Origin of the sequence: Amaricoccus sp. B4, assembly GCF_043226085.1 — a bacterium.
GTDB lineage: Bacteria > Pseudomonadota > Alphaproteobacteria > Rhodobacterales > Rhodobacteraceae > Amaricoccus.
Genome location: NZ_CP171225.1, coordinates 111,052 through 222,055, shown reverse-complemented (window position 1 = coordinate 222,055; position 111,004 = coordinate 111,052). Strand labels below are relative to the sequence as shown.

The 111,004-nt window shown below is 63.1% G+C and carries 114 protein-coding genes and 1 tRNA gene (2 of these 115 running past the window's edge); 55 read left to right on the top strand and 60 right to left on the bottom strand.

Annotation, left to right across the window (positions count from 1 at the left end):
- Positions 1–414, bottom strand: the 5' portion of a protein-coding gene (locus ACF66B_RS01100) for a radical SAM protein (RefSeq protein WP_111428653.1). Its footprint begins 942 nt before the window's first position; only the first 414 of its 1,356 coding nucleotides appear in the window; its start codon is at positions 412–414; its stop codon lies off the left edge, out of view.
- Positions 415–513: 99 nt separating this feature from the next.
- Between ACF66B_RS01100 and fnrL the strand changes: the two genes are divergently transcribed.
- The 11 genes from fnrL to ACF66B_RS01045 all read left to right on the top strand — a co-directional run bounded on the left by fnrL (position 514) and on the right by ACF66B_RS01045 (position 11,198).
- Positions 514–1,257: a transcriptional regulator FnrL gene (gene fnrL, locus ACF66B_RS01095; protein WP_392664790.1), complete on the top strand. Its 744-nt coding sequence runs from the start codon at positions 514–516 to the stop codon at positions 1,255–1,257.
- A 238-nt stretch (positions 1,258–1,495) separates the two neighbouring features.
- Positions 1,496–3,100 (top strand): cytochrome-c oxidase, cbb3-type subunit I, encoded by a 1,605-nt coding sequence (ccoN, locus tag ACF66B_RS01090; RefSeq protein WP_111428654.1) that lies wholly within the window; start codon positions 1,496–1,498, stop codon positions 3,098–3,100.
- A 17-nt stretch (positions 3,101–3,117) separates the two neighbouring features.
- Positions 3,118–3,849, top strand: coding sequence for a cytochrome-c oxidase, cbb3-type subunit II (ccoO, locus tag ACF66B_RS01085; RefSeq protein WP_111428655.1), 732 nt, complete (start codon positions 3,118–3,120; stop codon positions 3,847–3,849).
- A gap of 11 nt (positions 3,850–3,860) precedes the next feature.
- A complete protein-coding gene (locus tag ACF66B_RS01080) occupies positions 3,861–4,031 on the top strand; it encodes a cbb3-type cytochrome c oxidase subunit 3 (protein WP_111428656.1) in 171 nt (56 codons plus the stop codon).
- A gap of 2 nt (positions 4,032–4,033) precedes the next feature.
- Positions 4,034–4,900: a cytochrome-c oxidase, cbb3-type subunit III gene (ccoP, locus tag ACF66B_RS01075; RefSeq protein WP_111428657.1), complete on the top strand. Its 867-nt coding sequence runs from the start codon at positions 4,034–4,036 to the stop codon at positions 4,898–4,900.
- Positions 4,901–5,351: 451 nt separating this feature from the next.
- Positions 5,352–6,281 (top strand): LysR family transcriptional regulator, encoded by a 930-nt coding sequence (locus ACF66B_RS01070; protein WP_111428659.1) that lies wholly within the window; start codon positions 5,352–5,354, stop codon positions 6,279–6,281.
- Positions 6,282–6,364: 83 nt separating this feature from the next.
- Positions 6,365–7,918 carry a cytochrome c oxidase accessory protein CcoG gene (gene ccoG, locus ACF66B_RS01065; protein ID WP_111428660.1) on the top strand — a complete coding sequence of 518 codons (1,554 nt, stop codon included), beginning with the start codon at positions 6,365–6,367 and terminating at the stop codon, positions 7,916–7,918.
- The gene (locus tag ACF66B_RS01060; protein ID WP_392663725.1) at positions 7,915–8,403 is read left to right on the top strand and encodes a FixH family protein; all 489 of its coding nucleotides are present in this window, start codon (positions 7,915–7,917) and stop codon (positions 8,401–8,403) included. The genes ccoG and ACF66B_RS01060 overlap by 4 nt, the downstream gene beginning before the upstream one ends.
- A complete protein-coding gene (locus tag ACF66B_RS01055; protein WP_111428661.1) occupies positions 8,400–10,616 on the top strand; it encodes a heavy metal translocating P-type ATPase in 2,217 nt (738 codons plus the stop codon). Before ACF66B_RS01060 ends, ACF66B_RS01055 begins: the two co-directional genes overlap by 4 nt.
- Positions 10,613–10,786 carry a cbb3-type cytochrome oxidase assembly protein CcoS gene (ccoS, locus tag ACF66B_RS01050; protein WP_111428662.1) on the top strand — a complete coding sequence of 58 codons (174 nt, stop codon included), beginning with the start codon at positions 10,613–10,615 and terminating at the stop codon, positions 10,784–10,786. Before ACF66B_RS01055 ends, ccoS begins: the two co-directional genes overlap by 4 nt.
- Position 10,787: 1 nt before the next feature.
- Complete coding sequence (locus tag ACF66B_RS01045) at positions 10,788–11,198, top strand: hypothetical protein (protein WP_111428663.1); 411 nt, start codon at positions 10,788–10,790, stop codon at positions 11,196–11,198.
- Here ACF66B_RS01045 and kynU read toward each other — a convergent pair.
- A complete protein-coding gene (gene kynU / locus ACF66B_RS01040; protein ID WP_111428664.1) occupies positions 11,191–12,447 on the bottom strand; it encodes a kynureninase in 1,257 nt (418 codons plus the stop codon). The two genes, ACF66B_RS01045 and kynU, sit on opposite strands and share 8 nt — an antisense overlap.
- A 149-nt stretch (positions 12,448–12,596) precedes the next feature.
- Here kynU and ACF66B_RS01035 point away from each other — a divergent pair.
- The 4 genes from ACF66B_RS01035 (at position 12,597) to ACF66B_RS01020 (ending at position 15,955) form a co-directional block, all read left to right on the top strand.
- Positions 12,597–12,673, top strand: a tRNA-Asp gene (locus tag ACF66B_RS01035).
- A 155-nt stretch (positions 12,674–12,828) separates the two neighbouring features.
- Entirely contained in the window at positions 12,829–13,632 is an 804-nt protein-coding gene (locus ACF66B_RS01030) for a tellurite resistance TerB family protein (RefSeq protein ID WP_111428665.1), read from the top strand.
- Between the two features lie 57 nt (positions 13,633–13,689).
- Positions 13,690–15,156, top strand: coding sequence for a protein adenylyltransferase SelO (locus ACF66B_RS01025; RefSeq protein WP_111428948.1), 1,467 nt, complete (start codon positions 13,690–13,692; stop codon positions 15,154–15,156).
- Positions 15,157–15,322: 166 nt separating this feature from the next.
- Positions 15,323–15,955, top strand: a complete 633-nt coding sequence (locus tag ACF66B_RS01020; RefSeq protein ID WP_162683162.1) for a hypothetical protein — start codon at positions 15,323–15,325, stop codon at positions 15,953–15,955.
- A gap of 13 nt (positions 15,956–15,968) precedes the next feature.
- Here the strand turns inward: ACF66B_RS01020 and ACF66B_RS01015 are convergent, their stop codons facing one another.
- The 3 genes from ACF66B_RS01015 to ACF66B_RS01005 all read right to left on the bottom strand — a co-directional run bounded on the left by ACF66B_RS01015 (position 15,969) and on the right by ACF66B_RS01005 (position 18,990).
- On the bottom strand, positions 15,969–17,528 hold the full coding sequence (locus tag ACF66B_RS01015; RefSeq protein ID WP_111428667.1) for a phospholipase D family protein: 1,560 nt from the start codon (positions 17,526–17,528) through the stop codon (positions 15,969–15,971).
- Positions 17,529–17,609: 81 nt separating this feature from the next.
- Entirely contained in the window at positions 17,610–18,281 is a 672-nt protein-coding gene (locus tag ACF66B_RS01010; RefSeq protein WP_111428668.1) for a DUF1638 domain-containing protein, read from the bottom strand.
- Positions 18,282–18,291: 10 nt separating this feature from the next.
- Complete coding sequence (locus tag ACF66B_RS01005) at positions 18,292–18,990, bottom strand: B12-binding domain-containing protein (protein ID WP_111428669.1); 699 nt, start codon at positions 18,988–18,990, stop codon at positions 18,292–18,294.
- A 173-nt stretch (positions 18,991–19,163) separates the two neighbouring features.
- Between ACF66B_RS01005 and ACF66B_RS01000 the strand changes: the two genes are divergently transcribed.
- Positions 19,164–20,255, top strand: a complete 1,092-nt coding sequence (locus tag ACF66B_RS01000) for a PA0069 family radical SAM protein (protein WP_111428949.1) — start codon at positions 19,164–19,166, stop codon at positions 20,253–20,255.
- Positions 20,256–20,420: 165 nt separating this feature from the next.
- On the top strand, positions 20,421–20,639 hold the full coding sequence (locus ACF66B_RS00995) for a DUF1127 domain-containing protein (protein WP_111428670.1): 219 nt from the start codon (positions 20,421–20,423) through the stop codon (positions 20,637–20,639).
- 127 nt (positions 20,640–20,766) lie between these two features.
- Here the strand turns inward: ACF66B_RS00995 and gfa are convergent, their stop codons facing one another.
- On the bottom strand, positions 20,767–21,408 hold the full coding sequence (gfa, locus tag ACF66B_RS00990; RefSeq protein ID WP_111428671.1) for an S-(hydroxymethyl)glutathione synthase: 642 nt from the start codon (positions 21,406–21,408) through the stop codon (positions 20,767–20,769).
- A gap of 109 nt (positions 21,409–21,517) precedes the next feature.
- Between gfa and ACF66B_RS00985 the strand changes: the two genes are divergently transcribed.
- The 3 genes from ACF66B_RS00985 to ureG are packed head-to-tail and all read left to right on the top strand — an operon-like array spanning position 21,518 to position 23,570.
- The gene (locus ACF66B_RS00985; protein WP_111428672.1) at positions 21,518–22,054 is read left to right on the top strand and encodes an urease accessory protein UreE; all 537 of its coding nucleotides are present in this window, start codon (positions 21,518–21,520) and stop codon (positions 22,052–22,054) included.
- 14 nt (positions 22,055–22,068) lie between these two features.
- Positions 22,069–22,941, top strand: a complete 873-nt coding sequence (locus ACF66B_RS00980; RefSeq protein ID WP_392663718.1) for an urease accessory protein UreF — start codon at positions 22,069–22,071, stop codon at positions 22,939–22,941.
- Positions 22,938–23,570 carry an urease accessory protein UreG gene (ureG, locus tag ACF66B_RS00975; RefSeq protein WP_111428674.1) on the top strand — a complete coding sequence of 211 codons (633 nt, stop codon included), beginning with the start codon at positions 22,938–22,940 and terminating at the stop codon, positions 23,568–23,570. Before ACF66B_RS00980 ends, ureG begins: the two co-directional genes overlap by 4 nt.
- 19 nt (positions 23,571–23,589) lie before the next feature.
- Here ureG and ACF66B_RS00970 read toward each other — a convergent pair whose 3' ends face one another.
- From ACF66B_RS00970 to ACF66B_RS00955, 4 genes are all read right to left on the bottom strand, one after another.
- On the bottom strand, positions 23,590–24,246 hold the full coding sequence (locus ACF66B_RS00970; protein WP_111428675.1) for a hypothetical protein: 657 nt from the start codon (positions 24,244–24,246) through the stop codon (positions 23,590–23,592).
- Positions 24,247–24,346: 100 nt separating this feature from the next.
- Positions 24,347–25,162, bottom strand: coding sequence for an alpha/beta fold hydrolase (locus tag ACF66B_RS00965; RefSeq protein WP_111428676.1), 816 nt, complete (start codon positions 25,160–25,162; stop codon positions 24,347–24,349).
- A complete protein-coding gene (locus tag ACF66B_RS00960; protein WP_111428677.1) occupies positions 25,162–25,398 on the bottom strand; it encodes an Lrp/AsnC ligand binding domain-containing protein in 237 nt (78 codons plus the stop codon). The genes ACF66B_RS00965 and ACF66B_RS00960 overlap by 1 nt, the downstream gene beginning before the upstream one ends.
- A 291-nt stretch (positions 25,399–25,689) precedes the next feature.
- Entirely contained in the window at positions 25,690–26,604 is a 915-nt protein-coding gene (locus tag ACF66B_RS00955; RefSeq protein ID WP_162683163.1) for an EamA family transporter, read from the bottom strand.
- Between the two features lie 80 nt (positions 26,605–26,684).
- Between ACF66B_RS00955 and ACF66B_RS00950 the strand changes: the two genes are divergently transcribed.
- The gene (locus ACF66B_RS00950; RefSeq protein ID WP_111428679.1) at positions 26,685–27,035 is read left to right on the top strand and encodes a carboxymuconolactone decarboxylase family protein; all 351 of its coding nucleotides are present in this window, start codon (positions 26,685–26,687) and stop codon (positions 27,033–27,035) included.
- Positions 27,036–27,067: 32 nt separating this feature from the next.
- On the opposite strand, the gene ACF66B_RS00945 is transcribed toward ACF66B_RS00950, so the two are convergent.
- Entirely contained in the window at positions 27,068–28,378 is a 1,311-nt protein-coding gene (locus ACF66B_RS00945) for an FAD-binding oxidoreductase (protein ID WP_111428680.1), read from the bottom strand.
- 347 nt (positions 28,379–28,725) lie between these two features.
- On the opposite strand from ACF66B_RS00945, the gene ACF66B_RS00940 reads away from it, so the two are divergent.
- On the top strand, positions 28,726–29,100 hold the full coding sequence (locus ACF66B_RS00940; RefSeq protein ID WP_111428681.1) for a GGDEF domain-containing protein: 375 nt from the start codon (positions 28,726–28,728) through the stop codon (positions 29,098–29,100).
- 397 nt (positions 29,101–29,497) lie between these two features.
- Here ACF66B_RS00940 and ACF66B_RS00935 read toward each other — a convergent pair whose 3' ends face one another.
- From ACF66B_RS00935 to ACF66B_RS00900, 8 genes are all read right to left on the bottom strand, one after another.
- Positions 29,498–30,874 carry a glutamine synthetase family protein gene (locus tag ACF66B_RS00935; protein WP_111428682.1) on the bottom strand — a complete coding sequence of 459 codons (1,377 nt, stop codon included), beginning with the start codon at positions 30,872–30,874 and terminating at the stop codon, positions 29,498–29,500.
- An 85-nt stretch (positions 30,875–30,959) separates the two neighbouring features.
- Positions 30,960–31,940: an agmatinase gene (gene speB, locus ACF66B_RS00930; RefSeq protein WP_111428683.1), complete on the bottom strand. Its 981-nt coding sequence runs from the start codon at positions 31,938–31,940 to the stop codon at positions 30,960–30,962.
- Complete coding sequence (locus ACF66B_RS00925) at positions 31,937–32,737, bottom strand: ABC transporter permease subunit (protein WP_392663712.1); 801 nt, start codon at positions 32,735–32,737, stop codon at positions 31,937–31,939. The genes speB and ACF66B_RS00925 overlap by 4 nt, the downstream gene beginning before the upstream one ends.
- Entirely contained in the window at positions 32,734–33,675 is a 942-nt protein-coding gene (locus ACF66B_RS00920; RefSeq protein WP_111428684.1) for an ABC transporter permease subunit, read from the bottom strand. The genes ACF66B_RS00925 and ACF66B_RS00920 overlap by 4 nt, the downstream gene beginning before the upstream one ends.
- Positions 33,672–34,808, bottom strand: coding sequence for an ABC transporter ATP-binding protein (locus ACF66B_RS00915; protein ID WP_111428685.1), 1,137 nt, complete (start codon positions 34,806–34,808; stop codon positions 33,672–33,674). Before ACF66B_RS00915 ends, ACF66B_RS00920 begins: the two co-directional genes overlap by 4 nt.
- A 65-nt stretch (positions 34,809–34,873) precedes the next feature.
- Positions 34,874–35,959 carry a polyamine ABC transporter substrate-binding protein gene (locus tag ACF66B_RS00910; protein WP_111428686.1) on the bottom strand — a complete coding sequence of 362 codons (1,086 nt, stop codon included), beginning with the start codon at positions 35,957–35,959 and terminating at the stop codon, positions 34,874–34,876.
- Between the two features lie 25 nt (positions 35,960–35,984).
- The gene (locus ACF66B_RS00905) at positions 35,985–37,292 is read right to left on the bottom strand and encodes an FAD-binding oxidoreductase (protein ID WP_111428687.1); all 1,308 of its coding nucleotides are present in this window, start codon (positions 37,290–37,292) and stop codon (positions 35,985–35,987) included.
- Positions 37,292–38,641: a glutamine synthetase family protein gene (locus tag ACF66B_RS00900; protein ID WP_392663708.1), complete on the bottom strand. Its 1,350-nt coding sequence runs from the start codon at positions 38,639–38,641 to the stop codon at positions 37,292–37,294. The genes ACF66B_RS00905 and ACF66B_RS00900 overlap by 1 nt, the downstream gene beginning before the upstream one ends.
- Positions 38,642–39,011: 370 nt before the next feature.
- Between ACF66B_RS00900 and ACF66B_RS00895 the strand changes: the two genes are divergently transcribed.
- Positions 39,012–39,494 carry an NUDIX hydrolase gene (locus ACF66B_RS00895; RefSeq protein ID WP_162683164.1) on the top strand — a complete coding sequence of 161 codons (483 nt, stop codon included), beginning with the start codon at positions 39,012–39,014 and terminating at the stop codon, positions 39,492–39,494.
- A gap of 24 nt (positions 39,495–39,518) precedes the next feature.
- On the opposite strand, the gene ACF66B_RS00890 is transcribed toward ACF66B_RS00895, so the two are convergent.
- Entirely contained in the window at positions 39,519–39,854 is a 336-nt protein-coding gene (locus ACF66B_RS00890) for a hypothetical protein (protein WP_111428689.1), read from the bottom strand.
- 7 nt (positions 39,855–39,861) lie between these two features.
- The gene (gene dapD, locus ACF66B_RS00885; RefSeq protein WP_111428690.1) at positions 39,862–40,698 is read right to left on the bottom strand and encodes a 2,3,4,5-tetrahydropyridine-2,6-dicarboxylate N-succinyltransferase; all 837 of its coding nucleotides are present in this window, start codon (positions 40,696–40,698) and stop codon (positions 39,862–39,864) included.
- A gap of 106 nt (positions 40,699–40,804) precedes the next feature.
- Between dapD and ACF66B_RS00880 the strand changes: the two genes are divergently transcribed.
- Entirely contained in the window at positions 40,805–41,608 is an 804-nt protein-coding gene (locus tag ACF66B_RS00880; protein WP_111428691.1) for an LOG family protein, read from the top strand.
- A 1-nt stretch (position 41,609) separates the two neighbouring features.
- Here the strand turns inward: ACF66B_RS00880 and ACF66B_RS00875 are convergent, their stop codons facing one another.
- Both ACF66B_RS00875 and ACF66B_RS00870 read right to left on the bottom strand, forming a co-directional pair.
- Positions 41,610–43,298 carry a calcium-binding protein gene (locus tag ACF66B_RS00875; RefSeq protein WP_111428692.1) on the bottom strand — a complete coding sequence of 563 codons (1,689 nt, stop codon included), beginning with the start codon at positions 43,296–43,298 and terminating at the stop codon, positions 41,610–41,612.
- A gap of 229 nt (positions 43,299–43,527) precedes the next feature.
- The gene (locus tag ACF66B_RS00870; protein ID WP_392663703.1) at positions 43,528–43,833 is read right to left on the bottom strand and encodes an antibiotic biosynthesis monooxygenase; all 306 of its coding nucleotides are present in this window, start codon (positions 43,831–43,833) and stop codon (positions 43,528–43,530) included.
- Positions 43,834–44,025: 192 nt separating this feature from the next.
- Between ACF66B_RS00870 and ACF66B_RS00865 the strand changes: the two genes are divergently transcribed.
- The 4 genes from ACF66B_RS00865 to ACF66B_RS00850 all read left to right on the top strand — a co-directional run bounded on the left by ACF66B_RS00865 (position 44,026) and on the right by ACF66B_RS00850 (position 47,436).
- Positions 44,026–44,421 carry a DUF2946 family protein gene (locus ACF66B_RS00865; protein ID WP_392663701.1) on the top strand — a complete coding sequence of 132 codons (396 nt, stop codon included), beginning with the start codon at positions 44,026–44,028 and terminating at the stop codon, positions 44,419–44,421.
- Between the two features lie 103 nt (positions 44,422–44,524).
- On the top strand, positions 44,525–45,469 hold the full coding sequence (locus ACF66B_RS00860) for a copper chaperone PCu(A)C (RefSeq protein ID WP_111428953.1): 945 nt from the start codon (positions 44,525–44,527) through the stop codon (positions 45,467–45,469).
- A 1-nt stretch (position 45,470) separates the two neighbouring features.
- Positions 45,471–46,070, top strand: a complete 600-nt coding sequence (locus ACF66B_RS00855) for an SCO family protein (protein WP_392663698.1) — start codon at positions 45,471–45,473, stop codon at positions 46,068–46,070.
- 76 nt (positions 46,071–46,146) lie between these two features.
- A complete protein-coding gene (locus ACF66B_RS00850; protein WP_111428694.1) occupies positions 46,147–47,436 on the top strand; it encodes an O-acetylhomoserine aminocarboxypropyltransferase/cysteine synthase family protein in 1,290 nt (429 codons plus the stop codon).
- A 24-nt stretch (positions 47,437–47,460) separates the two neighbouring features.
- Here ACF66B_RS00850 and ACF66B_RS00845 read toward each other — a convergent pair whose 3' ends face one another.
- Positions 47,461–48,192 (bottom strand): SIMPL domain-containing protein, encoded by a 732-nt coding sequence (locus ACF66B_RS00845; protein ID WP_162683165.1) that lies wholly within the window; start codon positions 48,190–48,192, stop codon positions 47,461–47,463.
- 145 nt (positions 48,193–48,337) lie between these two features.
- Between ACF66B_RS00845 and ACF66B_RS00840 the strand changes: the two genes are divergently transcribed.
- The 8 genes from ACF66B_RS00840 (at position 48,338) to ACF66B_RS00805 (ending at position 59,382) form a co-directional block, all read left to right on the top strand.
- Complete coding sequence (locus ACF66B_RS00840) at positions 48,338–49,999, top strand: hypothetical protein (protein WP_162683166.1); 1,662 nt, start codon at positions 48,338–48,340, stop codon at positions 49,997–49,999.
- 434 nt (positions 50,000–50,433) lie between these two features.
- A complete protein-coding gene (locus ACF66B_RS00835) occupies positions 50,434–53,697 on the top strand; it encodes a calcium-binding protein (protein ID WP_111428696.1) in 3,264 nt (1,087 codons plus the stop codon).
- A 495-nt stretch (positions 53,698–54,192) separates the two neighbouring features.
- Positions 54,193–55,722: a GMC family oxidoreductase gene (locus ACF66B_RS00830; RefSeq protein WP_111428697.1), complete on the top strand. Its 1,530-nt coding sequence runs from the start codon at positions 54,193–54,195 to the stop codon at positions 55,720–55,722.
- 130 nt (positions 55,723–55,852) lie between these two features.
- Complete coding sequence (locus tag ACF66B_RS00825) at positions 55,853–56,470, top strand: riboflavin synthase (protein ID WP_111428698.1); 618 nt, start codon at positions 55,853–55,855, stop codon at positions 56,468–56,470.
- Between the two features lie 16 nt (positions 56,471–56,486).
- Positions 56,487–57,611: a 3,4-dihydroxy-2-butanone-4-phosphate synthase gene (gene ribB, locus ACF66B_RS00820; protein ID WP_111428699.1), complete on the top strand. Its 1,125-nt coding sequence runs from the start codon at positions 56,487–56,489 to the stop codon at positions 57,609–57,611.
- Position 57,612: 1 nt separating this feature from the next.
- Entirely contained in the window at positions 57,613–58,149 is a 537-nt protein-coding gene (locus ACF66B_RS00815) for a 6,7-dimethyl-8-ribityllumazine synthase (RefSeq protein ID WP_111428700.1), read from the top strand.
- 1 nt (position 58,150) lies between these two features.
- Entirely contained in the window at positions 58,151–58,636 is a 486-nt protein-coding gene (gene nusB, locus ACF66B_RS00810; RefSeq protein ID WP_111428701.1) for a transcription antitermination factor NusB, read from the top strand.
- On the top strand, positions 58,633–59,382 hold the full coding sequence (locus ACF66B_RS00805) for a hypothetical protein (RefSeq protein ID WP_111428702.1): 750 nt from the start codon (positions 58,633–58,635) through the stop codon (positions 59,380–59,382). The genes nusB and ACF66B_RS00805 overlap by 4 nt, the downstream gene beginning before the upstream one ends.
- A gap of 234 nt (positions 59,383–59,616) precedes the next feature.
- On the opposite strand, the gene rbsK is transcribed toward ACF66B_RS00805, so the two are convergent.
- From rbsK to ACF66B_RS00785, 4 genes are read right to left on the bottom strand one after another with little or no spacing between them, the layout of a single operon-like run.
- Positions 59,617–60,534, bottom strand: a complete 918-nt coding sequence (gene rbsK / locus ACF66B_RS00800; protein ID WP_392663690.1) for a ribokinase — start codon at positions 60,532–60,534, stop codon at positions 59,617–59,619.
- A gap of 9 nt (positions 60,535–60,543) precedes the next feature.
- On the bottom strand, positions 60,544–62,769 hold the full coding sequence (locus ACF66B_RS00795; RefSeq protein ID WP_111428704.1) for a PAS-domain containing protein: 2,226 nt from the start codon (positions 62,767–62,769) through the stop codon (positions 60,544–60,546).
- On the bottom strand, positions 62,766–63,941 hold the full coding sequence (locus ACF66B_RS00790; protein WP_162683167.1) for an FIST N-terminal domain-containing protein: 1,176 nt from the start codon (positions 63,939–63,941) through the stop codon (positions 62,766–62,768). The genes ACF66B_RS00795 and ACF66B_RS00790 overlap by 4 nt, the downstream gene beginning before the upstream one ends.
- Positions 63,942–63,996: 55 nt before the next feature.
- Entirely contained in the window at positions 63,997–64,719 is a 723-nt protein-coding gene (locus ACF66B_RS00785; protein ID WP_111428706.1) for a response regulator transcription factor, read from the bottom strand.
- 203 nt (positions 64,720–64,922) lie between these two features.
- Between ACF66B_RS00785 and mce the strand changes: the two genes are divergently transcribed.
- Both mce and ACF66B_RS00775 read left to right on the top strand, forming a co-directional pair.
- Entirely contained in the window at positions 64,923–65,327 is a 405-nt protein-coding gene (gene mce, locus ACF66B_RS00780; protein WP_111428707.1) for a methylmalonyl-CoA epimerase, read from the top strand.
- On the top strand, positions 65,324–65,587 hold the full coding sequence (locus ACF66B_RS00775; protein WP_111428708.1) for a DUF1467 family protein: 264 nt from the start codon (positions 65,324–65,326) through the stop codon (positions 65,585–65,587). Before mce ends, ACF66B_RS00775 begins: the two co-directional genes overlap by 4 nt.
- Before the next feature lie 248 nt (positions 65,588–65,835).
- On the opposite strand, the gene ACF66B_RS00770 is transcribed toward ACF66B_RS00775, so the two are convergent.
- The 7 genes from ACF66B_RS00770 to ACF66B_RS00740 all read right to left on the bottom strand — a co-directional run bounded on the left by ACF66B_RS00770 (position 65,836) and on the right by ACF66B_RS00740 (position 72,077).
- On the bottom strand, positions 65,836–66,249 hold the full coding sequence (locus tag ACF66B_RS00770; RefSeq protein ID WP_111428709.1) for a hypothetical protein: 414 nt from the start codon (positions 66,247–66,249) through the stop codon (positions 65,836–65,838).
- 20 nt (positions 66,250–66,269) lie between these two features.
- Positions 66,270–67,328 carry an SH3 domain-containing protein gene (locus ACF66B_RS00765; protein WP_162683168.1) on the bottom strand — a complete coding sequence of 353 codons (1,059 nt, stop codon included), beginning with the start codon at positions 67,326–67,328 and terminating at the stop codon, positions 66,270–66,272.
- 73 nt (positions 67,329–67,401) lie between these two features.
- Positions 67,402–68,106, bottom strand: a complete 705-nt coding sequence (locus ACF66B_RS00760; protein ID WP_111428711.1) for an EI24 domain-containing protein — start codon at positions 68,104–68,106, stop codon at positions 67,402–67,404.
- On the bottom strand, positions 68,103–68,660 hold the full coding sequence (locus tag ACF66B_RS00755; RefSeq protein ID WP_392663682.1) for a nitroreductase: 558 nt from the start codon (positions 68,658–68,660) through the stop codon (positions 68,103–68,105). The genes ACF66B_RS00760 and ACF66B_RS00755 overlap by 4 nt, the downstream gene beginning before the upstream one ends.
- A gap of 93 nt (positions 68,661–68,753) precedes the next feature.
- Positions 68,754–69,473, bottom strand: a complete 720-nt coding sequence (locus tag ACF66B_RS00750; RefSeq protein WP_111428712.1) for a tyrosine-protein phosphatase — start codon at positions 69,471–69,473, stop codon at positions 68,754–68,756.
- 120 nt (positions 69,474–69,593) lie between these two features.
- Positions 69,594–71,252 carry a hypothetical protein gene (locus ACF66B_RS00745; protein WP_162683169.1) on the bottom strand — a complete coding sequence of 553 codons (1,659 nt, stop codon included), beginning with the start codon at positions 71,250–71,252 and terminating at the stop codon, positions 69,594–69,596.
- 108 nt (positions 71,253–71,360) lie between these two features.
- On the bottom strand, positions 71,361–72,077 hold the full coding sequence (locus tag ACF66B_RS00740) for a phosphatidylcholine synthase (protein ID WP_111428714.1): 717 nt from the start codon (positions 72,075–72,077) through the stop codon (positions 71,361–71,363).
- Positions 72,078–72,561: 484 nt separating this feature from the next.
- On the opposite strand from ACF66B_RS00740, the gene ACF66B_RS00735 reads away from it, so the two are divergent.
- Positions 72,562–72,795: a hypothetical protein gene (locus ACF66B_RS00735; RefSeq protein WP_111428715.1), complete on the top strand. Its 234-nt coding sequence runs from the start codon at positions 72,562–72,564 to the stop codon at positions 72,793–72,795.
- A 545-nt stretch (positions 72,796–73,340) separates the two neighbouring features.
- The gene (locus ACF66B_RS00730) at positions 73,341–74,435 is read left to right on the top strand and encodes a BCCT family transporter (protein ID WP_392663679.1); all 1,095 of its coding nucleotides are present in this window, start codon (positions 73,341–73,343) and stop codon (positions 74,433–74,435) included.
- Between the two features lie 73 nt (positions 74,436–74,508).
- On the opposite strand, the gene ACF66B_RS00725 is transcribed toward ACF66B_RS00730, so the two are convergent.
- The 3 genes from ACF66B_RS00725 to ACF66B_RS00715 are packed head-to-tail and all read right to left on the bottom strand — an operon-like array spanning position 74,509 to position 77,010.
- Positions 74,509–75,516: an aldose epimerase family protein gene (locus tag ACF66B_RS00725; protein ID WP_111428717.1), complete on the bottom strand. Its 1,008-nt coding sequence runs from the start codon at positions 75,514–75,516 to the stop codon at positions 74,509–74,511.
- On the bottom strand, positions 75,513–76,520 hold the full coding sequence (locus ACF66B_RS00720) for an Ldh family oxidoreductase (protein ID WP_111428718.1): 1,008 nt from the start codon (positions 76,518–76,520) through the stop codon (positions 75,513–75,515). The genes ACF66B_RS00725 and ACF66B_RS00720 overlap by 4 nt, the downstream gene beginning before the upstream one ends.
- Positions 76,521–76,554: 34 nt before the next feature.
- Positions 76,555–77,010 carry a GatB/YqeY domain-containing protein gene (locus tag ACF66B_RS00715; protein ID WP_111428719.1) on the bottom strand — a complete coding sequence of 152 codons (456 nt, stop codon included), beginning with the start codon at positions 77,008–77,010 and terminating at the stop codon, positions 76,555–76,557.
- Between the two features lie 187 nt (positions 77,011–77,197).
- Between ACF66B_RS00715 and carA the strand changes: the two genes are divergently transcribed.
- From carA to ACF66B_RS00700, 3 genes are all read left to right on the top strand, one after another.
- On the top strand, positions 77,198–78,406 hold the full coding sequence (carA, locus tag ACF66B_RS00710; RefSeq protein ID WP_111428720.1) for a glutamine-hydrolyzing carbamoyl-phosphate synthase small subunit: 1,209 nt from the start codon (positions 77,198–77,200) through the stop codon (positions 78,404–78,406).
- A 481-nt stretch (positions 78,407–78,887) separates the two neighbouring features.
- Complete coding sequence (locus ACF66B_RS00705) at positions 78,888–79,433, top strand: NADPH-dependent FMN reductase (RefSeq protein ID WP_111428721.1); 546 nt, start codon at positions 78,888–78,890, stop codon at positions 79,431–79,433.
- A 231-nt stretch (positions 79,434–79,664) separates the two neighbouring features.
- Entirely contained in the window at positions 79,665–80,510 is an 846-nt protein-coding gene (locus ACF66B_RS00700; protein ID WP_111428722.1) for an amino acid ABC transporter substrate-binding protein, read from the top strand.
- Positions 80,511–80,519: 9 nt separating this feature from the next.
- Here the strand turns inward: ACF66B_RS00700 and ACF66B_RS00695 are convergent, their stop codons facing one another.
- From ACF66B_RS00695 to fabA, 10 genes are all read right to left on the bottom strand, one after another.
- Positions 80,520–81,491, bottom strand: coding sequence for a threonine/serine dehydratase (locus tag ACF66B_RS00695; protein ID WP_111428955.1), 972 nt, complete (start codon positions 81,489–81,491; stop codon positions 80,520–80,522).
- Positions 81,488–82,384 (bottom strand): alpha/beta fold hydrolase, encoded by an 897-nt coding sequence (locus ACF66B_RS00690; RefSeq protein WP_392663673.1) that lies wholly within the window; start codon positions 82,382–82,384, stop codon positions 81,488–81,490. Before ACF66B_RS00690 ends, ACF66B_RS00695 begins: the two co-directional genes overlap by 4 nt.
- Positions 82,321–83,004 carry a haloacid dehalogenase type II gene (locus tag ACF66B_RS00685; RefSeq protein ID WP_111428724.1) on the bottom strand — a complete coding sequence of 228 codons (684 nt, stop codon included), beginning with the start codon at positions 83,002–83,004 and terminating at the stop codon, positions 82,321–82,323. The genes ACF66B_RS00690 and ACF66B_RS00685 overlap by 64 nt, the downstream gene beginning before the upstream one ends.
- Before the next feature lie 143 nt (positions 83,005–83,147).
- A complete protein-coding gene (locus ACF66B_RS00680; RefSeq protein WP_111428725.1) occupies positions 83,148–83,783 on the bottom strand; it encodes a calcium-binding protein in 636 nt (211 codons plus the stop codon).
- Positions 83,784–83,890: 107 nt separating this feature from the next.
- Positions 83,891–85,249, bottom strand: a complete 1,359-nt coding sequence (locus tag ACF66B_RS00675; RefSeq protein ID WP_392663670.1) for a sensor histidine kinase — start codon at positions 85,247–85,249, stop codon at positions 83,891–83,893.
- Positions 85,249–85,914 (bottom strand): response regulator transcription factor, encoded by a 666-nt coding sequence (locus ACF66B_RS00670; protein ID WP_111428727.1) that lies wholly within the window; start codon positions 85,912–85,914, stop codon positions 85,249–85,251. Before ACF66B_RS00670 ends, ACF66B_RS00675 begins: the two co-directional genes overlap by 1 nt.
- Complete coding sequence (locus ACF66B_RS00665; RefSeq protein ID WP_392663668.1) at positions 85,914–86,231, bottom strand: PepSY domain-containing protein; 318 nt, start codon at positions 86,229–86,231, stop codon at positions 85,914–85,916. Before ACF66B_RS00665 ends, ACF66B_RS00670 begins: the two co-directional genes overlap by 1 nt.
- 73 nt (positions 86,232–86,304) lie before the next feature.
- Entirely contained in the window at positions 86,305–87,093 is a 789-nt protein-coding gene (locus tag ACF66B_RS00660; RefSeq protein ID WP_111428728.1) for an SDR family oxidoreductase, read from the bottom strand.
- A gap of 3 nt (positions 87,094–87,096) precedes the next feature.
- The gene (gene fabB / locus ACF66B_RS00655; RefSeq protein ID WP_111428729.1) at positions 87,097–88,326 is read right to left on the bottom strand and encodes a beta-ketoacyl-ACP synthase I; all 1,230 of its coding nucleotides are present in this window, start codon (positions 88,324–88,326) and stop codon (positions 87,097–87,099) included.
- Between the two features lie 17 nt (positions 88,327–88,343).
- A complete protein-coding gene (fabA, locus tag ACF66B_RS00650; protein WP_111428957.1) occupies positions 88,344–88,850 on the bottom strand; it encodes a bifunctional 3-hydroxydecanoyl-ACP dehydratase/trans-2-decenoyl-ACP isomerase in 507 nt (168 codons plus the stop codon).
- 193 nt (positions 88,851–89,043) lie between these two features.
- On the opposite strand from fabA, the gene irrA reads away from it, so the two are divergent.
- Positions 89,044–89,466: an iron response transcriptional regulator IrrA gene (gene irrA / locus ACF66B_RS00645; RefSeq protein WP_111428958.1), complete on the top strand. Its 423-nt coding sequence runs from the start codon at positions 89,044–89,046 to the stop codon at positions 89,464–89,466.
- Positions 89,467–89,522: 56 nt separating this feature from the next.
- Here the strand turns inward: irrA and ACF66B_RS00640 are convergent, their stop codons facing one another.
- The gene (locus tag ACF66B_RS00640; RefSeq protein WP_111428730.1) at positions 89,523–90,053 is read right to left on the bottom strand and encodes an SH3 domain-containing protein; all 531 of its coding nucleotides are present in this window, start codon (positions 90,051–90,053) and stop codon (positions 89,523–89,525) included.
- A 113-nt stretch (positions 90,054–90,166) separates the two neighbouring features.
- On the opposite strand from ACF66B_RS00640, the gene ACF66B_RS00635 reads away from it, so the two are divergent.
- The 4 genes from ACF66B_RS00635 to ACF66B_RS00620 all read left to right on the top strand — a co-directional run bounded on the left by ACF66B_RS00635 (position 90,167) and on the right by ACF66B_RS00620 (position 93,259).
- The gene (locus ACF66B_RS00635; RefSeq protein ID WP_111428731.1) at positions 90,167–91,153 is read left to right on the top strand and encodes a D-glycerate dehydrogenase; all 987 of its coding nucleotides are present in this window, start codon (positions 90,167–90,169) and stop codon (positions 91,151–91,153) included.
- 149 nt (positions 91,154–91,302) lie between these two features.
- A complete protein-coding gene (gene ccmI, locus ACF66B_RS00630) occupies positions 91,303–92,538 on the top strand; it encodes a c-type cytochrome biogenesis protein CcmI (protein ID WP_111428732.1) in 1,236 nt (411 codons plus the stop codon).
- Positions 92,535–93,020 (top strand): Holliday junction resolvase RuvX, encoded by a 486-nt coding sequence (ruvX, locus tag ACF66B_RS00625; protein ID WP_111428733.1) that lies wholly within the window; start codon positions 92,535–92,537, stop codon positions 93,018–93,020. Before ccmI ends, ruvX begins: the two co-directional genes overlap by 4 nt.
- On the top strand, positions 93,017–93,259 hold the full coding sequence (locus tag ACF66B_RS00620) for a DUF1289 domain-containing protein (RefSeq protein WP_111428734.1): 243 nt from the start codon (positions 93,017–93,019) through the stop codon (positions 93,257–93,259). Before ruvX ends, ACF66B_RS00620 begins: the two co-directional genes overlap by 4 nt.
- A 20-nt stretch (positions 93,260–93,279) precedes the next feature.
- On the opposite strand, the gene ACF66B_RS00615 is transcribed toward ACF66B_RS00620, so the two are convergent.
- The 3 genes from ACF66B_RS00615 to ACF66B_RS00605 all read right to left on the bottom strand — a co-directional run bounded on the left by ACF66B_RS00615 (position 93,280) and on the right by ACF66B_RS00605 (position 95,268).
- Positions 93,280–94,059 (bottom strand): SDR family oxidoreductase, encoded by a 780-nt coding sequence (locus ACF66B_RS00615; RefSeq protein WP_111428735.1) that lies wholly within the window; start codon positions 94,057–94,059, stop codon positions 93,280–93,282.
- A 3-nt stretch (positions 94,060–94,062) separates the two neighbouring features.
- Complete coding sequence (locus ACF66B_RS00610) at positions 94,063–94,551, bottom strand: hypothetical protein (protein ID WP_111428736.1); 489 nt, start codon at positions 94,549–94,551, stop codon at positions 94,063–94,065.
- An 87-nt stretch (positions 94,552–94,638) separates the two neighbouring features.
- Complete coding sequence (locus tag ACF66B_RS00605) at positions 94,639–95,268, bottom strand: ParA family protein (protein ID WP_111428737.1); 630 nt, start codon at positions 95,266–95,268, stop codon at positions 94,639–94,641.
- Positions 95,269–95,411: 143 nt separating this feature from the next.
- On the opposite strand from ACF66B_RS00605, the gene ACF66B_RS00600 reads away from it, so the two are divergent.
- Positions 95,412–96,239, top strand: a complete 828-nt coding sequence (locus ACF66B_RS00600; RefSeq protein ID WP_392663660.1) for a shikimate 5-dehydrogenase — start codon at positions 95,412–95,414, stop codon at positions 96,237–96,239.
- Between the two features lie 359 nt (positions 96,240–96,598).
- Here ACF66B_RS00600 and ACF66B_RS00595 read toward each other — a convergent pair whose 3' ends face one another.
- Together ACF66B_RS00595 and ACF66B_RS00590 are read right to left on the bottom strand one after the other, a co-directional pair.
- Positions 96,599–98,071 carry a peptidoglycan -binding protein gene (locus tag ACF66B_RS00595; protein ID WP_111428738.1) on the bottom strand — a complete coding sequence of 491 codons (1,473 nt, stop codon included), beginning with the start codon at positions 98,069–98,071 and terminating at the stop codon, positions 96,599–96,601.
- A 3-nt stretch (positions 98,072–98,074) separates the two neighbouring features.
- Positions 98,075–99,418, bottom strand: coding sequence for a biopolymer transporter ExbB (locus tag ACF66B_RS00590; protein WP_111428739.1), 1,344 nt, complete (start codon positions 99,416–99,418; stop codon positions 98,075–98,077).
- Positions 99,419–99,575: 157 nt separating this feature from the next.
- On the opposite strand from ACF66B_RS00590, the gene ACF66B_RS00585 reads away from it, so the two are divergent.
- The 3 genes from ACF66B_RS00585 to ACF66B_RS00575 all read left to right on the top strand — a co-directional run bounded on the left by ACF66B_RS00585 (position 99,576) and on the right by ACF66B_RS00575 (position 101,418).
- Positions 99,576–100,505, top strand: coding sequence for an SPFH domain-containing protein (locus ACF66B_RS00585; protein ID WP_111428740.1), 930 nt, complete (start codon positions 99,576–99,578; stop codon positions 100,503–100,505).
- Entirely contained in the window at positions 100,502–101,017 is a 516-nt protein-coding gene (locus tag ACF66B_RS00580) for an NfeD family protein (RefSeq protein WP_111428741.1), read from the top strand. Before ACF66B_RS00585 ends, ACF66B_RS00580 begins: the two co-directional genes overlap by 4 nt.
- A 104-nt stretch (positions 101,018–101,121) precedes the next feature.
- Positions 101,122–101,418 (top strand): hypothetical protein, encoded by a 297-nt coding sequence (locus ACF66B_RS00575; protein WP_162683170.1) that lies wholly within the window; start codon positions 101,122–101,124, stop codon positions 101,416–101,418.
- A 31-nt stretch (positions 101,419–101,449) separates the two neighbouring features.
- Here ACF66B_RS00575 and ACF66B_RS00570 read toward each other — a convergent pair whose 3' ends face one another.
- On the bottom strand, positions 101,450–102,001 hold the full coding sequence (locus ACF66B_RS00570; RefSeq protein ID WP_392664785.1) for a gamma-glutamylcyclotransferase: 552 nt from the start codon (positions 101,999–102,001) through the stop codon (positions 101,450–101,452).
- A 67-nt stretch (positions 102,002–102,068) separates the two neighbouring features.
- Here ACF66B_RS00570 and ACF66B_RS00565 point away from each other — a divergent pair, with 67 nt between their 5' ends.
- Entirely contained in the window at positions 102,069–103,073 is a 1,005-nt protein-coding gene (locus ACF66B_RS00565; RefSeq protein WP_111428744.1) for a DUF2125 domain-containing protein, read from the top strand.
- Positions 103,074–103,100: 27 nt separating this feature from the next.
- Here the strand turns inward: ACF66B_RS00565 and ACF66B_RS00560 are convergent, their stop codons facing one another.
- The 3 genes from ACF66B_RS00560 to hisC are packed head-to-tail and all read right to left on the bottom strand — an operon-like array spanning position 103,101 to position 105,812.
- Complete coding sequence (locus tag ACF66B_RS00560) at positions 103,101–103,787, bottom strand: extensin family protein (RefSeq protein WP_162683171.1); 687 nt, start codon at positions 103,785–103,787, stop codon at positions 103,101–103,103.
- 4 nt (positions 103,788–103,791) lie between these two features.
- A complete protein-coding gene (locus ACF66B_RS00555; protein WP_111428746.1) occupies positions 103,792–104,715 on the bottom strand; it encodes a prephenate/arogenate dehydrogenase family protein in 924 nt (307 codons plus the stop codon).
- The gene (hisC, locus tag ACF66B_RS00550; protein ID WP_111428747.1) at positions 104,715–105,812 is read right to left on the bottom strand and encodes a histidinol-phosphate transaminase; all 1,098 of its coding nucleotides are present in this window, start codon (positions 105,810–105,812) and stop codon (positions 104,715–104,717) included. The genes ACF66B_RS00555 and hisC overlap by 1 nt, the downstream gene beginning before the upstream one ends.
- Positions 105,813–106,052: 240 nt before the next feature.
- Here hisC and ACF66B_RS00545 point away from each other — a divergent pair, with 240 nt between their 5' ends.
- Complete coding sequence (locus ACF66B_RS00545) at positions 106,053–106,718, top strand: hypothetical protein (RefSeq protein WP_111428748.1); 666 nt, start codon at positions 106,053–106,055, stop codon at positions 106,716–106,718.
- 30 nt (positions 106,719–106,748) lie between these two features.
- Here ACF66B_RS00545 and ACF66B_RS00540 read toward each other — a convergent pair whose 3' ends face one another.
- The gene (locus ACF66B_RS00540; RefSeq protein ID WP_162683172.1) at positions 106,749–108,440 is read right to left on the bottom strand and encodes an ATP-binding protein; all 1,692 of its coding nucleotides are present in this window, start codon (positions 108,438–108,440) and stop codon (positions 106,749–106,751) included.
- A gap of 206 nt (positions 108,441–108,646) precedes the next feature.
- Complete coding sequence (locus ACF66B_RS00535; protein WP_111428750.1) at positions 108,647–110,869, bottom strand: primosomal protein N'; 2,223 nt, start codon at positions 110,867–110,869, stop codon at positions 108,647–108,649.
- Positions 110,870–110,937: 68 nt separating this feature from the next.
- On the opposite strand from ACF66B_RS00535, the gene fsa reads away from it, so the two are divergent.
- Positions 110,938–111,004 carry the 5' portion of a fructose-6-phosphate aldolase gene (gene fsa, locus ACF66B_RS00530; protein ID WP_111428751.1) on the top strand. It continues 584 nt past the right edge of the window, so only the first 67 of its 651 coding nucleotides appear in the window; its start codon is at positions 110,938–110,940; the stop codon falls past the right edge of the window.

The window sequence follows — 111,004 nt, the reverse complement described above, 5'->3', positions numbered from 1 at the left end:
ATCCGCGGCGACCGCCAGCGAGCTCCGGGTGGTACGGCCGAGGCGAGCCATGTCCTCCGGCGAGAGAATCAGCGGCGAACCACCGCCCCAATGAATGCGCCCGATCTCGACACCCGCCGGGAGAAGCTCCGCAATTCGGCGAATCTCCCGAAGGAGCGATCCGACATAGTCCGCGACGATCTTCGGCGAACGCACCGCCTGGGTCCGGCAGGAACAGAACCAGCAGAGCTTCTCGCAAAATGGCACGTGGATATAGACGCCGATGCGGCCTCCAGACGGGATCGCCCGGAGCCATGCTTCATGTTGCGCCCCGCCGACCTCGGGCACGAAGTGCTCGACAGAGGGGTAGCACAGATAGCGGGAAACCTTCTGATCGAAGATTCCACTGTTCCTGACTGGTTGTTTTGCGCTCATGGCGCTAAACTGTGCCCGCCGCGCTGCGGCCTTCCTTGATCGAGGTCAAGCAGGCGTGTAATCATGACAATGAATATTTTGAGACAGAGAAACGTGGTTCTGAACACGGCCAAGAAACACAACCACCTGCGGTGCGGCGAGTGTCCGATCCGGCACAGGGCGGTCTGTGCTCATTGTGACAAGGCCGAACTCGAGCAGCTTGACCAGATCAAGACCTATCGCAGCTTCGGCCCCGGCGAGACGATCGTATGGTCGGGAGAGAAGCTGACTTTCGTCGGATCCGTTGTCGTTGGCGTCGCAACGCTTTCGAGCACGCTTTCGGACGGCCGCCGGCAGATGGTGGGCCTCCTGCTCCCCTCAGATTTCCTCGGCCGGCCTGGTCGCGCCACCGCGACCTATGATGTGGTGGCAGCAACGGACGTGACCTTCTGCATGTTCCAGAAGGATGAGTTCGAGCGCATGATCGCGCGCAGCCCAAACCTCGGGAACAGGCTTCTCGAGATGACCCTCGACGAGCTCGACTCGGCACGGGAGTGGATGCTGCTTCTCGGACGCAAGACGGCGAGAGAGAAGATTGCGAGCCTCTTCGTCATCATGGCGCGCCGGGATGCCGCGCTGCATCAGTCCGCTCCGCGCGACGGGTTGCATTTCTCGCTTCACATCACCCGTGAGGCGATGGCCGATTATCTTGGCCTGACGATCGAGACCGTAAGTCGCCAGATTTCCGCCCTGAGGCGCGAGGGCATCATCGAACTCGTCGATGCCCGCACCGTCCACGTGCCCAACTTCGAGAAACTGCTAGATCAGTCAGCCGACGACGCAGACGGCGGCATTCTCGCCTAGAAAGCCGGCGGAATCCGCGCTTTCCGCCGAGCCATACACTCCACAAACCTTTGTTGAAGTTCGGTTTTCAGCCTTTCACGCCAGCGCGATCTGCCTTATCACGCCCGCCACGCATGTTCTCGGAACTTGATCTGAATCATTGTTCCGTGATCTCTGGGCTAAGAAAAGCCCGGAAGGGATTGTTTACCTAGAGCCGGACGCCCGTCCGGACGGATCTCGAGGGAGCTAAGGAGACAGGATGCTGGATGGAATCAAGATTGCGGCATTGGGCGTGATGACGTTCCTGTTCGCAATGGCGGCGAATTACGGGCAGGAATTCGTCTACCAAGTCCACGCCGTCCTGCTCATGCTCGCCTCCGCAGCCGCTTTCATCTGGGCTGTCCGGTCCACCGGATCCCCCAAGGTCGCTGCTGCGGCTCCGGTTGAAAAAGGATACATGGATGAGGTCGTTCGCTACGGCGTCATAGCGACGGCGTTCTGGGGTGTGGTCGGGTTCTCTGCCGGCACCTACATCGCCTGGGAACTGGCCTTCCCCCATCTGAACTGGGATCTTCCCTGGACCTCCTTCGGACGGCTTCGCCCTCTGCATACATCCGCCGTGATCTTTGCCTTCGGCGGCAATGCCCTCATCGCCACGTCGTTTTATGTGGTGCAGCGTACCTGCGCTACAAGGCTGTGGGGCGGAAATCTCGCGTGGTTCGTCTTCTGGGGCTACAACCTCTTCATCGTGCTCGCCGCGACTGGCTATGTGCTGGGTTCCACCCAGTCCAAGGAATACGCCGAGCCCGAGTGGTATGTTGATCTCTGGCTCACCATAGTCTGGGTTGCCTATCTGGCGATCTATCTCGGCACGCTCGTCAAGCGGAAGGAACCCCACATCTACGTGGCGAACTGGTTCTTCCTCTCGTTCATCGTGACCGTGGCGATGCTCCATGTCGTCAACAACATCGCCATCCCGACCTCAATCTGGTCCTCCCAGTCGGTGATCCTGTTCCCCGGCGTTCAGGGCGCCATGGTGCAGTGGTGGTATGGCCACAACGCAGTGGGCTTCTTCCTCACCGCAGGCTTCCTGGGCATGATGTACTACTTCGTGCCGAAGCAGGCAGAACGCCCCGTCTATTCCTACAAGCTCTCGATCATCCACTTCTGGGCGCTGATCTTCCTCTATATCTGGGCCGGCCCGCACCACCTGCACTACACCGCCCTGCCCGACTGGGCGCAGGTGCTCGGCATGGTTTTCTCGGTCATCCTCTGGATGCCGTCCTGGGGCGGCATGATCAACGGCCTCATGACGCTGCAGGGCGCCTGGGACAAGCTGCGCACCGACCCGATCCTGCGCATGCTCGTGGTCTCCGTCGGCTTCTACGGCATGTCAACGTTCGAAGGCCCGATGATGGCGGTCCGCGCGGTGAACTCGCTGTCGCATTATACCGACTGGACGATCGGTCATGTGCATTCCGGCGCCCTTGGCTGGAACGGCATGATCACCTTCGGCGCGCTCTATTACCTCGTGCCGCGCCTCTGGCACCGCGAGCGCCTCTACTCGATCACGCTGGTTTCCTGGCACTTCTGGCTCGCTACGATCGGCATCGTGCTCTACGCCTCGTCCATGTGGGTCTCGGGCATCATGCAGGGCCTGATGTGGCGTGAAGTCGACGCGCAGGGCTTCCTCGTGAACTCCTTCGCTGACACGGTCGCCGCGATGCATCCGATGTATGTGGTTCGTGCCACCGGCGGGATCCTCTACCTCACGGGCGGAATCATCATGGCCTACAATCTCTTCAAGACCGCCGTGGGCGCTGGCGAAAGCACTGCGCCGGCAACCACCGTTGCCGCGGAATAAGGGAGCGCTCGAGACACATGTCCCTCCTCAAGAAACACGCCTATATTGAGCGCAACGCCTTCCTGCTGCTCATCCTGAGTTTCCTCGTGGTGACGGTCGGCGGCATCGTCCAGATCGTCCCGCTGTTCTATCTCGACAACGTCATCGAGGATGTGGACGGAATGCGGCCCTACTCCCCACTGGAGCTCGCGGGCCGTAACATCTACGTCCGCGAAGGCTGCTATGTCTGTCATAGCCAGATGATCCGGCCGATGCGCGACGAGAACGAGCGCTACGGGCACTACTCGCTGGCCGCGGAATCGAAATACGATCATCCGTTCCAGTGGGGCTCGAAGCGGACCGGCCCGGACCTTGCGCGTGTGGGCGGTCGCTACTCGGACGCATGGCATGTTGCGCACATGCACAATCCCCGTGACGTGGTGCCGGAGTCGGTGATGCCCGGCTATCCGTTCCTCGCCGAACGGCCGATCAGCTCGACCTACATTGCCCAGATGATGAAGACGCATCGGGCGGCGGGCGTGCCCTATACCGACGAGATGATCGAGCAGGCCCGCGCCGATTTCCAAGCGCAGGCCGATCCAGACAACGGCGATGTGGATGCTCTGCTCGCCCGCTATCCGAAAGCCCAGGCGCGGTATTTCGACGGCAACACAGCTCAGGTCACCGAGCTCGACGCAGTTATCGCTTATCTTCAGATGCTGGGCACGCTGGTCGATTTCTCGACCTTCGAACCTGAAGCAAGCCGGTAAGGAGGGGCGAGATGGACACCTACACCGCCCTCCGGCACTTCGCGGACAGCTGGGCTGTGCTGGGGCTGCTGATCTTTTTCGGTGGCGTGGTGCTCTGGGTTTTCCGGCCCGGATCACGCGAAATCTACAAAGACAGCGCAAACATGATCTTCCGCAATGAATCCAAGCCCAAGGACGATTGACAATGGCCGGTAACCGCGAACTAGACACCGCGACGAACACCGAAACGACCGGCCATGAATGGGACGGTATCAAGGAGCTCGACACCCCCATGCCGCGCTGGTGGTTGCTCACCTTCTATGCAACCATCATCTGGGGTGTGATCTACGTCATCCTGTTCCCTGCGTGGCCGCTCATCCACGCCGCTACACCGGGCCTGCTCGGGTATTCGAGTCGGGTCGAGGCGGCCAAGGAGATCGCTGATGCGGAAGCCGCCAATGCGCCGCTCGACCAGGCGCTGATGGCGACCGACATCTCCGGGGACGAAGCCAACCCCGAACTGCTGGCCTATGCGACCGCAGGCGGCGGCGCCGTCTTCCGCAACAACTGCTCCCAGTGCCACGGCGCCGGGGCGGCAGGGGCGCGCGGCTTCCCCAACCTCCTCGACGACGACTGGCTCTGGGGTGGCACGGCGGCCGACATCGAGCAGACCGTGACACACGGTATCCGCTACGAGCAGGACGACGATACCCGCTTCAGTCAGATGCCCGCCTTTGGTGACATCCTCTCAAGCGAGGAGATCAACCAGCTTGTAAACTATGTCCGCTCGCTTTCCGGTCTCGACCATGACAGCGCACTTACCCAGGAAGGCTCCGTGCTTTTCGCCGACAACTGCGCATCCTGTCATGGTGAGGATGGCAAGGGATCCTATGATTTCGGAGCTCCGAATCTCACCGATAGCATCTGGCTCTACGGCAGCGATCCCGACACCCTGCGCGAGACCATCACCAACGCCCGTTTCGGCATCATGCCTGCGTTCCAGGGCCGTCTGAGCGCCGATGACATTCGCAAGGTCGCGATCTACGTCCATACTCTCGGCGGCGGCCAGTAAGCTCCTGAAAGCCTCGTGCACCGGGCAGTGTCGCTCCGGTGCACGAAACCCCGACATCGGCGATAAGATGATCGCTGAGACTGTCGAGTTCCCGGCGAAGCCGCCGCCTCAGGAAACGATTACAGGCCCGCTTCAGCGCGAACTTGCCGCGCAGCGCGGCGCCCCTCGTCCTATCGATCCCCATCGCGCACCGCTTCTCCGGCTTCCGGCACGATGTGCGTTTTCCGTGTTGAGTCCGGGAGCGTTTGGATTTCCGAGCAACGTAGAACACGCGGCGAGCGTTCAGGCCACGAAAGGCTCCAGCGTTCCATGCGCGTGGCGGTGAGAAAACTTTCTGAAAGCGCGAATAACATTTCCTGACTTCTCCTTGATGACTTTCCCGGAAAAGGGTGCGAGATTTCAGGATCGAATGCGAGCCGCGAAGATTTTGGACCTGTAAGGTAAACTTACAATGGACTGGCGCAGCCTTCCTTCCCTCAGTGCGTTGCGCGCCTTTTCGGCCCTTGCCCAGACCGGCAACTTCACGCGCGCGGGAGAAAGCCTGAACGTGAGTCACGCCGCGGTCAGCCAGCATGTCCGCGCGCTCGAAAACGAGCTCGGCATTGCGCTGGTGATCCGCAACGGCAAGTCCTGTGCGCTGACACCCGACGGCAACCGACTTGCCATTTCTCTTGAGGCCGCCTTCAGCGGCGTCGGCGATACGATCGCCACATTGCGTGGCGCGAGTGATGACCGCCCGCTGCAGGTGACGCTGACGCCGGCCTTTGCAATGCGGTGGCTCATGCCGCGGATCTCCGAATTTCGCCAGCGACATCCGGAACACGAGCTGATGCTCAATCCGACGGCGGAAGTGGTGGATCTTCTGCCGGGCGGTGTTGATGTTGCGATTCGGTTTGGGCACGGGAGGTGGCCTGGCCTTGATGCGGAACTGCTTTTTCCCACGACGCATGCGATCGTCGCAGCCCGCAGCCTTGTCGGCAGCCGACGCATCGAGTGCCCGGAAGATATTCTCGACTTGCCGTTGCTGCAGGAATACGGCACCAACGAGATGACCCTCTGGCTGCGGAATCGCGGCGTCATTGCGCCGAAGTTCAAGAACATCACGCATCTGCCGGGCTACATGGCTCTCGAGGGCCTGATGAATGGAGATGGTGTCTCTGCCGTGGCCCGCGCCCTTGTCGAACCGGAGATTTCCAGCGGACGGCTGGTGGTGCTCTTTGAAGACGGGGACGAGGAAAGCGGGTATCACATAGTCACCCGGCCCGGAGTGCTGCGCGTTGCCGCCAAGGCGTTCGTGCGCTGGATCCGGAACGCAGCCGCCGGGCAGAACAAGAAAATGGCCTCCGACAGGGCTCCACCGCAATCCGGTTCGAGAGATTGATCCGGATCAAGGCGCAAATATCCTGATTCATGGATGTGACTTTCGCGCCCGCAACGTCTCGCTAGCAGCAGGAACTTTTCGTCGTGACCGATACAGCCGATACCCCACCGCCTCTCTACGCCGCACGCGAGCCTGTCTTTCCCCGCCGGGTTTCTGGCTGGTTTCGGACATTCAAGTGGTGGATCATGGGGATCACGCTGGGGATCTACTATCTGCTGCCATGGATCCGATGGGACCGCGGACCGGAATTGCCCGACCAGGCGGTCCTCGTCGATCTCGCAAACCGGCGCTTCTACTTCTTCTTCATCGAAATCTGGCCGCAGGAATTCTATTTTGTCGCTGGCCTTCTCATCATGGCGGGGCTCGGCCTCTTCCTCTTCACGGCCGCGCTGGGTCGCGTCTGGTGCGGGTACACCTGCCCTCAGACTGTCTGGACAGATTTGTTCATTCTCGTCGAGCGCTGGGTCGAAGGTGACAGGAATGCCCGTATTCGCCTCTTCCGGCAGCCTTGGAATGCCGAGAAGATCCGCAAGCGCGTGCTCAAGTTCACGCTCTGGATCCTGATTGCCGTCGCAACCGGTGGTGCCTGGGTGTTCTACTTTGCCGATGCCCCGACCCTGCTCAAGGAGCTGCTGACCGGGCAGGCCCCGGCAGTCGCCTACATGTCCATTGCCGTGCTGACCGCAACCACCTTCACCTTCGGCGGCATGATGCGCGAGCAGGTCTGTATCTATATGTGCCCCTGGCCACGCATTCAGGGCGCGATGATGGACGAACAGACCCTTACCGTTGGCTATCGCGACTGGCGCGGCGAGCCTCGCGGCAAGCATCGGCGCCGCCGCGAGATGGCGGAAAAGACAGATGCAGCCTTTGCTACGACACGTGCGGCCGGACCGGTCGAGGGAACCCGTTCCCCCAAGATGCCGATGCCGGGTCTGCCGTCAGGCGTCGGTGGGCCGATCCCCGAGAAGGAAACCCTCGGCGATTGCATCGACTGCAACGCCTGCGTGAACGTATGCCCGATGGGCATCGATATCCGCGACGGCCAGCAGCTCGCCTGCATCACTTGTGCGCTCTGTATCGACGCCTGCGACGATGTGATGGCCAAGATCGGCAAGCCGCGTGGCCTGATCGACTATCTGACGCTTGGCGACGGTGAGGCCGAGCGCATGGGGGCGCCGAAGGTCTCGGTCTGGAAGCGAATTCTCCGTCCGCGCATCATCCTCTACACAGTCCTGTGGTCTGCGATCGGCGTCGGGCTCGTGGCAGCGCTTGTCATGCGTACCGATCTGGCCTTTTCGATCGAGCCGGTCCGCAATCCGATCAACGTGGTGCTCTCCGACGGGTCTGTACGGAATGCCTATGAACTCCGGCTGCGCAACATGACGGGCTATGACCGCACCTTTGACATCTCGGTTATTGCGGACGATCCGCTTGCCATCGAACTGCAGGGTCGTGCCGGCGCCGAGGTCGTGGTTCCCGCCAACGAAACGCTGCGCCAGCGCATCTATCTCACCAGCGCCCCCGGCAGCACGGCGAGCAAGACGTCGTCCCTGGATGTCGATCTGCAGGTGGAGGATGAGAATTCCGGTGCACGTGCCGTGGAGAGCACCATATTCCACGGGAAGCAGCAATGATGGCATCTCAAGCGAAGGGATCGTCGGCCGGCAAACTGACCGGCCGCAAGGTACTGATGATCTTCTGCGGAGCATTCGGCATCATCATCGGCGTCAATATTCTGCTGATGGTGAAGGCGATCGACACATTCTCCGGCCTGGTGGTGCCAAACAGCTATGTGGCGAGCCAGGAATTCAATACGAAACGCGCGGCACAACTGGCGCTCGGCTGGAATGCGAGTATCGACTACCACGATGGCGCCTTCTATCTGACGCTGCTTGATGATGCAGGAAAGGTCGTGCGGCCTCTCGAGCTCAGCATCATTGTCGGCCGTGCCACAACGATGCAGACCGATCACCGGCTCGAACTGGTTGAGACACCGAAAGGGTACGCCGCACCGATTGATCTCGCGCCCGGGAACTGGCGCGTCGATATCGAGGCAACAGCGGAAAACGGCGCGGGCTTTCTGCAGTACCGTTCCCTTGTTGTGCCGCCTCAGTCATGAGCGACACGGCCGCCTTCCCCGGAACCGGCGGCTGTCCCGCCTGCGTCGCGGTGCAAGACCTGCCGCCGCGGCAGGGGGTGGAGGGGCAGACCGGCGCGCCACTCCGGCGCTTCGAGATCTCGCTTCCGACCATCCACTGCGCGGCCTGCATCAGCGGAGTCGAGCAAATCCTCGACAGTGTGCCAGGCGTTGCCGCAGCCCGCGTGAACCTGACCCTGAAACGGGTTTCGGTTACCGCCGAAGACGTGCCAGGCATGGACGATCAGCTTCTCGGGAGCCTCAATGGGCGGGGGTTCGAGGCGCGGCCCCTTGACAGCGCCGCGCTGGAAGCGACCCGCACCGATGCCGAGGGGCGCAAGCTGCTTGCTCGCATCGGTGTCTCAGGCTTCGCAGCGATGAATGTGATGCTGCTCTCGATCGCCGTCTGGTCGGGAGCCTCCGATACGACGCGCGACCTTATGCATTGGATTTCGGCAGCGATTGCCCTGCCAGCGGTCGCCTTTTCCGCCCAGCCGTTCTTTGCCAACGCACTCAGAGCGCTGCGTGGGCGGCGGCTGGACATGGATGTGCCGATCTCGACGGCGATATTTCTGGCACTGGGCGTAAGCCTATGGGAGACGATGCATTCGGGCCGTCATGCCTTCTTCGATGCCGCCCTGATGCTCACATTCTTCCTGCTGGTCGGCCGCTATCTCGCACATCTCACTCGTGCTTCCGCCCGTTCGGCAGCGGCTGAGGTCGCCGCCCTCGAAGTGCGCATGGCGGAACGGGTGGCACCGGATGGCCGACGCGAAACCGTACCACTCGATGCCCTGCGCGAAGGCGATATTCTTGCCGTACCCGTCGGCGCCCGCATTCCCACCGATGGTGTCGTGACGGAGGGACGCTCGGAAATTGATCCGTCGATGCTGACGGGAGAGACCATGCCGGAGGCGGTCGGCCCCGGTTCGCTGCTTCATGCCGGCATGATGAATCTTTCGGGCCCGCTGCAGCTCCGCATCGAAGCACTCGGCGAAGAGACGTTGCTCAAGCAGATTGCCCGCCTCGTCGAAGCCGCCGAGCAGAGCCGCGGGCGCTACGCCAATCTCGCCAGCCGTGCGTCCCAGTATTACAGCCATACCGTCAATTTGCTCGCCCTCAGTGCGCTTCTTTTCTGGGGCCTCGTCGGCGGCGACTGGCGGCTTGCCATCAATATCGCGGCAGCCGTCCTCATCATCACCTGCCCATGCGCTCTTGGCCTTGCGGTACCGGCTGTGCTGACCGCGGCATCGGGGCGACTCTTCCGCCAAGGCGTGCTGCTCAAGGACGGCGATGCCTTCGAGCGGCTAGCGCAGGTCGACACGGTCGTCTTCGACAAGACCGGCACACTCACGACCGGCACACCGACCCTGATTGATCCTGCACGTCTTTCGCGCGACGACTTCGCACTTGCCGCGGCTCTCGCCCGCGAGAGCGCGCATCCGCTCTCGCGGGCAATCATGCGGGCGGCTGAAGCCGCCGGTATCTCTCCTGCAAGTCTAGAGAGTATCACCGAGCATCCCGGGCTCGGCACCGAAGGATGGCTCGGGAGCAGGCGTGTGCGCCTCGGCCGCGCGGAATGGACCGGTGCCGCGGGGGAGGTTGAGCGCACGACAGCCTGGCTTACAATCGACAATCGAAAGGCTGTCGCGCTCGCCTTCGAGGATACGCTTCGCCCGGAGGCCCGCGAAACGGTTACACGGCTAAAGGACGCGGGGCTCTCCGTCGCCCTGCTGTCGGGTGACGCAGAGGTGCCGGTCCGAGAGATGGCCGAGCGCGCCGGCATCGCCGACTGGACCGCACACGCGACACCCGCAGGAAAGGTCGCGGCCCTTCAGGATCTCGCAGCACGCGGACACAAGGTGCTCATGGTTGGCGATGGCCTCAACGACGCCGCGGCACTGGCCGCGGCACATGTGTCCATGTCGCCCGCCAGCGCAGTCGATGCGAGCCGGTCCGCCGCCGATCTCATCCTGCTCGGGAACCGCATCGATACCTGCGTCGATTCACTCCGTCTCGCGCGCGTGGCGCGACGTCGGATCATCGAGAATTTTGTGCTTGCGTTCGCCTACAATTTCGTGACGGTACCCATCGCCTTTGCAGGCTATGTTACGCCGCTGATCGCGGCGATCGCGATGTCCGCCAGTTCGATCATCGTTTCGCTCAACGCCATGCGTCTCGGGAGGCAGAAATGAACATTCTCGTTGTGCTGATTCCGATCTCGCTGTTTCTTGGCGGGCTCGGGCTCGTGGCCTTCATGTGGACGCTGCGGTCCAGCCAATACGACGATCCAGAAGGCGATGCGGCGCGAATTCTGTCCGGCCGCTACGACGACGAACCTGCGGCCGAGAAGGTGAAGCGCTGACGTGACCGCCTTCCATCGCTGCCTGGTTGCCGCGGCCCTTGTCGCGGCTCTGGGCCTTGCGAGTTGCTCCTCTCGGATTGCTCCGCTCGGCCCACCCGAACAGGGATATCACCAGAGCTATTCAAGCAGACTGGCGGGCAATCGCACCATCGAATTTGCCTTGCCCGGAAAAGCGGGCCAGACGCTGACCGTCACCATGATGACGGATGCAAGCATGTTCTTCGATGTGATTGCGCCGGGTATGGCCCAACCATTGTTCGTAGGCGGAGCCGAAGGCCGCGAATTCTCGGCGGTGCTCTATATCGACGGCGCCTATACACTTCGCGTCTACATGCTTGGCGTCGATGCCGAGAGCGGCAAGACCGGCAATTTTGTCCTCGAAGCGATTCTGACAGATCCACCGCTCATGTGACCGCGGAACGGTTGGCATATACCGGGTCACGCCAGACATCACCGGTGACAACTGCGCAGAACTGGCGCGCGGCCTCGGCCACGTCTGCATGTCGGAGATAGAGCGGTGCGAAACCGAAGCGCAGGATGTCCGGGTTTCGAAAGTCACCGATCACGCCACGGGCGATCAGCGCCTGTACGATGGCGTAGCCCTCCGGATGTGCAAAGGCGACCTGCGACCCGCGATCCTCAGCTGAACGCGGCGATACGAGCTGGACGCGGCCCTCGCATCCGGCTTCGACAAGATCAATGAAGAGCTGGGTAAGCAGCTTGCCTTTCTCGCGGACACGGGCAATTCCCGCGCGGCCTGCAATCTCAAGCCCCGCCTCCATTGCGCGGAACGACAGAATCGGCTGGGTGCCACAGAGGAAGCGGCGAATCCCCGGATCGGGCCTATAGCTTCGCGTAAAATCAAAGGGGGTCGCATGCCCCCACCAGCCCGAGAGCGGTTGGCGGATGGTTGCGTGATGACGCTCCGCCGCAAACACGAAAGCGGGTGCGCCGGGACCTCCGTTGAGATATTTGTAGCTGCATCCGACAGCCATATCGGCTGCGGCGGCGTTGAGGCCAACCTCCATCACACCTGCACTGTGACAGAGATCCCATATCACGACTGCGCCGGCATCATGAGCCGTGCGCGTGAGCGCCGGAAGGTCCCGCACACGTCCGGTGCGATAGTCGACCTGATTAACGAGAACCGCAGCGACATCGTCGTCGATGAGCGAGGAGAGCTCTGCACCGTCAGGCTCAGCCAGTCGCAGGGAGAGCCCGGGACGTAAACCGAGAAAGCCCTCCGTGACATAGAGGTCGGTCGGGAAGCTTCCGGCCTCCGCAATGATCACGCGCCGATCCGGTCGCATCTGAAGCGCCGCGCCGAGGCACTTGAAGATGTTCAGAGAAACTGTGTCACATGACACAACCTCCCCAGCATCGGCGCCGATAAGCGGCGCGATCCGGTCGCCACAGCGGCTGGGAAGATCGAACCAGCCGGCATGATTCCAGCTGGTGACAAGGTCGGTCGCCCACTCCTCGCGTGCGGCAGTTTCGAGCGCCGAGAGTGCCGCTTTCGGTGCCGGACCGAGAGAGTTGCCATCGAGATAGATGATACCGGCAGGAAGAGCGAACTCCTCCCGGAAGCCGCCCAGAGGGTCCGCGACATCGAGCGCCCTAGCCTGAGCCGTCACATCCGCCCAATCGAGCTTCGAAACCATCAGTGTGCCCCTCTGAAACCACCCGGAGCTTGCACAGGAAAAAATGCGAAAACAAGCGGCGCAAACCTGTCGCAATTCGCTTGACGCCCCCGCCGGAGCCCCATAAAAGCGCCCGTGTCGAGACGATAGACGATGTCTCAACGAGATGCGCGGTTGTAGCTCAGTCGGTTAGAGTGCCGGCCTGTCACGCCGGAGGTCGCGGGTTCGAGCCCCGTCAACCGCGCCACATCTCCCAGCCACAAGTATCCGCTTGCCTGAAGAATGGCAGCGTGGATGTGGTTGGTTTGCTGATCTCATATCTGATACATATCCAGCCGGTGAAAGCGCCGGGTTGCTTGCGTCCTGCACGAGGCTCCACGGCCAAATGGGAGGATCGCAATCATGAGTCTCGGCAACCTGCTCGGACAGCTCGTCCAGAACGGCCTCGGCGGTGCTGCGCCATCGCGGAATAGAGTTGAATCCGCTCGCCGCAACCTTGGTGGTGGCGGGCTTGAAGGGATTTTCGGCCAGATCCAGCAGACCCTGGCCCAGAGCGGAATCGATTCCGGATCCGCGGGGCGGACGGCCTTCGATCTCAAGGGCCGGGCGGGAACATGGCTCCGTGAGGATCAGGTCGGCACCCTTTCCGGGGCTCAGGTCGGCGGGATCGGTGCGCTCGCGGGCGCAGTGCTCGGGGGAGGTATTTCCGGAGCGGCAAAGGGTGGCGCGCTTGCCCTGCTCGGAACGCTGGCGATTGGCGCACTGCGCAATGCCCAAGCTCGTCAGGGCGGCAGCCCAGACGCCATGCCGCCCAGCCTTCCACCCGTCGAGCCGGCAGAGGCTGAGACCCTCGTCGGCCCGGAGACCGAGCGCCTGGTCCTGATGGCCATGCTCGGTGCGGCAAAGGCCGACGGACAGATCGACAAGGATGAGCTGGCGAAAGTGATCGGCAAGCTTGGCGACGACATGACGGACGAAGAGCGGCAGTTTCTGCTGAGCGAGCTGTCAGCACCTGTCGATATCAATGCGATCGCCGATCAGGTTCGAAGCCCTGCACAGGCGGCAGAGATCTATGCCGCATCTCTCCTGGCGATCCATGTGGATTCCGAAGAGGAGCGCCGCTATCTCGCAGACCTCGCCGCAGCGCTCGGCCTTGATGGTGCAACGATTAGCGAGCTTCATCGCATGACCGGTGTCGCAGACTGAGCCTCGATATGGCAGAGGCGCTTGCCTGCGCCCTGCCAGCCGCCTATGTCACCGGGCATGGGCCTCAGCAGATACACTCCAGAGACGATCCACCTCGCGCTTGGCGATCTGTTCTACGATCCGGTGCAGCCAGCGCAATTCCCGGAAACGAGGCTGCGCTTCAGGAATGATCCATGGGCAGAGCGTATCGGCCTTTCGGGGCTTTCCGATCTCGAGTGGATCGCGCATTTCGGCCGCTTCGCGCCCTTGCCGGACAACCTCGGAACCCCCCTCGCGCTCCGCTACCACGGCCACCAGTTCAGGGCCTACAACCCGGACCTCGGCGACGGGCGCGGCTTTCTCTTTGCCCAGGTGCGAGACCTGCGGGACGGTCGGCTCCTTGATCTTGGCACCAAAGGTTCGGGAACAACTCCCTGGTCGCGGGGCGGCGACGGAAAGCTGACGCTCAAGGGCGGCGTTCGGGAGATACTTGCAACCGAGATGCTCGAAGCACTCGGTGTCTATACCTCAAAGACAATCTCGCTCATCGAGACGGGCGAGAAGCTCCATCGCGGGGATGAGCCTTCCCCGACCCGCTCGGCCGTTCTGGTGCGTCTCAGCCACAGCCATATCCGTATCGGAACCTTCCAGAGGCTCGCGATCGGCCGCGAGACCGAAGCGATGCGACGGCTTGTCGATCACGCGGTCGTTCATTTCTGGCCGGAAGCAGCAGACGCACCCGATCCGGTTTCCGAGTTCTACTCTCGGGTTTCGGAGGCCGCGGCACAGATGGTCGCTGAATGGTATGCGGCGGGATTCGTTCATGGCGTGCTCAATACGGACAATGTCAACATTACGGGCGAGAGCTTCGATTATGGACCATGGCGATTTCTCGACCGTCATGAACCAGGCTTCACGGCCGCCTATTTTGATCATTCCGGTCTCTACTGCTTCGCCAGACAACCAGAGGCCCTGAGCTGGAATCTGGCCCGTCTGGGCGAGTGCCTGATGGGGATATCCTCGCGCGAAGCCATCGAGGCCGTGTTCAACGGCTTTCCGGAACGCTTCCACGCGCAACTCACGCGCCAGACATTCGCGCGGCTCGGCCTGCTTCCCGGCGAGCCACATACAACACGCGAGCTCATGCATCTTTTCTGGACAGCCATGCAGGAGACGGCGCCACCTTTCCAGCGCGTCTTTTTCGACCTTCTTGGAGGCGGCATTCCGGAGCGAATCGCGGCGAGCCCGATCAGTGAGACATTCACTCAGGCAAGTTGGCCGAAGGTGCTCGAGGGGTTGGCGCGGCTGCCCGCCGCACCCGGGCTCGAGGCTGCACTTGCCGATCCGGTTGCAAGGGATCCGGCGCCCGAAACGATGGTAATCGAGGAGGTTGAAGAGATCTGGGCCGCGATTGCCGAGCGCGACGACTGGCAACCCCTTGCAAGAAAAATCGACCGCATTCGACGGGTGGCAGCCTTCAATCGCAAGCTTGGCCTGCTCTCCGGGCCAAACGGTCGGCCTCGTCACCTTCTGCTCGGCAGCTGACGGACGCCCTTAACGCTTCCTACTCCATTCGCGTCTAATCTGCTCCTGAAACACGTGAGAGCCGCAGGATGCCTCTCGCACCATCCGACCGCTCCCTCACTCCACCGGTCGCCATTCGGACCTCTCGTGCCAGTAAAGGCGCGGTGTGTCTTTGTGGGGGACGGAAATGCCGTTCGTCGTAACCATCGATCGAAGGTCGTTCGCTCTCGGGAGCTGCATTGCCATCGTGATGGCGGGGCTTCTCATGGTCTTGAGTTCAGGCCCCTCGCTCGTGGTGTCTGAAATGCCCGGGCTGGTTGCAGCATGGCTCGTCTTTGCCTGGATGCATTTCCGGCAGTTCGAGCTCCCGTCCGCTGGCGCTGTCATCCCGTTCTTCTTCATCGCGATGGCTGTGCATTTCGTGCACTTTGCCGAGCAGTTCACGACCGGATTCGCCGATCGCTTTCCACTGCTCTATGGCGGGGCACCATACTCGGCGGACCAGTTCGTGGTCTTCACCATGGTCTCGGCAGCGATCTCGACCCTGACATGCCTCGCAGTCTATCTCCGCTCGGCAACCTTCCTGCTGGTGCCCGTGCTCTTCTTCGCGTTCAGCTCGATCTATGGCAGCGCGATCGCACAGACTTGGTGGAGCTTCGAAGTGCAGGGCTACTTTCCCGGTCTCATCACGTCGCTCGTGAACTGGCTCGTCGGGCCGATCCTCATCGCAATCCTGCTTCGGGACTTCCGCACCGCCGCCTGCGTCATGGTCTCCATCGCGGTTGCGCTCATGCTATGCCTCGCCGTGTTCCGCGTCTGATCCTCAGAGCCGTTCAGAGCTGCCCTTCGACAGGCAGAAACGTCGTCAGCCGGGCGGTTGCCTTGCGCACCAGCCCAGCACCAGGTTCCTGCGCAAAAACTTCAGGAAGATCGCGATTCTGATACACCCATAGCAGCCCTCCATTCGGCTCCAGGCGCAGCTTGAAGGTGTATTTGCGAAGATCCTCATCAATTTCCCGCAGAAATGCCGACGCAATCTCGCGACTGTCGACAAAGACGCCAAACTCGGAATTGAGTTTGATCGAACGCGGATCGAAGTTGAGTGAACCGATGAAGCTCGTTCGATCATCGATAATGGCAAGCTTAGTGTGCATCGTGAGGTGCACTCCCTCACCTGGTGGCGCCACGCCAAGCACCTCAGGCGCATCCGCACGAACTTCATAGAGCTCGACCCCGGCGGCGAGCAGGTCCGCCCGGTGGCGCATGTAACCTCCGTGGACATAGGGATGATTGGTAGCCGCAAGGGAATTGGTCACGACCCGCACCCGGACTCCGCGGCGCGTGGCATCGATCAGAAGATTTGCTCCCCAGTCCTCCGGAACGAAATAGGGCGTGAGGATGGTGACCTGCGATCTGGCCGTCGCGATCTGGCCGAACAACATCTCCGCGAGCAGCCGCTCGCCTTCCCTGACCGGGACCTTGAGCTTGGACGGATCGTCGGTCACGGCATGGGCGTGGCCAAACTTCGCGGCGACACGCCCCGACCGGATCCGCTCAAGATAGCTCGACCCGACCGCCTGCTGATATATGCCCGCCGCAGCAGTCTCAGCATGAATCTTGAGGGCACGCTTGACCTCGGCGGGGGCCGCCCCATCGCCGCGGCGCGTTAGGGCCTTGACGGGAACCGACCATCGGTCATTCCAGTAGAGCTCAAAGGCCTCGTCCATCTCGGACACGACCGGGCCCGCCACGAAGACATCGAAATCGGAAAACTCCGTCTCCGTATCGATCCGGAAATACTCGTCAGCAATGTTGCGGCCACCAACGATCGCCATGGACCGGTCGACGATGAAGGCCTTGTTGTGCATCCGGCGGTTCACTCGGCCGAAGTCGAGCAGATAGTTCATCGCCGCCGGACTGCGCCGCGAGAGGGGGTTGAAGAGCCTTACATCGATCCTCGGGCTGCTTGCCAGCAAGGCCAGTTGCTCGTCGCTTGCCGTCGAGAAGACATCATCGACAAGCAGCCGGACCGCAACGCCGCGCTCCGCGGCATCGAGCAGGGCAAGCGAAACGAGGCTTCCCGCCTTGTCGGGCTTTATCAGGAATGACTGGATGTCGATCCGCTGCTCTGCCGCCTCGATCATCGACAGGCGCGCGCCAAGCGCGTCATTCCCGTCCAGCAATGGGATGAACCCGGAGCGACCGCCCGCTCTGGCAACATCCCGATCAATCCGGTGCGACACATTGCTGCGGAGCGAAGGCCGCTCGGGCTCTACCTCGTTGCGCGGCGCATCGAAGGGCACATAAGTGCAGGCACCCGGCCCGAAGGTCGCCAGCAGCAGGAAACCCATTCCCGCAACGACTTTGCATGCTAGCTGGATGGTCAGGCGCATGACCTAGTCATTCCCGCCCCCGGCCCGGAATGCAAGTCGCCCCGACTCCTTGCAAGCCCCGTTGCGCGGTCGCCACCGCGTTCAGGCAACAGCCTCTGGCGAGAGCGTTGCTAGCGCCGTGGCCAGATCGCCATAACCGGTTGTCCGGCGCTCGTAGGCCAGACCAAGGCGCCGAGCGCATCGCGCGGCCTCCGTATCGAGGCGGGCATCTTGTGCCTGCGCCAGATAGATAAGGCGTTCATAATGCCCGAAGAGCATTTCCCGAAGCTCAGGATGTCGATCGAGGCCCATGGGTTTCCAGACAAAGGCATCGAACTGGCGTACGAGAAAGTCGGTGAGGAAGAAGGCCCGCATCTCCGCATCGGCTCGCGCCGCAAACGCCGCATTTCCGTCAAAAAAGCTGTAACAATGCGGCCCCGCCACCATTTCCACGCCCAGCTCCCTGCAGCGTGCAGCCAGAAGCCCGCCGGTGCCGCAGTCCGCATAGGCCACGAAGATGCGATCGTAGTGCGGGCGCGCGTCTTCGATGGCGCGCGCCACGGCATCAGGTATCAGCTCAGGGTGAAGGTGAAGCTTCGCAGGCAGACAGGTGAGTTCAAGATGGTCCCATCGGTTGAGTTTGCGAAGAGCGAGAATTTCCCGCGCGAGCGCACCGCACGCAATGACCAGGACACGCCCCGGAAAGACACCGGCCAACGCCTGCGGGGCCGAAAGCCCCGCGTCGACCATGCCATGATCGTTGAGCGCGAGCATGGACGCTGCCTTAGGCAGGCAGATTGTGGCGACGGGCCATCAAGGTCTTTGCCATCTCGACGGCCACTGCGGCATCCCGGCAGTAGGCATCTGCGCCGATCGCGCGCCCGAACTCCTCGTTGAGCGGCGCTCCGCCGACCATGATGATGTAGTCGTCGCGCACCCCCTTCTCTTTCATCGTGTCGATGACGACCTTCATGTACGGCATCGTGGTCGTCAGCAGCGCAGACATGCCAAGGATGTCTGCCCGCTCGCGCTCCAGCGCCTCGAGATAGTTCTCCACCGGGTTGTTGATCCCGAGATCTACGATCTCGAAGCCGGCACCCTCCATCATCATCGACACGAGGTTCTTGCCGATGTCGTGGATATCCCCTTTCACGGTGCCGATCACCATCTTGCCAAGCCGCGGCGCACCGGTCTCAATAAGCAGCGGCTTCAGGATCGACATCCCGGCCTTCATCGCATTGGCAGCGAGAAGCACCTCGGGAACGAAGAGGATACCGTCGCGAAAGTCGATCCCGACAATCCGCATGCCCTCCACCAGCGCCTTCGTCAGGATATCATAGGGGGTCCATCCGCGCTCCAGCAAGATGTTCACCCCCTCGGTGATCTCGTCGGCGAGGCCATCATAGAGATCATCATGCATCTGCGGCACAAGTTCTTCATCCGGCAGCTCGCTCAGGATGAGATCGTCGTCTTCCTCGACCATGGAAACCTCGTCTGCACCGGAAGCCATGCCGCCATAAGCGGTCCTTTAGACTCTAGCCCCGGCCGGCCCGGACCGCCGCGCCCAGAAGCGACGTGAAGATGCTGCCGACCGACCTTCGCCGGCTCACATCGATGACTGCTGCTAATGTTTATGTTTTGTTCTATCATGTGCCCATGACTGAGTCGGGCACCTCCTCTTCCAAGACTCATCGCTTGCGCGGTCGCGGAGCGTTGAGCAATCGTGTTGGACGTTTCGAACCCTATGAGCGTGAAGCGGTGGACGACGGATGGCCGCGCGAAGATGCGGACGTTCCACTTCTGCGTACCGAAGTCGCAATTGAACGTCCGCGCCGGATTCTCAGCCGAAACAGTTCGCCGGACATTCCCTTCGACCGCTCGATCAACCCTTATCGAGGATGTGAGCACGCCTGCGTTTATTGCTTTGCCCGGCCCAGCCATGCCTTTCTTGGCCTGTCACCTGGCCTCGATTTCGAAGCGCGGATCGTGGCCAAACCAGAGGCGCCGGAGTACCTTGCCCGCGAACTCGGAGCAAAGCGCTACGTTCTGGCACCGATCGCGATCGGCACCAACACGGACCCCTATCAGCCGGTCGAGGCACGGTTCCGGATCATGCGCTCGATGCTAGAGGTGTTGCGGGATTGGCGGCATCCGGTCACGATCGTGACAAAGGGCAGTCTGATCGAACGCGATATCGATATTCTTGCCCCGATGGCGCGCGAAGGTCTCGTGCATGTGGGTATTTCACTTACGACGCTAGACAAGGCCCTCTCGCGCCGGATGGAGCCCCGTGCACCTTCTCCGGAGCGCAGGCTCGCGATCATCCAACACCTGACGGACGCCCGCGTGCCCGTGAGGGTGATGGTGGCTCCGATCATACCCGGACTCACGGATCATGAAATGGAGACACTTCTTGCTGCGGCACGCGAAGCGGGTGCCGAAACAGCAAGCTGGATTCTGCTGCGTCTGCCTGGCGAGGTCGGCCCGATCTTTCGCGAGTGGCTCGATGGGTTCGGCGAAGCACGTGCACGGAAAGTCTTGGCGCGTCTGCGCGAAATGCATGGCGGCCGCGAGTATGATTCCGACTGGGGCAAGCGCATGCGCGGACAAGGGGTCCATGCGGATCTGATCCGCTCTCGCTTCCGGATAGCAACGCGGCGACTTGGCTATGCTGAAGACGCGCCTCCATTACGCACGGATCTCTTTCGACGACCAGAGCGCGACGAACGACAACTCGCCCTTCTTTAGAGCAGGCCTCACAGAAACGTTTAAATTTTACTCATGCTGCACTGCAGTAGGCGCATGGCAGGGTTGCACTCTGATGGGTTGCGCCACCGCATTGGCAGCGTCATGTTCTATGCAAGCCTTCAAGACAACTGTGTAACTCTGTTCCGGCTTTAAGGAGCTGTCATAATGAGCATTCTTGACCATATGACGCATCATGCGTCACTTCGGGAAACTCTCGCAAATACGGCAACAAAAGTGATTGACTGGTTCGAAAAGAACTCCGGTCGAGGCAGGGCCGCGGCGCTTGCCGCACGCCTGAGCGCCATGAGCGATGACGAGCTCTCCGAGCTCGGCCTGACGCGCGACGAGATCGTCCAGCACGCATTTCAGCGCTTCATGTACTGAGTGAGGAACCGGGGCGTGCGTGAAAGCAGCACGCCCCGAAAGGGATGATCTGTTCACGGCTCCACGGATCCCGAAACGGCCGATCTCCGCCCGGGAAGCTCAGGAACCAGACGCCCTTCGAAACCGGCTAATGCAGAGCGCCGCTCTTCTTTGCGACATGTGTGGCGATCGCATCCATCAAAGGGGGCGAGAGCGCATCGTAGGGTTCGAGACCGAGCTCTCGCAAACGCCCGCGAATGCCATCCATCCGGCTCGGATCAACACCGGACTCTATGACCGAAGAGACGAATGCCGCGAATTCGGGCGGCGCCCAGCCCTTCTCCGTCGAAAGCTCCGTATGCACGAAATCGAGCCCGTAGAACGGATGCTCCGTATTTTCGATCCGGCCGAACATATGCACACCGCAATCCTTGCAGGCGTGGCGCTGGATGGCGGCGGCGGGGTCGACGACGGCGAGCTTGTCCGCGCCGGAAATCACCTCGACCTTGTCCCGGGAGACCACTGCAATCTGGGAGAAGATCGCCCCTTTCGGCTTCCAGCACTTGGTGCAGCCACAGGCATGATTGTGCGCGACCTGGGCAGAAACCTTCACATTGACCGGATTGCTCGAGCAACGGCATGTGAGCGTGCCACCAGAGAACCCCGGCGCTGCAGGCGGAAAGCCATTGTCGATTGCTGGGTGAAGCTTCACCCCTGCGTAGGACGGGCGGGGCGGAGGCGATGGCGCTTTGGTGTTTTCGCCGCCGAAAAGACTTGATAACAATCCCATCTCGGACCTCCCGTTATTTTTCTGTGTATCGGGAAGTAGCACAGCTCGTGGCATGGCCCTACACAGCGAAAGGTATTGGCCGTCGCCCGTGCTCCAGTCAGGAGGCAAGATGTCCGATACCCAGACTTCCCATCATGTCCGCCGTCGCGGAAGCTGGCCCAAAGCTGAAGAGACGCAGCCTGACACCATAACTCTCGATTACGAAAGCAGATTCCTGAGGCGGAAGTGTATCGTGACCGATGGCGGAACCGGGCTTCTCGTTGATCTTGCCGAAACGACCTCACTCGAAGAGGGCGATGCACTCGAGACAATGGAAGGGCGTCTGATCGAGGTCCGGGCGGCGCCCGAGGCATTGATCGAAATTCGCGCCGACGGCGCCAGCCTAGCGCGCCTGGCTTGGCATATCGGCAATCGGCATACCCCGGCCCAGATCGACCATGATCGCATCCTTATTCGTGAGGACCATGTCATGAGGGATATGCTCCGACGCCTTGGAGCGGAACTGAGGCCAGTGACCGGGGCCTTCAAACCGGAAGGCGGCGCCTACGGCCATGGCCGCACACTTGGGCATCACCATGGTCCAGCGACGTCCGATCCGGCTCATGTCGGCGACGCGCATCATCACCATCATTCCACAGACGGGTAGTCCGGGCATGCTCCTTGAAAAGAAGAGCGGATTTCGTCCTGAAGGTCATCCGCCCTCGGCCCAGCGAAGCCGCCGAGCTCGCCGCTGGCGCCCTTCTGCTGTCTGGGCTTGTTCCCCTTCGCAGCGGCTCGACCAGTATTCCGGAGATACAAACGGCTGGAAATCTGTGGAAGCCCTGTGCCGCAGCGAGATTGCCGTTGCGAAAATCTGATGCAGAAGGTGTGCCGGATATCGCAACAGGCGCGATTCCCGCAGACATGATATCGCTTCAGGTCCTCACATCCTGGTTTTCCCCATCTTACCCAGTCGGGGCCTACAGCTACTCACACGGGCTCGAATGGGCGATAGAGGACAACACCGTTAGAAACGGCGAGGATCTCCAAGGCTGGATCAGCGATCTTCTTGCGTTCGGTGCCGGGCGCAGCGATGCGATCCTTGTCGCCGAGGCTTACCGCTCTTCCGATCCCCATGACCTAATGGAGCTGGCTGACGCGCTGACACCCTGCTCGGAGCGGCATCTTGAAACCATGGCCCAGGGCACTGCCTTCGCAAGAACGACAGCAGCAGTCTGGAACATCCCGCTCGAACCGATGCCATATCCGGTTGCCGTCGGCACAGCAGCACGCGCCCTCGCCCTGCCCCTGCAGCCGCTTCTGATGCTTTTCGTACAGGCTTTCGCGGCCAACATAGTCTCAGCGGGCGTTCGTCTGATCCCGCTTGGCCAGACCGAGGGCCAGAAGACGACGGCGCGCCTGATGCCCCTCATTGAACGTGTGGCTCGGGAGGCGGAGGAGTCGACTGTCGCGACACTGGGCAGTATGTCAACCGGCGCCGATCTGGCCTCCATGCTTCACGAAACCCAATATACGAGGCTTTACCGCTCATGACGCAAGCTCCAGTCAGATCGCCGCACGGCCCTCTTCGGGTCGGCATCGGTGGCCCCGTCGGCGCAGGCAAGACAGCATTGATGGACCAGCTCTGCAAGCGAATGCGGGATCGGTGGTCCATCGCGGCAATCACCAATGACATCTACACGCGGGAGGACGCGGAGTTTCTTATGCGCAGCCAAGCCTTGCCGCTCGAGCGGATCATGGGCGTGGAAACGGGAGGCTGTCCGCATACTGCAATCCGGGAAGACGCCTCCATCAATCTCGTGGCGATCGACGAGATGGTGAAGCGTATTCCGGAACTCGATATTGTCCTGATTGAGTCCGGCGGCGACAATCTGTCCGCCACCTTTTCCCCCGAGTTGGCCGATATCACTCTCTATGTGATCGACGTCTGCGCAGGCGACAAGATCCCTCGCAAGGGCGGACCCGGTGTGACACGCTCAGATTTGCTCATCATCAACAAGATTGATCTTGCGCCCTATGTGGGGGCGTCGCTCGAGGTCATGGAGCGTGACTCCCGCAAGATGCGTGGCGATCGCCCGTTTGTCTTCTGCAATGTCAGGGATGGCAAGGGCGTCGACAGCGTTATAGACTTCATCGCAAAAGCTGGCGGCTTGCCGATCTGAACACCAACTGGCGTCGCGGTCACTCCCCCGGCGGAACCTCTGTAACGCGGAGGCCGCGCGCCAACTCTCGCCCCATTCGTCTCGGGCTCAAACCGGCTTCGTAGGCTTGGCGCAGCGGTGCTTCATCCATAAGATCGACAACAGACACGCCGCCGGTATGGACTGCCAGAAGCTCATTGGACCGGTCGACCTCGTCGCGAAAGGCAAGGTACCAATCCTCCCAGGCACGCGCCGGATTTGATAAGAGATCCTTGATCTCCATTCCTAGGTCGGTGCCAGAAAACTGTTTTATTTCATACCTGTAAACGACAGCTGCCCGATCAAGAAGATCAAGATCCAACCGGGTAAGAGTGACGCAATCCGCATTCACTGCGAAGCGCTCCAGCAGGCGTCCGAGACAGAGCCCGAACACTAGGCTCTCGCCGTCCATCCGCCGCTGTGCCACCGCCGAAGCAAAGGCAATGGCAGCAAGAGCGAATTTGTTTGGCAATGGTCCTTCGCGCTGATCCACGAGATGCGGCGCTGCGGCGCAGAGCTCTCTCAGGAGGTGGTCCGCAGTCTTCATTGGATCGAGGCTCGTCAGGCCCTCATGACGAAAGATATCCAGAAGACGTTGCATGATCGCGGCAGACTCAGCCTTTCTGACGCTCGCCTTGATGCTGCGCAGGAAACCCAATGCACCGTCCTCCGGACGCGATCCAAATCAGACGGGACCATGCGCTCGACAGATTTCCAATTCGTTGAATGTAACGCACTTGAGGTGCCGATGACATTGATCAGGCGAATGTAACCAGCGCAGAGAGAGCCGAAGTCGGGCTCAAAAGCGGGTCGATGACATCGAAATGATGCCGGCGCGGCGCGATCATCCGCCGCAAAGTCACGTCAAATCCGCTCCAGATCGTGTCGAGCAGCACGGATTGCCGCACGAACTCCGGCCGATCCGCTTCACCGACCCACACGTGGATCTCCTTGCCCGCGATAGGTTCGCACAAGGCCGGGCTTTCCGCGACGGCTTCGGCTCGATCTAGGTGCAAATCGCTGTTCGCATTCATTCGAAGGAAGGGACGGAGGTCATGAACGCCGGCGATCGAAACAACTCGGCCGATCCGCGCGAGAACCCCCGGCGACAATCGGCTGTCGGCGCAGATCTGGCGCGTAACGAGATGCCCGCCCGCTGAATGCCCGGCAAGTACAATGGGCCCCTCAACGACGTGAGCCACCTGTTCGATGGCGTCCGTCACCGATCGTGTGATGTCCGAAATCCGGACCTCTGGCGCGAAGGGGTAGCCCGGCATTGCAACGGCCCATCCACGGGCGACCGGTCCGGTTGCATAATGTGAGAAGAGCTCCCGGTCGAAACGCCGCCAATAGCCACCGTGCACAAAGACAACTAGCCCGACCGGCCGCTCGGCGGGCAAATGCAGATCGAGCTTCTGCCGTGGATGATCTCCATACGCAAGGTTTGCCCTGAGCCGCTCCGGCCCGCGCGACAGCCGGTAGGCATTCGCAGCGGCGGCCCAAAGCATGGGATAGCGTGCGCCGTTCGGAATGTAAGGTGTACATGCGAAGGCATCATCCCAGTCGATTGCCATCAGAAGGCTTTAAAGGTGAGCGTCGTGAGACTCCGATCGATATGCGGGATATCTAGGATCTTCGCATTGATATAGCGCCCTATATCCTCTTCCTCGGGGATGTAGACCTTGAGGAGGAGATCGTATTCGCCTGATGTCGAATACAGCTCGGAGGCGAACTCCCTGTCATAAATGGCATCGGCCACTTCATACGTACGGCCCGGTGTGCAACGCAACTGGATGAAGACGCAATTCATGTCTCACTCCCTTTTCCGGGGGAACTTTGGCGCCGCTTGGCGCCCGACGCAATTGTCTTTTTGCCCTAATGGCCTACTGCCGTTTTCGTGGCCGCGAGGTCAAGTCTACGCAAGCCGAGCCAAAAGCATCACCGGGCATGGGTAGCTTTGTTTCGAATGGTCTCACACTAGTTACGGCGACGCTTGTTGGTATCCAAGACTGCATTTTTACCCGCAATATAAATATATTACGAAGATAATTTTCCACTTTTATGCCCGGCGGCGTCACGTAGCCGGTCCCGGTTCAGGCCATCACGGGGCGACGTTCCCGTGCGGCGTCAGGACAAGCAGAATGATGCCAGCCGAAACAAGCAGGATGCCGAGTGTTTCCCGAAAACTCGGATGCTCGCCAAAGATGATGCGAGCCGTCAGATAGCTGAAAACAAGTTCAATCTGGCCGACAGCCTTCACTTGGGCCGCGGAAACCATCGCGAACGCCGCAAACCACGAGAAGGAGGCGATCATTCCAGCCACACCCACAGGCACGGCGACGCGCCAGGCCGAGAAGACCCGGCCGACCTCGCCTGGCACCCGGCGGTTCATGAAGATTGTGAGAAGAAGGGTCTGAAGCACGGTGACAAAGGCAAGAGTCGCCGCAGCACGCAATACCGGCGTGTCGGGAGGCGCATCAAGCGCAAGCGCCGCGGCCCGGTAGGCCACGCCAGAAAATGCAAAGGCGGCACCGGCCGCAACCCCGATCCCAACGGCACGAGCCGAAAAAGCGCCGGCCGCATCCCGGACCGCCGAAAGCAGTGCAACTCCACATAGGCTCACGAGGATCCCCACGAGGGCAAGCGGCGCGATCAGATCCCCGAGCAACAGGTACCCAAAGAGCGCGGCCTGCACCGTCTCGGTCTTCGCGAGCGTGTTACCCACTGCGAAGTTCCGGAGTGAAAAGAGATGCAGAAGAAGCAGCGTGCCGGCAATCTGCCCGAACGCGCCCCCCACCGACCAGATAGCGAAGGTGACCGTAGGGCGGGGCATGGTCTGGCCGCCGAACGAAATCAAACCAACCACGAGCAGCACGGCCCATGGTGCCGCAAAGACGAAGCGAGCATAGGTCGCGCCCAATACACTGACCCTGCGGGTCAGCGCCTTCTGGAGTGCGTTGCGAAAGTTCTGGAGAAATGCCGCTGTGACCGCCAGAAGCACCCAGAGGCCGGTCATCGGCATCTTTGCACGTTGACAGCGCACACAGTCATATTAGGGTTCATGAATACATTTCCTCGCAAGGTTCGAGAATTGGCATGAGCAAGAACTATCCCGAAATAACGAAGCGGATCGTCGGTGGCATCAAGCAACTGCGAAAAAACATTCCCGATACGATGCAGGGGTTTAGCGCCATGGCTGGTGCCGCCACCAAGGATGGCGTGCTGGACGGCAAGACGAAGGAATTGATTGCGTTGGCCATCGGCGTGGCGACGCGCTGCGACGGATGCATCGGCTTTCACACCGAGGCTTTGGTGCGGCTTGGGGCGACACGAGCGGAAATCGAGGAAACCCTCGGCATGGCGATCTACATGGGAGGCGGGCCATCGCTCATGTATGCCGCCGACGCGCTGCTCGCCTTCGAACAGTTCAGCGGCGACAAGGCCTGAGCCCCTCACCAGATATTTCGAACACCGATCCTTCACAGACGATCGCGAAGCGCATACCAACTCATCGCGAGCGCCAGAAGTGGCGCCCGCAACGCCCCGCCACCGGGGAAACGCGTCTGGGGCAGCTTGGAAAATACATCAAAGCGCCCGGCCTGACCGGCAACTGCCTCCGCCATCAGCTTGCCCGAGAGCGTTGCCATCGCCACGCCATGACCGGAGAAACCGGCCGCGGAATAGACATTCGGGGCGAGCCGCTGCAGCGCGGGCATCCGGTTCACCGTGATCGCAAGCGTGCCACCCCAAGCGTAAGCAATCCGTGTGTGCGCAAGCTGAGGATAGACCCGGAGCATGTTTGGCCGCACAAGCGCCGCAATGTCGCCCGGGAAACGATAGCCATAGGTTTCGCCGCCCCCGAACAGCAGTCGCCGATCTTCGGAAAGCCGGAAGTAGTTGACCACGAAGCGGGTATCCGCCACGGCGACATCGTCGCGGATCAAGGCACGGGCCGCGTCCTCGCCCAAGGGGTCGGTGGCAATGATAAAGTTGTTGATCGGCATGACCCGAGTCGACACTTCCGGCTCAAGACCGCAAAGATAGCCGTTGCAGGCAAGGACCACATGCCGCACCCGCACACTGCCATGCGCGGTCTCGACCTGCGGCCGCGGTCCTGGATGAATTGCCGTCACCCGGCTTCGTTCATGGATGCGCACCCCGGCTTCGCCTGCGGCTGAGCCAAGACCCAGCGCATAGGAAAGTGGGTGGAGATGTGAGCCTCCCTTGTCGAGCACGCCGCCCCAATAGGCCTCCGTTCCGAGCGCCAAACGGATCGCGTCGCGGTCAAGGGGTTCGGTTTCCAAATAACCGTAGGTCCTGGCGAGGTTCTCTGCATCCGCATGTAGCGCGCGGACATAGCTCTTGCGATGCGCTGCGTGGATGACGCCAGGCCGAAGGGCGCAGTCGATTGCGTGACGTTCGATGCGCCGCCGGACCAAGGCCTTTGCCTCCTCGGCCATGGACCAGAACCGCCGCGCCATGTCGATACCTACAGCCTTCTCAATCCAGGACTGGTCCTGACGCTGGCCCGATCCGACTTGACCGCCATTCCGGCCCGATGCCCCCCAGCCAAGACGCTGCGCCTCCAGAAGCACGACGTCGAAGCCGGCTTCCGCGAGATGGAGCGCAGCTGAGAGGCCAGTATATCCCCCGCCGATCACGCAAACATCCGCGCTCGCGGCGCCAGCAAGCGCAGGAAGCGGTGGCGGGGCTGCGACACTTGCGGCGTACCAACTCGGGGCATGCCGCCCGGGCGTGTCATTGACGGTAAGAAGATCGAGTTGCCGCATGTCGAATCCGGTGGTTGCGCGCGCTCGGTATCAGGATGCGTGTCGGCTGGCCAGCTGGCAGCACATTAGTACTGCTTCACCCGGATTGACTAGGATCCGCCGAAAACACAATCATAGATGTGACTTTTATGGGATTCCTGCACGCAATTTTCGAACGACTGAAACTTGCCGGCACTCCTCAGCCTGCATCGCGTATTGATCTTCAGACCCTTGCCGACAGCTTCTAGTATACGGCCATGCAGGGCGCGCGCGCCGGAGAGTGTATGCTCGCAAGGGTGGCTTTGCCATTCTGTAAGATGTACCGTTGGTGCAGGCATCCATGAAGCGAATGATGGTCGGGCAACGCCATGATCATCTCGAGATACGAGCGCGCCACGAGGACGGGGCAGGTCATACGGCTCGACGGAATAGTGCAATTCACTCAGCGCAACGGCCTCTCGTCAGGCGAAATGACAATCGTTCTGCGCGATATCGGCGAGCGAAAAACCTGGAAGAGGGAACTGGACGCGCTTGCCTTCACGGATGCGATCACTGGGCTGGCAAACCGTCGCGGCTTTGACTTGGCAATCGGGCACTACTGCCAGGATACCACGTACATCGGTTCCCGCCTCTCGCCCATCCTGATCGATCTCGATCACTTCAAAGAGGTGAATGACCATTTCGGTCATCAGGTCAGCGACGACTATCTGCGCGTGATCGCGACGTTCTGCGGTCGGGCATAGTGGCGCACGATGCGATCGCAGCGCTATGGCAGTGAGAAAATGGCGCTGATCCTTCCCGCTGTGGACACTAGAGGCGCCGTGGAGCGCACCAAAGCAGTCCGAGGCGATTGTCCTCGGCCTCCGGCTGCTGGGACCACCCTTGGAGATGCCACGTGCGGTCTCTCAAGCATAAGTGCGGGCATCGCGACGGAACTGCTGCGTCCGGAGGAAGCATCGATATGCCCGCAGGGCCGCTCATGGCCGCTGACCGGGCGCCCCGCAAGGCAAAGAGAGAGTGCGCAACAGCACTGAGTCAGCGGTAATTTTGCGGCCGGAGCAGTGCCTCGCGAGCTAGATCAAAACCGTTTCAGATTGAATCGCAATCTAAAAGAGGATTCCACTCCAAGCAGCATGATGTTCAGACGTTCAAGAGCAGATGGGCCCGCTCCCAAGGCGAGATGACCCTCAGGAAAGTTTCAATCTCGTCGCGCTTTATCGCCTTGTAAACGCTACAGAATTCCCGGCCCAGCAAAGCTGCAACCTCACTCCCCTCGGCTTCGAAGAGATCGAGCGCGGGAAGGAGATCGCGGGGAAGCGCCCTCGCCCGTCGATAGGCCTCTCCCGTCACCGGATCGCGCGGTGTCATCCCTTCCTTCATGCCCAGATAGCCGCACGCCAGCGATGCCGCCAGCGCTAGATAAGGATTGCAGTCCATGCCAACGATGCGGTTCTCAATACGGCGGGCCTCCGGCGGCCCAATGGGAATACGCAAGCCGGTGGTGCGGTTGTCGGGACCCCATTCGAGATTGATCGGCGCAGACCCTTCGGGAACGTAGCGGCGGTAACTGTTCACATATGGTGCGAAGATGCACACGACGGAGGGAAAGTGGAGCTGCTGGCCGGCAAGATATCCGTAGAACAGACTGCTGGCGCTGCCGTCCGGCTCGCTGAAGAGGTTTCGCCCGGACTTTGTGTCCACCACCGACTGGTGGATATGCATGGCGCTTCCCGGCTCATCCTGCATCGGCTTTGCCATGAAGGTTGCGAAGCAATTGTTCCGGAGCGCCGCTTCGCGGATCGTCCTCTTGAAGAAGAACACCTGATCCGCGAGCTTCAGCGGATCGCCGTGAATGAAATTTATCTCGACCTGACCCGCGCCACCTTCCTGGATGATCGTGTCGATCTCGAAGCCCTGCACTTCGGCGAAATCGTAGATGTCGTCGATGACCTTGCCATACTCGTCAACCGCCGACATCGAATAGGCCTGCCGGCTCGCCATCTGACGCCCCGTGCGGCCGAGCGGGGGTTCGATCGGCTCGTTGGGATTGAGATTGGGCTTGATGAGATAGAATTCCATCTCTGGCGCAACGACCGGCTCCCAGCCTTCGCGGGCATAGAGATCAAGGACTCGCTTCAGAACGTTCCGCGGCGCGACCGGAACAGGATTCCCGCTCAGATCCTCGATGTCATGTATGACCTGCACGGTGATATCATCGGCCCAGGGCGCAGCGGTGGCCGTCGTGTAGTCGGGTTTCAGGACCATGTCTGCTTCGGTCCACTGATGCGCGATATCCATATCGACATAATCGCCCGAGATCGTCTGGTAAAAGAGCGAGGTCGGCAGATACATCCGGTCGCCACGCGAGAACTTCTGGAAGGGCATGGCCTTGCCGCGCGAAATCCCTGCGATATCGCAGATCACGCATTCAACTTCCTCGACCCGGCGATCTGCAACCCAGTCGCGAAAGCCCGCGGGAAGCTTGTCGAAAGCGATGCGGCGGATATCCTCACTCATGCGTGTTCCGTTTCTGTTGGCGGCGCACATTCGAGCGCCTTTCGATTCCGTCGCGTCAGGACGTTCCTTCAATTGGTAAGGCGGGTCAGACTCCCGCTTCCAACCCGATCTCCACACCGCTTGCGCCCGACCTCTCGGCAATTAGACAGAGCCAGTCATGCGCAAGGTGTGCCGCAGCCAATGCCGTTATTTCAGCACTATCGTATGGCGGAGACACCTCCACGATGTCCATCCCCACGAGATCGAGCCCGGCGAGCCCTCGGACAATCTCGAGCCCCTGCCAGCTTGCCAGACCGCCGGGCACTGGCGTGCCGGTCCCTGGCGCGAAAGCCGGGTCAAGGCCGTCTATGTCGAAGGAAAGATAGACGGGCGCCCCGCCGGCCCGGGCCCGCACCGTTTCGATGGCCCGGCCGACTCCGTAGCGATGGATCCAAGGTGACGTCAGTATCCCGATCCCGAGACTGTCATCGTGATAGGTCCGGATACCGAGCTGGGTCGAGCGCGCCGGATCTATGAGCCCCTCGCGTATCGCCCGGCCCATCATCGTGCCATGATCGATACGATCCGGATCGTCCGGCCACAGATCTCCATGGGCATCAACTTGCACGAGCGCAAGGGGGCCGTATTTTGCCGCATGGGCCCGCAGCAGAGGCCAAGTAACGAAATGGTCGCCGCCTAGCGAGAGAAGCTTCGCGCCGCTCTCGAGAACGTCCCCCGCCGCGGCCTCGATTGCTGCCGGGACGGCCGCAGGATGATGAGGGTCCAGCATGCAATCGCCGCGATCAACGATTGCGAGGCTGGTCAGCAGATCGAAGCCGAATGGGAAGGCCTTGAGTTCGGCGAGTTGCACCGAGGCCGCCCGGATCGCGCGCGGGCCGAGTCGGCAGCCGGGACGGTTGGTCACGGCACTGTCAAACGGGAGGCCCATCACGGCCACGTCAACACCCTCGAGATCCCGAGAATATCGGCGGCGCAGAAAGGACAATGCGCCGCCATAGGTCATTTCCGTAACGCGAGAGCGATTGTCTCTGGCGCGAAACGCGCCGTCTCCTTCCACTTCGGTCAAGAACGCCGGCTCCGTTTGAGCTGCCAGGTGGCGACAAGGACACCCAAGGCAACGATGGCGATAATGATTGTCGCAAGAGCGTTTATGTCCGGACTCACGCCCAGGCGGACCTTCGAGAAGATGACCATCGGGAGGGTCGATGCGCCAGGGCCGGTCACAAAGCTCGCGATCACGAGGTCGTCCAGAGAGAGCGTAAAGGCCAGCAACCAGCCCGCAATCAGAGCCGGAGCGATGACGGGGATGGTTATGTCGAAGAAGACCCTGACGGGCCGCGCGCCGAGATCCATTGCAGCCTCCTCAAGACTACGATCGAGGCTCGCGAGGCGCGACTGCACAACCACCGCCACATAGGCCATGCAGAAAGTCACATGAGCGATAATGATCGTCGTCATGCCACGCCCGGCCGGCCAGCCAATGAGCTGATCCATTGCAACGAAGAGCAGGAGAAGCGAAAGGCCGGTAATGACATCGGGCATGACGAGCGGTGCAGTGACCATCCCCGTCAGCAAGGCCCGGGTCCGAAAACGGCCAAAGCGGGTCAGAACATAGGCCGCGAGGGTTCCCAGGACGACCGCAGCGGTGGCCGACACCACGGCGACCTGGATGCTAACCCAGGCTGCGCGCAGGATCTGGGGATCGCGAAAGAGCTCGCCGTACCACTTTGTCGAGAAGCCACCCCAGACGGTCACGAGCTTGCTCTCATTGAAGCTGAAGATGATGAGCGACAGGATCGGCGCGTAGAGAAAGATGAAGCCCAGAACGCAGAAGATCACCAAGAACGTCGAGGCTCGCATCATGTCTCCTCCTGGGCGTGCGCCTGCGCGTTGCGCAATATCATGATGGGGATGACGAGCGCGATGAGCATGGCGATCGCCACTGCACTCGCAACGGGCCAATCGCGATTAGAGAAGAACTCGCTCCAGAGCACCCGGCCAATCATGAGCGTATCCGGCCCGCCGAGCAGTTCCGGAATGACGAACTCTCCGATTGCCGGAACGAAGACCAGCATAAACCCTGCAATGATCCCCGGCATGGAGAGCGGGAGGGTCACGTTGAAGAAGGTGGCGAGAGGGCGTGCGCCGAGATCGGCCGACGCCTCGAGCAGGGACGGATCGAGCTTCACTAGATTGGCGTAAAGCGGAAGGATCATGAAGGGAAGATAGGTATAGACGATGCCGAGATAGACCGCGAAATCAGTCTGAAGCATGACAAGGGGCTGATCAATAAGGCCCGTCCAGAGGAGAAAATTGTTGATGACGCCGTTGGAGCGCAGGAAGCCCTGCCACGCATAGACCCGCAGCAGAAACGAGGTCCAGAACGGCAGCATGACCAAGGTGAGCAGGAGCGTACGGCGTGGCTCGGGGCTCCGGGCGATGTAATAGGCCATCGGGTAGCCGACCAAAAGCGCGATACAGGCCGAAATGAAAGCAACCTTCAGCGAAAAGACATAGGCGTTGAGGTAGAGCGGATCATCCAGAAGATATCGATAGTTCCCCAGATTGAAGCTGAAGATCGCCCTTTCCCCATCCCACTCGAGGATCGGGAGATAAGGCGGAAGAGCGATCGCAGCCTCGCTGAGGCTGATCTTTGCCACAACGAGGAAGGGGATCAGGAAGAAGACTGCAAGCCAGAGCACCGGCACGGCTATCACGAGACTTCGACCGCCAAGCCCGAAGCGCTGCAGCAGGGATGCCGTGAGACGAAAGGGAGCGAAGGTGGTCAGAGCGCGGCTCATCGAGTCAGCACCACACCAGCATTGTCATCCCAGGACACCCAGACGTTCTCATCCCAGGAGATCGCATCTTCGACATGGCGCGACAGATTGACCTGCGTCGCGTTCAGATGCCTGCCCGAAGGAAGCCGCAGCCGATAGATCGATAGATTTCCCATGTAGGCGACTTCATCGACCATCGCCGGAAAGGTGTTCGGCAGATCTGGTCTTGCGCGGCTGAGCCTGAGCTTTTCGGGCCTGATCGCGTAGAAGAGCTCCTGACCGGGGCTGCAGGAGACACCGTGTCCGACGTGGATCACACCTTCGAGCTCCGGCGTCGCTATGTCGATATGGTCAGCCTCGTCCACCGTGACATGGCCGGCGAAAAGGTTCACCGAGCCAATGAAGTCGGCCACGAAACGCGAGTTCGGATGCTCATAGATCTCCGCCGGCTCACCCACCTGCACGATGCGGCCGGCGTTCATGACGCCGATGCGTGAGGAAATCGTCATTGCTTCCTCCTGATCGTGCGTAACGACGATGAATGTGACGCCGAGGGTCTCCTGGATCTTCACCAGCTCAAACTGAGTCTCTTCGCGAAGCTTCTTGTCGAGTGCGCCAAGCGGCTCATCGAGCAACAGCAACTTCGGACGCTTGACGAGGGCACGGGCCAGGGCCACGCGCTGACGCTGCCCCCCTGACAGCTGGTCCGGCTTCCGGCCGGCAAAACGTTCCAGCTGTACGAGCCGGAGCATATCTGCCACGCGCTCCATGGCCTCGGCCTTGCGAACGCCTTCACGCAGCAGCCCATAGGCGATGTTGCGCTCTACCGTCATGTGCGGGAAGAGCGCATAGGACTGGAACATCATGTTCGTCGGACGGTCATATGCCGGAATACCGGCCATATCCTGCCCGTCGATTTCGATGCTGCCCTCAGTCGGCGTCTCGAAACCGGCCAACATTCTGAGGAGCGTGGACTTTCCACAGCCGGACCCACCGAGAAGGCAGAACAGTTCACCCTTGTAGATATCGAGAGAAACATCGTCGACGGCGACGAAATCATCGAACTTCTTCGTGATGCTCTGAATGCGGACAAAGGGCTGCGCACTTCCGGAAACCCATGGTTTTGCCAGGGCGGCAACTTCCTTGATGGTCATCGGGCCTCCGGAAAAGCAACGGGAAACGGGGCGCAGCTTCACGCCCCGCGGGACACCAACAGATCTTACTGACCGGTGCGGACCTGCGTCCAGAGCCGCGTGAAGTCACGCTCGGTGCGTGCGTCACGCATCGCGGACGGGAAGAGATTTGCTAGCACATCCGCGGGCGGATAGATTTCCGGATTATCCTTGATCTCGGGGCTCACGAACTCAAGCGAGTCAGGGACCGCGTTCGGATAGAACACGTAGTTGGTGATATCCGCCATGATTTCCGGCTGAAGGATGAAGTCGATGAACTTGTGAGCTGCATCCGGGTTCGGGGCATCCGCGGGGATTGCCATCATGTCGAACCACTGCAGGGTCCCTTCCTTCGGGATTGAATAGTTGACCGTGATCCCGCGCGCCGCCTCCTCCGCCCGGTCCGCCGCAATGAAGACGTCGCCCGAAAAACCGACGGAAACGCAGACTTCTCCGTTCGCAAGGTCCGAGATGTATTGCGAGGAATGGAAATACCGGATGTAAGGGCGAATTGCCTCGATCAGGCCGGCAGCTTCGGCAATCTCGTCACGGTTGCTCGTTCCCGGATCGTAGCCGAGATAGTGGAGAAGCGGCGGAAAGACTTCGGTCGCGCTGTCGAGCACGGTAATACCGCAATCGGCAAGCTTTGCCGCGTTCTCTGGATTCAGGATCAAATCCCAACTGTCAACCGGTGCATCCTCGCCCAGGCGCTCGCGCACCATGTCCGGATTGTAGCCTATACCGTTGGTGCCCCACATGTAGATGATCGCATGATCATTGTTCGCATCGTAGGCTGCGGCACGCTTCATCTGCTCAGGATCGAGATTGTCAAGGTTGGGAATCTTGGACTTGTCCAGCGGCATGTAGATTCCGCCCGCGATCTGGCGGCGCAGGAAATCAGAAGTCGGCACGACAAGATCATAGCCGGATGAGCCCGCGAGAAGCTTTGCCTCGAGTACCTCATTGGAGTCGTAGACGTCATAAATGACGTCAATCCCGGTCAACGTCTCGAACTTTGCGATGGTGTCTTCGGCAATGTAATCGGACCAGTTGTAGATATGCAGCTCTTCCGCGAACGCGGGAGCTCCGAATGCAAATACGGCTGCTAGGACGGGAGCTTGACGCAAATTCATATAAGCATCCTTCTACGATTCGGGACTACATTCCCAGGCGATCCCTCAACGCATACCACCAAGATCCCACGACGGAATAGGGCACGGCGAACCGGCGGCCACCGGGAAAGGGAATCCAGGGCACTTTCTGGAACACATCAAAGCTGCGGCGATCACCATCGACCGCCTTGCCCAGAATCTGCCCAAAAAGATGGCTGCCAACGACACCATGACCGCTGTAGCCTTGGGCAAAATAGGTCGCATTCCCAAGACGCCCCATCTGGGGCACCCGGCTGAAAGAGATTGCACAATTGCCGGACCAAGCGAAATCGACGCCCACCCCCTTCAGATCCGGGAAGACCTTTTCGAGACTGGGTAGCAGCTTTGCGCGGATATCGGCTGGATCGCTTCCACCGTAGACCGTTCCGCCACCAAAGAGCAGCCGCCCGTCCGCCGAAAGCCTGTAGTAGTCGAGTATGTAGCGCACGTCCTCGACACACATGTCAGTGGGCAAAAGTGCCCTGCCACGTTCACCCAGCGGCTCGGTCGCGATGATCTGGGTAGAGAATGGCATGATCCGGTTCTCGAGCTCCGGCACAAGGTGACCTAGATAGGCATTTCCTGCCAAGATCAGTACTTCCGGCCGGATCGCCCCGGTCGCCGTCCGCACGACAGGCCTACCGGCAGGATTCTCGACAGAGATCACCCTGCTCAGTTCGTGGATGGTTCCGCCCAAGCTCTCAAACGCCGCAGCTTCGCCTAGGGCAAGATTGAGAGGGTGCATGTGACCGCCAGAATGATCGAGCATGCCGCCAAGATAGATATCTGACGCTATGTGCCTGCTCAACGCGGCCCTGTCGAGCATCTCGAAATTATCGTGACCGTGACGCCGCCAGAGCGACTGCTTGGCTTCGAGCTCCTGCATCTGCTTCGCAGTGAAGGCGGTGAAGATGTTACCGTCCCTCAGATCGCATTCGATACCATATCGTGCAACCCGATCCCGGATGATCTCGCCACCCGTTTGAACCACTGTCCCGACAAAATCGGCGGTATCTCGGCCGTAACGCGCCGTGATCGTCTCGAGACTTGCGTTGAGGCCATTTACAATCTGCCCACCGTTGCGCCCAGATGCGCCCCATCCGATCCGAGCGCCTTCCAGCAGAACGACCTCATGCCCCCGCTCCGCGAGCTCAATCCCGGCTGAAAGGCCGGAGAATCCGCCGCCGACGATGCAGACCTCCACCTTCCGCTCGCCTTCGAGCGGCGGGCGCGCTGCTGCAGGATTGGCCGACGCCGCGTAATAGCTTTCGGGATAGGCGCCTCCGGCCGTGTAATCCTTCGCCGCGCGGGCCATCACACTTTCTCCAGGTAGGTTTCAAGTTCGAACGGACTGATCCGCTGGGAGAACACCTGCAATTCCTGCCGCTTCATTCCGAGGAAGGCGTCTATGAGCGTCGGCGAAAAGATCCGCCGCATAGCCTCACTCGTCTCGAAGAGTTCGATGCCATGCCGCCAGTCCGAAGGGAGCACCTCTCCCGCAAGCGCATCGCTTGGGGAGGTGATCGGAGCGGGCGGCTCAATCCGACGTTCAATTCCCTCAAGCGCCGCGCCGAGAATTGCCGCGAGTACAAGATAGGGATTGGAATCAGTTCCCGCGACCCGATGTTCGATCCGCCGCGAGCGATGCGATCCACCCGGAATCCGAACCGCCGCGTGGCGGGTCTCATACCCCCAACAAACACTATGGGGAGCATGCGATTCAGGCTGCCAGCGACGATACGAATTCAGGTGCGGCGCAAAGACGAGAGCTGATTGTCGCATCATCGCGAGAACGCCGCCAACCGCGTGCCGCATCACTTCCGAACCTTGGCTGCCTCCGTCGTCGAAGACGTTCCGGCCCTCGCTGTCGATGAGGCTGAAATGCACATGGAAACCGGACCCAGCCCGATCGAGAAAGGGCTTGGCCATAAAGCTCCCCGCCAGATTGTAAGTTCGGGCAATGCCCTTCACCAGGCGCTTGAAATACAGCGCATCATCGGCAGCGCGCATGGGATCGTCGACATGCAGCAGATTGATCTCAAACTGCCCGCCTCCGTTTTCCGAGATCGCACTGTCGGCCGGGATGCCATAATCTTCGCAGGTCCGGAACACGTCCGCAAAGAAGCCCTCAAAATGATCGATGTCATCGAGGCTCAGAACGTCATTGCCATCAAGCAGCTGCCCCGTGACCGGGGACGTGGGCGGAGTCGGCATATCGCCGCTGGTGTCCACAAGATAGAATTCCAGCTCGGTGGCGACGACCGGTCGAAGCTTGAGCGCGTCATATCGCGCAACGATCGCGGCAAGCGCACGGCGCGGATCTGCAAGGTGCGGCTCGCCCGCCTCCGTCTGCATCCAGAGCGGCAAAAGCGCGGTCGGTGAGCCGAGCCAGTCCATTGGAAGGATCCCGCGGCCGGTCGGAAGACAAATGCCGTCGGCATCGCCTTGTGCAAACACCAGCGGATTGTCCTGGACATCCGCGCCCCAGATATCCGGGCAGGTTACCGAAAGCGGCATCCGGAGTTGACCGTCGAGAATCTTTTCGGCCTGCACTATTGGCATGCGCTTGCCGCGCAAGACGCCATTAAGGTCACAGACCGCGGCGCGAAGACTTGTGATTTCGGGGCGGGCTCCCAGCCACTGCAACGGTTCCTGGCTTGTCACTTCGCACTCCGAAAACTGGCATCCGCCCCACTCCACCAAGAAAAGCCCAGACGAGCCCGCTCAAACTCCATCTAGCGACGGGCGATCTCCGGACTGTTGCCGTGGAGGGTGAAGCCACAATGAACCACGCAACGGCAAGATTACATCGCTCCGACTTGCTGCGTCCACATCAAGCTATAGAAAAGAGCCGCAATGGTGAAACGCTAGGACCGGCGCGCCACAAATCATTCACGACAATGTTACAAAATGAAGAACTCACTCAACTGGAAGGTGAAGCATTGACGTCGCGCGAGGGAGATGCTGGATTGCAGTCGAGCATACGCTAAATAAGAATGGCTCCAGGGAAAACAGAAGAGAAATGAAATTGTTGATGGAGGATTTCACAATCGTTCAGAGCAGGCGCAGCGCGGTAGCGGCAATGACCAAGCATGGTCAGCCCCGCAGCCTGCAGGTTGCTGCTTTGTGCTGGCGGCGCAACCAGAGGGGTAAAATCCGGATACTGCTCATTACGAGCCGTGATACCGGGCGCTGGGTCATACCGAAGGGCTGGCCAATGCATAACCGAAGCCATGCCGAAGCCGCAGAGCGCGAAGCCTTTGAGGAAGCTGGCGTTCAGGGCAATCTGCGCCACGAAAGCCTTGGCCTCTTTACTTACCGTAAACAGCTGGGTCGCGGGCGCTCGATCCTTTGCGTCGTCCAGGTTTTTGCCCTCGAAGTGCAGACACGTCTCAAAAAATATCCCGAGAATGGTCAGCGCCGTGACGTCTGGCTTTCGCGCAAGAAGGCAGCACGCGAAGTCAGGGAACCGGAGTTGCGGACCCTTATCCGGAAATTCAACCCGGATGCGCGCTGATCCGGCGATTTGCCTGTGAGACTTCTATTTCTTGCCGTCATCGAAGAAGGGCGTGACCTCAACGACGATGACGGCATTCTCTTCAGCGGCGCGGTCCATCAGGGCGCGCTCTTCCAGATCAAGGCCGCCATCCGCTTCCCGCTCTGCGCGCGTGCCGTACGCGGTGACGTCTAGGGGGGCGAGTCCTGCGGTCTTCAGCACGGCGACCGTTTCGCGCACGGCTTCCGCTTCATCCCGCGCCGACGCGTAACAGAGAAGGCCTGCCCCCGTCGCACGATCGGGAAGCCCGTCACCGAGCTTCCGACCGACCTGAACGACCAAGGTGTGAACTTCGGATTCTGCTGACTCGGGGCGCGTCATGCAAAGCTCAATCGCGGAGAAGGTCGTTGATAGATGTCTTGGACCGCGTTTTTGCATCTACCCTTTTGACGATGACTGCGCAGTAGAGATTTACGCCGCCCTTGGACGGCATGGAGCCAGCGACGACGACGGAACCCGCAGGCACCTCGCCGTACATAGTCTCGCCCGTCTCACGGTCGACGATCTTGGTCGACTGCCCAATAAACACGCCCATACCAAGGACAGAGCCTTCACGCACGATGCAGCCTTCGACCACCTCCGAACGTGCTCCGATGAAGCAGTTGTCCTCGATGATCGTCGGCCCGGCTTGCATCGGCTCGAGAACACCTCCGATCCCGACGCCGCCCGAGAGATGCACGTTCTTGCCGATCTGCGCACAGGAGCCGACCGTCGCCCAGGTGTCGACCATCGTCCCGGTGTCGACATAGGCGCCAAGGTTGACGAAAGAGGGCATCAGCACGACACCGGGGGCTATATAGGCGGAACGCCGCACTACACAGCTCGGCACGGCGCGAAATCCTGCCTGCTTCCAGTCGTCAGGTCCCCAGCCCTTGAACTTGGAGTCGACCTTGTCCCACCAGCCGCCACCTTGCGGTCCGCCGTGTTGCGGTTCCATGTCCTTTAGGCGGAATCCAAGCAACACGGCCTTTTTCGCCCACTGGTTGACGTGCCAGACGCCATCCTCGCCACGCTCCGCCACACGCAGTGAACCGTTGTCGAGCGCGTTAAGCGTCGTCTCGATGGCCGATCGCGTGGCGCCGCTGGTTTCAGGCGTGATGGACTCGCGTGTATCCCAGGCGGCCTCGATGGCAGCCTCGAGTTCAGCATGGGAATCTTGCGACATGATCGGCCCTCTCGATGCGTTCGCGGTAGCGGAAATGCGGGCGAAGCTATAATTCGGTAATGTCGGGGTGGCAATCTGCCCGGAAAAAATTCCCTTGAGGACAATCATGACCGAGCTGAGCCGGCACCAGCGCCGCTTTCCAGACGCCAAAGAAGACCTCCGCCGCACCCGCCGCGTGCCTGCCACGCCGCAGACCCAGAGCCCGAGCTACAGGCTGGCTTTCAACGATACGGATTTTCTCGCGCGCGATGAGCTCCGGCCCGTGCGGCTTCAACTTGAGCTCCTCAAGACGGAAATGTCACTTGCCGAACGCGGGATTGTCTCAACCGTGGCAATGCTTGGCAGCGCACGCATCCGTCCTGAGGGCAGCGCCCTCTCTCACCACTACTCCGAGGCTTGCGAATTTGCCCGGCTCTCTACCCTGCGCGCGCTCGAGAGTGGCAACCGCGAGAATGTCGTCTGCACAGGCGGCGGGCCTGGCATCATGGAAGCCGGCAATCGCGGTGCGACCGAGGCCGGCGGCATCTCCGTCAGCCTCAACATCGTCCTTCCCCACGAGCAGGTACCGAATTCCTACGGCACACCGGAGCTGAGCTTCAACTTTCACTATTTTGCCGTGCGAAAGATGCATTTCCTCATGCGTGCCCGTGCCGTGGCAGTCTTCCCGGGCGGCTTCGGCACGCTCGACGAGTTCTTCGAGACCCTGACCCTTGTGCAGACCCGTCGGATGGCGCCTCTGCCGATCGTGCTCTTCGGCCGGGACTTCTGGGACAAGCTCATCGACTGGGACGTGCTGATCGAGGCGGGCACGATCTCGCCCGACGACACGCGGCTCTTCCACTACGCCGAAAGCGCTGCCGAGGCCTGGGCCTATATCGACGCCTGGAAACGTCCCGGTGCCGAAGAATAGGTCAGACGAAGGCGAAATCGTCTGAGCTCAGCGACCCGGAATAGTCTTCGAGCGTGATGCGGAGCATCGCGTAACCTGGGTCTTCTGCATAGTTGTTCGCCTCGATACCGGTATTGAAGAGCACCGTGGTGTTCGTCACGCCTGCGCTGTCCTCCTTGCGAACATAACTGAGCTCGAAGACGCCCGGCTCGTTGCTCTCGCCGATGAAGGTGGGTGTGAGCCCGTCAGGATTGTCTTCGATCTCGATACAGAACACATCCCCTTCTGCCGTGTCGAAATCACGGATCGACCCCCAATGACCGCGGACCTCCGACAACCAATAACCAAAGTCTCGCGTCGCATTGCTGAAGCGGAACTGATCCGCGCCGGCCCCTCCCTCCATGTCCATGTAGCCAAACCCCGCAACAAGGGTATCGTTGCCCTTCCCGCCATGGAGTTCCTCGCCCGTCGGATCGTAGTAGCTGCGGAAGAAGCTGAACTCGTTGTAGAAGGCCCCGCCGCTGAGGATCAGGTCGTCGCCCGCGCCCCCCTTCAGGATCTCGATGTCCCCATCGGAATAGACTTCCGTTCCACCCTGGATGGTGTCGTTTCCCCCGCCACCGTCGACGACATTCGCCCCGTTCCCGGCCGCGATGAAATTGGCCTTCCCATCGCCGAACACCGTGTCGTCCGTATCTCCGAGCCGGAGGTTCTCGATCGAGACGAGCCGGTCGACCGGCCCGCCCCCATTGCTCCAGCGTGCCTCGCTGGCGACGAGGTCGATCGTCATGTCCTGGCCGTGCCCGATGCCGGAGCCAAAGTGGTACTCTGCATCGACATAGACGGCGGTATCGCGGCCTTCTCCACCCTTCAGCAGGTCCGATCCGTCCTTGAGCGCTCCGGCAAAATCCGGTTCAGGATCGTCTTCCTCGTAACCGAGATCAATCTGCTCCGAGGCCCCGCCCGCAAGCGTATCGTCCCCCGCACCGCCTCGCAGCGTGTCATTGCCGACGCCGCCGACGAGGCTGTCATCGCCCGCGCCGCCGTCGAACCAGTTGGCAGCGTCGTTGCCGATGAGGATGTCGTCGCCCGAGCCCGTCCGCGCCTCCTCGATCGAGACGAGGGTCTCCGCTCCCCAGGGCGTGCCGGGAAAGCTCGCCTTGCCCAGGGCAAGGTCGATCTGCACCGGCCCGGTGTTTTCCGCATAGAGCACGCGGTCGCGCCCCGCCCCGCCGTCGAGGAAATCGTGCCAGCCGCCGCCGTCGAGCGTGTCGTGCCCCGCGCCGCCGAAGAGCCGGTCGTTGCCGTCGCCGCCCTGCAGCAGGTCGTTGCCCGGGCCGCCGCGCAAGTCGTTCTTCGCCGCGTTGCCGATCAGCGTGTCATTGCCCGCACCGGTCTCCACGTTCTCGATCGAGATGAGCGCCTCGTCCGCCCAGGACTGGCCCGGAAAGCGCGCGAAGCCGCGCGAGAGATCGATGCGCACCGGCGTCTTGTTGAAATCGTAGAGCGCCCAGTCGCTCCCCGGCCCACCGTCGAGCAGGTCGTGCCAGCCGCCACCGTCAAGCACATCGTCGCCACCCCGGCCATGGAGCGCATCGTTGCCGTCGAGCCCCCGGATGAAGTCGTTGCCGCCCGTGCCATTCAGCACATCGTTGCCCGCGGTTCCGTCAATACGTGTGTAACCGCCTGCACGGCGCAATGATGAGGCCATTTACCCCCCCCATAACTCGGCGATTTCAGTGCTGTCCGGGCACGCTCCCCCGCAGTGCGCGCCGAAAGCAGAAAATCTCATTAGAATAAATATCTCGATTAATCGGAACGTTAAGGGTCGGCTTGCAGGCATGTCAATAAGCTTGGGAATGCCAGAAACGAACGTCACCAGCGAGGCGCAAGGACGTATGGACAATTCCGCGCTGCTCGAGACGGCCGAAATATCCGCTTCACGGCAGTCGTTCGATTACGACCTCCCCAGAGTGCGGATCGGTCACAGTTCCCCCCTCGGCCAGTTCTTCCAGCATGTCCCTGAAGTCATCAAGCGCTGCAATCATCGTTGGCCGTGTGGCCGCCAAGGCTTCCATGCTGATCCATTTGCCGAGAACCATATACTCATGCTCTCCAGTCCGGATGACCCGAAGCGACGTCATGCCCTCGAAATCCCCGATGTCCCGTTCTCGATGAAAACGCAGCCATTCGGCTTCGCGCTCCGGCTTCACGCGCATCCGCACAATGTTCATGGCAGCCATCATTTTCCCCTCCACTGTCGACAGAAACGCAACGGAGCAGAGTAGCACGAAATGCGCAGTGGCGTTGCGGCAATTCGCGGTATTGTATCCGGATACGCCACCTTGACCTTCCACGCGGCCACCGTTGATATGATCCCAGCTCGCGTCAAATGACGATCGATACAGGTTGCGTGACGCGCGTGGGGAAGAGGCCATATGACCGGAAAGGGGACAAGGGCGTGCGAGGGGGCCAAAGCAGTTCTGCTTTGGCTTTCTCTTATTCCGTTCCTGTTGACCCATCTCATCGCCGAAGGTGCGATGCCACAGAGCAGCCCGGCGGGCTTCACTGTCGTGCTCTGCACCGGCGACGGGCCACTCGAAATCGAGATTGGTCCTGACGGGACACCGCACCCGGTCGCCCCGGACAGCCAACATCATTCTCCGTGTCATTGGGCAACAGGCACACCTGTCTTCCTCGGTCTGGATGCGCCATGGCTCCTGACCGTGGCGCCAGTCGAGATAGCGGCCGATACCGTCGCGAGCGCCGAACTTGAGGCGCATGGCACAGCCCTGCGCTTGCCTCCTCCTCGAGGCCCTCCGCTCCAGATCTGATCCAGTATCGTCAAGATGACCGGAGCCGCGACAGCCATCATTGCGCCTTTGCGGCCCACGATCTTTCCGGCGCAGCCGGACAAACTCGTCCATGGAGTCAGATATGAAACGTGATCCGCAAGTAATGATCAGTGTGAGTACAGCAATGATGTTGTTTGCCGGAATGGCCAGCGCTCATGCCACCCTCACCCCCCCAGAAGCGCAAGTTGGCGCCGCCTACAACGCGGTCATCCGCATTGGCCATGGCTGCGATGGAGAGGCAACCCACACCGTCCGCGTGACCATTCCCGAAGGCTTTTACAATGCAAAGCCCATGCCGAAGCCCGGCTGGACCCTCAAGACCGTGCGCGGTTCCTACACTAAACCCTATGTTTCCCACGGAGTGACCTACGAAGAGGGGGCACAGGAGATCATCTGGTCAGGCGGCTCGCTTCAGGACGACTGGTACGATGAGTTTGCCTTCCTAGGGACGTTCGGACCGGAGCTCGAGGCCGGGGCGGAATTCCACTTCCCGACCGTCCAGACCTGCGATACCGGCCAAGTTGCCTGGACAGAGCGGTCCGCCCTATCCGACGCGCCCGCACCCTCGGTTGTTCTCGCGGCGGCCGACGAGTCAGCGCAGGCCACGCCGATGCATGAGAGCGCCATGCTTGGAGACCTTACATTGACCAACACTTTCGCCTTTGCCACCCTGCCACATTCGCCGGTCGCTGGAGCTTTCCTCACCATTACAAACGACGGAGAAACCAGTGACAAACTTGTCTCCGCCTCTTCCCCCATCGCTGGAATGGTCCAGATACATGAGATGGCAATGGATGGCGATGTCATGAAAATGCGGGAGCTTGCCGATGGCCTGAAACTGCCTGCGGGAGAGACCGTGATGCTGAAGCCCGGCGGCTATCATATCATGCTCATGGACCTCAAGGAGCCGCTTGTCGAAGGCGAGGCGGTCGACATCACGCTGCAGTTCGAGAATGCTGGCACGATTGCCCTTCCCTTCGGCATTCAATCCCGCACTCGCGGCGCCGGTCATGAGATGAAGCACTGATATGACACCGGTTGCATGGAAAATCCTGCGGGCCGTGCTCTACGGCGCGGCTGCGCTCGCTCTCCTCGCAACGCTCTGGTTCCAGGTCGTCGCGCCCCGTATGGGGCCCGACATCGCAAGCGAACTGGGGCGTGGCGATTACCGTCTGACGACCACAGACGGCGAAAGCTTTACCGAGGAAACCCTTCGCGGCGCGCCCTCGGCGGTGTTCTTTGGCTTCACGCACTGCCCCGAGGTTTGCCCGACGACACTGTCCGACATCACGATCTGGCAGGACGATCTCGGCGACAAGGCGAAAGATCTCAGGATCTGGTTTGTCACGGTGGATCCGGAACGCGACAGCCCGCAGATGATGAAGGAGTATCTCGGCTGGGTTCCCGGCGTCACTGGCGTCTCCGGCTCCCCCGAGGACATCGCAAAGGCGGAACGTGCCTTCAGGATCTTCGCCAGAAAGATCCCGCTCGAGAGCGGCGGCTATACGATGGACCACACTGCCTACATCCTGCTTTTCGATGACCACGGCCGTTTTGCCGACCTCATCGGGTATCAGGAGAAGCCCGAGACTGCACTTGCCAAGCTGCGCAAATTGCTCGGGGCCTGATCGCGGGTGGCCGGTTGCCAGAACCGGCGGCCTGCCATAGCTTCCCGCGACCAGTTCGAGGGAGGCTTACCATACCATGACCGAGAGATCGCTTGGCTTCGATACGCTGCAGATTCATGCAGGCGCAAGACCCGATCCGGCAACCGGCGCGCGCCAGACGCCGATCTACCAGACGACCGCTTATGTCTTCCGCGATGCGGATCATGCGGCAGCACTCTTCAACCTGCAGGAAGTTGGCTACATCTACTCGCGGCTGACTAATCCCACCGTCGCCGCCTTTCAGGAGCGTATCGCGGCGCTTGAAGGCGGCGCAGGCGCCGTCTGCACCTCGTCCGGGCACGCAGCGCAGATCATGGCGCTCTTCCCGCTGATGGCGCCGGGGCGCAATGTCATTGCTTCGACTAGACTATATGGCGGCACGGTAACCCAGCTCACGCAGACGATCCGCCGCTTCGGCTGGGAAGCCCGCTTCGTCGATTTTGACGACACTGACGCCATCGAGGCTGCCGCGGACGAGAATACGCGCGCCGTGTTCTGCGAGAGCATCGCAAACCCCGGCGGCTATGTGACAGACATACCTGCCGTCGCGGAGGTCTCGAAGCGGCTTGGCGTGCCGCTCATCGTCGACAATACGTCGGCCACTCCGTGGCTCTGCCGGCCCTTCGATCACGGTGCAGACCTTGTGGTGCACTCGACCACTAAGTATCTGACGGGAAACGGGACCGCGACCGGCGGCGCCGTGGTGGATTCCGGCCGTTTTGACTGGTCCGCGTCGGACAAGTTTCCCAGTCTGACCGAACCCGAACCCGCCTACCACGGCCTGAAGTTTCACGAGACCTTCGGCGCAATGGCATTCACGTTCCACGGAATCGCCATTGGCCTGCGCGATCTCGGCATGACAATGGCACCGCAGACGGCATTCCTGGGCCTTCTCGGAACCGAGACCCTCAGCCTGCGCATGGCGCGCCACGTGGAAAATGCGCAGAAGGTCGCGGCGTGGCTTGAAGCCGATCCGCGCGTGGAATTCGTCACCTATGCCGGACTGCCATCCTCACCCTATCACGACCGGGCGCGGCGGCTTTATCCCAAGGGTGCAGGAGCCCTTTTCACCTTCGCGCTCAAGGGCGGCTATGAATCCTGCGTAAAACTGGTGGATTCGGTTGCGCTCTTCAGTCATGTCGCCAACCTTGGCGACACTCGCTCGCTCATCATCCACTCGGCGTCCACCACCCACCGCCAGCTTTCGCCAGAACAGCAGGAGGCTGCCGGGGCGGGTGCAAATGTTCTGCGGCTCTCGATCGGGATCGAAGACGCCGATGACATCATCGCGGATCTGGATCAGGCCATGGCGAAAGCCACGGTATGATCACCGCCTCCCACCGGCGCGCCCTTAAGGCGCGCCGGTCTCCTCGCTGCCGATCTCGAAGACTACCGTTACCTCCGCGTCGACGTTAAGACTTCCCCGCGCCACAGGCATCGCGAAGGCCGCATCCGCCCGCGGCGCCGCGTTGACGGCATAGGGCTTCGGCATTGCACCACCAGGTTCGCTGATCGATACGATCGGCCCGAGTTTTATGTTCGCAGCATCGGCGTAGAGCGTCGCGCGCGCCATTGCGTCCGCCACAGCTTTGCGCCGCGCCTGCTGCACGACCTCGGAGGGATCTGCGAGGTCAAAGGAAATGCCGTCGATCCTGTTCACGCCCGCTCCGGCAAGCGTATCGACGAGCGCGCCGACAGTATCGATATCATGAAGGGTGAGCGTCAGCATGCTCCGCGCCCGATATCCGGTTATTTCTGTGTCATTTATCCCGCCATCCTCACGCTGGGCGTAAAGCGGATCGAGGCCAAGGCCGGAGGTTTGGCGATCCTTTTCGGCGAGGTCCGCCCCATCAAGGGCGGCAAAGATTGCCTGCAGGCGCTCGCTCATCGCAGCCAGCGCGGCTTCCGCAGTATTCGCGTCAGCCTCCACCCCGAGCGTGAGGAGCGCCACGTCCGGTATGGCAATCTCACTTCCACTACCGGTGACGGTGATAAGTCGCGGCATCTCTTCAGCCGGCGCGGCCTCGAGCATCAGGACCATCGCCAGCGTGGCGGCAATGGTAATCGGAAACGGTTTTCTCATGCTGGGATCCTCCAATGCGATTAGTTCTCCCGATCCGAATGGATTCGCAACTGAAAGTTGTCTCAAGCATATTCGACTCACTGGATTGTCAGATACTTGCGGCCTATAGTGACCATAGGAAACACTCGACGGAGATCGAGGCGTCATGAGCAGTGGAACACCCGCCACGCGAACGTGGCTGAGGATTATTCTGGACAAGGCTGAAATTGCCCTCCTCGCGGCAGGTGCGCGCGATCCGCTTGTGCTTGTCCATCTCGACGATCCGGCGATCGAGGATCGCCTGTGGGATCTGGCCGCGGCCGTGCGTGCACATGGCGGGCCACTGGAAGTCGTGCTGCCTGAATTTGAGATTCGCCGCGGACATCTTGATGCCGCTCTTTCACACGGCAGAGCCCAACGGGCGCGTGCAGCGTTGGCGCGTGCCTCTCTCTCCCTTGCCATGCCCATCGACCACATTGTGGCAGTGGCAGGAACGCCGGACAGCAAGGGCCAAGTCCCGTGGGCTGCGGTGAAACTCGACGTTCTCGCGCAAACTGATGCCTTTCTCGCGCGCTACGGCCTTTCGGCGGACCGGATCTCGGCGCCGGATAGCCTTCCCCCCTTCAGAGAGCGATCGCACCAATCCATCTTCCCCGCTGTCCTAACCCGAGGCAAACCTCTGTTCGCCGGATCGGCCGCAGCGGCAGTTGCATTGGCAATCTTTCTGGGACTTTCCAACACCGCGGAAGAGGACCGCGAACTGCAGACAGAGATCCGGACCGGGCTCCACAACGCAGTGGAGACGGACATGGCTGATGTACCGCCTCCTGACTCGCCGCCACACCGCATGGCAGTGCCTGCCGACATTTTCCCACCGCGGGCGCGACCTGAACGGCTTGCATTGGTGCGCGTGGAACCTCCGCTGGCGGCTCCTGCGCCCACGCGGGTTGCGGAAGTCGCACCGCCGATCGCGCGTATAATTCCTCCGGCTCAGATGTCTGCACCGACGATCACTAAAGCCGCTCGAAACTTTCCTGCCACTCTGCTCAGTGTGCCCGAGCTGAACGCTCCGTCACCACTCGCCCTGCCAGGCACTGGTGAGTCCAAGCTACCGGACCCGGCGATCCCTTCCGAAGTTCTGGCCCAGATCGTCGAGACATTGCCTCGCACGGCGCCCGAGGTTCTCGGCACCACGCGTCTTGCCTCCCTCCGTCCTCTCCACCGGCCGACGATCTCTGATTCCGCCCCGGTGACGAGCCCCAGCACCCCGAGAATGAGCCGCCCACTCCCGCGGCCGGGAGTGAGTAACCAGACCCGTGCTGCAGTCTCTGCGGCGATTACCGACGCTGTAGCCAGTGCCACAGCAGAAGACCTCGGCAGCGGCTCCATCGTGGATCGCCCCAGACCTCGGAACCGTGCGCCTGCCGCGTCGGCAGCAACGGTGTTCCAGCCTCCGGCACCAAGTGTTATCCGCACAGCGCCCCCCGTCGCCAGCACCGCGGCCTTGGCAGCCCCGGCCGATGCAACCTCCAGTCCGCCCACCCTCAAGGTGCAGTCCGCTGTACGCGTTGCGACTGCCACTCCCCCGCCGCAGACGACAGCGACGCGTGTCAATGAGCAGGTTGGTATAGATCCGCGGGAGCTCTCGCTCATCGGTGTCTTTGGCAGCCCGCAGTACAAACGGGCAATCCTCCGTCTGCCCAATGGGCAGATGCGTAAGGTGCGCGCAGGCGACCGGATCGAAGGAAACCGCGTGATCGCCATAAGCGACGACTCTGTTCGCCTGACCGGCAAGGGTCGCGATCAGGTCCTGCGCATGTCGGAATGACAGAAAGATCCTGTCTGGTCCTTGAAAGGCCGCTCTGCACTCGCCCGCAACCCCGAGGATGCGACCGATGATAGCCCGGCGAGCTTGACCGGCGTGAAATCGGAGTGCGGCGCGGACATCTGCAAGCTTTCCAATTCCCGTATCTGCTGACGAAACTGGCACGCTCTTTTCGAACGTGAAAGTTCGCGGCCGGACTCCGCCTCGCAATGAAAGATCAGTTGCGGGATTTCAGCGCCCGGATATTAGTTACCCCATGGCTCTCAGACAACGACTGTCTGGATGTGGCAGGGAGCGAGAACGATGCGCCGAACGACGTCACCTGAGCTGCAAGATCAGCCCGAGTGGCATATGGAAGGCGCACTTCTTTTCCGTCCCCCAGCCACTAGAGAATGGCCGTAACCAACCCGAATAGTGCCCGATGGAGATTCTCTGAAATGGCTTTCTTGACAGGCGACGACTCCGCCGAAACCCTCAGAGGCGGTGACGAATTCGACTATATCTATGGCCGCGGTGGTGCCGACAGCATTCTGGGCGGCTTCAACGGTGACTATCTCTATGGGGAAGATGGCGCTGATACCGTCGATGGCGGCTTCCAGAACGACATGGTATCAGGTGGCGTGGGAAATGACCTTCTGAGAGGCGGGTCCGGCGACGACACTCTCTACGGCAACGCGCTCTACAGTTTTGAGACTGACGCAGGCACTGACACAGCCTATGGCGGACTTGGAGACGACCGGTTCGGAACCTACACGCCCGCTGATGTCCGTGCAGGCGGTGACCGGCTCTTCGGCGAAACCGGCTTCGATATCGTTGGCCTGGATTTCTCCGGACGTTCTGGCGCGGTCACATTCGCTACACCCGACAGCATAGCAACCACTACGATTCTCGGTGGCTTGCGTCTCCTCAGTGTCGAGCGTTTCGACATCACGGGGACTACGGACGACGACAGACTTACCGGAAGCCTTTTCTCCGATACCCTCAACGGCGGTGACGGGAACGACACACTGCGCGGCGGCGGCGGCAACGACTGGCTCAACGGCGGTGACGGCCGTGACAACATTATCGGCCAGGATGGCGCCGACCAAATGGAAGGCGGGGAAGGCGCAGATACGCTCGACGGCGGAAATGGCGCCGACTACGCGTACGGCGGCGATGGCAATGACGTCATCTCGGGCGGCCGGGGCAACGACTATCTCTTAGGGGATCTCTATTACGGCGATGCCACGGGAAATGATCGTATCAGCGGCGGGGACGGGAACGACTACATCTTCGGCAACACCGGAAACGACTCCCTCTCCGGCGACGATGGCGACGACAATCTCTCTGGCGGCAATGGCCTCGACACACTCTCCGGCGGGAATGGCGACGATACTCTGGATGGTGGCACCGGGCGCGACCGCCTGATCGCAGGAGCTGGCAACGACCGGATCGCACACGCCGTTGGAGAAGGCGCTGACGTGATGGATGGGGGTCGCGGCAACGACACCTTCGTGCTCACCGGTCTCTCCGGAACCTTTCGTGCGACAGCTTCCGGCACGCAGAATACGCTCTCCGACGGCGCCAAGATCGTGAACATGGAGACCTATTCGATCAACGGTTTGAACAGCGCCGATCGCATCGTGACGCTCGGAGGCAATGACACGCTCTCTGGCGGCGGTGGCAAAGACACACTCTCGTCAGGTCAGGGCAATGACTTCGTTGCCGGCGGAGCGGGCAACGATTCCCTGATCGGTGGCGGAGGCAGTGACTACATCGATGCAGGTACTGGGCGCGACACCGTCTTGGGCGGAAGCGGTGCCGACAGGATTGATGTAGGCGCAGGCGGACCTGATCGCGTCGAGGCCGGTAGTGGGATCGACTTTATCGAAATCGATCGCTCAAGCCAGAATCGCAACGATTTCGTATTCGACATATCCGGCCGCCGGGCGACACTGAATGACGGAACGGTCGTGCTGGATGGCGAGCAGTTTTCGGTCTCAACCGCAGGCGGAGACGATACCCTCAACGGCAACGGGGCGCTCTACGTCTACTTCGACAGTGGGGCCGGGAACGACCGTCTGACTGGCACATCGGGCACCGACTATCTCAACGCCGGCAGCGGCAACAATGTCGTCAACGGCGGAAATGGTGATGATACGATCTACGCAGAGTTCGGCAACAACCGCATCAGCGCCGGGTCCGGCAACGACAACATCCGCATCAATACGCTGACGAATGCCAGCGACTCCATCAAGGGCCGCTTTACCCTGGATGGTGGAGCTGGGACTGACGTCGCAACAATCAATCGTGAGGGTGCAACTGCAAACCTCACCTTCAAGCTTGCTGCCAGCGCAACGCTCGTCAATGGCGGTGTCACGCTCGAAAGCATCGAGCGAGTCTCCATCACGACGGGCAGCGGCCGCGACCGGCTGACGGGTGGAGCGCTCGCCGACAGCCTGAGCGGAGGCAGCGGAGCCGATACCCTGACGGGGCTAGGTGGCGATGACTGGATTTCAGGCGGAGACGGCAGCGACAAGCTAATCGCCGGCAGCGGCGATGACAGGATATACGGCGACAGCGGCAACGATACCCTTACGGCAGGCGCCGGCAGCGACGAACTCCAAGGCGGCGAAGGTCTGGACAATATCGACGGAGGCGACGGCAACGACACCCTTGCCGGAAACAACTATTACGGCTTCTCCTACGGATCCTACGGCTTCAGCGCCGATGATGGCTCACGCGACGTGCTCACGGCAGGCGCAGGAAACGACGCGCTCTACATCAATCACCTGGATCGCGCCGTGGGCGGTGCCGGTATCGATTACATCTATGTTGATCTTTCAGATACGGCCAATGCGGCGAACTTCGTCTTCTCGAACGGAAATGTCGCGGTAAATGCCAGCACATCCTTCGCTCAGATGGAAGGGCTCGGCTTCAACGGAAGCACACGCGGAGACAAGGTCACTGGCAGTGCGCGCGGCGATATCCTGCTCGGCAATGAGGGCAACGACACGCTGGTGGGCGGTCGGGGCGATGACCAGTTCAATGACGGCGAAGGCAACGACCGGCTTCTTGGCGGCGGCGGCAACGACAACTTCGTACGTTCCGACGGCGACGGCACCGACCTCATGGACGGCGGTGATGGTTTCGATAGCCTGAGCTTCGATTTCTATTCGTCACTCTCTGCTGTCGTCGATCTGGCCAACGGCAACAGAAACGATGGTATCGCTCGAGGCTTGACCCTGAGGTCGATTGAAGCTGTGCACGGCAGCTCGCAGGACGATGATATCCGTGGCAGCGGACGTGCCGAGAGTCTTGCCGGGGGCGGCGCGGGCGACCTTCTGAATGGGCGGGGCGGCAATGACACACTAGAAGGAGGAGCAGGTGCAGATTTGCTCACCGGGGGTTCTGGCGCGGATCATTTCGTATTCGGTTATGATGCGATCGGCTCTGGCGATGACATTACCGATTTCACCCGCGGGACAGACAAACTGGTGCTTGAAGGAGCCGACTTCGGCTTTGACAGTCGCGCCGATTTCAATCTGGTGACCGGCACGTCGCCCAGCGTGACCGGTGGCTTGCCTCAGTTCCTATTCGAAACAGATTCGAGCCGCCTGTGGTATGACGCGGATGGCTCGGGCGGTGATTCTGAGGCCGTGCTCATGGCAACATTGAACGACGTTCACAACCTCACGAAGGCTGACTTCCTCATCACCTAGCGTGCCCGAAGCTTTGCCTTCGGGTGCGCCCGCAGCCGAAGGCTTCAAGCATGAAAGACCAAGTCCCAGTCTGATCGCATGACGGGCCTTGGTACATCTGAATTTTATTTAAAGTTGATTTACATCTTCTCATTCTGAAAATATCCGAAAAATTTCGTCAGTTCATGACGCTATAAACAGATTATTCTTGATTTCATATTTGAGTCGGTCCGGACTACCTTCCGACTGCCAGCAAGTGCATCGGCCGGAGGGGCGACCGAGGCACATACCGGGTTAGGTAACTTGCGCTGGTCGTGAATTTATTGGTTCGAAGGCCTGGAAAGGTACGATCAATGAAGAGCCGCAGGAGCTTTCTCAAAGCATTTCTGACACTTGTCGCAACGCCTGCAACACTTGCGCTTGGCCGCATCATGCCAGCGCACGCTGCAACACAGGAATTTCATGTCGTCAACGGCTGGATCGTCACCGACCACGATCTCGAGGTGTTGAAGAGACATGCTTAGTGACACGCGTAGTGCCGACCGGAGCCTGTTTTCGCAGACCTTCGACATTTGCATCATCGGCGCGGGACCGGCCGGCATCACCCTCGCCCGCCGCCTCGCCAGGAGCGGATGGAACGTTGCCCTCATGGAAGGCGGCGACGTCGATTTCACCGATGAAAGTCAGGATCTCTACATCGGAGAAATCACCGGCATACCCTACACCGATTTGGATGCGGCGCGCCTGCGCTATCTCGGCGGCACCTCCAACCATTGGGGCGGGGCCTGCAGGGAGCTCGACGCCTACGATTTCACGCCCTGGCCCCATATCGCATTGAGTGGCTGGCCGATCTCCAAAAGTGATCTCGATCCTTACCAGCCAGAGGTCAACGACATCCTCGACCTCAAGCCGCCGGCCGGCTTCCCCGATCATCCAATCGATCATGACGAGCACCTCTTCCGCAAGATCGACTACCGGCAATCCGGCCCGACCCGCTTTGGTCCGAAATACAAGGACGAGCTTGTGGCGTCGGACAAGATCCAGCTCGTGCTCAATGCCAATCTCGTCGATCTCCGGCTCGATTCTGAACTCCAGACCGTAACCGAGGCTGTCTTTCGCGGTTATGGTACTGACGATCCAGGCTTTACGGTTCAGGCACGCATCTACTGCCTCTGCTGTGGAGGCATGGAGAATCCACGCATTCTCCTAAATGCCCGGAGTCAGGCCCTGAAAGGCATCGGCAACAACTACGATCTTGTCGGGCGCTACTTCTGCGAGCACCCATTCATCACTGCAGGGGAGATCCTCTTCGAGGAGCCATTTTACGTGCGTGAGGAGTTCGCCCCGACTCCCGCGGTGATCGGCGAGACCCGGATCCTCAACTACAACATGCATGTGGCACCCTGGAGCTACGGCAGCCCCCTATCCCTGCCCAAGGAAGTCGCGCGATCGGCAGCCTGCGCCACCCCGTTTCTCGACCGCCTCGTGACGGAAGTGCTCGGAAAGTCGCTCAAATGCGACAATGATGCTTACGGCATAACCGGCTACCGGGCTAAGCGCGAGGAAGCGTTTCACGGCCGCCTTGACCTCCAGATGGAACAGAGCCTCCTGCCAGGCAACCGCATCATGCTGATCGAGGATACCGATCGTTTCGGCCTCAACAAGATCGCTATGGACTGGAATCTCGGGGCGCTTGATCACCGCACGATACGGGCCGCTGTGATGGGCATCGGCACCCACCTTGCCGCCCACGGCATAGGCCGGGTCAAGGTGCCCGACTGGCTGCTTGACGATGACTGGGACGCTATGGTCAGCTCCGGCTCCATCCGGGGAAGCATGCATCACATGTGCACGACCCGCATGTCGGACAACGCGCGCGAAGGTGTCGTCGATGCGGACTGTCGCATTCACGGCATGACCAATCTCTACGTCGGAGGATCAAGTGTCTTTGCCACGGCCGGGCATGCAACGCCGACCTATACGATCTGCCAGCTCGCGCTCCGACTTGGAGACCATCTGACCCAGGAAGCGGCAAACCCGGCCTGATCCCCGCTAGGGCTGGCAGCAGGCCCCATGCCTGCGGCCATTGCTGCGTGATCCGCAGCCAGATCAAGTCTTGCCCAGACGCCGAACGCGGGATAGGACGCGGACCGTAAGGGGTCTGGATCGCATCATCATGTTCACCGGGATCATTACCGACATCGGCCGGATCGAGAGCCTCGAAGATCGGGGCGATCTGCGCGCGCGCATCGTTTGCCATTATCAGCCCGAGTCGATCGCGCTCGGCGCTTCAATCGCCTGCGATGGCATTTGCCTCACCGTGGTTGATCTGGGCCCCTATGGCGACGGCGCATGGTTCGACGTCGATATCTCCGCGGAGACCCTGTCGAAGACAAACGTGCGCCATGGCCGCACGGCTTGGGCACCGGGCATCGGCATCAACCTCGAGCGCGCGCTCCGGCTTGGCGACGAGCTCGGCGGACACGTGGTATCGGGGCATGTCGATGGGGTGGCAGAGATCGTCTCGGTCAAGCCGGAGGGTGACAGCACACGCGTGACCTTCCGCGCCCCCGATGAACTGGCTCGCTTTATTGCGCCGAAGGGCTCCGTTGCACTCAACGGAACATCGCTCACGGTGAACGAGGTTGATGGCGCCGAATTCGGGGTGAACTTCATCCCCCACACCAAGACAGAGACGACTTGGGGCGACATAGCCCCAGGCGATCTTGTCAATCTCGAGATCGACACGCTGGCCCGCTATGTCGCGCGGCTTGCAGAATACAACGCGGCCTGAGGGAGGAGCGACAGGGATGGAAGATGGTCTCAAGTCGCAGAGCGACGACAGCTTTACCGACGCGATTTCCTCCATCGAGGAGATCATCGACGACGCCCGCAACGGTCGGATGTTCATCCTCGTCGACCATGAGGACCGCGAGAACGAAGGCGATCTGGTGATTCCCGCCCAGATGTGCACGCCCGACGCCGTCAACTTCATGGCGACCCACGGCCGCGGCCTCATCTGCCTCACGCTTCAGGGCGAGCGGCTCGACTCCCTCGGCCTGCCCATGATGGCTCAGGCCAACTCCTCCCGGCATGAAACGGCCTTCACGGTCTCCATCGAAGCCCGCGAAGGCGTAACGACAGGCATCTCGGCGCACGACCGCGCCCGCACTGTCGCAGTGGCGATCGATCCCCGCTCGGGACCGCAGGACATTGCAACCCCGGGGCATGTCTTCCCGCTCCGCGCCCGCGAGGGCGGCGTTCTGGTACGCGCCGGTCATACGGAAGCTGCGGTCGATATCTCCCGGCTCGCCGGACTGAATCCCTCGGGTGTGATCTGCGAGATCATGAACGAGGACGGCACAATGGCGCGACTGCCCGATCTCGTGGCCTTCGCACAGCGCCATGGTCTAAAGATCGGCACGATTTCCGATCTCATTGCCTACCGGCGCCGACACGACAATCTCGTGCGCCGCACGCGAAGCGAAACTGTGACCTCCGAGTTCGGCGGTCAGTGGCATTTGCATGTGTTTTCCGACGTCACCGGCGGCGCCGAGCATATCGTCCTCACCAAGGGCGATCTCACCACGTCAGAGCCTGTCCTCTGTCGCATGCACGCCATCAATCCTATGGAAGACCTGCTCGCCCTTCATCCTGGCCGCTCGCACCAGCTCCGCGATGCAATGCGCACCATCGCAGAGGAAGGACGCGGTGTCGTCGTCCTGCTGCGCGACATGTCGACGAAGCTCGAGATCGGCGATCACGTCAGCCCGCACAAGCTTCGCCAGTACGGTCTCGGCGCTCAGATCCTGAGCTCGCTGGGCCTTACCGAAATTGTGCTGCTCAGCAATTCCCCCAGCCCCAAGGTCGTCGGTCTTGACGGCTATGGCCTCAAGATCATCGGCACCCGGCCGATTCCGACGACGGAGACCTGAAATGGCCAGCCATGAGCAAAAAGATGCCCTGCCGCTTCCAACCTTTGAGCGTCCGACGCGGGTCGCGCTGATCGTCGCGCCGTTTTACCGAGATATCGCCGACAATCTGATCGCCGGTGCGTGCAAGGTACTCGACACGGCAAATGTCGCGCACGAGACCATCGAGGTACCCGGCGCGCTCGAGATCCCGACCACCGTGGCGCTTGCTGCCCGCAGCGGTGAATTCGACGGGTTCGTAGCACTCGGCTGTGTTATCCGCGGCGAGACGACCCACTACGATACCGTCTGCAACGACAGCTCTCGTGGCCTCACGCTGCTCGGGCTCAAGGGGGTTTGCATCGGCAACGGAATTCTTACCGTCGAAAACACCGCGCAGGCGATGGCCCGTGCGCGGCCTTCGGAAATGAACAAGGGCGGCGGTGCAGCGGAGGCCTGTCTTCATCTCATCACGCTTGCCCGCCGTTTTGCGCCCAGCACAACCCCGCTCCCCGAGGGAAGCTTCCGCCTTGCGGGTGAGGTAGATGGAGAATTTGCCTGAGATGAGCGAAACCGTCCGCATCTCGGCTGCGGAGGCCCGGCGCCGACGCTCGGCCGCGCGGTTCTATGCCGTGCAGGCCCTCTTCCAGATGGAAGCAGCCGGCGCCGCTCTCGACGACATCGAGGCCGAGTTCGAGGTTCACCGCATCGGCACCGAAATCGATGGCGTGCCCTATCAGCCCGCCGACCTCGAGCATTTCCGCAATCTTCTGCGCGCGAGTGTGAAGCACCAGGCGCGCATTGACCAGATGACGAACCGGGCGCTTGTCGCGCGTTGGCCGATCGAGCGGATTGACCCGACGGTGCGCGCCGTCTTCCGCGCGGCGGGCGCCGAACTCGTGGCCTGCGACACTCCGCCCAAGGTGACGATCACCGAGTTTGTCGATGTGGCAAAGGCCTTCTTTCCGGACGGCAAGGAAACCAAGTTCGTAAACGCGGTTCTCGATCACATGGCACGCGAGGCGAGACCGAGCGCGTTCGCCTCGTGAGCATCTCGAGTGGAGGCCCGCTTCGGTCCCTGGAGGCCCGACGACTTCTGGCGGAGAGCTTTCGGCTCCTGAGCCAGCATTTTGGTATTTTTCTTCCTCTGGCACTTGCCCCTGCGCTTCTTGAGGAGGCAGCACTTATTGCGCTTCTGCCCGGAGGCGATGCTCAGGCCCCGGACACCTTTACCCCGGGCCTCGCGATAGCGGCGTTCGCCAGCAGTCTTGCGAGTCACATCGTCATCGCACTGGTCACCCTTGCGAGCATCGATTTCATCGCGCAGCGTAACCGCAGCCTCGACACCTACTTGCGCATCACATTCTCGCAAGTGCTACCGATCCTGGTGATTGGCACACTTGTCTCGGTCGTGGCCGGGCTTGCTGCGATCTTCTTCGTCATTCCTGGCCTGTATGTCTATGCCCAGTTCTTCGTCTGGCTGCCATGTCTGCTCTTCGAGCGTGCAGGCTTCGGCTGCCTCAGCCGCGCTCAAAGTCTCACGAGAGGCCATCGCTGGCCGCTCGTTGGCATCCTTCTGATCCTTGCGCTCGTCTTTTTCGGTCTGATGGTATTCCTCGGCCCTGTCTGGACAGCGCTGACAACAGGGCTGCACGGCATATTGGCCGCTCTTCTGAGTGCCGCACTGTCAGGCTTCAGCTACGCAATCATCGGCATCTTCGGCGCCAAGGTCTATCTTCGCCTGCGCTTTCTGGAGGATGGCGAGACACCGGACCGGATTGCCGACGCGCTCTGAATGCAACCTGCCTTGGATGTCAGGCTCACCATCGCAGTAGCCGGAGCGCGAAATGAAAGCGCCCGCCATGGGGGGGCGGGCGCTACCTGATCCGGCCCCCTAAGGGGCAGTCTGACCCGGCTTACGCACTATTACATATATCGATAATGATGCACAAATACTGTGCAACGAATTCCTTAATTTCCGGGAGTGCGGAATGCGTCGCCACGCTAACAGCATTCTGCGACTGCCAGATCAGCCGCGAAGCAGTGCGTCAACTTCTGCACGCGAAGGCATGGAAGCTGCAGCCCCCGGCCGCGTCACAGAAAGTCCCGCGACCGCACAACCGAAGCGGACCGCTTCCAGTGGAGGACGCCCTTCCGCAAGAGCCGCGGCGAAACCCCCATTGAATGCATCTCCCGCCCCTGTCGTGTCGACGACCGGCCCTGCCGAAACCGCCGGAACAATCTGCGAGATCCCTTCTCCGTGAAAGAGTGCCCCCCGCTCACCCAGCGTAAGGATCACCGTCCCGGCGCCCTTCTCTCGCAAGGCATTGGCTGCCGCGCGCGCGCCCTGCAGCCCCTCGACTGAAAGCCCGGTGAGCACAGCCGCCTCGGTTTCATTCGGCGTCAGATAGTCGCACAAACTAATCACCTCCGCCGGGAGGGGCTGGGCAGGCGCCGGATTGAGGAGTGTGGCGACCCCTGCCGCACGTGCAATCTCAAGCCCGCGGACAGCGGCCGCCAAAGGCTGCTCAAGCTGTGTCATGAAGATCGAGGCTCCGGAAATCCGCGCGGCCTCGGCGTCAAGGTCTTCCGCGGCAATTGTCCCCGCCGCCCCTGGCGCAATGATGATCGCATTCTCGCCGGTTGCTTCATCGAGAAAGATAAAGGCCGAACCGGTATGGCTCTCTGGGCAGGAGCGGACCACCGGCGTTACCCCTGCGTCCGCCCATGTCTGTGTTGCCATCTCGGCAAAGGCATCCGCTCCAAGCCGGGTGACGAAAACCGTCTCGGCGCCCATGCGTGCCGCCGCCACTGCTTGGTTCGACCCCTTGCCACCGGGTCCGAGCGCAAAACCAGATCCGAGCAGTGTCTCGCCCAGCCTTGGCAGCCGGGAGGCCCGATACGCCGCGTCCGCAACAAATACCCCGAGGATCACTACCTTACCCATCTGCATATCTCATCCCATCAGGCGACTGGTGGCAGGCACGACACTCGCCAGCAACGCTCTCAGGCGCGCCGGCGCTACGGGTTTGTTCAGAAGCACAACCCCGAGCTGCCGGCACCGCTCGGCCACCTCGTCGGTCCGGTCGGCAGTTACCAGCGCCGCGGGAATGATCCCCTGCGTAGCACGGATCGCGGTGATCGCATCGAGGCCGTTTTTTCCATCATCGAGGTGATAGTCGGCGAGCATGATGTCCGGTGCAATGCCCAGTTCTTGGAGCAGTGCATCTGCATCGGCAAGGCCGCTTGCCTCAAGCGTGCTGACTCCCCAGCTTTCCAGCAGGGCCGTTAGCGCCATGCGGACCACCTTGTCATTCTCGATCACGAGCACGATCAGATCGGCGGGATGCACCTCCTCTGAGGACGGTCTGCCCAGAAGCTCCGATGCCGCTATCTCCTCGCCATCAGCCAGCGCCACGCTGACACGAAACCCGGTGCCACGCCCGACTTCCGAAACGAGATCGAGATCGTGCCCAAGCAGCGCGCAGGCGCGCTCGACAATCGCCAGGCCGAGCCCCATGCCCTCCTCGGCACCTACCGAGGTGCCGAGCCGCTGGAATTCGCGAAAGATCGCCGCGCGCTCGGCCTCGGGAATACCTGGTCCAGTGTCCCACACCTCGATCCGCGCTCGCCCACCACGCCGCCTCACCCCAAGCAACACCTTGCCCGTCCGGGTATAGCGTACCGCATTGGCAAGGAGATTCTGCACGATCCGGCGAAGATAGGACGCATCGCTTCTCACAACGAGCCGGGTCGGCACCACTCGCAAGTCGAGCCGTTTCTGGCGGGCAATCTCGCGGAATTCGCTGCCAAGCTGCGCTAGCACCTGCCCGAGCGGGACGTTGGTAATGGAGAGAGCCGCATTGCCACTATCCAGCCGCGAGATATCTAGAAGCGCCCCGAGAATGCCCTCGACACTTTCGAAAGCGCTCTGAACTCTACGGACCGTGTCGAGAACATCCTCTCCAGCGCTCGAACGCTCAAGCGAGGCAAGAAAGAGCTTCGCAGCCGAAAGCGGCTGGAGGAGATCATGGCTTGCCGCAGCAACAAATCGAGACTTCGAGGCATTCGCGAGTTCAGCTTCGGCCAGCGCCTCCTGAAGCGCGATGGTGCGTTCCTGCACCCGCCGCTCGAGGCCTGCATTTGCCGCGTTCATGGCGATCTGCGCTTCCCGCTCGGCGGTCACATCGGTGAACGAGATCACAAACCCCCGATCCGGCATCTCTTGGCCGAAAACGTCGAGATAGACGTTGTCCCGGGTGTGAAGCTCCATCGTCAACGGCATGCGGGCTTCCGGGCAATCCACCCACTGCCCGAGCCGCCGCGGACCCTCGGTCTCGTCGAAAAGACGCGACCGGCCGAAATGCTCAGAAAATACCGCGAAAGGTGTCCCGACCCGTAGAATTTGGATCGGCGGAGACAGCAGATCGCGGAGCCGCGCGTTCCAGCCCACCAGACGCTGATCCCTGTCGAAGATGCAGATGCCCTGATCGATATGATCAAGCGTCGCGCGGATGAGGCGCGCCTGTTCGTCGAGGAGCTTGTCACGCTCCTGCCGCTCCATCTTGATGAGTTCGGTAATTTCGGTCTGGAGCATTGCCGTGCCCTGACCGGGTGTGCGCTGCTCGCTCACCTGCAACCAGCGATCACCGCTCAGCCTCACATTGAAGTTGACCGACTGCCGCCGATGAGTGGCCAGACGCTGCGTAACCCAATCCTGGCGGCTCATGTCCTCGGGAAAGATGATGAACCGGCTGTGCGAGCAGAACCGTACGTAATCGACGAAATTGAGGCCTGGCCCCAGTTTGTCGGCCACATCGGGAAGAGTCTGGGCAAAACGACTATTGTGCATTACCAGCACATCGTCGCTATCGAACAGCGCGAAACCTTCCTTCACCGCCTCGATCGCATCATAAAGATCCGATCGAGCCCGCTCCGCATCCGACATCGCCTGCGCAAGCCGGGCGTTAGACTCATTCAGAAGCTGGAGTGTCTGCTCGAGATCCCGGGTCCGAGCGCGCACCTCCGCCTCGAGCATGAGCGCACGCTCGAAATTCGCGAAGGCCTCGCCCGAATCTGCTGAGGCCTGTTCGACCCGGCGCATCAAAGCCGAGGCAATCTTCAATAGCTTCTCGTTCTGCCGCTCGAGAGAATCCCGCGGGTTGACGATGGAAAGGTTCAAGCGCCGAAGCTCCGTTCCGGCGGGTAGATCGCCATCCCCGTGAAGGTCTGGTTCACATGCACCGCGCCTGATTGCTCACCGTAGGTATTGAAACCCACCACGCGGTTATCGGCAAGGAGCTGCGATATGACACGGGTCTGCTGCGTCTGCTCGACAACGATCCTGCGAAAGAGACACTCACAGCCAATGATTGCATCGGGCGGCCCACCGCGCGAGATGCTCGCGAGCGCTGACGTCATATGCTGCGCGATATCCGTCGATTCCGCGAGCGTGAGCACCAGTCCCTCGTCGATTGCTGAAAAGAAGACGAGATCGCCATTCTCCTCGACCTTCTGGATCGCGCGCACATGGTGCTGTCCGCCGACATTCACCACCACAGGATAGGCAGAGAAGATGAAGGGTGAGAGATCATTAGGGTCGAGCCCGACAAGCCGAGCATACTCCCGCGCCGCGGGCTCGGCATTTATCTCCCGCACGATTCGGCGCTCGGGAATTGCCCCGGTGACCACCATCTTGACATTCGTTGGCGTGAAGTTATCGAACTTCACCACCTGCACCGGGCAGCGCGAGCGGCAGACAGCGAGCACGGCGGCATCCTCGCGAAAAACGCCATCGACTAGCACATAGGTATGGCCGAACTCCATTCCATCCCCGGCGGAACCTCCGAAGAATGGCATGCCGCCCACTCCGAGACGCAACATCGAAACGACCTGATCCTCGCGTAGCGACATTCCGTCGATTAGCAGGAAGCTGAACTCCCAAGGCCACTCCGGCTGCACCGCGGCAAGCTCCGCACGTGCTCGCACCGCGCTCTGCGCAGCGCGAGCGACGTCTGGCTTGGTAAGACCAAGGATCGGCACTGTGCGGGCGATGATATGACTTGCCCGCAAGGCAACGACCACAACCGAGCCGTCCGTGTAGCCCTCGCGGCAAATCTCCCCGGCTGTCGTGCAACCGATCGTCTCGGTCGCCGGAAAGACCTCCGCTGCGATCGCCGCAATGCGCTCGAGATTTCCCTGCGGCGAGGTAAAAACTGCGAGCAGGCCGCAGCCTGTCTCGCCGAGCTGTGCCTTCACTTCAGCAAATGCCCGCTCGGGCTGATCGGCCGGTGCGCAGGCCGAACAAACGGCACTACGACCCTCCACGCCCGACCGCGTCAGGCGGTCCGGCAAAAGGCCTTCATCCCCAAACAGCTCCATTCCTCCCCGAATATTTTCGGGGAAAATACTAGATTTCGGAGGTATCGTGCAAGATGGACGCGAACCGTGCGTTCTGGGCGATCAGGACAGCCTGTGTGCGACTGTGGACATTGAGCTTTCGCAAGATTGCGGTGAGATGTGCCTTTACCGTCGTTTCGGCAATATCGAGATCGTAAGCAATCTGCTTGTTCAGCTTCCCTTCGCACACGAGTCCAAGGATGCGCGCCTGCTGCTCGGTCAGTGTCGAGAGCCGCTCGATCGCGCCACGCTCGTCGATTACGCCAGCCTCCTCCGGGTTCGGCGGCACATAGCCCTCGGGCGTGAAGACGTCACCAGCCCAGATACGATCGAACGCCGTGACGAAGACATCGCGCTGGCTGTGCTTCGGAATGAAGCCCGACGCGCCGGCCTCCAGCACCGAGGCAATTACCCGGTTTTCCGCAAGCGAAGAAACCACGATAACCGGGATCCCCTGAGCCGCCTTCTTCAGGCGGATCACCCCGTCGAGCCCATCGACATCCGGAAGCTTTAGGTCCAGCAGGACGACATCAGGTGCCGGCTTCTGCCCCAGCCTTTCGATCCCTTTAGCAAGACTCGGCGCCGTAACCACCTCGTTCACGCCGAGGGCGGATTTGAGCGTCATCGAGAGCGCCTCGCAGAACAGCGGGTGGTCATCCACTACAAGTGCCAGGGGAACCTGCGTAACTACACCACCGGCCGGCCCCGTGCTGCTGCTTGTCGTCTCGGTCATGCCTGAAATATCCTTCTCTCTCCGCAGACAGGCGCTCGCTACCCCAGTTCCGATGCTATCAGAGCGACAGTGCCCTGGACAGCTCGACCAATGGACAAGGCCCACCAGCGGAACGAGCGCGCGGCATGCCTGCGCATTCCATTGCCGCACCGGATCAAGCGCAATATACCGAACCCAGCATCAGGAGAAGGGATACGCCAGACATGATCGGTCGCCTTAACCACGTCGCAATTGCCGTACCGGACCTTGAAGCCGCGTCCGCCCAGTATCGCGATACACTTGGCGCAAATGTGGGCGCGCCACAGGACGAACCGGATCACGGTGTAACCGTCGTCTTCATCGAGCTGCCCAACACCAAGATCGAGCTCCTCTATCCCCTCGGCGAGAACTCTCCGATCAAGAGCTTTCTCGAAAAGAACCCTTCGGGCGGCATCCATCACATCTGTTATGAGGTTGAGGACATCAAGGCTGCGGCCGAGCAGCTCCGCAATCAGGGCGCCCGCGTGCTCGGATCCGGCGAGCCCAAGATCGGCGCCCATGGCAAACCGGTGATCTTCCTGCATCCGAAGGACTTCACCGGCACTCTGGTGGAACTCGAACAGGTATGACAATTACCGCCGCCATCGTCCTTTATGCGGTGCTGTGGTTTCTCACGCTTCTCGTGGCCCTGCCGATCCGCGTCAGGACACAAGGTGAGGACGGTGAGATCGTGCCCGGCACTCCGGCCTCCGCTCCGACCGATCCGATGATCGGGCGCAAGATGTTCTGGGTCACGATCGTAGCGAGCATACTTTGGGCAGCACTCGTCTCCTTCATCGTCTGGGGCGGCGTCACCGTGCGCGACATAGACATCTGGCACCGGATGTAACGGCTCACGGAAAAGCGAGGGGCATGCCGCGCGGCCCGTGTTATGCTCTCACCTCGCTGAACTGGCCAAGGATGGGGCAATGAAACGACTGACACCCTTGTTACTCGCGGTGCTTCCCTTGCTGGGCATGACGGCCCTCGCGTCGGCCTGCCCGGATCACAGCTCCCACGAGGAAGCTCAGATCCCGCCGCCGCCCGGAGGCACAAGCTCGTGACTTTCGCAGCGGCCAGTCGGCCGCTGCACCTTTGTCAGTAGATCGAGACCTCGAGCGTGTATTCGACCGTCTTGCCCGTATCCTCGTCATTTCCCATGAGATAGACCCGGATCGTGTAATTCCCGCTGTCTGTGAGGGTGACTTCGCCGGTTGGACCGTAGCTCATCGAGCCGTTGAAAATCGCAACATCATCGCTGCCGGGTGGCAAAATGTTGAAATAAGCCGTCCCGTCGCCGTTCCCTCCCACGACGTTGAGCGTGGCCCTCATGGTCTGCCCTGCCGACGCGCCGAGGACATGGTCGGCATATTCATGGCCAGTGACCGAGCCGTTCACCACCGCCCGGCTACTTCCTCGATTGAAGTGAACCTCGGAGCGGCTCTGTGCCCAGGCGGGCGCTATGGCGACAAGACAGAGTGCAGTGACCTTCGCAATCCATGAAAGCGTCATAATGAAGCCTCTCGATGAAGTCAGGGAAGCGAATCCTGCTCCGCCTCCTCGATGCCGAAGGTGATTTCGTAGGCAGCCGCATCGTCGCCGCTGTTGTAGACAGTCACCGTATGCTCGCCATCCTGCCGCATCGTGCCACGATAACCACCACCCGCAGCAACGGATTCGTAAAGAGACGATCCATCCGGTGCAAAGATATTGAAATGCGCACCATGCGACTCTGTCGCCAAGGCTACGGACAAAGATTGTTCGGAGCGGCCTTCAAGGACGTAGTTCATTGCCTGACCCGGTCCGAGATTGCCCTTGAAGCCCGTGGCAGACCCGCCAGTTGCGAGAACAACCGATGTTGTATCTTTTCGAGCACGGTCTTTATCCAGCGCCGGGTCCGAGCCCTCGACGAGATAGGCACCAGCAACCCATCCCTCGCGGCCTTCATCCAGTACGGCCACACGACACCACCGCATGCCCTCGGCCATCCGGCAGCCGAGATTGCGAAGGATCTGCCCGTTTGCCAGCCCCGCCAGCACCTCGGCGTCCGTCGAAGCTGCCGCACGCAGGCGCAGGCTGCTCTCGTCATGGGCCGTACGAACGGCCCAAAAATCCGGCCCGCCCACAAGCCCGTCGGCAAAGTCGCCCTCGACGACCTGCCCCGGCTCGCCCGTCAGCGCAATCTGCAGGCTGTAGTCCGAAACCTCGTCCCGCCGCGCCGCCGCCCGCAGCAGATAAACGGAAACTGTATAGAATCCGGACACCGGCAGCCGTGCTTCGAACCGGTTGAGCTCCGGCACCATCAATCCTGTCAGGCCGGAATTCGCGATGGCCTCGTCCCCTGGGCCTTTCCCGGGGGCATAGACATTGAAATAGGTGGCAAGATTCGAGGGTGCCAGCGTCACGGCAAGCCTCTGCCCCGCCTCTGCACCAATCTGGTAGGAAACCGTATCCCGCCCGCGAATACTGTCCGAAATGCCGTTCGCGCCAGCCGCAAGCTCGACCTGCACGAGGCGCACGTCCTGAGCGGAGGCTGAAACCACCGGAAAAAATACAAACAGCAGCGCACACCGCCACACGGCCAGCACCATGCCGGTTCCTCCGTTCTTCATGCCATTGCCTGATAGCAGACCTGCGCCAACGGAAAAGTGCCAGTGGGCAAATTCAGGTCGAGGGACGATCGCCCATAAGCCGGTGATACTGATGCGTAAAGAACGCCACGCCGATCACCGGAACCACAAGGTTGAGGATCGGAATGCTGAGCGGCACAGCCATCGCGATGCCGGAAAGCCAGATCCTCGCGCCATGCCGGCGGCGCAACTCTTTCGCGCCCTTGGGACCGAGCCGCCGCATCGCCACCAGCGTAAAATACTCACGCCCGAGCAGAAATCCGTTCACTACCCAGAAAATAAATGGCGCGAAGGGCGGCACGAGGAAATAGATCAACAACGCGAATAGGTTCGCAAGGATCACCACCCCAAAGAACACGATGGCGTCCCAAAGCTGCTCACCGATCCCAAGGGCACTCACCGCCGGCAGATGCGGATAATGCCGGACCTCCACAGCCGCGACGATGCCGTCCAGGAAGAACCCGACAACCACCGCAGCGACCGGCACCATCAGGACCACAGAAAGGAGCAACATCAGACCAATAGCCGCCCATGACGCAAAGGTTTCGATGAAGGTCACGTCTCCGACCCACGGCAAGACCACCGTGTCGGGCATCACCCAGCCGAGTAGCAAAATCACCGCCCAGAAGAGGGCAGCGAGCACGGCGACGGTAATTCCCAGTGACCAGGCAAAAACCCCCAGGAAGCGCCGGTCCCCGATCTGGGCGACGGCCCGGGCAAGATCCTCAACAAAGCTCATTCCTCGACCCATGTGGTAATCTTGGCCATGTCCGGCCGCGGCCGCTCCGGCACCGAAGTCCCACATGATCCCACATGAACGAATGCAGCGATCCATTCTCCGGGTGTGAGCCCGAACGTGCCTTCGAGCAGCACGCGGTCGCGCGAGATCCAGCCGGTCAGCCAGTTCGCCCCCCAACCACTCGCAAGAGCCGCGCTGAGCACATTGTATGCCGCGCAGCCCGCAGAGAGGGTCTGCTCGATTGCGGGGATCTTGTCGCTCGTCTTCGGCACTCCGACCACCACGATCGCCACCGGCGCACCCTCGAAGGCGCTCGCGGCCTTGTCGCCATCCTCGCCGGTCTCAGCACCACGCGCCCGGATCATCGCCGCAACCCGGGCAAGAGCTGCGCCTTCGAGAACGATGAAGCGCCAGGGCTCAAGCTTGCCGTGGTCAGGCACCCTGCCGCCTGCCTGAAGAATGCGTTCGAGTGTCGCCCGGTCGGGTCCGGGCCCCGTCAGGAGCTTGGCCGGGCGAGACCGGCGGGTGAGCAGAAAATCCATCGCATCGGTCACGGCAACAAACACTCCCTAGGCAATCGGAACCATCAGTGCCCGAAATGTTGCGCTGATGGGCTCACGTCAAGTCCCAATCCCTGCCCAGTCTGCTCACTCGCGCCCAAGCATCCTGTCAGCAACTGTGCGCCCCAGCCGTGAACCACGATGCGCCGCCGTCAGCGCCTCGCGATCGTATCGTGTCTCCAGCCAGTCACGAAAACCAATTGATCTCTCTGCATGCGCATCTTCGTAGGCGGCGAAAAGATTGCCGAGCACGCCGGCGGCTGAGCCGCGAAAATGCAGGTAGCGAGGAGACAGCTGGGCACGCGCCTCCGCCGGCGTTCCGCCGCCCTCCAGAAGCAGATAGAGCGCCGCAACAAGTCCAGAGCGGTCCGCTCCCGACTTGCAGTGAAAGAGCAGCGGCTTCTCCGCACGGCAAAGGATTTCGTCGAGCGCCCTGATCTCCTCCAGTGTCGGCAGACGGCGTGAGGAGAGCTTCATGTCAATGAGCGCGATACCCGCGTCTTCACAGGCTGCGCGTTCGAGCAGGTAGGCGCCATGCTCGGTCTCGCCGCGCAAATTAAGAATGGTCTTAAGCCCGTGCCGCTCGGCAAGCCGTCGGATTCGCCCCGGCGTGGGCTGCGCGCCGCGCCATATCCCTGGCCGGATCTCATGCAGGTTCGGCCACGCAAGCCGCGCAAACCCGTCATCGAAGATGATCGTGTCAATCCAGGCATTGCGCCGCCGCCGCGCATCTGGCGTGCCCTCGGCTAGCCAGCTGTCCTTCCAGCGCCGCTGCCATGCGCGGAGCGGTCCTCGCCGCCGCGCCATCAGTCAGCTTCGCCTGAAAAATGGGCATGGCCCCGCAAGACATTCTCCCGAAACACCAATCCGTGAACCGAGCCTTTCGCACGACCGCGCGCGCGCTGCAATGTTTGCGCCGCCATATGCTTACTGACCCGCGCGCAACTCCTTGCGAACCACTCCCAGAGATCCACCCAGCGTAAGCCCGTCTCGTGTCGTGACATTCATTTCAAGCGGAATATTCTTCGGCAATGCCTTGAAGGCGTTGGGTGTAAGCCGGTCGATCTTTCCGTCGATCTCGATCGGGCCAAGCTTGGCCTTGCAGTTCGCGAGCTTGAAGAGCGGCCCATCTACGCCACCTCTGAGATCGAGGTCTATAAAGCGAACGTTTCCTGTGGTGATATTGCAGGAGCGGAACCGGAAGGGCTCACGCTCGGGCGCACCCCGTGGCGTCGTGGAGAGCCCCCGGAAGGTTATGTTGCGAATATCCTTATAAGGCGCGACATCGTCCCAGTCGTTATTCTCGATGAAAGCGACCAGCTCAAGATCACAGCACTCCACCGAAAATGGGCCGATCTCCACATCCGTACTGTCGCCGATCGCAAAGATCAGTCCCCGCACGTCATCCTTGCCCTGGCGCATCTCGCTCCGCACGCTTCCCTTGCCGATGCGTATGCCATCGGCGTGGCTGATGCGGATAGCGTGAGAGGCCTTCGCATTTTTTCCCGTCTGCCGGAACGGATCGATGATATTGACCTCCGTAAAAGTCACGTTGGTCACCCGCGCACCCGATCCCGGATTGATCTTGAGCGCGGAGGCCGACTGGCGCCGGATGGTAAGCGGATCGAAGCGAACGTTGTTGGAGAGGTAGTTATGCCCCACGCCACCCCCAGCAAAACGGATCGCATGTTCCGGTGCGTCGCCGAGATCCATCGGCCCGAAATGTCCGTTCGTCAAGCCGCCAAGCAGAAGGTTGTTGCGGCCCGGCCGCTCGTTCGCCGACTTGGGCGACCTCCCGCGCTGCCGTCCACCACCAACGTCAAAATTGGTGACATTGTACATGCGGATCCCGCGCGCGATGCTCTCGAAATCAAACCAGCCGAGTCGGAAGCCGTTGATTACGCCCTCATCCGGTTCGACCTTGAGCGGTCTGCCGAAGCGCTTGGACCGCATCTGACCGATATCCACACCATCGCCCGCAACATGCACAGCCAGAGCATCAAGCTGTCGGTCGGCCTCTAGCTCAAGCGAGCCAATCCGGACGTCCTTCTCGATCCGGATCGAAGGCGTGGTCCCTCCGAGAGTCTCGGTGCCGGCCGTATAGATCAGTCGGTCCCACGCCACGCCGGCTCCGAGCGTCAGGACCGTCTCCCTGTTGTCGGGCCCGATATATCGCAGCGTAGCCCCGGTGCCTGAAACTCGGGTCCCCGGCGGCACGTCAAGATGCATGAAGCCGTAGGTTCGTCCGGCTGTCAGTTCCACCGCCCCGGTGGCCAGCGCCGCAACGAGGGCCGCAGTATCGTCACGGCCATCCCCCACGGCACCGAAATGCTCGGGATGCGCAGGAAATGACGGCGTCCACCCAGGCAGATCGCCAATGGTCCGGCTTCCGCTTGCCGCAATATAGTCGACCCCACCCGCCTGCACCGTGGTACCGTCCGGCGCTGAATAGCCGTTAGCGACACGTGCGGTAAAATCGCTCCGTTGATCAAAAAGCTCGGAAGCAGCAGACTCCTGCGCGAACACGGCGAAGATCCCGGACGCGGGAGCAAGCAGCAGCGCCAAAGCGAAAACAACCGATTTCAAGACACACATTCGGGTGGAACTCCAGCCAGTCCGGAGGCGAGTCACCCCCCCAATCTGCCGCAAGCCTAAGCCGGGAAAATCCGCCTGCAAAGCCGCTCGAACGCCCGCCTACACCTCCACTTCGTCATCGGCAGAGCCACGCCCGGGAAAGATCTGCATCACTATGCCGACGAAAAGCAGCCAAAGCGAGGTCAAGAGCAGCAACACACGCGCGATCTCGGGCGGATCCAGGTTCTCCCAGACGGACCAGGCTGCAAGCAAGAACCAGATGAGCTGCACCGGCAGGTTCAAGGTGCGCCAGCGAGCGGTCCGCACAGGATGAATGAATTTCAAATAGGTAAACTGTCCGAGCGCGAGTGCCACGACAATCGTGCCCGTGGCCCAGGCGGGAGGCGCAAAGACCACAAGCACCAGAAGTGGCATGTGCCAGACAGCCGGGAATCCAGAAAACGAATTATCCTTTGATTTCATCCTCGTATCCGCAAAATATATCACGCCAGTCGAGGTGATAAGAAGTGCTGCCAGCAACCCCCAGGGAGCAGGAAGAAGTCCAGTATGGATGAGGGCGAAGGCCGGGATGAAAACGTAGGTGAGATAGTCGATGACAAGATCAAGAATGATCCCGTCCCAGTTCGCGGCATTGCGCTTCACATCGACCTTGCGCGCAAGCGGCCCATCGATCCCGTCGACGACCAGACCAATGCCCAGCCAAAGGAACATTTCGCGCCAAGCGCCGTGGCTTGCGGCCACGAGAGCCATCAATGCAAGTGCGGCACCAGAAGCGGTGAAAAGATGGACGGCAAAGGCTGAGGGTCGTGTCGTCATCCACCTTGGAATAAAGCGAAGCGCCTGCGGATTAAAGCGTATTTTCGCTGAAGAGAGGGCATTTCACCCCGCATTTTCAGCCTCCGGCGTTTTTTCCCGTGCCCGGCGAGCGAAAGTTCCACCGTCCTCAACACTCCGCATTCCCGATACCCAATTGCGATACATCATGGGGTGGATGCGGCCGGTTCAAGCCGAGAGAGACTCATCTCCCACTGCTTTCTTTTCACGTTTTGGCTTTGCCGCTTTTGGCTTTTCTAAACGCGACGACGAAATTCGTTGAGCCCAGTGAGTCTACCGGCCGGGTCCGGCCCATTCGCTTCACGTCACCGCCTCCGAAACCAGGTGCGAGCTTTTCGAAGCCCGGAGCGCGGTGCTTGCCACGCGTCGTCCGGAGTTCGCCTTCGAGTTCCCGTTTGCGGGCTTATCTTCCGCGCCGCCCACCCACGCCTAAGTGAGCGCGGAACTGGCGCCGATAAGCCGCCCGATGACTGCCAACGATATCGCGGCCTTCACGGCCACAAGGGTTGCTCTCAGACCGGGCTCGAGGTCGCTCTCGACGCGCGCCGGCTATCCGCCGCCCTGCCCGCTTTCTATCAGGATCGAACGCGTCGACAGTGGCGAAGGCAACCCCGCCGTCGCCGAATTCCTGCGCTCCAACTTTTCCGACGAGGGCCAGAAGATCGTCGAGAAAATCGGACTTTTTGCTGCTTCACGCTAACCGGATCGCCCCCACCCTCGCCGGCTACGCGCAGGAGTTGCCACTCCCCGATTCATTGCAAGTCATTCGTAAGCCAAGAGGTTTAGGTAGAGAGCAACCATCGGCCGGACCGTCTCGTTTACCCTTGTCTTCGGCCATCCAGCGATCAACAGCCTGATCGGGAGGTGAGAGCGACCCGGCCCAGACCGCCCCGTCCAGAGGGAAGCCGCCGATGCCGGAACTGGCGCGGTCAACTACTGCCGCCCGGCCTGCAGGTTCAGCCGGATACCCGTAACACTCTGAGTGGCGGCCACACTCGGAAGCCTGGAAATAAAACCCCAACACGGAAAATAAAAAACCAAATTAAATACTATTTCTTTGCTAGATGCATTATGCGGCGCGTGCCGAATTTTGTCTGCTTTAGTCCTCCATGTTGTCGAAATGATCTCGATTGCCTAGAATATGGAATGACCCAAGTCATCAGCATAGCTTATGCCATCACGCTTTTGAGCGGATTGTTCGTCATTCTATGGTGGGGACGCGTCCGGTGCGTCGGAACCATGCCCGTGACAACCTTTGTGCTCGTGGCACTCCTCTTCACCGCCGGTCTCGACATGGGGCTTGTCATGCTGCCCCTGACCGAGTTCCCGATCTATGCCGACGACCCGGCCTATGATTTTTCCAATCCGCTCGCTGTCGAGTTCGGAATGTGGGGGCCGCTCGTCTGGCTCATGTATTTCCTCTCGACCTTCTACTTCGTCAAACTCGAACCGAAGCTGCAGGTATTCGAGATCCCGCTGGTCAAGTGGGTCTACAACCTCACGGTAATCGCAACCGCCGCCTTCACCTGCTATCTCTTCATGAGCGCGCTCCCGAGCTACGTTCCAGGTATCCCCGATTGGACACGCTGGGTGCTGACCGTCGCGGTGATCGGCTCGGCAGTCTATTCGAGCTCGAACGTCAACTTCATGAAGTGGCTCGCCGTCACCTCGACCTGGATGTTCGTGGGCCTTACGCTGGTGATGCTGATCGCCGCAGCTTATGTCTTCAGCGGCGCCGGCCTTTCAGCGCTCTTCGCCAATGTACTCTCGCTGCTCGACTACTTCCCGAATATCCTCCATTTCACGACACCGATCACGGAATACCATGAGTTCTACCTGTTCTGGTGGTTTGCCTGGAGCATCATGATCGGCCAGTTCGTCGCGACCTTCGTGACCGGGCTCCACGCCTGGCGCCTGGCGGGTGCGATGATCTTCCTGCCCGCCATCCCGCTCGGAATCTGGTTCTGCGTGATCTACATCTATTTTCAGCGCGACATAACGATCCCCACATGGCTCAACATGGCCATGGTCGCGGTGGGCATCGTCTTCGTGGTGAACTCGCTCGACTCACTCATGCGGCTCTACAGCAGCAATCTCGCCATCGACATCGAGCGCCTTGGCCGGAAGGTCTACTTCCCGCTGCATTTCACCATTCAGATCGCGCTGGTGATGGCCTATCAGTTTACGCCGTTCCGCATCGAATGGGTCGGAGTAATCGTGATCCTGCTCTATGGCGCCGTCTATGTGGTGATCTACCGGCAGAAACATGCGATCGGAAGCCATGTGCGCGCGGTACCTGAGCCCGCATTACCGGAAGAAGAGCCCGGGCGCGTCAACTGATTGCCACCTTTCATGCCTCAACCTTGGCGAATGCAGCGCCATGGGGCAATTCGCCGGGCACTTTCAGCGGGGCTCAGCCCTTCGAGATCTCGACCTCGAGACGCTGGAAATAGGGCGTCTCCGGGCTCCGGATGATGCTCGGCCAGTCGGGGTTGTGCAGGGAATCCGGGTAATGCTGCGCCTCGAAACAGAGCCCCGCAAAGGGCCCGTAGGTTTCGCCGCCGAGCCCCGGCGCGCCGATCGTCATGGTGGCGGCGTTGAAGATCTGAAGCCCCGGCTGGTCGGTCCAGACCCTGAGCCGCAGGCCCGTCCGCGGGCAGCTCGCCCAGGCTGCCGGATCGGACTGGTCCCGTCCCGGCCGCAGGATGTAATTATTGTCGATCCCCTTTCGCTCGGGATCGCTCTCCTCGATGCTCCGGGCGTCGCAAAAGTCGAGATGCGTGCCCTCGACCGGTGCAATCGTCCCGAGCGGAATGTTTTCAGCATCGAGGGGGGTGTAATCCTCCGCATCGATCCAGAGCACATGATCCCGCACGGTGCCCGTGCCCCCAAGATTGAAGTAGTTGTGGTGGGCCAGATTGATCGGTGTCGGACGATCCGGCAGGCCCGACATCTCGCAGACCAGCTTCGGACCCTCAAGCCGGTAGGTCACCCGGAAATCGACGCTTCCAGGAAACCCATCCTCGCCATCCGGGCTCAAATAGCGCAGGTGCACCGCTTCGCCGGTACTGTCGCCCTCCATCTCCCAGAGTCTGTCCGCGAGGCAGCCGTGGATATGGTGCTGCTGCTTCGGCCCGTGATTGCGGGTGAGATGATAGGTTTTGCCCTCAAGTTTGAATTCCGCATTGGCGGTCCGGTTCGCCACTCGCCCCACGATTGCGCCATGCCCCCGCGAATGCTGCACGTAGGAGCCGATATCGGGAAAGCCCAGCACCATCGGAAGGCTGCCGCGCGGCCCGTCGACCCGCCAGTCCCGGGTGATGCAGCCGTAGTTGAGGATCGAGACCGCGGCGTCGGCACTTTCCAGAACCAGCTCTTCGACCTGGCCTTGGTCCACCTTGCCAAAATGCCGTTTCTTCATGCAGTTGCCCCCAGTTTCTCGATCTCCGCCACAAGTTTTTCCGGCACGCTCATACCGCTCTGTCCCGCTTGGGCCCGCGCGGCAAGCCGCCGCGATCCGGGAAGCCGCGCGCCGAGTGCCTCGAAGTTCGCCGCCAAGGCCTCCATCCGCCCGGCAAATGCCCCCCCGGAGAGCGCATCCGGATCGAGTGCGAGAATCGTCTGGCCGAGATCCGGCGGACCGCCCTTGTCGTCGAAGAGACTGGAGGCCTCCGATCCGAGTGCGGAGCCGACGAGGCAGGCAGACATGACCTCGACCATGAGAGCAAGGGCCGCGCCCTTCGGGCCACCCATTGGGGCAAGCGTGCCCCTCATGGCAAGCGCTGCATCGGTCGTGGGCGCGCCGTCCGGCCCGTACGCCCAGCCTTCCGGGATCGGCGCGCCGCTCTGGGCGGCCGCCATGATCTTGCCCTTGGCGACCGTCGTGACCGCAAGATCGATTACCAGCGGCTCTCCCGCCATCGGTGCGGCAAACGCGATCGGATTGGTGCCGAGAAGCGGGGCCGTTGCCCCCCAGGGTGCCAGAGCCTTCGGGGCATTGCCGTAGACAAAAGCGACAAGCCCCTCGCGAGCGAGATCCTCGCAATGATGGCCGGCCACACCGAAATGATGCGATCGCGCGATCGCACAGGCGGCGATTCCCTGAATGCGCGCCCGATAGACGAGCTCTGGCATCGCAATGCGGATCGCGGGATAGGCAAAGCCATGCGCGGCGTCGACCCGAAACAGGCCCGGCCGAACATCCCCCAGCGAGGGCTTGGCATGGCCATCGACTTTACCTGCCCGCGCCTGTGCCGCGTAATAGGGCACACGCGACAGCCCGTGCCCCTTCTGACCGTCGGCCTCCGCCCGCACCAGCGCCGCAGCAACGCAGAGCGCGATATCGGGTGCGCAGTTGACGCGCTCGAGCGCGCGCGCGACCAGCGTGACACCTTCCTCAGGTGCAAGCGTTCGAAAGCCGTTCATCTACAGACCGTATGTTCCGGCCGTCCGGGGAAGCCTACCGGAAGGCGTTCTTCAGTTCGGAGCAGGCCTGAACGAAGTCCATGCGGCCTGTGTGCTTCGCCTTGAGGTGTGCCATGACACGGTTGATGTCGCGAACGGATCGCGCGCCCGTGTGCTCTATGGCGCAGGCAATCGCCTGACTCACTTCGCGCTCCGTCAGAGGGCGCGGAAGATATTCACGTATGATGCTGATTTCATTCCGTTCCTGTTCGGCAAGATCAAGCCGACCAGATTCCTCGTAGCCCGAGACACTTGCCTCGCGCTGCTTGATCATCTTCGTAAGGATCGCGAGGATATCCCCGTCGCTCACGCCTTGGATATTGTCACTGCGCTGGGCTGCTAGGTCGCGGTCCTTCACCGCGGCGCAAATCAGACGCAGAGTCGCAATCCGTTCGGCATCATCATCGCTGATTGCAGCCTTCAGATCGCCTGAAAGTCTCTCTCGGAGCATCCTTCACCCATGTCCCGTTAACCTGCAGGAGGTCAGAGGGACTGACTATACTCCTGTCACCGAACCGCCGCAAGGCAACGGAGTAACGCATAAGCCATTGTTATTTAATGTTTTTTACTGAAGCGCACCTCTTGACCCCCCCGGTGTCAGGCCTTATTTTCCGCAATGTCACATCCAGGATTCGCAGATGCCACAGTTTCTCGCCCACACCGACCAGCCCTTGGTCGCGGGTCCCGCGGGGGCGCGCAGGCCGACCGCCTGCATCGTGCTCAATGACGGCCAGATCTTCTACGGCACCGGCTTCGGCGCGACCGGTACCGCCGTGGCGGAACTGTGCTTCAATACCGCCATGACCGGCTACCAGGAAATCATGACCGACCCCTCCTATGCGGGGCAGATCGTCACCTTCACCTTCCCCCATATCGGCAATGTGGGGACGAACGACGAGGATGATGAAACCGCCGAGCCCGTGGCGTCTGGCATGATCGTGAAGTGGGATCCGACCGCCCCATCGAACTGGCGCGCGGCGGGAACGCTCTCCGACTGGCTCGAGAAGCGCGGGCGGATCGGGATCGGCGGTGTCGATACCCGAAGACTTACCCGATCGATCCGGCTTCAGGGTGCCCCGCATGCGGTAATCGCCCACGATCCGGATGGGAATTTCGATCTCGATGAAATGCTTGCTCGCGCCAAGGCCTGGCCGGGGCTCGAGGGCATGGACCTCGCCCGCGACGTCACCTGCGCTCAGAGCTACCGTTGGAACGAGATGCGCTGGGCCTGGCCGGAAGGCTACGCACGGCGTGAAACGCCGGGGCATCGTGTGGTCGCAATTGATTACGGCGCGAAGCGCAATATCCTGCGCTGCCTCGCCTCGGCGGGCTGCGACGTGACGGTCTTGCCGGCGACCGCGACGGCGGAGGATGTGCTCGCTCATGATCCGGAGGGGATCTTCCTCTCGAACGGGCCCGGTGACCCGGCTGCGACGGGGGTCTATGCCGTGCCGATGATGAAGACCATCCTCGAGACCACCGACCTCCCTGTCTTCGGAATCTGCCTCGGCCATCAGATGCTCGCCCTCGCCCTCGGGGCCCGGACCATCAAGATGAACCATGGCCATCACGGCGCGAACCATCCGGTGAAGGAACTCGCGACCGGCAAGGTCGAGGTCACATCGATGAACCACGGCTTCACGGTCGACAGCCAGACCCTTCCGGAGGGCGTGATCGAGACTCATGTTTCGCTCTTCGACGGCTCGAACTGCGGCATCGCCATCGAAGGCCGGCCGGTCTTCTCGGTCCAGCACCACCCGGAAGCGAGCCCCGGCCCGCAGGACAGCTTCTACCTCTTCGAGCGCTTCGTCGCCGCGATGAAGAAGCGCACAGAGGTCGCAGCCTGACCACCCGCGTCACACAAATATTTTCACGGTGAAAACAAGATTTTTCGCCGTGAATTTTCCAGTTATCCCATTGAACTGATAACATGTTTCTTCGGAATGTTCCGCGAACATCGGCATTCCGGCCCGCTGACGCCAGCCCTTTTTCACAGCACGAAGACAAAGATCGTAACAGGCACAACACCCTCGCACGGCCGGGTGTTTACGAAGGCTCACGCAGATGAACCGCGCGGTTTTCCAAGCCCCAAAAACCACTTCAGATTGAGTGTTTGTCGCAGCTCTCCAAGGACCGCAAGACTGTGCTCGACCTTCGCTTCAAGCACAGATCTTTTTGGCGGAGCCCTGGCCCGGCGCGAGATCCTTATCCGACTTTGTTTCTATAATGCCTTCAACCTGTTTGCGGATAACCGATCCGTTTCCGGTTGAAGCAGCTATTCTCCCGATACATATCAAGGCCAACACGAAACACGATAAGGAGGGACAGATGCTCAAGGTATCGGTGCTCGTCGGAAGCCTTCGCAAGGGCTCGGTCAACCGCAAGCTCGTCGAGGCGCTCGCAAAGCTCGCCGAAGGAACGCTGGAATTCGATTATCCTAGCCTCGATCTCCCGCTCTACAACGAAGACCTCTGGGCCGATCCACCAAAGGGCGTGCTCGCGCTCAAGAAGAGCGTCGAGGCCGCCGATGCGGTGCTCTTCGCGACGCCCGAATACAACCGCTCGTTCTCGCCTGCGATCCAGAACGCCATAGACTGGGGCTCGCGGCCCTGGGGCAAGTCCTCCTGGCCCGGCAAGCCCGCCGGCATCGTCGGCGCCGCCGGCGGCAAGATCGGCACAGCCGCCGCGCAGGCTCATCTCCGCTCGGTCGTCGCGGGTCAAGGCATGATCCTCATGGGCCAGCCGGAGGTCTACCTTGAATACCCGGAGGGCCTCATCGACGAGTCCGGTACGATCACTGACGAGGCGACGCAGAATTTCCTCAAGGGCTATCTCGAGAAGTTCACCGACTTCATCGGCAAGGTTTCCGCCTGAGCAGACTTTCTCACGACAGACAGGTCAGAGTAGGGCCGGGCCGACAGGGTCCGGCCCGGTCTGCAATGCGGCGGCTACCGCGCCTGAATGTCCAGCTCCGAACGCCTACGGTCTGGCGTGGCTTCGCTCTAACCCTTTGAATAAGCCAAAATCCTTTTTCAGATTGCGATTCAATCCGACACGATTCTGGTCTAGGGTCGAGATCTTCGTCCGCCGCAGAAGGATCTCGCGATGCGTCCCCTTGCCCGTCTTGCCCTGTCGTTCGCGCTGCTCGGAGCGGCCCTGCCCGCTTCGGCACAGACGCTCGACCACATCCGCGAAACCGGCGAGATCCGGCTCGGCATCCGCAGCGATGCGGCCCCGCTCTCCTACGTCGACGCCGAGGGGCGCCCCTCGGGCTACACGCCCACGGTCTGCGCTCATGTCGCCGAGCTGATCGCGATCGACCTGGAGCTTGAGAATCTGAACGCGAATTTCGTGCCCGTCGACGCGGAGGATCGCTTCGAAAAGGTCGCGAACGGCGATATCGACCTGCTTTGCGGCGCTGCAACCATCACGATCGAGCGGCGCGAGACGGTCGATTTCTCGATACCGACCTTTGTCGACGGCACGGCCGTGCTGCTTCCGGTCGGGAGCGGCACGGATTTCAGCGCTCTGGCAGGCAAGAAGGTCGGCGTGCGTGCTGGCACGACCACCGAGGAGATCCTCGCCAATTCGCTCGAGGCGGCGGGCGTGCAGGCCGAGATCGTGGCCTTCGACACCCACGACGCGGGATTGGCGGGCCTCGAGAATGGCGAGATCTCGGCCTATTTCGGCGACCAGTCGATCCTTTACGAGCTCTTCCACAAGAGCGACCTGTCCGAAAACTTCACCATGTCTGACAACACGCTCACGATCGAGAAGCAGGGGTTGGCGCTGCGCCGAGGCGATGCGGATTTCCGCCTCGTGGTCGACCGCGCGCTGAGCCAGCTCTATGCGAGCGGCACCATGCGCGAGATCTTTCAGGGCGCGTTTCCGGGCGCAACCCCAGGGCTTGCGCTGAAGGCGCTCTACCTGATTGCACCCGACCTGCCGTGAAGGCGGGGCTCAGGCCCCCGCGACCGTCTCGGCGTAGAAGCCGCCATCGACGTTGCCGCCGCTTGCAACCGCTATGATCGCTTCGCCCGGAATGCCCTCGCCGCGGAAGAGTGCCGCGGCGAGGGCTACGGCGCCGCCGGGCTCGACGACAATCTTGAGGTGACGGAAGGCGAGCGCCATGGCCTCGCACGCCTCCGCATCGGTCACGGTAAGGCCGGGCCCCGCGTACCGATGCAGGATCGGGAAGGTCAGTGTGCCGGGTTCAGGCGTCAGAATCGCATCGCAGATCGAGCCGCTGAGATGAGCGTTGCGCAGGGGCTTTCCGGCGGCCAGCGATCGGGCCGTGTCGTCGAAGCCCATCGGCTCGACGGTACGCGGCCGGAGGTCGGGCGCCTTTGCGGCAAGCGCCAGCGCGATCCCGGCCGAAAGCCCGCCACCGCCGCAGCAGATCAGCACGTCCGCCGCCGCGATTCCCGCCTCCTGCGCCTGGGCCGCGATTTCGAGCCCGACGGTGCCCTGACCCGCGATGACGTCGGGGTGGTCGTAGGGCGGAATGAGGGTCATGCCGCGTTCGGCGGCAATGACCCGGCCGATGTCCTCGCGCACCTCGGTTGCGCGATCATAGGTCACGACCTCCGCGCCGTAGCTCTTCGTTCCCGCGATCTTTGCCCCGGGCGCATCCGACGGCATCACGATCACGGCGGGCACGCCGTGCGCCGCCGCCGCCCAGGCAATGCCCTGCGCGTGATTGCCGGAGGAATAGGCGAGGATGCCGCGGGCGCGGGCCTCGGGCTCGAGCGCCGAGATTGCCGACCAGGCACCACGCGCCTTGAAGGAGCCGGTGATCTGCAGGCATTCGGCCTTCACGAGGATCCGCCGCCCGGCGATGCGGTCGATCCCGGGTGCGGAAAGCAGCGGCGTGCGGCGGACATGGCCCTCGAGCCGGCCGGCCGCGGCCTCGATGCGGGCAATATCGGTCATGCCGGCAAGGCCGCGATGAAGGCCCGGATCGCCGTCTGGCACTCGGGCTCGTCGAGAAACGGAATATGCCCGCGGTCCTTCACCGGCACATAGGTGAGATCGGGCCGACGCGACCGCATCTCCGCCACGGTCTCATGGGTGAGGATGTCGGAATTGACACCATGGAGCACTGCCAGAGGGAGCCCCGCGAAAAGGTCGAAAACCGGCCAGAGATCGGGCGCGGGTCCCTCCTCGAGCTGGGTGATGACCGCATCGCGCAGCCGGCTGTCGTAGCAGAGTTCAAGCCCCTCGGGCGTTTCGCGAACGTTTCCGGCCAGAAAGCTCCGCCACTTCGCCACGCTCACGCCCGGAAAGGACGCCGCGGTCTCGCGCGCGTGCCGCTCCGCGAGTGCGTCAAGCGTCTTCTCCACGGGCGGAAGGCCGAGAAATCCGACGATCCGGGCCATGCCCTCGGGATCAACATGCGGGCCGATGTCATTGAGGAGTACAGCGCGGAGCCTGTCACGGGCAAGCGCAGCCAGGGCGAGCGCGATAAGCCCGCCGCGAGAGGTGCCGAAGACCGTCACCTGCGGGAGGCCGAGATGATCGAGCAGCTCGATGACGTCCCGCGCCTCCGTCAGCACGTTGTAGTTGAGGAAATTGTCGTCGTACTGCGAGGCGCCGCGGCCGCGCAGGTCGATGCGGATGATCCGCGCGACATCGCGAAATCCGTCGGCCACCGGCAGGAAATCGGCGCCGTTGCGGGTGAGGCCGGGAATGCAGAGGATCGGCGTGCCTTCACCCTCGTCCTCGTAGGCAAGCGAAAGACCATCGGAAGTGACGAAATGCTTCATGGCCTGGCCGCGATCAATGGAACATCCTCGAGATTCGGCAAGATCCAGTCCGGTTTCCATGGCAGACGCTCCTGCGGTTCTGTGTTGCGATTGACCCAGACGGTGCGGAACCCGTAACCGGCGGCCGCAGCGGCATCCCAACCGTTAGATGAAATGAAGAGAACGTTCCCGGCGCTGACCCCGAAGGTGCTGCCGACGAGATCGTAGACGGCGCGTGCCGGCTTGAAGACGCCCACCGTCTCGACCGAGAGAACCGCATCGACCAGCTCGCCGATCCCGGCGCTTTCCACGGCGGCATCGAGCATGCCAGGCGATCCGTTCGAAAGAATTCCTGTGGCAAACCTGCCATCCTTCAATTGCCTCAAGACCTCCGGAACTTCCGGATAGGCATCCAATGTCCAGTAGAGGGCAAGAAGGCGTTGGCGCAGCGCTGGGTCGGGCACTCCCGCGGCATCCAGCGCCCAATCGAGGCTGTCTTGCGTCACGCTCCAGAAATCGGTGTGCGCGCCGCAAATCGCACGCAACCAGGAATAATGCAGCTGCTTGAGACGCCAGTCCCGTGCGACCTGTTCCCAGATCGCGGCGAATTCCTCCCCTCCTGGCTCTCCGGCCAGATGTCTAGCCGCAGCACTTACATCAAAGAGCGTGCCATATGCATCAAAAATCGCGACCCTTTTCATCCGCGCGTCCTCCCTGTCGCCGCAGCGCGCCGGAATCGGCCGGCGCACTGCGGGAAGATGAGGCTAGAGCAAAACCTTTCACGACGGAAACGCCGTCTGGGGCAGGATTTCGCCCGGCGGCATTTTCGCCCTGCCGCCCGCGCTCAGATCAGGAAGTCCGAGGCGTCAAAGGTCGAGAGCTCGGTGTTGCGGAAGGTGACAGAGCTGTCGGCAGAGAAGCTGAAGACCACATCTCCGTCCTGCTGCACGCCACGCGAAAGCACTGCGGCGGCATTTGCGAAGTCGAAATCGGTCACGTCGATCCGGTCGAGCCCATCCTCGAAATCGCGAACCACATCGTAGCCGTCACCGAAATCGAACTCGAAGACATCGGCACCGCGGCCACCGAGCAGCGTGTCGTTGCCTGCGCCGCCCTCGAGCGTGTCTCGCCCTGCCCCGCCGTAAAGCCGGTCGTTGCCCGAGCCTCCCTCGAGGTCGTCGCGGCCCCGGCCGCCCTGGAGCGTATCGTGGCCGCTGTTGCCTTCGAGCTCATCATTACCGTCGCCGCCGTTCAGAAGATCGTTGCCGCCGCCACCCTCAAGGTCGTCGTTGCCGGTGCCCCCGAAGATCCGGTCGGCCCCGCGGCCGCCCTCGGCATCGTCATCGCCCGATCCTGCGGAGATGTAGTCGTTGCCGTCATTGCCATGGATCTCGTCATTTCCGGCAAACCCGTAGATGCGGTCGCCGAGGCCCGTGCCCCGCAGGATGTCTGCTGCGTTCGTGCCGTTGATCCTTGCCATTCCCTGGCTCCCTCCGATTGAAGTCACAGATCCGCCTCATGGGGCGGCTGCGTTTCCTCTCGCACGCCGGGCCTGACAGGGGGCTGACGCGCCGTGTCAGGAAAGTGTCAGACCACCGCCGGCGCGGCCAACGGCAGGCGGATCGCAGCCTCGAAGCCTTCGCCGGTATTGGCAAGCGAGAGGGTGCCACCAGATGCGTCGCAGATGTCGGAGACGATCGCGAGGCCGAGCCCGGTGCCAGGCCGGGCGAGATCGAGCCGCGCGCCACGCGCGCCAAGCCGGGCGAGATCGTCTGCGGCGACCCCTGGCCCGTCGTCCCGTACCGCGATCACGCTCTCGTGCCCCTCGCGCCGGATCTCCACGCTCACCCGGCTGCGGGCATGGCGCGCGGCGTTCTCAAGAAGTGCTCCGAGCGCCTCGGTGAGATCGCCTGCATCGATGCGGACCCGGAGCCCCGCGTCGCCGTGCACCGCCATCTCGAGCCCCGCGCCATCCGGGGTCCGCTTCAGCACGCGCAGGATCGGGGCCGCGACCGCCGCCGGATCACTCGAGACCGCCCAGCCGCCCGTGGCGATCCGGGCGCGGGAAAGCTCGCGATCCACATGGCGCTGGATGATGCGCACCGCTTCCTCGATCGCCGCCGAGCTCTCGCCCGCGCCGCGGTCCGCGAGCCGCCGGGCCTCTCCGAAGAGCGCCTGAAGCGGCGTTTTCAGGGCATGCGCGAGATCTGACGCGCGCGCCCGGGCGCGCTCCACATCCGTCTCGCGTGAGGCGATCAGCGCATCGACTTCCGCCGCGAGCGGCTGCACTTCGCGCGGAAAGGCCGCGCCAAGGCGGCTCTCCGCCCCGGAGCGCACCGCCGAAACCCGCGCGCCCACGGCTGCGAGCGGCCGCAGCCCGACAGCAACCTGAACCCAGCCCGCCGCGATCAGCACCGCGCCGAGGAGGCCAAGAAACGGGACCAGATCGCGCAGGAAGGCGCGGGAGGCCTGGCGCAGCTCTGCCCGGTCCATTGCCGCGACCACGCGCACCGCCCGGCCGCCGAGGCTTGCGGGCAGGATCGCGCGACGCTCCACCACGAGCAGCGGCATCCCCTCGGGCCCTATAAGCGTATATTCCCGCAGCGGTCCGGTAGTACGGGCGACGGGCGGCAGCGCAAGCGGGCTGTCCCAGAGCGAGCGCGAGCCGAGCTGCACGCCATTGGCCAGATCGACCTGCCAGTAGTGGCCGGAAAACGGCTGCTGGTAGCGCGGATCCGCCGGAGGATTGCGCATCTCGAGACTGCCTTCGGGGCCGCGCTCGAGCCCGGCGATAAGCTGGTCGATGTGCGAGGAGAGCTCGCCCACCGCCCGGCGCTCCACGTGGCGCTCAAAGAGGATGCCGAGGCCTACGGCCGCCACCGTCAGCAGGAGCACAACGGAGGCTGCGCCCGCCAGCACGAGCCGCAGCCGCAGCGAATTCCACATCAGCCGCTGCCGTCCCCGGCGAGATAGCCAAATCCACGCCGGGTGCGGATCACCTCGGCGCCGAGCTTGCGCCGAAGCCGCGCGATCAGCGCCTCGAGCGCGTTCACCTCGCGCGCATCCTCATCACCATGGAGATGCTCGAGCAGTTCAGTCGGCGCGATCACCCGGTCCGGGTTATGGGCGAGATAGGCGAGCAGCCGGTATTCGAGCGGCGAGACCGGCACAGGCACGCTGCCAGCCGTGACGGCCATGCGGTTCGTATCGATGCGAACCGTACCGATCCGCAGTATCGCCGTGCCCTGACCTGCGGCACGGCGGACGAGACCGCGAGCACGCGCGACCAGTTCCTCCATGTGAAAGGGTTTCGGGAGATAGTCGTCGGCACCGGCCTCGATACCCTCGACGCGCTCGGTCCAGGCGCCACGGGCGGTCAGCACGAGGACCGGCATGTGCCGACCGCCACCGCGCCAGTTCTTCAGGACCGAAAGCCCGTCAAGTCCGGGAAGACCGAGATCGAGCACAACCAGATCGAAAGTCTCTGTATCGCCGAGGAACCAGGCCTCCTCGCCATCGGCGCAGCAGCGCACCGCAAAGCCCGCAGCCTCCAACGCGGCGGCCACATCGGCCGCGATTCGGGGATCGTCCTCGACGACCAGCACGCGCATCAGTCGTCCTCGTCCTCATCCTCGATCGCCAGCGTCTCGCCGCTCGCCGCATCGACGGTGACTTCGACGATGCGGCCGTCGGGCTGGATCAGCTCGAGCTCGTAAAGGTGCCGGCCGTCCTCGATCTCGAACTCCACCTCGATCATCCGTCCACCGGTTTCGGCCTCGACACGCTGCAGGATCTCCGTGAGCGGCAGGATTTCGCCGCGCGCCACGGCCGCCCGCGCCCGTTCGTAATCCTCGAACGTGGCAGCGGCGAGCGTGGCTGCACCCGCCAGGATGGCAAACATCAGCGCGGCAGCAAGCAGACCCTTCATTCCGGGCGTCCTCCTCGGCGTCATCTATGCCAGTCTGACGGATCGCCGCTGACATGACACTGACGGAAGGGGCTCAGAGGTTCTCCGGCTGCGCCATCCCGAGGATGTGGAAGCCCCCGTCGACAAAGAGCGTCTCGCCTGTCGTGCTCGCAGAGAGATCGGAGAGCAGGTAGAGCGCAGCACCGCCGACAGCCTCGAGCGAGGCGTTGGCGCGCAGCGGCGCGTTCTGTTCGGTGACCTTGTAGACCTTGCGCGCGCCCGCGATCGCGGCCCCCGCAAGCGTCCGCATCGGCCCCGGACTCACCGCGTTCACCCGGATGCCGACCGGCCCGAGATCGTTGGCGAGATAGCGCACTGCACTCTCGAGTGCGGCCTTGGCGATACCCATCACGTTGTAGTTCGGCGTCACACGCTGCGCGCCAATGTAGCTCAGCGTGACGACCGAACCGCCATTCGTCATCAAGGGGGCGGCACGCCGGGTGAGCTCCACAAGGCTGTAGCAGGATATATCAAGAGATTTCAGGAAGTTATCGCGCGTCGTGTCCACAAATCGCCCATCGAGCTCGGCCTTGTCGGAATAGGCGATGGCATGGACGAGGAAATCAAGGCTGCCCCATTCGGCCTCGATCCGCTCGAAGAGCGCATCGAGCGAGGCGCCGTCCTGCACATCGGCGGGCAGGATGATGCCGGCGCCGAGCTGTTCGGCAAGCGGCCTGACCCGGCGCCCGAACCCCTCGCCCTGATAGGTGAACGCCATCTCGGCCCCGTGCGCGGCGAGCACCTGCGCGATGCCCCATGCCAGGGAGTGGTCGTTCGCCACCCCCAGAACCAGGCCGCGCTTTCCGGCCATCAGTTGTGCCATGCTTCACCCATGAAATCTGCTGAGCAGCATCGAGCCGTTGGTTCCGCCGAACCCGAAGCTGTTGGTCATCACCGTGTCGAGCCCGGCCGCATCGACCCGGGCGGTCGCGATCTCGGCCGGTGCCAGCGCCGGATCGAGGGTCTCGACATTGATCGAGGGCGCAATGAAATCGTCCTTCAGCATCAGGAGGCAGTAGATCGCCTCCTGGGCGCCGGTCGCTCCCTGGCTGTGGCCGGTCATCGACTTGGTCGAGGAAATCGGCGGCGTCGTGCCTTCGCCGAAGACCCGGCGCACCGCCTCGACCTCGCCGACATCGCCGACCGGCGTCGAGGTGCCATGAGCGTTGATGTAGCCCACCTTGCGCTCGGCCGGCAGCCCGGCAAGCGCAAGGCGCATCGCACGCTCGCCGCCCTCACCCGAGGGCGCCACCATGTCATGGCCGTCCGAGGTTGCGCCATAGCCGGTCACCTCGGCATAGATCTTCGCGCCGCGTGCCCTGGCGTGTTCCAACTCCTCGAGGACCACCATGCCACCGCCGCCCGAGATCACGAAACCGTCGCGATTGGCGTCAAAGGCCCGCGAGGCCTTCTCCGGCGTGTCGTTGTATTTCGAGCTCATCGCGCCCATGGCGTCGAAGAGGCAGGAAAGCGTCCAGTCGAGCTCCTCGCCGCCGCCGGCGAACATCACGTCCTGCTTGCCGAACTGGATCTGTTCGACGGCATTGCCGATGCAGTGGAGCGAGGTCGAGCAGGCCGAGGTGATCGAATAGTTGATGCCCTTGATCTTGAAGGGCGTCGAGAGGCAGGCCGAGACCGTCGAGGACATGCAGCGCGTGACCATGAAGGGCCCCATGCGCTTGGGGCTGCCCTTTTCGAGCACGATCTGGTGGGCGGCGAACATGTTGCGCGTCGAAGGTCCGCCGGAGCCCGCGATCAGCCCGGTGCGCTCGTTCGAGACATCGGAGGGCTCGAGGCCGGCATCCGCGATCGCCTGTTGGAGCGAAAGATAGGCGAAGGCTGCGCCATCGCCCATGAAGCGGATGAGCCGCTTGTCGATATGCTCGGCCGGATCAAGCGCCGGCTTTCCGTGGACCTGGCTGCGAAACCCTCGCTCCGCATACTCCGGCGCGAAACTCACGCCCGACTTGCCCGCCTTGAGTGCGGCGGTGACTTCCTCGGCATTGTTCCCGATCGAGGATACGATGCCCAGGCCGGTGACGACGACACGGCGCATGATGCGGCTGCCCCTCTCTACTCCTGGAATAGACCGACCTTCATGTCGGTGGTGGTGTAGATCACCTCGCCATCCGCCTTCATGATCCCGTCGGCAATTCCGAGTTTCAGCTTGCGGTCCAGAACCCGCGTGAAATTGACCGTGTACTCGACAAGCTTCACATCGGGCGTGACCATCCCGGTGAATTTGACTTCCCCGACACCGAGCGCGCGGCCCTTGCCCAGCATCCCGCGCCAGCCGAGATTGAAGCCGGTGAGCTGCCAGAGCGCATCGAGCCCGAGGCAGCCCGGCATCACCGGGTCGCCAAGGAAATGGCACTGGAAGAACCAGAGATCGGGCTTGATGTCGAACTCCGCGACCACATGGCCCTTGCCGGAAGGGCCGCCATCGGCAGAAATCTCGGTCACCCGGTCCATCATCAGCATGGGCGGCGCGGGCAGTTGCGGATTGCCGGGCCCGAACATTTCACCACGGGCACATGTCATAAGCCCCTCGAAATCAATGCTCGTCGGCCGATCAGTCATTCCCTGCCAGGCTCCCATTCCCTAGTCTGCGATGGCTTTGGCGACCTGTAACACCGCATCCGAACGGCGTGCAAGGCCGCGTCGTCGCCCTCCGTATCCCGCCATACCCGGCTCGGGGCTGGAAATCACGGGAAAATCCGGTATAGAGGACAGTGCAACAAGCCAGGTGAATGAAATGACTGCCTCGCGGGAAATGACAGCCGACCCGGCGGGACGCGCCGAGGAGTGGCTCGCCTCCGGATCCCTGCGCCCCACGCGACAGCGCCTCGCGTTGGCAAATCTTCTTGTCGGCGACGGACGCAACCGCCATGTGACCGCCGAAAGCCTCCATGAAGCCGCCAGCGCGCTCGACGTCCCCGTCTCGCTCGCGACCGTCTACAACACGCTCCGGGCGTTCTGCGACGCGGGCCTCATGCACGAGATCACCGTTGACGGCACGCGCTCCTATTTCGACACCCGCATCGACGATCACCCGCATTACTATTGGGAAGACGAAAGCCGACTGTCGGATGCGCCGAACGACGCGATCCGGCTCGCCTCCGAGCCGAAGATTCCCGAGGGCGCCTTGCTCTCCCGTGTCGATGTGGTGATCCGCCTTCGCGGCCGGTCCTCGTAGCGCGAGGGCGCCGGCCCGGCTCCTGGTCGGGAAGTCCCACCAACCCGGCCGATGGCTCAGTCGATGGTCTCGTTCGGGCCGACGCCCCAGATCAGGCGCCGCGGCACCCATCCCGTGATGCGGTCCGCCTCGAGCTCACACCAGTCGCCCTCGCATTTCTCGATCCGCGCGATCACGCCGGGCTCGGCCATCGCGACGACCAGCGCATCCTCCTCGGGCTTCGCGCGCATCGCGATATTCTCGTCGCCCTGCAGCAAGGCCGTGCGCACGCCGGAAATCAGCGTGTGATGCACCCAGCCGCCCTTGCCGTCCATGTCGCGTACCCGGCGCCAGTTGCCGTATTCGGCGGTGACCTCGACCGGCAGGCCGCGGCGCACGAATTCCCAGTCGATCCGCTGGTCCATTCCCGGCCCGCGCCGAGCGTTTGCCGTATCTGCGCGGATCGAGACGAAGCGCGGCAACGGCAGGTTCGTCACCTGTCCGCGCGCCACGATCTCGTCACCACGGACCGGCGCAACAGCGGATGTCATGCCCAGAAGAAGAATCGCTACGAAGGCGGCGGCGTATCCCGCCGTTTGCTTCTCCATCTTTGGTCCTGCTCTCGCCTCTCGCCGGGATAGTGTCTGGATTTCCAAGACCTCCCCGTGCCATTAAGACGCGACGATAATCGAAAAGCAGCGCCAGAAAAACAGGAATCAATATGCCGACCAAACCTGTGAGCGTCTTCGTGACACGCCGACTTCCCGAGCCCGTCGAAGCGCGGATGCAGGAACTGTTCGATGTAACGCTCAACACTCAGGACAAGCCTCTGTCGAACGAGGAACTCGCCCGGGCGATGCAGACGGCAGACGTGCTGGTTCCCACGATCACCGACCGGATCGACTCGCGGCTGCTGGCGCAAGCCGGTCCGCAGCTGAGGCTCATCGCCAACTACGGTGCCGGCTTCGACCATATCGACGTCGCCACCGCGCTGCAGCGCGGCATCGCGGTGTCCAACACGCCGGGCGTACTCTCCGAAGACACCGCCGACATGGCCATGGCACTGATCCTCTCGGTACCGCGGCGGATGCCCGAGGGCGTACACCTGCTCCAGAGCGGCAACTGGGAGGGCTGGAGCCCGACCGCGCTCATGGGCCACCGCATCGCGGGCAAACGGCTGGGCATCCTGGGGATGGGCAACATCGGCCAGGCGGTTGCGCGCCGGGCCAAGGTCTTCGGCCTCGACATCCACTATCATGCCCGCCGCCAGCTCGCGCCCGCCCTCGAGCAGGAGCTCGGGGCACACTGGTGGGAAAGCCTCGACCAGATGCTCGCGCGGATCGACATCCTTTCGATCAACGTGCCGCACACCCCCTCGACCTTCCACATCATGAACGCCCGCCGGCTGAAGCTCATGAAGCCGACCGCCTATATCGTGAACACCGCCCGCGGCGAGGTGATCGATGAAAACGCGCTCACCCGGATGCTGCGCGCCGGAGAGCTCGGCGGCGCGGGCCTCGATGTCTACGAGCAGGGCCACGACGTGAACCCCCGCCTCATGCAGCTCCCGAATGTCATGCTGCTGCCACACATGGGCTCGGCAACGATCGAGGGCCGCATCGAGATGGGCGAGAAGGTCATCATCAACATCAAGACCTTCGCCGACGGCCACCGTCCGCCCGACCAGGTCGTGCCCTCGATGCTCTGAGACCGGGGCAGCCCCGCCCGCGCGCCGGGCGGCCGCGCGCGATCGGGTCGCGAGTGCGGACACGCAATCGCGACCAAAGCCACATTGTGCGGCGACAGCCCGGAGACTAGGGTCCGCGCCACACGCACAGCAAGCCGGATGGAAGCCACATGCAGTTCTGGATCGTCGGGGGAGTTCTGGCCGTCGTCTGCCTGCTGGTGGTCTTCCTGCCGCTGCTGCGCGGCTTCGGAAGGGCCTCGCGCCGGGCAAGCTACGACATGCAGGTCTACCGCGACCAGCTGCGCGAGGTGGAGACGGAGCTCGCCCGCGGCGTGCTCACGCCGGAGGAGGCAGAAGCCACCCGCGCCGAGGTCTCCCGCCGCCTGCTTGCCGCTGCCGATGCCGAAGGCGCGGAGGCCGAGACCCACACCGCGCCGCGGCGGGTCTCGCGCATCGCCGGCGCCCTGCTGCTCATCGCGGTCGCGGGCCTCGCGCTGGGGATCTACGACCGCGTCGGCGTTCCAGGCTACCCGGACCTGCCGCTTGCCCTCCGCGAACAACGCATGGCCGAAGCCCGTGCCAGCCGCCCCTCACAGGAGGAGGCCGAAGCCGCGATCGCCGCCAATGCCGATGCGGCCCAGCGGCCGCAGTTGCGGCCGGAAGACGCAGCGCTTGTAGAGAAGCTCCGCGCGGTGCTGAAGGACCGGCCCGGAGATCTCGAAGGCCACCGCCTGCTCGCCCGCAGCCTCGGCTCGATGGGCCAGTTCCCGGAGGCGCGCGCCGCGCAGGAAGCGGTGATCGCGATGCAGAACGGCAACGCAACCGTCAATGACGAACTCCAGCTCGCGGAGCTGATGATCCTCGCCACCAACGGCTATGTCTCGCCGCAGGCCGAGGCAGTGATCGCAAAGGTGCTTGCCCGCGATCCCCAGAACCCGGTGGCGCGCTATTATTCCGGCCTCACCCTGCTGCAGGGCGGCCGCCCGGATCTCGCCTACCCGCTCTGGGCGCGCCTGCTCGAAGAGGGCCCGCCCGACGCGCCCTGGATCGCGCCGATCCGGAATGACATCGCCGAGGTCGCGCGCCTCGCCGGCATGCCGCCTCCCGAGGGTGTCGCGACCCCGGCGCCCGGGCCGAACCAGGCTGACATCACTGCGGCCGAACAGATGACGCCCGAAGAGCGGCAGGCGATGATCACCGGCATGGTCGATCAGCTCAACGAGCGGCTGGCGACCGAGGGCGGCCCGCCGGCCGACTGGGCGCGCCTCATCCGCGCGCTCGGCGTTCTCGGCCGCACCGATCAGGCGAAGGAAACCTGGGAGGAGGCGCAAACCAAGTTCGCGGGCAATGGCGCTGCGCTCGCGGAGATCAACGCCGCCGCGCAGGCGGGGGGGCTCACGCAATGAGCGCCGCGATCCTCGAGGATGCCGCCGAATTCGCCGCAGCCCTCGCCCCGGGCCGCGCGCTGATGGGGCTTGATCTCGGCACCAAGACGATCGGTGTGGCGGTCTCCGACACCCTGCGCTCCATTGCCTCACCGCTCGAGACCGTCCGTCGGACCAAATTCACCCAGGACGCTGCGGCGCTGGTCGCCCTGATGGGCCCACGCGCGATCGGCGGCATTGTTCTCGGCCTGCCGCGCAACATGGACGGAAGCGAGGGCCCGCGCGCCCAATCCACCCGCGCCTTCGCCCGCAACTTCTCGCGGCTGACGGAGGTGCCGATCACCTTCTGGGACGAACGCCTCTCCACCGTCGCGGCCGAGCGCGCCCTGCTCGAGGCTGATACCTCGCGCCGCCGCCGGGGCGAGGTCATCGACCATGTGGCCGCGGGCTACATCCTCCAGGGCCTGCTTGACCGGCTCGGCCACCTGGAGCGGCGCGCATGAGCGAAGATGTCTGGAGACGCAACGAGATCGAGAGCCCCTGCGTCAAGATCTGCGTCATCGACGAGGAGAGCCGCCTCTGCCTCGGCTGCTACCGCTCGCTCGACGAGATCGCGGGCTGGTCGGGCCTTTCGGCAGAGGCCCGGCGCGCGGTGATGGCCGAGCTTCCGGCCCGCGCCGAGCGCATGAAGCCGCGGCGCCGCGGCGGGCGCAAGGGCCGCGGCGCCGCCGGCGAGAGCTGATCCGCCCCCGCCGCCCTGGATCAGAACGTCGCGTTGAAGGCGCCGCCGTCGATCAGGATGTTCTGCCCGACGATGAACCCGGAAAGTTCCGAGCAGAGGAAGGCGCAGGCCGCGCCGAATTCGTGCGGGGTGCCGTAACGCCGGGCCGGGATCGTCGCCTCGCGCTTGGCACGCGCATCCTCGATCGTCAGACCCTCCGCCTTCGAGACGCCGGTATCGAGCGAGGTGGCGCGATCGGTGTCATGGATGCCGGGCAGGAGGTTGTTGATGATGACACCCATCGGCGCCACCTGACGGCTCGTGCCCGCCACGAAGCCTGTCAGCCCCGCCCGCGCCGAGTTGGAGAGCCCGAGCGCCGGGATCGGTGATTTCACCGACTGCGAGGTGATGTTGACCACCCGCCCCCAGCCGCGCTCGCACATGCCCGGCAGGAGCGCCTGCATCATCGCGATCGGCGTCAGCATGTTGGCGTCGAGCGCCTTGATGAAATCCTCGCGGCTCCAGTCGCTCCAGATCCCCGGCGGCGGACCACCGGCATTGTTGACGAGAATGTCCGCATTCGGCGCCGCGCCGATCACCTTCGCCCGGTCGAGCTCGTTCGTGATGTCGCCCGGCACCGCAATCACCTCGACCCCATGGGCGGCGCGGAGCTCCGCCGCCGCCGCCTCGAGCGCCTCGGCGCCGCGGGCATTGATGACGAGATCGACCCCCGCTTCCGCCAAGGCATCGGCACAGCCGCGCCCCAGTCCCTTCGATGCCGCGCAGACGATGGCGCGGCGGCCGCGAATCCCCAGATCCATGGTTCAGTCCTTCCTGCTGCCGTGGGCGTCGATCGGCGGCTTCCAGGAGACGAAGAAGCCGATATCACCGGGCATCCCGTCCGGAAAGCTCACCACCATCGCCTTGAAGCGATAGCCGAGCGGCTTGCCGACGCGCTCGAAGAGGTCATAGATCTCCCGCGCCTTGCCCTGAAGCGTGTCGGGCCAGTTCGGCAGCGTGTTGTTGATTGCCCGCCCGCCGTCGGTGCAGAGGTCCGAGGGGAAGGAATAGACCATCACCTCGAACTCGCCCTCCTCGGCCGCGCGATCGACCAGCGCCATGATATGGGCGCGTTCCTCGTGGCCGATGTGGTGCTGGAGGAAATCCTCGGCGAAGGCCTTCTGGCGCGCCTTCATCTCCTCCGCTGCACCGGAGGCGCGCCTGGCTTCGGCCTCCCTCTCATCGATCATGCGCTTGCGCAGCCCCTCCGCGCTGAAAATGTGGCCCTTGTGGGTCGACATGGCGTCGTTCATCGCAAATCTCCCTTGCCGATGGCCCCGCGCCCGCCCCACCGCGCACGGCGGCAGGCCGCGGGGTTCCTGACCCTGCACGGGCAGAATCTAGTCCTCGATCACGGAGGCCACAACCGGTTCCCACTGGCTGCGCATCGCCTCGAAGGCACGCTGGGGCTTGTCGAACACCGCCAGCCCTTCCTCGGCGAGATCGGCATAGGCCGCGCGTTCGGTGATCCAGGCCAGAGGCTGATGGCCGAGATCGTCGAAGAACTCCTGCAACCGCTGCGCCGCTTTCTGCTGTGGCCGTACCCGGTTCGCGATCAGATGAAGCCCGACCTTCCCCTTCCGGATACGTTTGATGTCCTCGATGTCGCGCAGGAAGCGCCGGGTGCTGTCCTCGTCGAAATAGGACGGCAGCACCGGCGCGATCACCGTCTCCGCCTCTGCAATGAGCGCCTGCGCGCGGCCCTCCTTTATCGCGCCCGGCGCGTCGATCACCAGCCACTCGATCTGCTTCGGCGCATCGCCCACATTGCCCGATTTGGTCCAGTCGAGCCCGGCGATCGAGGCGGCATCCGCCGGCCGCTGCCGCAGCCAGCGCAGCGCGGATTTCTGCGGATCGGCATCGGCCAGCGCGGTCTTCTCCCCCCTCTTCGCCAAGGCGGACGCGATGGTGATCGCGGTCATGGTTTTTCCGCAGCCGCCCTTGCGATTGGCGACAAGAATGGTTTTCATCTGCCCGAAATCCTCATTCCGTCCTCCCGTCAGGTCTTTAAAGCGCCCCCACCTGCGAGGGTCAACAAACGACCGGGCCGAAAGCTCCGGAGACCCTGCAATCGCCTCGCCGGGAGGCCCCCTCATCAAGGAGCCATTCACCCGTGAAACCGCTGATCGGACGCGACACGAAACTCTGCATGTCGCTCTCGGGGCGCCCGAGCAATTTCGGCACCCGATTCCACAACCGCCTCTACGAAATCTTCGGCCTTGATTTCGTCTACAAGGCCTTCACCACGCGCGACCTCGATGCCGCGATCGGCGGCATCCGCGCGCTCGGCATCCGGGGCTGCGCGATCTCGATGCCGTTCAAGGAAGACGTGATCCCGCTCCTCGACGAGATCGAGGCTTCGGCGGCGGCCATCGACTCGGTCAATACCATCGTCAACGACGACGGCCGGCTGACCGGCTACAACACCGATTTCATCGCCGTCCGGCACCTTGTCGAGGCGGCGGGGATCTCACCCTCCACCCCCTTCCTTCTGCGCGGCAGCGGCGGCATGGCGAAGGCCGTCATTGCGGCCCTGCGCCATCTCGGCTTCGAGGCGGGCACGGTCGTGGCGCGGAACGAGGCCGCCGGCCGCGGGCTGGCCGAAGCCTACGGCTACGACTGGCAGCCGGCGCTTGGCCCCTCGGGCGCGCCCCTGCTCATCAATGTGACACCTCTCGGCATGGAGGGCCCGGACGCGGAAGCGCTGGCCTTCCCCGAGGCGATGATCGGTGATGCAGAGATTGCCTTTGATGTCGTCGCCCTGCCCCCCGAAACGCCGTTCCTCCGGGCCGCAGCTTCGGCCGGAAAGAGGCTCATCACCGGGGCGGAGGTCATCGCGTTGCAGGCCGTTGAGCAGTTCGTGCTCTACACCGGCGTCCGGCCGGACGCGGAGCAGATCGCCGAGGCTGCGGCATTCGCGCGCGAGAACGCGAACCGCTGACGCGGGTCGAGAGGAACCTTGATGCCGATCCGCCCGGTCAGCCCGGACGGGTCATCTCGCGTCGGCGGCAGGCCGGACCCGCACCGCGCATGTAGTGGCGTTCGGGTCTGTATTGCCCGAATTCGATCCTGCCCAGCCGGCGGATCATGTGGGAACAGATGCGCCTCACCATCGTCCTTCATCTCCCTCGCCGAAGACGCATCTCCCGCCTGTTCCGGTGCAGCAAAAGCCTGCGCGGAAGACCTGAAAACGGGGTCGCGTCGGATGAGAACAGGATGGGTACAGAATGCTGAATTTTCCGTGCATGACGCGGCGGAAAATGCGCAGGATTTCGAGGAAAATCTCCGGCTCGCTTCGCCCTAGCGCTCGGTGAACTTCATCTCGATGCGGCGGTTGCGAGCATAGGCTTCGGGCGTGTCGGCCGCGTCGATCGGCTGGAATTCCCCGAAGCCCGCTGCGGCGAGCCGCTCGGGCGGAATGCCCTCGGCATCGATCATGTATTTCACCACCGACAGAGCCCGCGCCGTGCTGAGTTCCCAGTTGTCGCGGAACTGGCGGTTGAAGCCCACCGGGACCTTGTCGGTATGGCCGTCCACCCGGATGATCCAGTTGATTCCCGGCGGGATCTCTCCCGCGATCTGCTTGATGACGCGGGCGACCTGCGCCACCTGCTCGCGCCCCTCGGCCCCCAGCGTCGCCGAACCCTGCTGGAACAGCACTTCCGAATCAAAGACGAAACGGTCGCCGACGATCCGCACCCCCGGCTGGTTGGCGAGAATGTCGCGCATCCGGCCGAAGAACTCCGAGCGGTAGCGCCGGAGATCGCGGGCCTCCTCGCCGAGCTCGGCCGCCTCTGCCGCCAGCCGCTCCTTCTCGCGCTCCTCGAGCTCCGCCTTTGCGCTCTGCTCGGCTGCCACACGCGCAAGCGCCGCGTTGAGGTTGGAGCCGAGCTTCTCGATCTGCACCTTCGAGGCCCTGTCGCGGGCCTCCGCCTCGTCAAGAAGCCCCTGCAGCGCATCGAGCTGCGAGCGCAGCTCTGCCGTCTGCTGGTTGAGGAGCGCCACCTGCCGCTGGCTTTCCGCCGAGACCTGCTGCTCCTCGGAGAGCAGTGCGCGCGCCTGGGCAAGCTCCGCGGCCGTCTTCTCGGCCTCGCTCAATACCCGCTCCTGGCCCTGCAGCTTGTCGCGCGCCGCCTCCGCCGCGGCGAGCAGGGTCAGCGTGTCCTCGGCCTGCTTGCGCTGCTCCTCGAGCTGGAGCGAAAGCGCGGTCAGCTCCGCCTGCGACCCCTCGAGCCGCTCTCTCAGGAGCTCCGCCGCCGCAGCCTGCGCCAGGCGTTCGGCCTCGGCCTCCGAGAGGTCGTCCGCCTGATCCGCGAGCCGCTGTTCGATAGCCTGCTTCTCGTCCCGGAGCGAAGCGACGATCGCCTCGAGGGCCTGCTTGGCATCGAGCTGCGCCGCGGTCTCCGCCTCGCTCGCCTTCAGGCTGTCGGCCAGTTCCGTGTTCCGCGACAGCAGCGTCTGCACCCGCGTCTCGTATTCGGAGATCTCGGCCACCGCCGCGTCGCGCTCCCCCGTCACCGTCGCCACCAGCTCCGCCTGCCGGTCGGCGCGGCTGCGTTCGAGGCCAAGCGCATCGGCGAGATTGGCGACCTGGAGCGTCAGCTCGTCGAGCTTCTGCCCCTGGCCCGTGATCGTGTCGCGCAGCACGAACTGCACGATCATGAAGATCGAGAGCACGAAGAACAGCACCAGGATAAGTGCCGTCATCGCATCGACGAAGCCCGGCCAGATTGTGGCCGAGAAACGCCCCGAATTGCGACGGCTGAGCGCCAAGGGTCAGGGCCTCCTGTGGGCGACGAGCGCGCGCAGCGCCTCGGCGAGCGACGAAATGTCCTGTCGAATCTCGGTGACGAGATCCTGCCGCCCGGCGGCGAGGTCCTCGAGGATGCGCACCACCTGGGTGTCGATCGAGCGCAGCCGGGCGCGGGTCTCGGCATCGACATGGCCCGAATCCTCGTCGCGGCTCTCGAGGATCGCGGCCACCCGCTCCTGCGCCTCGGCGATGCGCTCGAGCAGCGCGGGCGCCACCGGATCGGGTTTCGGCTCGGAGAGGACGCGGACAAGCTCGGAGACGCGGGTCTCCATCACGTTCGCAAGCTCGCCCATGCGGGTCTCCGTCACCCGCACGAGCTCGCCGATCTGATCGTGGCTTGCGCGCGTGAGCTCCGCCGTCTGCGCCTCGGTCGCCCGGAGCTGCGCCTCGGCGGCGCGCGCAAGCTCGCCCATCCGCGCCTCGGTGATCCGCGCGAGTTCCGCAAGCTTCTCGTCGGAGGCGCCGCCGCGGGCGAAGCTCTGCTCCACCACCTCGCGCAGGCTGTCGATCTGCTCGGCGGTCTGGCCGATCACCATGAGCACATTGCCCGCCGTCAGCGCCTCCTCGCCCTCGACGCCGGGAATGCCGATGCGGGTGATCGAGGAGAGCCAGTCCTCAAGCTCGCGGTAGAAGCGGTTCTGCGCATGGCTCGCGAAGAGCTCGAGCAGGCCCACGACGAGCGAGCCCGCAAGGCCCAGCAGCGAGGAGGCGAAAGCCGTGCCCATGCCGCCGAGCTGGTCCTCGAGCCCGCTCATGAGGTTGTCGAACACCTCGATGGCGTCCTGGCCCTCCTTGGGCGCGAGCGATCGGATGGTTTCCACAACCGCCGGCACCACCGTCGCGAGCCCGTAGAATGTGCCGAGAAGCCCAAGGAAGATCAGCAGGTTGATGAGATAGCGCGTGAGGTCGCGCTGCTCCTCGATCCGGGTGCCGACGCTTTCGAGGATCGACTGGGTCGAGCTTGAGGTGAGCCCGCGCCGCGCGCGCCGGTCGCCCAGCAGCGCCGCAAGCGAAGCCAGCAGCCGCGGGGCCTTGATGAACTCGTGCCCCGGCCGGTCGAGCGCGAAGCTCTCGATCCAGACCACCGAGGAGACCAGCGTCACCACCTGCCAGAAACAGGCGAAAAGCCCGACGAAGAACACGAAGAGGATGAAGCCGTTGAGATAGGGCGACGCAAAGAAGACCGGTGAGACGGTCGGAAACAGCAGGATCCCGACGCCCGCGGCAAAGCCGAGCACGACGAGCATCATCACGATCTGCCGTACAGGCTGCGAAAACTGCGGGTCCGCTTTCTGCGTGAACGCCATTGCTCTTTTCTTTTCCTGCCTCTGCCGCCCCGAACCTTACGATGCGCGGGGGTGCTTTCCAACCAGCTTGTTGTGCAGGACAATCCCGACAGGCTAACAAAGCGTTGACACCCGGCTTCTACTTCCGAGTGATCCGACCAAAAGAGGATTTCAACCCATGGATGCCGCCTTTGCCCCCGTCATCGCCGTCTTCGTCCTCGCGGTCATTCTCGTCATCACCACCGTCAAGTCGGTGCCGCAGGCCGAGAACTGGACCGTGGAACGCTTCGGCCGCTACACGCGCACACTCGAGCCGGGCCTGCGCTTCCTCGTCCCCATCGTTGATCGAATCGGCGCCAAGATCAACATGATGGAAACTGTTCTTGATATCGACGAGCAGGAAGTCATCAGCCGCGACAACGCCATGGTCGTCGCCGATGCCGTCGCCTTCTACCAGGTGGTCGATGCCGCCTCCGCCGCCTACGAGGTGCGCAACCTCGAACACGCGCTCCGCAACATCAGCCAGACCAACATCCGCGCCGTGCTTGGCTCGATGGATCTCGACGAGGCGCTCTCCAACCGCGATGCGATCAACCTGCGGCTGCTCGCGGTGATCGATTCTGCCTCCTCGCCCTGGGGGGTGAAGGTCACCCGCGTCGAGATCCGCGACCTCGCGCCACCGCCCGACATCACCGAAGCCATGGCGCGCCAGATGAAGGCCGAGCGCGACAAGCGGGCCGAGATCCTCCAGGCCGAGGGCCAGAAGGCCTCGGCGATCCTCAAGGCCGAGGGCGAGCGCGAGGCGCAGATCCGCGAGGCCGAAGGCCGGCGCCAGGCCGCCTTCCTCGACGCCGAGGCCCGCGAGCGCGCTGCCGAGGCCGAGGCGAAAGCCACCGCGATGGTGTCCGAGGCCATCGCCCGCGGCGATATCCAGGCGATCAACTACTTCGTGGCGCAGCGCTACACCGAGGCGCTCCGCGACATCGCCGCGAGCCCGAACTCGAAAACGGTGATGGTGCCGCTCGATGCCTCAAGCCTGATGGGCTCGATCGCAGGCATTTCCGAGATCGCGAAGGCTGTCGGTTCCGGCGGCGGGAGGGGGGCATGAACCTGCCCCTCCTCGGCCTTCTCACCGGTATATCGCCGCTCTGGTGGCTGGCCGCCGCGATCCTGCTCGCGGGCCTCGAGGCGCTGACCGTCACCACGCATCTGATCTGGCCCGCGCTCGCTGCGGCGCTGACCGCACTGCTGCTCTGGCTCATGCCGGCACTCTCGGGCGTGGCACAGATCGGCTTCTTCGCCGTCTTCACCATCCTCTTCATCTTCGCCGGCCGTGCGATCCTCAACCGTCGGGCGGCGGGCGGCGATCCGGCCGGACGCCTCAATCGCCGGTCCAGCCAGCTCATCGGCCGCGAGGCGATCGTCGAGACCTTTCACTGGCACGAGGGCCAGGTGAACATCGACGGGGTGATCTGGCCGGCCCGTCTCGACGAGGGCCGCAAGGCTCCGGCACCGGGCGAGCGGGTGCGCGTCATCGCCGCCGACGGCATCGTCGTCTGGGTCCGGCGCATTCCTGCCCCGCCCGCCGAAGAGGCACCGGAGCGCACCGGCGACGGTTGACCCGACTCGCGTGAGCCCCGATGCTCGAACGGCCGACCCGCCCAGGCCCGCTTCCGCGGGCCACGCGGCAAGGGTCCGGACCGGAGGAAGAAGGAAATATAACCTTGAAATCCAGAACAATCGTCTGCTGCGTGCTGCCCGCCGCTCTCGTGCTGGCCGCCTGCGCGAAGAAGCAACCGGAACCGGCCGAGGTTCCCGTTGATCCCGCGATCTCGAACTGCCTTGCCGCGGTCACCGCGGAAACCGGCGTCTCGGCGGTCACACCCCTCGGCACCACGCCCACCAAGCTCGGCACCCAGGTCATGGTCGAGGTCTCCGGCGCCGATGCGCCCTGGGCCTGCGTGATCGGCGCGGACGGCCTCACGGTGCAGAGCGTCTACTACACCGGCAAGAGCGGCTGAGCCGCAGCGGTCTCGCGCTCCTGAACGGGGATCAGGGGCGCGGACCGTCCTGCCGCCGGGCACGCACGAGCCCGGCAAGATCGGTGAGCTCGCGATCCTCGATCCCGAGCGCATCGAGCCCCGAGAGGGTGTTGAAGAGATATTCGGCGTTCGGCCCGCGTGGCCCCACCGCATGGGCGATGATCTCGGCCTGCGCCGGGAGATCGAGATCGCCGCGATACTGCGAATGGTCGCGGTTCGTCACATAGGTCACCGCCTCGACCGCGCCGCCCTCCGCCAGCGAGACCGTGAGAAACGCCTCCAGGTAGGCGTAGGAAACGAGTTCGCGCTCGCGCAGGTAGGCCAGAACCTCGGCCGCCCGCGCCGCATCGACGCGATAGGCCACCCCCTCGCAACAGGCCCCCGCCTCTGCATCGAGGGCGAGCACCAGCCCCGGCCTTTCCGGCGTACCGCGATAATGGACCGAGGTCATGCAGAACGAGCGGCGATAGCCCTCGAGCGCCGCCAGGCGCTTCTCCTCATAGTCGAAGCCCGGATGCCAGATCAGCGAGCCGTATGCGAACACCCAGAGATCGCCAGCGATTTCGGCCATTGTTCCCCTGCCTTCCTCCGGGCTATGCCGGTGTCCCGGAACCGGCATGGGGTAGGCCATGAAGAAGCTGATGGCAATCGTGATCCTCGCGGCCCTCGCATGGGGCGGCTACTGGATCGTCATGGCACAGATGCGCGAGCACATGCTCGTGGGCTGGCTCGGCGAACGCCGCGCCGAAGGCTGGGTCGCCGATGTCGAGACCCTCGAGATCAAGGGCTTCCCCAACCGCCTCGATACCTTCGTGAAGGGTCTGGCCCTGGCCGATCCCGATCAGGGCTGGAGCTGGAACGCGGAGGAATTCCAGATCCTCTCGCTTGCCTGGAAACCCCATCACGTCATCGCCGCCTGGCCCGGCGAACAGGTGATCGGCTCGCCCTTCGAGACAGTTCGGATCACGAGCGAGCATGCCCGCGGTTCCGTCATCTTCAAGCCGACGCCGCGGCTCGAGCTCGACCGGCTGACGATCGAGCTCGATCAGGCGCGCTTTCACGGCGACCATGGCTGGCAGGCTGGCATCGAGCACGCGGTGCTCGCCTCGGAGCAGGTGCCCGATGTCGCCCCCAACGCGCATCGCATCGGCCTCGACGCCGCCGAACTCACCCCGCCCAATGCCTGGACCGACGAGATCCCCGGCTCGTCCGCGCTGCCGCGCCTGATGGACACGCTCACGCTTGATGCCGTGGTGCATTTCGACCGTCCCTGGGACCGCAACTCGATCGAGACCGAAAACCCGGCCATCACCGCGATCACGCTGAGCGATGCCACCGCGATCTGGGGCGAGCTGGACCTGCGCGCCAAGGGCGAGGTTCATGCCGACGCGAACGGCTTCGCCGAGGGCGAGATCACCCTTCGCGCGAAGAATTGGCGGCAGATGCTTGAGATCGCCGAGAAATCCGGAGCGATGAAGCCCGAGATCGCCAGCGCCGTCCGCGGCGGGCTCGACCTCATCGCCATGCTCTCCGGCGACAGGGAAACGCTCACCGTCACCCTCGGCTTCTCCGACGGCCGGGCGAAGGTCGGCCCGATTCCGATCGGCACGGCCCCCCGGCTCACCCGCGGCTGAGCGCCGCGGCACGGGCGGCCGCGGGCGTCAGCGGCAGTCGAACTGCCCCGGCCCCGTCACGTCGTAATGCAGTGCCGCCATGGTTGCGCCGCCGGGAACCGGTGTGCGCGTGCTGCTGAAGGCGCCGCAGGCCGAGCCGTGCAGCGCGGCAAGCGCCGCGCCGCGCTCGGGATCCGGCCAGTCGCGGCCGACCACATAGGCCTCGCCGCTCTCGAGCCCGAAGGCGGAAATGTCGAGTGCCTCGCCGGTGTTGTGCCCTGGCGCATCGGCGGGCCCGCACATGTAATGCGAGGCGATCTCGATCGAACGCAGCGGATCACCGCGCCGCTCGAAAACCGGCTTCACCGCATTCTCGACCCAGCCTGCGAGCGCGTTCGCGGTGTCGCAGGTCACCGTTGGCTGCGGCATGAGCAGGATCCCGTCCACCGAAACCACGCGCACCGGCTTCTCCACCCCGCAGATGCCCTCGCCCTCGATCTCCGGCATCACCTGGCCGCGCAGCGCGCGATTGCCGCAGATCCGCCCGATCGGCGCCTCCTCCGCGTCATCGTCGCCGCTGAAATCGGGCACCGCCGCGCTGCTGAGGCCCGAGCCCTGCGAGGCGAGCGATGTGCCCGATCCGATGGTGCTCGCGGTGGAGCCGAGCAGCCCGCAGGCCGCAAGCGCCCCGGAGAGCCCGAACGCGAGCAGTGCGGCGGCCCCGACACGGCCCATGGCGCTAGCCTGCGCTCCGCTCGGCATCGCCGACACGGCCGAAATCGGGCTTCGCCGTATCCTGGCCCGCCTCGATGATGCTGCGCCGGATCGCCCGCGTCCGGGTGAAGTAGTCATGGAGATGCTGCCCGTCCTCGGTGCGGATCGCCCGCTGAAGCGCGAAGAGCTCCTCGGTGAAACGGCCGAGGATCTCGAGCGTCGCGGGCTTGTTGTTGAGAAAGACATCCCGCCACATCGTCGGGTCCGAGGCCGCGATGCGGGTGAAATCGCGGAAGCCCGCGGCGGAATAGTTGATGACCTCGCTCTCGGTCACCCGCTTCAGGTCGTCCGCCACGCCCACCATCGTGTAGGCGATGAGATGCGGCACATGGCTCGTCACCGCGAGCACGAGGTCATGATGCGCGGGCTCCATCTGGTCGCAGCGCGCGCCCAGCGCGGTCACGAAGGCCTCGAGCCGGGCGATGGCGCGCGGATCGGCCTCCGGCAGCGGTGTGAGCAGCCACCAGCGATTGTCGAAGAGCGCGGCAAAGCCCGAGGCCGGCCCCGAATGCTCGGTGCCCGCGATCGGATGGCCGGGAATGAACTCGACATGCGGCGGCAGGTGCGGAGCAACCGCGTCGATCACCGCCTGCTTCACCGAACCGACGTCGGTGACCGTCGCCCCCGGCGCCAGATGCGGCGCGATCTCGCGCGCGACATCGGCCATCGCGCCCACCGGCACGCAGAGGATCACCAGATCGGCCCCCTCGACCGCCTCCGCGGCGGTCGGGAAGATCTCGCCGAGCCCGAGCCGCGCGGCTTCCTCGCGGCTCTTCTCCGTCCGCGCATGCCCGGTGATGCGCGTCTCCATCCCGGCGCGCCGGATCGCGTGGCTGATCGAGGAAGCGATCAGCCCGAGGCCTATCAGCGCGACATGCCGGTATCTCATCAGGCCCGCACTTTCATGAAGGCCGCAACCGCCTCGGCCACCCGCGCGCAGGCCGCGCCATCGCCGACGGTGATGCGCAGCGCCGCCGGCAGCTTGTAGCCCGCCACCCGCCGCACGATGATACCCGCCCGCCGGAGATGGGCATCGCAGGCCTCCGCCTCCGCGGCACTCGCAAACTGCGCCAGGATGAAATTGGCGAAGGACGGGTCGGACGGCACGCCCAGCGCGGCGAGATCCGCCGCGAGCCGGTCGCGGTTCAGGATGTTCTCCGCCTGGCAGAAGGCGGTGTAGTCCACATCCTCGACCGCCACCTGCGCCGCAGCGAGCGCCGGGCCCGAGAGATTGAACGGGCCGCGCACGCGGTTGAGCGTGTCGATCACATGGGCGGGCCCGTATCCCCAGCCCACGCGCAGCCCGCCGAGGCCGTAGATCTTCGAGAGCGTCCGCGTCATCACCACGTTCTCGCGCGCGCCCACCAGCCCGGCGCCGCCGTCAAATCCCGGAACGAACTCGGCATAGGCGCCGTCGAGCACGAGCAGCGCCTGCGGCGGCAACCCCTCGGACAGCCGCGTCACCTCGTCCTCGCCGATCATCGTGCCGGTGGGGTTGTTGGGGTTGGCGATGAAGACGAGCCGCGTCCGCGCGGTGCAGGCCGCGAGGATCGCGTCCACATCCGTGTGCCGCGCCCGCTCCGGTACCTCGACCGGGGTCGCCCCCGCCGCAAGCGCCGAAATGCGGTACATCCCGAAGCCGTGCTCGGTGTGGATCACCTCGTCGCCGGGGCCGGCATAGCACTGGCAGAGAAAGGCGATGATCTCGTCGGAGCCTGCGCCGCAGATGATCCGCTCGGGATCGAGGCCATGAAGCCGCCCGAGCGCGCCGCGCAGCGCCCCGTGATCCGAATTCGGATAGCGGTGCAGCTCGCCGGAGGAGGCGCGGAACGCCTCGACGGTCGCGGGGCTCGGCCCGAACGGGTTCTCGTTCGAGCTGAGCTTCAGCACCTCGGCATGGCCCTGCAGCTTCGATTCACCGCCGACATAAAGGGCGATGTCGAGAATACCGGGTTGCGGACGGATATCGGGATGAGGCTCGGTCATGGCACGCTCGGGGCATGGGTTCGGTCTCCCGTCTCTAACGGGGCGCGCCTGCAAATTCCACCCGCAATCCGCCGGCGCCCCCGCGCGCGAAGTCGTGAGAAGATCGGCCCGGATCTGCCTTGCGAATCTCGGAAAAATTGCCAGATTGCCCGTATGACGAGCGTTCAACCGTGTCGGACCTAAGGGTTCCTTAAGCTCTCCGCGTCACGGTCCTGCAAATCCTCAGAATGGCATTCACCGATGGCTCGCGGCCATGACATCGCACGATATCCTGCTGCCGGACTGATGCTTCTGGCCCTGCTGCCGGCCGTGCCGGCCGCCGCCGACGACTGGGCGATCCGCAAATACTACAACGTCCAGCGCCCGGCGACCCCGGGGCTCGAGCCGGTCTTCCGCAGCGGGATCGAGGGCGAGGCCTGGACCGGGTTCTTCAGCGGCTTCACCGCCGCAACCGTGCCTTTCCGCGACCACAACACCGAGTTCGATTTCTATTTCGGCATCCGCCCCTCGCTGCTCGGCTTCGACATGGACATCAGCTACAGCCAGCGCTTCAACGACATCTCGGGCAGCTGCTGCTCCACGGTCGAGTTCGATTTCGACCGCCCGCTCTGGCGCGGCGCGACACTCGAAGGCAAGTTCAGCCTCGACCCCGATACGAACCTCACCCGGACCGAGACCCGCGCGACCTTCCAGGTCTTCGAGAACTACCAGCTCGACAGCACGCTCAAGACGAGCTTTCACGCCGACAATCCCGGCGACGACACGCTCGTGAACTACAACCTCTTCGCCTCGCGCAACTTCATCCATGACGATGGCGCCAACACCCGGATCGGCATCCGCTTCGCCGACACCAACCGCGCCGCCGCGACGGCCGCTCTCTCGGTGAGCTACCAGGCCGACTTCTAGCGCGGTCCGGGCCCGCCTCTCGCGCACACCTCACGCCACCCCGCCCCGGTCCTGCAGCCGGAAATTATGCCCCGCGCGTTCCGCCCGCGGCAGCGGCACCTCGAACCAGAAGATGGAGCCCGTCCCGGGTTCGCTCTCGACCCCGATCCGTCCACCCATGCGCGCAAGCGTCTCGGCACAGATCGCGAGCCCGAGCCCCGTGCCGCCATAGCGCCGGGTCACGGTATCGTCGGCCTGCTCGAAGGGCCGGAAGATGCGATCCCGCACCGTGCCGGCGATTCCGATCCCCGAATCCTGCACCTCCCCCCGCACCCAGTCTCCGCCGATCGCCGAGAGGCGCACGCTCACGCAGCCCGCATCGGTGAACTTCACGGCATTGCCGACGAGATTTGTCAGCACCTGCCGCATCCCCTGCCGCAACCCGCGCCGCAGCGTCGGCAGCCCCGGCGCCACCTCGACCGAAAGCACCAGCCCCTGCGCATCCGCCGAGAAGCGCGCCTCCTCCACCACCTCCCGCAACACCACGGCAAGGTCGAAGGCGGTCTCGCTCTCGGGCGCCCCCTCATGGCCGAGCCGCGAGAAATCGAGAATGCGATTGATGACGCCCAGGAGGTGCAGCCCGGAGCCATGGATCAGCTCGACATTCGCCCGCGTCCGCGGATCGAGCTCGCGCGAGAGCACCAGAGAGGCCATGCCGATCACCCCGTTGAGCGGCGTGCGCAGCTCGTGCGAGACGGTGGCGAGAAACTTGCTCTTCGCCCCGTCGGCGGCAATCGCGCGCTCGGTCATCGCGCGCAGCCGGGCGGTGCGCTCCTCCACCCGCATCTCGAGCTCGCGCTTGTGCGCCCGGTTATCGGCGAGCGCCGCCAGCCGGTCGAGATTGACCGAATGGATGAGCTGGCAGGCGACCGTGAGCACCACGAGATAGAGGATCGTCACCACGAAATCCGCATCCGTCACCGCGCCCGAAACGCTCACCAGCAGAAAGAGCGCCGCGTGCATCACCACGAAGGTGATCGCCGCCCCGTCGAGGCTGCGCGGCTGCATCGCGATCCAGAGTGCGATGGGCAGCGACAGCAGCACCGCCATGTCGCTTGCCCGCACCGCGGTGAGCGGCAGCGACAGCAGGATCCAGAGTGCGCCCAGGAGCACGATCCCGAAGGAGGCGATGGCGAGCGTCACCTGCGGGTTGGCCCGGACCACGCCGGCCTCGCCGAGATTGAGCACGATGGCCGAGAAGGTCAGCAGCCCCAGCGCCTCATAGAGCAGCGTGAGCCCGACCAGGGCCTGCGGCGCGTAGCCGGAATGCACGAGCCCTGCGACCTGCGCGAGCCCGAAGCCCATGGCAACGGTGGCGGCAGAGGCCCAGACGCCGCCGGCAAAGATCAGCCATTGCTGCGTCTTCGTCTCCGGCTCCACCTGCCGTGCCACCTGCCGCATGACCCAGGCGCCGAGCAGGGCCGCCGCACCATGGGCGAGCGCGTCCGTGACGATCTCTGCCGGCGAAAGGCCCGCAAGCGCATCGCCCAGCGCGAACCCCGCGACGATCGCAAGGATGGCCGCGCGGCGGAGCACCAGGGCAGCCGAAAGCGCAAGCCCGGAGGCCGGCGTGATCCCGAGCAGCACGCCCTCCCCGAAGCCGAGGCCGCGGCACAAGGCGACGAGCGCAGCGAGGGCGACAAGAACGAGCGCAAGGCGGCGGATCCGAAATCCGAAAGGCATTACGCCCCAGTCCTCCTCCCGGTCTGCTACGCACCGCGGAGCCCGGCAGGGCGGCGGCATTTGCGATTGGCGAGGTTTCCAGACAGGCGCCGGGACAGAACTTTGCCGACGCGGAACCCGGCTCCCCGCCTCTTACACCTTAGACTAAAGTCTTACACAAAAAAATGCTCGCATACGAAACAGGCTATCATATTCCGATATGGCAATCAGTAAAAGCTCTGCGGATCGATGTCGATCACCAGCCGCATGTTCGCGGCAGGCGGCGCGCTCGCGGCCCAGTCGCGCAATAGCGGCTGAAGCGCGACGCCCTTCGCCGCCCTGACGAGAAACCGCAGACGGTGGCGGCCCCGCACCCGGGCGATCGGCGCCGGGGCCGGCCCGTAGAGCTCGGCGCCGGCCGCACGCAGGATCTCGCCCGCCCGGCCCAGCGCGCGCGCCGCCTCCCAGAGCCGCGGCTCGTCCGGCCCCGAGAGGATCACCCCCGCGAGCCGGCCGTAGGGCGGCATGCCCGCCATGCGCCGCGCGGCCGCCTCGCTGCGCCAGAAGCCCTCGTCATCGCCCGAGAGAATGGCCTTCAGCGCCGGATGCTCCGGCATGTAGGTCTGGATCAGCGCCGCGCCCGGCCGCTCGGCGCGCCCGGCCCGCCCCGCGACCTGCCGGATGAGCTGGAAGGTCTTCTCCGCGGCGCGCAGGTCGCCCCCCTGCAGCCCGAGATCGGCATCGATCACGCCGACCAGGGTGAGATACGGGAAATTGTGCCCTTTCGAGACGATCTGCGTGCCGATGACGATATCCGCCCCGCCCTGCGCGATCTCGTCGATCCGCGCCTTCAGCGCCCGGTGGCTCTCGGCGAGGTCGGAAGACAGGATCGCGATCCGCGCCTCGGGCCAGAGCGCCACCGCCTCCTCGGCAAGCCGCTCCACCCCCGGCCCGATCGCATGCATCTTGCCCTCGACACCGCAGCTCGGACAGGCCTCCGGGATCGGCTTCGTTGCCCCGCACTGATGGCACACCAGCCGCTTGCGGAACCGGTGCTCGACCATGCGCGCATCGCAGAGGTCGCAGCCCACCTGATGCCCGCAGGCCCGGCAGATGGTGAGCGGCGCATAGCCGCGCCGGTTGAGAAAGAGCAGCGACTGCTCCCCCGCCGCCAGCCGCGCGCCCACCGCCGTCTCGAGCGGCGCGGAAATCCAGCGCCCCTGCTCGAGCGCATCCTGGCGCAGGTCGATCGTCGCCATCTCCGGCAGCTCCGCCACGCCGAAACGCTCCGGCAGGTCGATCCGCCGGTATTTTCCCGCCTCGGCATTGGCCCAGCTCTCGAGGCTCGGCGTCGCCGAGGCCAGCACCACCGCCGCGCCCTCGATCGAGGCCCGCAGCACCGCCATGTCGCGGGCATGATAGCGCGCCCCGTCCTCCTGCTTGTAGGAGCCGTCATGCTCCTCGTCGACGACGATGAGGCCGAGCGCCCGGAAGGGCAGGAAGAGGGCCGAGCGCGCGCCGACGACGAGCCGCGCATCGCCCGAGGCCGCCGCATGCCAGGCCCGTCGCCGCGCGGCCTGGGTCACGCCCGAATGCCATTCCGCCGGCCGCGCCCCGAAGCGGGCCTCCACCCGGTCGAGAAACTCCACCGAGAGCGCGATCTCGGGCAGGAGCACGAGCGCCTGCCGCCCGGCCGCCAGCGCCTCCGCCACCGCCTCGAGATAGACCTCCGTCTTGCCGGACCCGGTGACGCCCTTGAGGAGCGTCGTGGAATAGGCCCGCGCCGCCACCGCCCCGCGCAGCTCCGCCGCCGCCGCCGTCTGCAGCGCCGAAAGCGGCCGGGGCCCGGCGCCCGGATCGAGGGGCGGATAGGGCGGATCGCGCGGCGCGTCCTCGCGGAGCAGAACACCCTGCGCCTCGAGCCCCTTCAGGACGCCCGAGGAGACTCCGGCGAGATGCGCGAGCTCGGAGGGCGCGAAACCGAGATTGCCGTATTCCTCGAAGGCCGCGATCACCCGGGTGCGCGCATCCGTCATCCGGTCCGGCCTGGTTCCGCTCAGGCGCAGGATCGGCCGCGCCCCCGGCGGCTCGGCCAGCGCCGGCACCCGGGTCGCGAGCCGCAGCATGTGGGTGAGCGGCGTCAGCGTGTATTCTGCGGCCCGCAGGAGAAAGTCGCGCATCTCCCGCCGCAGCGGCGCGAGGTCGAGGGCCCGCGTGATCGGGCGGAGCTTCTCCGCCGGGAAATCGCCCGCCCCCTCGCCCCAGACGCAGCCCATCACCCGCCGCGGCCCGAGCGGCACCTCGACAAAGGCGCCCGCCGCGATACCTCCTTCGGGGACGCGGTAGTCGAGCATCCGGTCAAGCCCCTCCGCCGTCAGCACGGCAACGGTCGCGCCTGCGGGAAAGACCGCGTCGCCGGAATCCGGGGAGGGTGGATTGAGATGTTCCATCGGTCTATACCTTGGGATAGCAATACCCAAGACCACAAGTCTTGACCCAAAATGTGCGGGAGGCACCAATGAAATTCTTCGTGGACACGGCAGATATCGAAGCCATCAAGGAGCTCCACGAGCTGGGCCTGCTGG

Excerpts from the sequence above, each read along its gene's own strand:
- irrA (WP_111428958.1), top strand. The coding sequence starts at position 89,044 with ATGACAGCCGACCCGGCGGGACGCGCCGAGGAGTGGCTCGCCTCCGGA.
- ACF66B_RS00920 (WP_111428684.1), bottom strand. The coding sequence starts at position 33,675 with ATGAGCCGCGCTCTGACCACCTTCGCTCCCTTTCGTCTCACGGCATCC.
- ccoS (WP_111428662.1), top strand. The coding sequence starts at position 10,613 with ATGAACATTCTCGTTGTGCTGATTCCGATCTCGCTGTTTCTTGGCGGG.
- ACF66B_RS00950 (WP_111428679.1), top strand. The coding sequence starts at position 26,685 with ATGAGCAAGAACTATCCCGAAATAACGAAGCGGATCGTCGGTGGCATC.
- ACF66B_RS00985 (WP_111428672.1), top strand. The coding sequence starts at position 21,518 with ATGTCCGATACCCAGACTTCCCATCATGTCCGCCGTCGCGGAAGCTGG.
- ACF66B_RS00665 (WP_392663668.1), bottom strand. The coding sequence starts at position 86,231 with ATGAAGGGTCTGCTTGCTGCCGCGCTGATGTTTGCCATCCTGGCGGGT.
- ACF66B_RS00640 (WP_111428730.1), bottom strand. The coding sequence starts at position 90,053 with ATGGAGAAGCAAACGGCGGGATACGCCGCCGCCTTCGTAGCGATTCTT.
- gfa (WP_111428671.1), bottom strand. The coding sequence starts at position 21,408 with ATGGGATTGTTATCAAGTCTTTTCGGCGGCGAAAACACCAAAGCGCCA.
- ACF66B_RS00760 (WP_111428711.1), bottom strand. The coding sequence starts at position 68,106 with ATGAGCTTTGTTGAGGATCTTGCCCGGGCCGTCGCCCAGATCGGGGAC.
- ACF66B_RS00660 (WP_111428728.1), bottom strand. The coding sequence starts at position 87,093 with ATGGCACAACTGATGGCCGGAAAGCGCGGCCTGGTTCTGGGGGTGGCG.
- ribB (WP_111428699.1), top strand. The coding sequence starts at position 56,487 with ATGGAAGATGGTCTCAAGTCGCAGAGCGACGACAGCTTTACCGACGCG.
- ACF66B_RS00685 (WP_111428724.1), bottom strand. The coding sequence starts at position 83,004 with ATGAAAAGGGTCGCGATTTTTGATGCATATGGCACGCTCTTTGATGTA.
- ACF66B_RS00545 (WP_111428748.1), top strand. The coding sequence starts at position 106,053 with ATGGCTCGCGGCCATGACATCGCACGATATCCTGCTGCCGGACTGATG.
- ACF66B_RS00880 (WP_111428691.1), top strand. The coding sequence starts at position 40,805 with ATGACCGAGCTGAGCCGGCACCAGCGCCGCTTTCCAGACGCCAAAGAA.
- ACF66B_RS00905 (WP_111428687.1), bottom strand. The coding sequence starts at position 37,292 with ATGGCCCGCGCGGCGAAGGATTACACGGCCGGAGGCGCCTATCCCGAA.
- ACF66B_RS00740 (WP_111428714.1), bottom strand. The coding sequence starts at position 72,077 with ATGACGACACGACCCTCAGCCTTTGCCGTCCATCTTTTCACCGCTTCT.
- ACF66B_RS00770 (WP_111428709.1), bottom strand. The coding sequence starts at position 66,249 with ATGACGCTTTCATGGATTGCGAAGGTCACTGCACTCTGTCTTGTCGCC.
- ccoN (WP_111428654.1), top strand. The coding sequence starts at position 1,496 with ATGCTGGATGGAATCAAGATTGCGGCATTGGGCGTGATGACGTTCCTG.
- ACF66B_RS00670 (WP_111428727.1), bottom strand. The coding sequence starts at position 85,914 with ATGCGCGTGCTGGTCGTCGAGGACGATCCCCGAATCGCGGCCGATGTG.
- ACF66B_RS00995 (WP_111428670.1), top strand. The coding sequence starts at position 20,421 with ATGAGCATTCTTGACCATATGACGCATCATGCGTCACTTCGGGAAACT.
- ureG (WP_111428674.1), top strand. The coding sequence starts at position 22,938 with ATGACGCAAGCTCCAGTCAGATCGCCGCACGGCCCTCTTCGGGTCGGC.
- ACF66B_RS00945 (WP_111428680.1), bottom strand. The coding sequence starts at position 28,378 with ATGCGGCAACTCGATCTTCTTACCGTCAATGACACGCCCGGGCGGCAT.
- ruvX (WP_111428733.1), top strand. The coding sequence starts at position 92,535 with ATGAGCGCCGCGATCCTCGAGGATGCCGCCGAATTCGCCGCAGCCCTC.
- ACF66B_RS00560 (WP_162683171.1), bottom strand. The coding sequence starts at position 103,787 with ATGGGCCGTGTCGGGGCCGCCGCACTGCTCGCGTTCGGGCTCTCCGGG.
- ACF66B_RS01005 (WP_111428669.1), bottom strand. The coding sequence starts at position 18,990 with ATGGTCGAGGAAGACGACGATCTCATCCTGAGCGAGCTGCCGGATGAA.
- ACF66B_RS01055 (WP_111428661.1), top strand. The coding sequence starts at position 8,400 with ATGAGCGACACGGCCGCCTTCCCCGGAACCGGCGGCTGTCCCGCCTGC.
- ACF66B_RS00960 (WP_111428677.1), bottom strand. The coding sequence starts at position 25,398 with ATGAATTGCGTCTTCATCCAGTTGCGTTGCACACCGGGCCGTACGTAT.
- ACF66B_RS01000 (WP_111428949.1), top strand. The coding sequence starts at position 19,164 with ATGACTGAGTCGGGCACCTCCTCTTCCAAGACTCATCGCTTGCGCGGT.
- rbsK (WP_392663690.1), bottom strand. The coding sequence starts at position 60,534 with ATGGGTAAGGTAGTGATCCTCGGGGTATTTGTTGCGGACGCGGCGTAT.
- ACF66B_RS00680 (WP_111428725.1), bottom strand. The coding sequence starts at position 83,783 with ATGGCAAGGATCAACGGCACGAACGCAGCAGACATCCTGCGGGGCACG.
- dapD (WP_111428690.1), bottom strand. The coding sequence starts at position 40,698 with ATGTCGCAAGATTCCCATGCTGAACTCGAGGCTGCCATCGAGGCCGCC.
- ACF66B_RS00835 (WP_111428696.1), top strand. The coding sequence starts at position 50,434 with ATGGCTTTCTTGACAGGCGACGACTCCGCCGAAACCCTCAGAGGCGGT.
- ACF66B_RS00580 (WP_111428741.1), top strand. The coding sequence starts at position 100,502 with ATGAACCTGCCCCTCCTCGGCCTTCTCACCGGTATATCGCCGCTCTGG.
- ACF66B_RS00875 (WP_111428692.1), bottom strand. The coding sequence starts at position 43,298 with ATGGCCTCATCATTGCGCCGTGCAGGCGGTTACACACGTATTGACGGA.
- ACF66B_RS00605 (WP_111428737.1), bottom strand. The coding sequence starts at position 95,268 with ATGAAAACCATTCTTGTCGCCAATCGCAAGGGCGGCTGCGGAAAAACC.
- ACF66B_RS00830 (WP_111428697.1), top strand. The coding sequence starts at position 54,193 with ATGCTTAGTGACACGCGTAGTGCCGACCGGAGCCTGTTTTCGCAGACC.
- ccmI (WP_111428732.1), top strand. The coding sequence starts at position 91,303 with ATGCAGTTCTGGATCGTCGGGGGAGTTCTGGCCGTCGTCTGCCTGCTG.
- hisC (WP_111428747.1), bottom strand. The coding sequence starts at position 105,812 with ATGACCGAGCCTCATCCCGATATCCGTCCGCAACCCGGTATTCTCGAC.
- fabA (WP_111428957.1), bottom strand. The coding sequence starts at position 88,850 with ATGACTGATCGGCCGACGAGCATTGATTTCGAGGGGCTTATGACATGT.
- ACF66B_RS01060 (WP_392663725.1), top strand. The coding sequence starts at position 7,915 with ATGATGGCATCTCAAGCGAAGGGATCGTCGGCCGGCAAACTGACCGGC.
- carA (WP_111428720.1), top strand. The coding sequence starts at position 77,198 with ATGCCACAGTTTCTCGCCCACACCGACCAGCCCTTGGTCGCGGGTCCC.
- ACF66B_RS00850 (WP_111428694.1), top strand. The coding sequence starts at position 46,147 with ATGACCGAGAGATCGCTTGGCTTCGATACGCTGCAGATTCATGCAGGC.
- ACF66B_RS00720 (WP_111428718.1), bottom strand. The coding sequence starts at position 76,520 with ATGAACGGCTTTCGAACGCTTGCACCTGAGGAAGGTGTCACGCTGGTC.
- ACF66B_RS01070 (WP_111428659.1), top strand. The coding sequence starts at position 5,352 with ATGGACTGGCGCAGCCTTCCTTCCCTCAGTGCGTTGCGCGCCTTTTCG.
- ACF66B_RS00725 (WP_111428717.1), bottom strand. The coding sequence starts at position 75,516 with ATGAAGAAACGGCATTTTGGCAAGGTGGACCAAGGCCAGGTCGAAGAG.
- ACF66B_RS00895 (WP_162683164.1), top strand. The coding sequence starts at position 39,012 with ATGGAGGATTTCACAATCGTTCAGAGCAGGCGCAGCGCGGTAGCGGCA.
- kynU (WP_111428664.1), bottom strand. The coding sequence starts at position 12,447 with ATGGTTTCGAAGCTCGATTGGGCGGATGTGACGGCTCAGGCTAGGGCG.
- ccoO (WP_111428655.1), top strand. The coding sequence starts at position 3,118 with ATGTCCCTCCTCAAGAAACACGCCTATATTGAGCGCAACGCCTTCCTG.
- ACF66B_RS00695 (WP_111428955.1), bottom strand. The coding sequence starts at position 81,491 with ATGACCGATATTGCCCGCATCGAGGCCGCGGCCGGCCGGCTCGAGGGC.
- ACF66B_RS00910 (WP_111428686.1), bottom strand. The coding sequence starts at position 35,959 with ATGAATTTGCGTCAAGCTCCCGTCCTAGCAGCCGTATTTGCATTCGGA.
- ACF66B_RS00870 (WP_392663703.1), bottom strand. The coding sequence starts at position 43,833 with ATGATGGCTGCCATGAACATTGTGCGGATGCGCGTGAAGCCGGAGCGC.
- nusB (WP_111428701.1), top strand. The coding sequence starts at position 58,151 with ATGAGCGAAACCGTCCGCATCTCGGCTGCGGAGGCCCGGCGCCGACGC.
- ACF66B_RS00555 (WP_111428746.1), bottom strand. The coding sequence starts at position 104,715 with ATGAGATACCGGCATGTCGCGCTGATAGGCCTCGGGCTGATCGCTTCC.
- ACF66B_RS00825 (WP_111428698.1), top strand. The coding sequence starts at position 55,853 with ATGTTCACCGGGATCATTACCGACATCGGCCGGATCGAGAGCCTCGAA.
- ACF66B_RS00540 (WP_162683172.1), bottom strand. The coding sequence starts at position 108,440 with ATGCCTTTCGGATTTCGGATCCGCCGCCTTGCGCTCGTTCTTGTCGCC.
- ACF66B_RS00700 (WP_111428722.1), top strand. The coding sequence starts at position 79,665 with ATGCGTCCCCTTGCCCGTCTTGCCCTGTCGTTCGCGCTGCTCGGAGCG.
- ACF66B_RS00565 (WP_111428744.1), top strand. The coding sequence starts at position 102,069 with ATGAAGAAGCTGATGGCAATCGTGATCCTCGCGGCCCTCGCATGGGGC.
- ACF66B_RS00765 (WP_162683168.1), bottom strand. The coding sequence starts at position 67,328 with ATGGTGCTGGCCGTGTGGCGGTGTGCGCTGCTGTTTGTATTTTTTCCG.
- ccoP (WP_111428657.1), top strand. The coding sequence starts at position 4,034 with ATGGCCGGTAACCGCGAACTAGACACCGCGACGAACACCGAAACGACC.
- ACF66B_RS00635 (WP_111428731.1), top strand. The coding sequence starts at position 90,167 with ATGCCGACCAAACCTGTGAGCGTCTTCGTGACACGCCGACTTCCCGAG.
- ACF66B_RS01025 (WP_111428948.1), top strand. The coding sequence starts at position 13,690 with ATGGGCCTCAGCAGATACACTCCAGAGACGATCCACCTCGCGCTTGGC.
- ACF66B_RS00705 (WP_111428721.1), top strand. The coding sequence starts at position 78,888 with ATGCTCAAGGTATCGGTGCTCGTCGGAAGCCTTCGCAAGGGCTCGGTC.
- ACF66B_RS01010 (WP_111428668.1), bottom strand. The coding sequence starts at position 18,281 with ATGCTCGCGCTCAACGATCATGGCATGGTCGACGCGGGGCTTTCGGCC.
- ACF66B_RS00935 (WP_111428682.1), bottom strand. The coding sequence starts at position 30,874 with ATGAGTGAGGATATCCGCCGCATCGCTTTCGACAAGCTTCCCGCGGGC.
- ACF66B_RS00775 (WP_111428708.1), top strand. The coding sequence starts at position 65,324 with ATGACAATTACCGCCGCCATCGTCCTTTATGCGGTGCTGTGGTTTCTC.
- ACF66B_RS00715 (WP_111428719.1), bottom strand. The coding sequence starts at position 77,010 with ATGCTCCGAGAGAGACTTTCAGGCGATCTGAAGGCTGCAATCAGCGAT.
- ACF66B_RS00815 (WP_111428700.1), top strand. The coding sequence starts at position 57,613 with ATGGCCAGCCATGAGCAAAAAGATGCCCTGCCGCTTCCAACCTTTGAG.
- mce (WP_111428707.1), top strand. The coding sequence starts at position 64,923 with ATGATCGGTCGCCTTAACCACGTCGCAATTGCCGTACCGGACCTTGAA.
- ACF66B_RS00955 (WP_162683163.1), bottom strand. The coding sequence starts at position 26,604 with ATGACCGGCCTCTGGGTGCTTCTGGCGGTCACAGCGGCATTTCTCCAG.
- ACF66B_RS00735 (WP_111428715.1), top strand. The coding sequence starts at position 72,562 with ATGACTGCCAACGATATCGCGGCCTTCACGGCCACAAGGGTTGCTCTC.
- ACF66B_RS00855 (WP_392663698.1), top strand. The coding sequence starts at position 45,471 with ATGACACCGGTTGCATGGAAAATCCTGCGGGCCGTGCTCTACGGCGCG.
- fabB (WP_111428729.1), bottom strand. The coding sequence starts at position 88,326 with ATGCGCCGTGTCGTCGTCACCGGCCTGGGCATCGTATCCTCGATCGGG.
- ACF66B_RS00840 (WP_162683166.1), top strand. The coding sequence starts at position 48,338 with ATGAGCAGTGGAACACCCGCCACGCGAACGTGGCTGAGGATTATTCTG.
- ACF66B_RS00750 (WP_111428712.1), bottom strand. The coding sequence starts at position 69,473 with ATGGCGCGGCGGCGAGGACCGCTCCGCGCATGGCAGCGGCGCTGGAAG.
- ACF66B_RS00615 (WP_111428735.1), bottom strand. The coding sequence starts at position 94,059 with ATGGATCTGGGGATTCGCGGCCGCCGCGCCATCGTCTGCGCGGCATCG.
- ACF66B_RS00845 (WP_162683165.1), bottom strand. The coding sequence starts at position 48,192 with ATGAGAAAACCGTTTCCGATTACCATTGCCGCCACGCTGGCGATGGTC.
- ACF66B_RS00610 (WP_111428736.1), bottom strand. The coding sequence starts at position 94,551 with ATGAACGACGCCATGTCGACCCACAAGGGCCACATTTTCAGCGCGGAG.
- ACF66B_RS01030 (WP_111428665.1), top strand. The coding sequence starts at position 12,829 with ATGAGTCTCGGCAACCTGCTCGGACAGCTCGTCCAGAACGGCCTCGGC.
- ACF66B_RS00590 (WP_111428739.1), bottom strand. The coding sequence starts at position 99,418 with ATGGCGTTCACGCAGAAAGCGGACCCGCAGTTTTCGCAGCCTGTACGG.
- ACF66B_RS00925 (WP_392663712.1), bottom strand. The coding sequence starts at position 32,737 with ATGATGCGAGCCTCGACGTTCTTGGTGATCTTCTGCGTTCTGGGCTTC.
- ACF66B_RS00690 (WP_392663673.1), bottom strand. The coding sequence starts at position 82,384 with ATGGAAACCGGACTGGATCTTGCCGAATCTCGAGGATGTTCCATTGAT.
- ACF66B_RS00535 (WP_111428750.1), bottom strand. The coding sequence starts at position 110,869 with ATGGAACATCTCAATCCACCCTCCCCGGATTCCGGCGACGCGGTCTTT.
- ACF66B_RS00940 (WP_111428681.1), top strand. The coding sequence starts at position 28,726 with ATGATCATCTCGAGATACGAGCGCGCCACGAGGACGGGGCAGGTCATA.
- ACF66B_RS00865 (WP_392663701.1), top strand. The coding sequence starts at position 44,026 with ATGACCGGAAAGGGGACAAGGGCGTGCGAGGGGGCCAAAGCAGTTCTG.
- ACF66B_RS01020 (WP_162683162.1), top strand. The coding sequence starts at position 15,323 with ATGCCGTTCGTCGTAACCATCGATCGAAGGTCGTTCGCTCTCGGGAGC.
- ACF66B_RS00675 (WP_392663670.1), bottom strand. The coding sequence starts at position 85,249 with ATGTGGAATTCGCTGCGGCTGCGGCTCGTGCTGGCGGGCGCAGCCTCC.
- ACF66B_RS00890 (WP_111428689.1), bottom strand. The coding sequence starts at position 39,854 with ATGACGCGCCCCGAGTCAGCAGAATCCGAAGTTCACACCTTGGTCGTT.
- ACF66B_RS00860 (WP_111428953.1), top strand. The coding sequence starts at position 44,525 with ATGAAACGTGATCCGCAAGTAATGATCAGTGTGAGTACAGCAATGATG.
- ACF66B_RS00585 (WP_111428740.1), top strand. The coding sequence starts at position 99,576 with ATGGATGCCGCCTTTGCCCCCGTCATCGCCGTCTTCGTCCTCGCGGTC.
- ACF66B_RS00915 (WP_111428685.1), bottom strand. The coding sequence starts at position 34,808 with ATGACCATCAAGGAAGTTGCCGCCCTGGCAAAACCATGGGTTTCCGGA.
- ACF66B_RS00785 (WP_111428706.1), bottom strand. The coding sequence starts at position 64,719 with ATGACCGAGACGACAAGCAGCAGCACGGGGCCGGCCGGTGGTGTAGTT.
- ACF66B_RS01080 (WP_111428656.1), top strand. The coding sequence starts at position 3,861 with ATGGACACCTACACCGCCCTCCGGCACTTCGCGGACAGCTGGGCTGTG.
- ACF66B_RS01015 (WP_111428667.1), bottom strand. The coding sequence starts at position 17,528 with ATGCGCCTGACCATCCAGCTAGCATGCAAAGTCGTTGCGGGAATGGGT.
- ACF66B_RS00965 (WP_111428676.1), bottom strand. The coding sequence starts at position 25,162 with ATGGCAATCGACTGGGATGATGCCTTCGCATGTACACCTTACATTCCG.
- ACF66B_RS00620 (WP_111428734.1), top strand. The coding sequence starts at position 93,017 with ATGAGCGAAGATGTCTGGAGACGCAACGAGATCGAGAGCCCCTGCGTC.